108 protein-coding genes and 3 tRNA genes (2 of these 111 cut by a window edge) are annotated in these 114,872 nt (G+C 70.0%); 30 read left to right on the top strand and 81 right to left on the bottom strand.

Annotated elements, in window-relative coordinates; genetic code table 11:
* Positions 1–8 carry the end of a TetR family transcriptional regulator gene (locus ACIPJ2_RS09025; RefSeq protein ID WP_402728532.1) on the top strand. The gene continues 601 nt to the left of window position 1, outside the view, so only the last 8 of its 609 coding nucleotides appear in the window; the start codon falls outside the window, past its left edge; the stop codon is at positions 6–8.
* A gap of 127 nt (positions 9–135) precedes the next feature.
* The gene (locus tag ACIPJ2_RS09020; RefSeq protein ID WP_402728531.1) at positions 136–1,122 is read left to right on the top strand and encodes an aldo/keto reductase; all 987 of its coding nucleotides are present in this window, start codon (positions 136–138) and stop codon (positions 1,120–1,122) included.
* Positions 1,123–1,152: 30 nt separating this feature from the next.
* Here the strand turns inward: ACIPJ2_RS09020 and ACIPJ2_RS09015 are convergent, their stop codons facing one another.
* A complete protein-coding gene (locus ACIPJ2_RS09015; RefSeq protein WP_402728530.1) occupies positions 1,153–1,992 on the bottom strand; it encodes an NAD-dependent epimerase/dehydratase family protein in 840 nt (279 codons plus the stop codon).
* A gap of 38 nt (positions 1,993–2,030) precedes the next feature.
* Positions 2,031–2,897 (bottom strand): SDR family oxidoreductase, encoded by an 867-nt coding sequence (locus ACIPJ2_RS09010; protein ID WP_402728529.1) that lies wholly within the window; start codon positions 2,895–2,897, stop codon positions 2,031–2,033.
* A 167-nt stretch (positions 2,898–3,064) separates the two neighbouring features.
* On the opposite strand from ACIPJ2_RS09010, the gene ACIPJ2_RS09005 reads away from it, so the two are divergent.
* Entirely contained in the window at positions 3,065–4,708 is a 1,644-nt protein-coding gene (locus ACIPJ2_RS09005) for a long-chain fatty acid--CoA ligase (protein WP_402728528.1), read from the top strand.
* 171 nt (positions 4,709–4,879) lie between these two features.
* On the opposite strand, the gene ACIPJ2_RS09000 is transcribed toward ACIPJ2_RS09005, so the two are convergent.
* Positions 4,880–6,577 (bottom strand): PDR/VanB family oxidoreductase, encoded by a 1,698-nt coding sequence (locus ACIPJ2_RS09000; protein ID WP_402728527.1) that lies wholly within the window; start codon positions 6,575–6,577, stop codon positions 4,880–4,882.
* Between the two features lie 141 nt (positions 6,578–6,718).
* Here ACIPJ2_RS09000 and ACIPJ2_RS08995 point away from each other — a divergent pair, with 141 nt between their 5' ends.
* Positions 6,719–7,399, top strand: coding sequence for a TetR/AcrR family transcriptional regulator (locus tag ACIPJ2_RS08995; RefSeq protein WP_402728526.1), 681 nt, complete (start codon positions 6,719–6,721; stop codon positions 7,397–7,399).
* 3 nt (positions 7,400–7,402) lie between these two features.
* Here the strand turns inward: ACIPJ2_RS08995 and ACIPJ2_RS08990 are convergent, their stop codons facing one another.
* Positions 7,403–7,885, bottom strand: a complete 483-nt coding sequence (locus tag ACIPJ2_RS08990; protein ID WP_402728525.1) for a MarR family winged helix-turn-helix transcriptional regulator — start codon at positions 7,883–7,885, stop codon at positions 7,403–7,405.
* Between the two features lie 71 nt (positions 7,886–7,956).
* Between ACIPJ2_RS08990 and ACIPJ2_RS08985 the strand changes: the two genes are divergently transcribed.
* Positions 7,957–8,844: an alpha/beta fold hydrolase gene (locus ACIPJ2_RS08985; protein ID WP_402728524.1), complete on the top strand. Its 888-nt coding sequence runs from the start codon at positions 7,957–7,959 to the stop codon at positions 8,842–8,844.
* Positions 8,841–9,272 carry a VOC family protein gene (locus ACIPJ2_RS08980; protein WP_402728523.1) on the top strand — a complete coding sequence of 144 codons (432 nt, stop codon included), beginning with the start codon at positions 8,841–8,843 and terminating at the stop codon, positions 9,270–9,272. Before ACIPJ2_RS08985 ends, ACIPJ2_RS08980 begins: the two co-directional genes overlap by 4 nt.
* 93 nt (positions 9,273–9,365) lie before the next feature.
* On the opposite strand, the gene ACIPJ2_RS08975 is transcribed toward ACIPJ2_RS08980, so the two are convergent.
* Positions 9,366–9,773: a RidA family protein gene (locus ACIPJ2_RS08975; protein WP_402728522.1), complete on the bottom strand. Its 408-nt coding sequence runs from the start codon at positions 9,771–9,773 to the stop codon at positions 9,366–9,368.
* 506 nt (positions 9,774–10,279) lie between these two features.
* Here ACIPJ2_RS08975 and ACIPJ2_RS08970 point away from each other — a divergent pair.
* Positions 10,280–10,789, top strand: coding sequence for a class I SAM-dependent methyltransferase (locus ACIPJ2_RS08970; protein ID WP_402728521.1), 510 nt, complete (start codon positions 10,280–10,282; stop codon positions 10,787–10,789).
* Between the two features lie 130 nt (positions 10,790–10,919).
* Here the strand turns inward: ACIPJ2_RS08970 and ACIPJ2_RS08965 are convergent, their stop codons facing one another.
* The 4 genes from ACIPJ2_RS08965 to ACIPJ2_RS08950 all read right to left on the bottom strand — a co-directional run bounded on the left by ACIPJ2_RS08965 (position 10,920) and on the right by ACIPJ2_RS08950 (position 14,547).
* A complete protein-coding gene (locus ACIPJ2_RS08965; protein ID WP_402728520.1) occupies positions 10,920–11,774 on the bottom strand; it encodes a phosphotransferase in 855 nt (284 codons plus the stop codon).
* A complete protein-coding gene (locus tag ACIPJ2_RS08960; protein WP_402728519.1) occupies positions 11,767–12,240 on the bottom strand; it encodes a MaoC family dehydratase in 474 nt (157 codons plus the stop codon). The genes ACIPJ2_RS08965 and ACIPJ2_RS08960 overlap by 8 nt, the downstream gene beginning before the upstream one ends.
* Positions 12,241–12,337: 97 nt before the next feature.
* Complete coding sequence (locus ACIPJ2_RS08955) at positions 12,338–13,387, bottom strand: IS110 family transposase (protein ID WP_402728518.1); 1,050 nt, start codon at positions 13,385–13,387, stop codon at positions 12,338–12,340.
* Between the two features lie 293 nt (positions 13,388–13,680).
* Positions 13,681–14,547 (bottom strand): hypothetical protein, encoded by an 867-nt coding sequence (locus ACIPJ2_RS08950; RefSeq protein WP_402728517.1) that lies wholly within the window; start codon positions 14,545–14,547, stop codon positions 13,681–13,683.
* A gap of 246 nt (positions 14,548–14,793) precedes the next feature.
* Between ACIPJ2_RS08950 and ACIPJ2_RS08945 the strand changes: the two genes are divergently transcribed.
* Complete coding sequence (locus tag ACIPJ2_RS08945; protein WP_402728516.1) at positions 14,794–15,765, top strand: phosphotransferase; 972 nt, start codon at positions 14,794–14,796, stop codon at positions 15,763–15,765.
* 755 nt (positions 15,766–16,520) lie between these two features.
* On the opposite strand, the gene ACIPJ2_RS08940 is transcribed toward ACIPJ2_RS08945, so the two are convergent.
* The 6 genes from ACIPJ2_RS08940 to ACIPJ2_RS08915 all read right to left on the bottom strand — a co-directional run bounded on the left by ACIPJ2_RS08940 (position 16,521) and on the right by ACIPJ2_RS08915 (position 20,923).
* Positions 16,521–16,895, bottom strand: a complete 375-nt coding sequence (locus ACIPJ2_RS08940) for a hypothetical protein (RefSeq protein ID WP_402728515.1) — start codon at positions 16,893–16,895, stop codon at positions 16,521–16,523.
* Complete coding sequence (locus ACIPJ2_RS08935; RefSeq protein WP_402728514.1) at positions 16,895–17,572, bottom strand: RHS repeat-associated core domain-containing protein; 678 nt, start codon at positions 17,570–17,572, stop codon at positions 16,895–16,897. The genes ACIPJ2_RS08940 and ACIPJ2_RS08935 overlap by 1 nt, the downstream gene beginning before the upstream one ends.
* Before the next feature lie 167 nt (positions 17,573–17,739).
* A tRNA-Val gene (locus tag ACIPJ2_RS08930) sits at positions 17,740–17,812 on the bottom strand.
* A gap of 203 nt (positions 17,813–18,015) precedes the next feature.
* The gene (locus tag ACIPJ2_RS08925) at positions 18,016–19,263 is read right to left on the bottom strand and encodes a phosphatidylserine decarboxylase family protein (RefSeq protein WP_402728513.1); all 1,248 of its coding nucleotides are present in this window, start codon (positions 19,261–19,263) and stop codon (positions 18,016–18,018) included.
* An 80-nt stretch (positions 19,264–19,343) separates the two neighbouring features.
* Positions 19,344–20,297: a hypothetical protein gene (locus tag ACIPJ2_RS08920; RefSeq protein WP_402728512.1), complete on the bottom strand. Its 954-nt coding sequence runs from the start codon at positions 20,295–20,297 to the stop codon at positions 19,344–19,346.
* Positions 20,294–20,923, bottom strand: a complete 630-nt coding sequence (locus ACIPJ2_RS08915; protein WP_402728511.1) for an RNA polymerase sigma factor — start codon at positions 20,921–20,923, stop codon at positions 20,294–20,296. Before ACIPJ2_RS08915 ends, ACIPJ2_RS08920 begins: the two co-directional genes overlap by 4 nt.
* 96 nt (positions 20,924–21,019) lie before the next feature.
* Between ACIPJ2_RS08915 and ACIPJ2_RS08910 the strand changes: the two genes are divergently transcribed.
* The 6 genes from ACIPJ2_RS08910 (at position 21,020) to ACIPJ2_RS08885 (ending at position 26,068) form a co-directional block, all read left to right on the top strand.
* Positions 21,020–21,397: a holo-ACP synthase gene (locus ACIPJ2_RS08910; RefSeq protein ID WP_402728510.1), complete on the top strand. Its 378-nt coding sequence runs from the start codon at positions 21,020–21,022 to the stop codon at positions 21,395–21,397.
* A 114-nt stretch (positions 21,398–21,511) separates the two neighbouring features.
* Positions 21,512–21,781, top strand: a complete 270-nt coding sequence (locus tag ACIPJ2_RS08905; RefSeq protein WP_281264279.1) for an acyl carrier protein — start codon at positions 21,512–21,514, stop codon at positions 21,779–21,781.
* A complete protein-coding gene (locus tag ACIPJ2_RS08900; RefSeq protein ID WP_402728509.1) occupies positions 21,778–22,986 on the top strand; it encodes an acyl-CoA dehydrogenase family protein in 1,209 nt (402 codons plus the stop codon). Before ACIPJ2_RS08905 ends, ACIPJ2_RS08900 begins: the two co-directional genes overlap by 4 nt.
* Positions 22,983–23,927: an amino acid--[acyl-carrier-protein] ligase gene (locus tag ACIPJ2_RS08895; RefSeq protein ID WP_402728508.1), complete on the top strand. Its 945-nt coding sequence runs from the start codon at positions 22,983–22,985 to the stop codon at positions 23,925–23,927. Before ACIPJ2_RS08900 ends, ACIPJ2_RS08895 begins: the two co-directional genes overlap by 4 nt.
* On the top strand, positions 23,924–25,504 hold the full coding sequence (locus ACIPJ2_RS08890; protein ID WP_402728507.1) for an alpha/beta fold hydrolase: 1,581 nt from the start codon (positions 23,924–23,926) through the stop codon (positions 25,502–25,504). Before ACIPJ2_RS08895 ends, ACIPJ2_RS08890 begins: the two co-directional genes overlap by 4 nt.
* A gap of 18 nt (positions 25,505–25,522) precedes the next feature.
* Positions 25,523–26,068, top strand: coding sequence for a hypothetical protein (locus ACIPJ2_RS08885; RefSeq protein ID WP_402728506.1), 546 nt, complete (start codon positions 25,523–25,525; stop codon positions 26,066–26,068).
* On the opposite strand, the gene ACIPJ2_RS08880 is transcribed toward ACIPJ2_RS08885, so the two are convergent.
* Positions 26,004–26,981, bottom strand: a complete 978-nt coding sequence (locus ACIPJ2_RS08880; protein ID WP_402728505.1) for an alpha/beta fold hydrolase — start codon at positions 26,979–26,981, stop codon at positions 26,004–26,006. The two genes, ACIPJ2_RS08885 and ACIPJ2_RS08880, sit on opposite strands and share 65 nt — an antisense overlap.
* A 95-nt stretch (positions 26,982–27,076) precedes the next feature.
* Positions 27,077–27,565 carry a peroxiredoxin gene (locus tag ACIPJ2_RS08875; protein ID WP_402728504.1) on the bottom strand — a complete coding sequence of 163 codons (489 nt, stop codon included), beginning with the start codon at positions 27,563–27,565 and terminating at the stop codon, positions 27,077–27,079.
* A gap of 316 nt (positions 27,566–27,881) precedes the next feature.
* Here ACIPJ2_RS08875 and aceE point away from each other — a divergent pair, with 316 nt between their 5' ends.
* The 6 genes from aceE to ACIPJ2_RS08845 all read left to right on the top strand — a co-directional run bounded on the left by aceE (position 27,882) and on the right by ACIPJ2_RS08845 (position 35,615).
* Positions 27,882–30,626, top strand: a complete 2,745-nt coding sequence (gene aceE, locus ACIPJ2_RS08870) for a pyruvate dehydrogenase (acetyl-transferring), homodimeric type (protein ID WP_402728503.1) — start codon at positions 27,882–27,884, stop codon at positions 30,624–30,626.
* Positions 30,627–30,661: 35 nt separating this feature from the next.
* On the top strand, positions 30,662–31,861 hold the full coding sequence (locus ACIPJ2_RS08865) for a CdaR family transcriptional regulator (RefSeq protein WP_402728502.1): 1,200 nt from the start codon (positions 30,662–30,664) through the stop codon (positions 31,859–31,861).
* Between the two features lie 91 nt (positions 31,862–31,952).
* The gene (locus tag ACIPJ2_RS08860; RefSeq protein WP_402728501.1) at positions 31,953–32,882 is read left to right on the top strand and encodes an ACP S-malonyltransferase; all 930 of its coding nucleotides are present in this window, start codon (positions 31,953–31,955) and stop codon (positions 32,880–32,882) included.
* On the top strand, positions 32,879–33,910 hold the full coding sequence (locus ACIPJ2_RS08855; RefSeq protein WP_402728500.1) for a beta-ketoacyl-ACP synthase III: 1,032 nt from the start codon (positions 32,879–32,881) through the stop codon (positions 33,908–33,910). The genes ACIPJ2_RS08860 and ACIPJ2_RS08855 overlap by 4 nt, the downstream gene beginning before the upstream one ends.
* A gap of 103 nt (positions 33,911–34,013) precedes the next feature.
* Positions 34,014–34,262 carry an acyl carrier protein gene (locus tag ACIPJ2_RS08850; protein WP_281264269.1) on the top strand — a complete coding sequence of 83 codons (249 nt, stop codon included), beginning with the start codon at positions 34,014–34,016 and terminating at the stop codon, positions 34,260–34,262.
* A 108-nt stretch (positions 34,263–34,370) separates the two neighbouring features.
* Entirely contained in the window at positions 34,371–35,615 is a 1,245-nt protein-coding gene (locus tag ACIPJ2_RS08845; protein ID WP_281264268.1) for a beta-ketoacyl synthase, read from the top strand.
* 168 nt (positions 35,616–35,783) lie between these two features.
* Here the strand turns inward: ACIPJ2_RS08845 and ACIPJ2_RS08840 are convergent, their stop codons facing one another.
* From ACIPJ2_RS08840 to ACIPJ2_RS08815, 6 genes are all read right to left on the bottom strand, one after another.
* Positions 35,784–36,284: a DUF3145 domain-containing protein gene (locus ACIPJ2_RS08840; RefSeq protein ID WP_281264267.1), complete on the bottom strand. Its 501-nt coding sequence runs from the start codon at positions 36,282–36,284 to the stop codon at positions 35,784–35,786.
* 166 nt (positions 36,285–36,450) lie between these two features.
* Positions 36,451–37,248 (bottom strand): DUF1684 domain-containing protein, encoded by a 798-nt coding sequence (locus tag ACIPJ2_RS08835; RefSeq protein WP_402728499.1) that lies wholly within the window; start codon positions 37,246–37,248, stop codon positions 36,451–36,453.
* On the bottom strand, positions 37,245–38,381 hold the full coding sequence (locus ACIPJ2_RS08830) for an AI-2E family transporter (RefSeq protein ID WP_281264265.1): 1,137 nt from the start codon (positions 38,379–38,381) through the stop codon (positions 37,245–37,247). Before ACIPJ2_RS08830 ends, ACIPJ2_RS08835 begins: the two co-directional genes overlap by 4 nt.
* Positions 38,382–38,436: 55 nt before the next feature.
* A tRNA-Ile gene (locus tag ACIPJ2_RS08825) sits at positions 38,437–38,510 on the bottom strand.
* 11 nt (positions 38,511–38,521) lie between these two features.
* Positions 38,522–39,703, bottom strand: a complete 1,182-nt coding sequence (locus ACIPJ2_RS08820) for a glycosyltransferase (protein ID WP_402728498.1) — start codon at positions 39,701–39,703, stop codon at positions 38,522–38,524.
* 153 nt (positions 39,704–39,856) lie between these two features.
* Positions 39,857–40,771: a DMT family transporter gene (locus tag ACIPJ2_RS08815; protein WP_281264263.1), complete on the bottom strand. Its 915-nt coding sequence runs from the start codon at positions 40,769–40,771 to the stop codon at positions 39,857–39,859.
* A gap of 39 nt (positions 40,772–40,810) precedes the next feature.
* On the opposite strand from ACIPJ2_RS08815, the gene def reads away from it, so the two are divergent.
* Positions 40,811–41,386 (top strand): peptide deformylase, encoded by a 576-nt coding sequence (def, locus tag ACIPJ2_RS08810; RefSeq protein ID WP_281264262.1) that lies wholly within the window; start codon positions 40,811–40,813, stop codon positions 41,384–41,386.
* 31 nt (positions 41,387–41,417) lie between these two features.
* Here def and ACIPJ2_RS08805 read toward each other — a convergent pair whose 3' ends face one another.
* The 11 genes from ACIPJ2_RS08805 to dusB all read right to left on the bottom strand — a co-directional run bounded on the left by ACIPJ2_RS08805 (position 41,418) and on the right by dusB (position 54,859).
* On the bottom strand, positions 41,418–41,921 hold the full coding sequence (locus tag ACIPJ2_RS08805) for a hypothetical protein (RefSeq protein ID WP_402728497.1): 504 nt from the start codon (positions 41,919–41,921) through the stop codon (positions 41,418–41,420).
* A 102-nt stretch (positions 41,922–42,023) separates the two neighbouring features.
* Positions 42,024–42,096 (bottom strand) — tRNA-Asn (locus ACIPJ2_RS08800).
* 103 nt (positions 42,097–42,199) lie between these two features.
* Positions 42,200–43,195 (bottom strand): D-isomer specific 2-hydroxyacid dehydrogenase family protein, encoded by a 996-nt coding sequence (locus tag ACIPJ2_RS08795; protein ID WP_402728496.1) that lies wholly within the window; start codon positions 43,193–43,195, stop codon positions 42,200–42,202.
* Entirely contained in the window at positions 43,192–44,136 is a 945-nt protein-coding gene (locus ACIPJ2_RS08790) for an ATP-binding cassette domain-containing protein (RefSeq protein ID WP_402728495.1), read from the bottom strand. The genes ACIPJ2_RS08795 and ACIPJ2_RS08790 overlap by 4 nt, the downstream gene beginning before the upstream one ends.
* A gap of 148 nt (positions 44,137–44,284) precedes the next feature.
* Positions 44,285–45,979, bottom strand: coding sequence for an ABC transporter ATP-binding protein (locus tag ACIPJ2_RS08785; RefSeq protein ID WP_402728494.1), 1,695 nt, complete (start codon positions 45,977–45,979; stop codon positions 44,285–44,287).
* Entirely contained in the window at positions 45,976–46,974 is a 999-nt protein-coding gene (locus ACIPJ2_RS08780) for an ABC transporter permease (protein ID WP_281264257.1), read from the bottom strand. Before ACIPJ2_RS08780 ends, ACIPJ2_RS08785 begins: the two co-directional genes overlap by 4 nt.
* 2 nt (positions 46,975–46,976) lie before the next feature.
* Positions 46,977–48,071: an ABC transporter permease gene (locus ACIPJ2_RS08775; protein ID WP_402728493.1), complete on the bottom strand. Its 1,095-nt coding sequence runs from the start codon at positions 48,069–48,071 to the stop codon at positions 46,977–46,979.
* Between the two features lie 96 nt (positions 48,072–48,167).
* Positions 48,168–49,802 carry an ABC transporter substrate-binding protein gene (locus tag ACIPJ2_RS08770; RefSeq protein WP_402728492.1) on the bottom strand — a complete coding sequence of 545 codons (1,635 nt, stop codon included), beginning with the start codon at positions 49,800–49,802 and terminating at the stop codon, positions 48,168–48,170.
* A gap of 608 nt (positions 49,803–50,410) precedes the next feature.
* Positions 50,411–52,300 (bottom strand): DNA primase, encoded by a 1,890-nt coding sequence (dnaG, locus tag ACIPJ2_RS08765; protein WP_402728491.1) that lies wholly within the window; start codon positions 52,298–52,300, stop codon positions 50,411–50,413.
* A gap of 118 nt (positions 52,301–52,418) precedes the next feature.
* The gene (locus tag ACIPJ2_RS08760; RefSeq protein WP_402728490.1) at positions 52,419–53,708 is read right to left on the bottom strand and encodes a deoxyguanosinetriphosphate triphosphohydrolase; all 1,290 of its coding nucleotides are present in this window, start codon (positions 53,706–53,708) and stop codon (positions 52,419–52,421) included.
* Positions 53,705–54,859, bottom strand: a complete 1,155-nt coding sequence (dusB, locus tag ACIPJ2_RS08755) for a tRNA dihydrouridine synthase DusB (RefSeq protein ID WP_402728489.1) — start codon at positions 54,857–54,859, stop codon at positions 53,705–53,707. The genes ACIPJ2_RS08760 and dusB overlap by 4 nt, the downstream gene beginning before the upstream one ends.
* Positions 54,860–54,906: 47 nt before the next feature.
* Between dusB and ACIPJ2_RS08750 the strand changes: the two genes are divergently transcribed.
* Positions 54,907–55,389 (top strand): aminoacyl-tRNA deacylase, encoded by a 483-nt coding sequence (locus ACIPJ2_RS08750; protein WP_402728488.1) that lies wholly within the window; start codon positions 54,907–54,909, stop codon positions 55,387–55,389.
* Between the two features lie 10 nt (positions 55,390–55,399).
* Here ACIPJ2_RS08750 and ACIPJ2_RS08745 read toward each other — a convergent pair whose 3' ends face one another.
* The 4 genes from ACIPJ2_RS08745 to ACIPJ2_RS08730 form a co-directional block, all read right to left on the bottom strand.
* Positions 55,400–55,549 carry a hypothetical protein gene (locus tag ACIPJ2_RS08745; RefSeq protein WP_281264251.1) on the bottom strand — a complete coding sequence of 50 codons (150 nt, stop codon included), beginning with the start codon at positions 55,547–55,549 and terminating at the stop codon, positions 55,400–55,402.
* Positions 55,546–56,268: a DsbA family protein gene (locus tag ACIPJ2_RS08740; protein WP_402728487.1), complete on the bottom strand. Its 723-nt coding sequence runs from the start codon at positions 56,266–56,268 to the stop codon at positions 55,546–55,548. The genes ACIPJ2_RS08745 and ACIPJ2_RS08740 overlap by 4 nt, the downstream gene beginning before the upstream one ends.
* Positions 56,269–56,334: 66 nt before the next feature.
* Entirely contained in the window at positions 56,335–57,720 is a 1,386-nt protein-coding gene (locus ACIPJ2_RS08735; RefSeq protein ID WP_281264249.1) for a glycine--tRNA ligase, read from the bottom strand.
* A gap of 59 nt (positions 57,721–57,779) precedes the next feature.
* Positions 57,780–58,859 carry an aminotransferase class V-fold PLP-dependent enzyme gene (locus ACIPJ2_RS08730; protein ID WP_402728486.1) on the bottom strand — a complete coding sequence of 360 codons (1,080 nt, stop codon included), beginning with the start codon at positions 58,857–58,859 and terminating at the stop codon, positions 57,780–57,782.
* A 17-nt stretch (positions 58,860–58,876) separates the two neighbouring features.
* On the opposite strand from ACIPJ2_RS08730, the gene ACIPJ2_RS08725 reads away from it, so the two are divergent.
* Positions 58,877–59,812, top strand: coding sequence for a LysR family transcriptional regulator (locus ACIPJ2_RS08725; RefSeq protein ID WP_402728485.1), 936 nt, complete (start codon positions 58,877–58,879; stop codon positions 59,810–59,812).
* A gap of 37 nt (positions 59,813–59,849) precedes the next feature.
* Here ACIPJ2_RS08725 and ACIPJ2_RS08720 read toward each other — a convergent pair whose 3' ends face one another.
* The 15 genes from ACIPJ2_RS08720 to hrcA all read right to left on the bottom strand — a co-directional run bounded on the left by ACIPJ2_RS08720 (position 59,850) and on the right by hrcA (position 75,105).
* Positions 59,850–60,647, bottom strand: coding sequence for an isoprenyl transferase (locus tag ACIPJ2_RS08720; RefSeq protein ID WP_402728484.1), 798 nt, complete (start codon positions 60,645–60,647; stop codon positions 59,850–59,852).
* Positions 60,644–61,495 (bottom strand): DNA repair protein RecO, encoded by an 852-nt coding sequence (gene recO / locus ACIPJ2_RS08715; RefSeq protein ID WP_402728483.1) that lies wholly within the window; start codon positions 61,493–61,495, stop codon positions 60,644–60,646. The genes ACIPJ2_RS08720 and recO overlap by 4 nt, the downstream gene beginning before the upstream one ends.
* Before the next feature lie 189 nt (positions 61,496–61,684).
* Positions 61,685–63,457, bottom strand: a complete 1,773-nt coding sequence (leuA, locus tag ACIPJ2_RS08710; protein ID WP_402728482.1) for a 2-isopropylmalate synthase — start codon at positions 63,455–63,457, stop codon at positions 61,685–61,687.
* Positions 63,458–63,637: 180 nt separating this feature from the next.
* Complete coding sequence (locus ACIPJ2_RS08705) at positions 63,638–65,035, bottom strand: ABC transporter permease (RefSeq protein WP_402728481.1); 1,398 nt, start codon at positions 65,033–65,035, stop codon at positions 63,638–63,640.
* A complete protein-coding gene (locus ACIPJ2_RS08700; RefSeq protein ID WP_281264242.1) occupies positions 65,032–65,784 on the bottom strand; it encodes an ABC transporter ATP-binding protein in 753 nt (250 codons plus the stop codon). The genes ACIPJ2_RS08705 and ACIPJ2_RS08700 overlap by 4 nt, the downstream gene beginning before the upstream one ends.
* 144 nt (positions 65,785–65,928) lie before the next feature.
* Positions 65,929–66,600 carry a response regulator gene (locus ACIPJ2_RS08695; protein ID WP_402728480.1) on the bottom strand — a complete coding sequence of 224 codons (672 nt, stop codon included), beginning with the start codon at positions 66,598–66,600 and terminating at the stop codon, positions 65,929–65,931.
* Positions 66,597–67,856: a sensor histidine kinase gene (locus tag ACIPJ2_RS08690; protein WP_281264240.1), complete on the bottom strand. Its 1,260-nt coding sequence runs from the start codon at positions 67,854–67,856 to the stop codon at positions 66,597–66,599. The genes ACIPJ2_RS08695 and ACIPJ2_RS08690 overlap by 4 nt, the downstream gene beginning before the upstream one ends.
* 56 nt (positions 67,857–67,912) lie before the next feature.
* Positions 67,913–68,836 carry a GTPase Era gene (gene era / locus ACIPJ2_RS08685; protein WP_281264239.1) on the bottom strand — a complete coding sequence of 308 codons (924 nt, stop codon included), beginning with the start codon at positions 68,834–68,836 and terminating at the stop codon, positions 67,913–67,915.
* A complete protein-coding gene (locus ACIPJ2_RS08680; RefSeq protein ID WP_402728479.1) occupies positions 68,833–70,164 on the bottom strand; it encodes a hemolysin family protein in 1,332 nt (443 codons plus the stop codon). Before ACIPJ2_RS08680 ends, era begins: the two co-directional genes overlap by 4 nt.
* On the bottom strand, positions 70,161–70,622 hold the full coding sequence (gene ybeY, locus ACIPJ2_RS08675; protein WP_402728478.1) for an rRNA maturation RNase YbeY: 462 nt from the start codon (positions 70,620–70,622) through the stop codon (positions 70,161–70,163). Before ybeY ends, ACIPJ2_RS08680 begins: the two co-directional genes overlap by 4 nt.
* Positions 70,619–71,749 carry a PhoH family protein gene (locus ACIPJ2_RS08670; protein WP_402728477.1) on the bottom strand — a complete coding sequence of 377 codons (1,131 nt, stop codon included), beginning with the start codon at positions 71,747–71,749 and terminating at the stop codon, positions 70,619–70,621. The genes ybeY and ACIPJ2_RS08670 overlap by 4 nt, the downstream gene beginning before the upstream one ends.
* Entirely contained in the window at positions 71,739–72,080 is a 342-nt protein-coding gene (locus ACIPJ2_RS08665; RefSeq protein ID WP_281264236.1) for a histidine triad nucleotide-binding protein, read from the bottom strand. The genes ACIPJ2_RS08670 and ACIPJ2_RS08665 overlap by 11 nt, the downstream gene beginning before the upstream one ends.
* Before the next feature lie 23 nt (positions 72,081–72,103).
* Positions 72,104–72,844 carry a 16S rRNA (uracil(1498)-N(3))-methyltransferase gene (locus ACIPJ2_RS08660; RefSeq protein ID WP_402728476.1) on the bottom strand — a complete coding sequence of 247 codons (741 nt, stop codon included), beginning with the start codon at positions 72,842–72,844 and terminating at the stop codon, positions 72,104–72,106.
* Positions 72,844–73,956 (bottom strand): molecular chaperone DnaJ, encoded by a 1,113-nt coding sequence (gene dnaJ / locus ACIPJ2_RS08655; RefSeq protein WP_402728475.1) that lies wholly within the window; start codon positions 73,954–73,956, stop codon positions 72,844–72,846. The genes ACIPJ2_RS08660 and dnaJ overlap by 1 nt, the downstream gene beginning before the upstream one ends.
* A gap of 126 nt (positions 73,957–74,082) precedes the next feature.
* Positions 74,083–75,105, bottom strand: coding sequence for a heat-inducible transcriptional repressor HrcA (gene hrcA / locus ACIPJ2_RS08650; protein WP_402728474.1), 1,023 nt, complete (start codon positions 75,103–75,105; stop codon positions 74,083–74,085).
* A 108-nt stretch (positions 75,106–75,213) separates the two neighbouring features.
* Here hrcA and ACIPJ2_RS08645 point away from each other — a divergent pair, with 108 nt between their 5' ends.
* Positions 75,214–75,645, top strand: coding sequence for a DUF4870 domain-containing protein (locus ACIPJ2_RS08645; protein ID WP_402728473.1), 432 nt, complete (start codon positions 75,214–75,216; stop codon positions 75,643–75,645).
* Positions 75,646–75,655: 10 nt separating this feature from the next.
* Here ACIPJ2_RS08645 and hemW read toward each other — a convergent pair whose 3' ends face one another.
* Entirely contained in the window at positions 75,656–76,888 is a 1,233-nt protein-coding gene (hemW, locus tag ACIPJ2_RS08640) for a radical SAM family heme chaperone HemW (protein WP_402728472.1), read from the bottom strand.
* 28 nt (positions 76,889–76,916) lie between these two features.
* Here hemW and ACIPJ2_RS08635 point away from each other — a divergent pair, with 28 nt between their 5' ends.
* The gene (locus ACIPJ2_RS08635; RefSeq protein WP_402728471.1) at positions 76,917–77,624 is read left to right on the top strand and encodes an HAD family hydrolase; all 708 of its coding nucleotides are present in this window, start codon (positions 76,917–76,919) and stop codon (positions 77,622–77,624) included.
* Here the strand turns inward: ACIPJ2_RS08635 and ACIPJ2_RS08630 are convergent.
* On the bottom strand, positions 77,621–78,268 hold the full coding sequence (locus ACIPJ2_RS08630; RefSeq protein WP_402728470.1) for a DUF1990 family protein: 648 nt from the start codon (positions 78,266–78,268) through the stop codon (positions 77,621–77,623). The two genes, ACIPJ2_RS08635 and ACIPJ2_RS08630, sit on opposite strands and share 4 nt — an antisense overlap.
* 132 nt (positions 78,269–78,400) lie before the next feature.
* Here ACIPJ2_RS08630 and ACIPJ2_RS08625 point away from each other — a divergent pair, with 132 nt between their 5' ends.
* Positions 78,401–78,886: a hypothetical protein gene (locus ACIPJ2_RS08625; protein WP_402728469.1), complete on the top strand. Its 486-nt coding sequence runs from the start codon at positions 78,401–78,403 to the stop codon at positions 78,884–78,886.
* Between the two features lie 114 nt (positions 78,887–79,000).
* Here the strand turns inward: ACIPJ2_RS08625 and lepA are convergent, their stop codons facing one another.
* Together lepA and ACIPJ2_RS08615 are read right to left on the bottom strand one after the other, a co-directional pair.
* Entirely contained in the window at positions 79,001–80,848 is a 1,848-nt protein-coding gene (lepA, locus tag ACIPJ2_RS08620; RefSeq protein ID WP_281264226.1) for a translation elongation factor 4, read from the bottom strand.
* Positions 80,849–80,854: 6 nt separating this feature from the next.
* Positions 80,855–82,057, bottom strand: a complete 1,203-nt coding sequence (locus ACIPJ2_RS08615) for a pyridoxal phosphate-dependent aminotransferase (RefSeq protein WP_402728468.1) — start codon at positions 82,055–82,057, stop codon at positions 80,855–80,857.
* Between the two features lie 192 nt (positions 82,058–82,249).
* Between ACIPJ2_RS08615 and rpsT the strand changes: the two genes are divergently transcribed.
* Positions 82,250–82,510 carry a 30S ribosomal protein S20 gene (gene rpsT, locus ACIPJ2_RS08610; protein WP_071299347.1) on the top strand — a complete coding sequence of 87 codons (261 nt, stop codon included), beginning with the start codon at positions 82,250–82,252 and terminating at the stop codon, positions 82,508–82,510.
* A gap of 180 nt (positions 82,511–82,690) precedes the next feature.
* Here the strand turns inward: rpsT and holA are convergent, their stop codons facing one another.
* The 13 genes from holA to ACIPJ2_RS08545 form a co-directional block, all read right to left on the bottom strand.
* Positions 82,691–83,650: a DNA polymerase III subunit delta gene (gene holA / locus ACIPJ2_RS08605; protein ID WP_402728978.1), complete on the bottom strand. Its 960-nt coding sequence runs from the start codon at positions 83,648–83,650 to the stop codon at positions 82,691–82,693.
* Positions 83,535–86,129, bottom strand: coding sequence for a ComEC/Rec2 family competence protein (locus ACIPJ2_RS08600; protein WP_402728467.1), 2,595 nt, complete (start codon positions 86,127–86,129; stop codon positions 83,535–83,537). The genes holA and ACIPJ2_RS08600 overlap by 116 nt, the downstream gene beginning before the upstream one ends.
* Positions 86,126–86,824: a ComEA family DNA-binding protein gene (locus ACIPJ2_RS08595; RefSeq protein ID WP_402728466.1), complete on the bottom strand. Its 699-nt coding sequence runs from the start codon at positions 86,822–86,824 to the stop codon at positions 86,126–86,128. The genes ACIPJ2_RS08600 and ACIPJ2_RS08595 overlap by 4 nt, the downstream gene beginning before the upstream one ends.
* An 88-nt stretch (positions 86,825–86,912) precedes the next feature.
* Positions 86,913–89,474, bottom strand: coding sequence for a leucine--tRNA ligase (gene leuS, locus ACIPJ2_RS08590; protein ID WP_402728465.1), 2,562 nt, complete (start codon positions 89,472–89,474; stop codon positions 86,913–86,915).
* A gap of 186 nt (positions 89,475–89,660) precedes the next feature.
* The gene (gene cydC / locus ACIPJ2_RS08585) at positions 89,661–91,349 is read right to left on the bottom strand and encodes a thiol reductant ABC exporter subunit CydC (protein ID WP_402728464.1); all 1,689 of its coding nucleotides are present in this window, start codon (positions 91,347–91,349) and stop codon (positions 89,661–89,663) included.
* Positions 91,346–92,989 (bottom strand): thiol reductant ABC exporter subunit CydD, encoded by a 1,644-nt coding sequence (gene cydD, locus ACIPJ2_RS08580; RefSeq protein WP_402728463.1) that lies wholly within the window; start codon positions 92,987–92,989, stop codon positions 91,346–91,348. Before cydD ends, cydC begins: the two co-directional genes overlap by 4 nt.
* An 11-nt stretch (positions 92,990–93,000) precedes the next feature.
* Positions 93,001–94,005 (bottom strand): cytochrome d ubiquinol oxidase subunit II, encoded by a 1,005-nt coding sequence (gene cydB / locus ACIPJ2_RS08575; RefSeq protein ID WP_281264214.1) that lies wholly within the window; start codon positions 94,003–94,005, stop codon positions 93,001–93,003.
* A 2-nt stretch (positions 94,006–94,007) separates the two neighbouring features.
* A complete protein-coding gene (locus ACIPJ2_RS08570; RefSeq protein WP_281264213.1) occupies positions 94,008–95,420 on the bottom strand; it encodes a cytochrome ubiquinol oxidase subunit I in 1,413 nt (470 codons plus the stop codon).
* Between the two features lie 266 nt (positions 95,421–95,686).
* Entirely contained in the window at positions 95,687–96,622 is a 936-nt protein-coding gene (locus ACIPJ2_RS08565) for an ABC transporter substrate-binding protein (protein WP_402728462.1), read from the bottom strand.
* Positions 96,619–97,359 carry an ABC transporter permease gene (locus ACIPJ2_RS08560; protein ID WP_402728461.1) on the bottom strand — a complete coding sequence of 247 codons (741 nt, stop codon included), beginning with the start codon at positions 97,357–97,359 and terminating at the stop codon, positions 96,619–96,621. The genes ACIPJ2_RS08565 and ACIPJ2_RS08560 overlap by 4 nt, the downstream gene beginning before the upstream one ends.
* Positions 97,356–98,078, bottom strand: coding sequence for an ABC transporter permease (locus ACIPJ2_RS08555; RefSeq protein ID WP_402728460.1), 723 nt, complete (start codon positions 98,076–98,078; stop codon positions 97,356–97,358). The genes ACIPJ2_RS08560 and ACIPJ2_RS08555 overlap by 4 nt, the downstream gene beginning before the upstream one ends.
* On the bottom strand, positions 98,075–98,962 hold the full coding sequence (locus ACIPJ2_RS08550) for an ABC transporter ATP-binding protein (RefSeq protein ID WP_281264209.1): 888 nt from the start codon (positions 98,960–98,962) through the stop codon (positions 98,075–98,077). The genes ACIPJ2_RS08555 and ACIPJ2_RS08550 overlap by 4 nt, the downstream gene beginning before the upstream one ends.
* A 248-nt stretch (positions 98,963–99,210) precedes the next feature.
* The gene (locus ACIPJ2_RS08545; protein ID WP_402728459.1) at positions 99,211–99,858 is read right to left on the bottom strand and encodes a TetR/AcrR family transcriptional regulator; all 648 of its coding nucleotides are present in this window, start codon (positions 99,856–99,858) and stop codon (positions 99,211–99,213) included.
* Positions 99,859–99,998: 140 nt separating this feature from the next.
* On the opposite strand from ACIPJ2_RS08545, the gene ACIPJ2_RS08540 reads away from it, so the two are divergent.
* Together ACIPJ2_RS08540 and ACIPJ2_RS08535 are read left to right on the top strand one after the other, a co-directional pair.
* The gene (locus ACIPJ2_RS08540) at positions 99,999–101,048 is read left to right on the top strand and encodes an App1 family protein (protein WP_281264207.1); all 1,050 of its coding nucleotides are present in this window, start codon (positions 99,999–100,001) and stop codon (positions 101,046–101,048) included.
* Between the two features lie 73 nt (positions 101,049–101,121).
* Entirely contained in the window at positions 101,122–102,993 is a 1,872-nt protein-coding gene (locus tag ACIPJ2_RS08535; protein WP_402728458.1) for a glycoside hydrolase family 15 protein, read from the top strand.
* A 216-nt stretch (positions 102,994–103,209) separates the two neighbouring features.
* On the opposite strand, the gene ACIPJ2_RS08530 is transcribed toward ACIPJ2_RS08535, so the two are convergent.
* From ACIPJ2_RS08530 to ACIPJ2_RS08505, 6 genes are all read right to left on the bottom strand, one after another.
* A complete protein-coding gene (locus tag ACIPJ2_RS08530; protein WP_402728457.1) occupies positions 103,210–104,583 on the bottom strand; it encodes a glucose-6-phosphate dehydrogenase in 1,374 nt (457 codons plus the stop codon).
* A gap of 168 nt (positions 104,584–104,751) precedes the next feature.
* Entirely contained in the window at positions 104,752–105,171 is a 420-nt protein-coding gene (locus ACIPJ2_RS08525) for a cytochrome c oxidase subunit 4 (RefSeq protein ID WP_281264204.1), read from the bottom strand.
* Between the two features lie 4 nt (positions 105,172–105,175).
* Positions 105,176–106,912 carry a cytochrome c oxidase subunit I gene (ctaD, locus tag ACIPJ2_RS08520; RefSeq protein ID WP_402728456.1) on the bottom strand — a complete coding sequence of 579 codons (1,737 nt, stop codon included), beginning with the start codon at positions 106,910–106,912 and terminating at the stop codon, positions 105,176–105,178.
* Positions 106,913–106,923: 11 nt separating this feature from the next.
* Positions 106,924–107,823, bottom strand: a complete 900-nt coding sequence (gene coxB, locus ACIPJ2_RS08515) for a cytochrome c oxidase subunit II (RefSeq protein WP_281264202.1) — start codon at positions 107,821–107,823, stop codon at positions 106,924–106,926.
* Between the two features lie 281 nt (positions 107,824–108,104).
* Positions 108,105–108,479, bottom strand: a complete 375-nt coding sequence (locus tag ACIPJ2_RS08510; RefSeq protein WP_281264201.1) for an iron-sulfur cluster assembly accessory protein — start codon at positions 108,477–108,479, stop codon at positions 108,105–108,107.
* A gap of 110 nt (positions 108,480–108,589) precedes the next feature.
* Positions 108,590–110,047, bottom strand: coding sequence for a dipeptidase (locus tag ACIPJ2_RS08505; protein WP_402728455.1), 1,458 nt, complete (start codon positions 110,045–110,047; stop codon positions 108,590–108,592).
* A 73-nt stretch (positions 110,048–110,120) separates the two neighbouring features.
* Here ACIPJ2_RS08505 and ACIPJ2_RS08500 point away from each other — a divergent pair, with 73 nt between their 5' ends.
* Positions 110,121–110,696: a DUF3043 domain-containing protein gene (locus ACIPJ2_RS08500; RefSeq protein ID WP_402728454.1), complete on the top strand. Its 576-nt coding sequence runs from the start codon at positions 110,121–110,123 to the stop codon at positions 110,694–110,696.
* Between the two features lie 321 nt (positions 110,697–111,017).
* On the opposite strand, the gene ACIPJ2_RS08495 is transcribed toward ACIPJ2_RS08500, so the two are convergent.
* The 5 genes from ACIPJ2_RS08495 to ACIPJ2_RS08475 all read right to left on the bottom strand — a co-directional run.
* The gene (locus ACIPJ2_RS08495; RefSeq protein ID WP_402728453.1) at positions 111,018–112,103 is read right to left on the bottom strand and encodes a quinone-dependent dihydroorotate dehydrogenase; all 1,086 of its coding nucleotides are present in this window, start codon (positions 112,101–112,103) and stop codon (positions 111,018–111,020) included.
* Complete coding sequence (gene nrdR, locus ACIPJ2_RS08490; protein WP_402728452.1) at positions 112,100–112,582, bottom strand: transcriptional regulator NrdR; 483 nt, start codon at positions 112,580–112,582, stop codon at positions 112,100–112,102. Before nrdR ends, ACIPJ2_RS08495 begins: the two co-directional genes overlap by 4 nt.
* A 33-nt stretch (positions 112,583–112,615) precedes the next feature.
* Positions 112,616–113,935 carry a histidinol dehydrogenase gene (gene hisD, locus ACIPJ2_RS08485; RefSeq protein ID WP_402728451.1) on the bottom strand — a complete coding sequence of 440 codons (1,320 nt, stop codon included), beginning with the start codon at positions 113,933–113,935 and terminating at the stop codon, positions 112,616–112,618.
* Positions 113,932–114,387 carry a hypothetical protein gene (locus tag ACIPJ2_RS08480; RefSeq protein ID WP_402728450.1) on the bottom strand — a complete coding sequence of 152 codons (456 nt, stop codon included), beginning with the start codon at positions 114,385–114,387 and terminating at the stop codon, positions 113,932–113,934. The genes hisD and ACIPJ2_RS08480 overlap by 4 nt, the downstream gene beginning before the upstream one ends.
* A 367-nt stretch (positions 114,388–114,754) precedes the next feature.
* Positions 114,755–114,872, bottom strand: the final stretch of a protein-coding gene (locus tag ACIPJ2_RS08475) for a DUF2200 domain-containing protein (protein ID WP_402728449.1). The gene runs 233 nt beyond the window's last position; 118 of the gene's 351 nt are visible here — the last part of the coding sequence; the start codon falls outside the window, past its right edge; the stop codon is at positions 114,755–114,757.

Genomic DNA, 114,872 nt, shown 5'->3' with positions numbered 1-114,872 from the left:
CGGGGTGACCACAGGACGGACGGGAGGCACGGGGCGGGCCCGCCCCGAGCCTCCCGTCCGCCTTGGGGTGTTCTGTCCGTGACTCCTTCCGCGTGGGCCGCGTCCGTAGCGTGGATCCCGACGACAGGAGCACGCATGCACACCAGGACACTCGGCCAGGGCCTCGAGGTCTCCGCGATCGGACTCGGTGCGATGGGCATGTCCCAGAGCTACGGCCCCAACCCCGGCGACCGCGACGACATGATCGGCGTGCTGCGGTACGCCGTCGCGCACGGCGTCACGTTCATCGACACGGCAGAGGTGTACGGCCCGCACGACAACGAGGAACTCGTCGGCGACGCGATCCGGCCGATCCGCGACCAGGTGGTCCTCGCCACGAAGTTCGGCTTCGACATCGTCGACGGCAAGTCGATGGGCGTGAATTCGCGCCCACAGCACATCCGCGAGGCAGCCGAGGGCTCGCTCCGCCGGCTCGGCATCGACGCGATCGACCTGTACTACCAGCACCGCGTCGATCCGGACGTACCGATCGAGGACGTCGCCGGCACCGTCGGGGAACTCGTCGCCGAGGGCAAGGTCAAGCACTTCGGGCTCTCCGAGGCGGCGGCGGAGACCATCCGGCGCGCGCACGCCGTGCACCCGGTCACCGCCGTGCAGAGCGAGTACTCGCTGTGGACGCGCGACCCGGAACCAGCGGTGCTGCCGACCTGCGCGGAGCTCGGCATCGGGTTCGTGCCGTTCAGCCCGCTCGGCAAAGGATTCCTGACCGGCACCATCGCCGCGGGGACGTCGTTCGGCGAGGGTGAGATCCGCGGGAAGGTGCCGCGGTTCGAGGCCGAGAACCTCGCCGCGAACCAGGCCCTCATCGACGCGGTACGGACTCTCGCCGAGACCCGTGGTGCGACGCCCGGGCAGATCGCGCTCGCGTGGCTCCTCGCCAAGCACCCGTTCATCGCGCCGATCCCCGGGACGCGCCGCACGGAGCGCATCGACGAGAACGCCAGCGCGACGGCGATCGCGCTCTCCGCCGACGACGTCGCCGACCTGGACGGGCTGGCCGACCGGATCGGCGTCGCCGGCGACCGCTACGACGCCGCGGGGATGGCCGCCGTCAACCGCTGATCCGAGACCGGCTGATCCGCTACCCGCCGCTCAGGCGTACCGGATGCCGTCGCCGGCGATGACGGCGCGGTACCCCTCGCGGTAGGTCGGGTACCGGAACGAGAACCCGGAGGACTTCAGGAGCGCGTTCGACAGCCGCTTGTCGGTCACCGGGACGTCGGCGGACGCCTCGGGCAGGGGTCCGGCACCGAGCTCAGCGGCGAGGAACCGCAGCACCTCGTCGCGGCGGACGGGCTCGTCGTCCGTGCCGATGACCAGTGGCGGCGCGGCGTCGAGCGTCGCGAGGTGCACCAGCGCCGCTGCGGCGTCGTCGCGGTGGATCCGGTTCGTCATCGGCGAGCGCCCCGGGCCCGGGACGACGGTCGCCCTGCCCGATCGCACCTGGTCGATCAACCGCGTGCGCCCGGGTCCGTAGATCCCGGAGAGGCGGACGAGCGTCGCGTCGGGCGCCCGCTCGCGGAGCATGTCCTCTGCCTCGAGCAGGACGGCGGTGGTCTCGGTGCCTCCAGTGGCCGGGATGTCCTCGGTCACGATGCCGTCGCCGCCGTACACCGCTGTCGAGGACACCACGAGGAGGCGCGGAGAGGAGCCGGACGCGTCGACGCCGTCGAGCACGTGCCGGAGTCCGTCGACGTAGGTCGCGCGGTACGTGTCGGTGGCCCTGCTGCCAGCGGCGAGTGCGACGACCACGACTCCGGTGTCGGCGCTGATGACCGGCGCGTCGTGCCGCAGGTCGACGGCGCGTCCCTCGATCCACGCCGGGAGCAGTTCGGGGCTGCGGCGCAGACCGACCACGGTGTGACCGGCCTGGTGGAAGCGGAGTCCGGCGGCGGTTCCGAGGTCGCCGCAGCCGGCGATGACGACGTGCACGCGGTCGACTCTACGGCCGGCGACCTGGGGCTCTACGGTCAGAGCGAGAAGCCGCCGTCGCTCGTCAGCACCTGCCCGACGACCCAGCCTCCGGCCGACGTCGACAGCCACGCGATGAGCTCTGCCGGGTCCTCGGGACGTCCGACCCGGCCGAACGGCGTGCTCGCGAGGTACTCATCGAGGCCCTCGAGCGAGCGGTCCGTCGTCTCCGGGTCCATGTACCCGGTGTTCACCGGACCCGGGTTGACCGTGTTGAGGACGATCCCGAGTTCCAGCAGGTCGGCGGCGACGGTAGCGGTGACCCCGGCCAGTGCTGCCTTGCTCGCGGCGTAGGCGACCTCGCCGCGCATGGCGCCGTGGATCTGCCCGGACGTCATCCAGAACACGTGCCCCTGCGGCTCGGCGTACGGGCCGTTGCCGGTGATCCGGTCGCCAGGACGCCGCTGCTCCCCGGTCTGCGGCGCCCGACGGCGGGCGAACTCCGCGGTGAGCAGCATCGTCGCCCGGGTGTTCACCTCCCAGAAGGCACTGAGCCGCTCCGGAGTCATGTCGAGGATGCTGCCGTCATCCCCGCTCTTGGCGTGGTTGCACACCAGGACGTCGAGCCCGCCGGCGAGCCCCTCGGCCGTGTCGATCACACCGGCGATCGTCGACGGGTCCGACAGGTCCGCGGCGAGGTCGGCGAACCGTGCACCCTCGGTCAGGTGGGCGCGGATCCCGTCGCTGACGGCGTCGAGGTCGTCACCGCCCCACGGCAGGTCGAGGTCGTGCGGGCGGTGGTGGTGGATGGCGATGCTCGCTCCGAGCGAGGCGAGCTTCGTGGCGACGGCGAACCCGATGCCGCGGCGTCGGGAGACACCGGTGACGAGGGCGGTCTTGCCGTGCAGGGGCAGGTGTGCGGACATGGTGAACCTCTCGAACCGCGCCGGATCGGCGCACAGATGGGAATCGAAGACGGTTCAGCGGCACTGCATGCCCCTCACCGTACCCATCCCCGTCGCGCTCGACAACCGCTCCGAACAAGAACCGTAGGATCGGGGAACCTCACTCGTCGACGTCGCCGGAGGACCGCATGACCACCACCCACACCGCACCCGCCGTCCGACCGACCCGGGCGACCGCGTCGGTCGCCGCGATCCTCGCCGAGTCCGCCGCGCGGTACCCCGACGACGTCGCGGTCATCGTCGGCGACCGCAGCACGACGTACGCCGAGCTCTGGTCGCAGACGCTCGCCTACGCCGGGGCACTCCGCGACCGAGGCGTTGGCGAGGGATCGCGGGTCGCGATGCTCGTCCCGAACGTCGAGGACTTCCCGCGCGTCTACTACGCCACCCTCGCCCTCGGCGCGGTCGCCGTCCCCGTGCACGCGTTGCTCAAGCGGCACGAGATCGAGTACATCCTCCGGGACAGTGGCGCGACGCTGCTGGTGTGCGCGGCCCCGCTGCTCGGCGAGGGCGCACCCGGTGCGGAACTGGCCGGCGTCGACGTCCTGACGGTCCTCGCACCGCCGGCGTCCGACGACGGGGCCCCGGTCCACGACCGGCTGGAGGCCCTGGCGTCGTCGAGCGAGCCGCTCACCACCTACACGCCGCGAGACCCGTTCGACACGGCGACGATCCTGTACACGAGCGGGACCACCGGGAAGCCGAAGGGCGCGGAGGGATCGCACTTCTCCCTGCTCGAGCAGGTCAACACGAATCTCATGACGACGTTCGACATGCACCGCGGCGACGTCCTGCTGGGGGCACTGCCCCTGTTCCACACGTTCGGACAGACGTGCACGATGAACACCGGGTTCCGGGTGGGGGCGACGATCGTCATGCTGCCGAAGTTCGACGGCGACTCCGCCCTCGCCGCGATGGTCGAGCACGGCTGCGAGGTCTTCATGGGCGTGCCCACGATGTACATCGCCCTGCTCGACGCCGTCACCCGCTCCGAAGCGCGCCCACACCTGCGCTACGCGATCTCCGGCGGTGCCTCGCTGCCGTTGGCCGTCCTGGAGCGCTTCGAGAAGGTGTACGACGCCCCCATCCACGAGGGGTACGGCCTCACCGAGACCTCCCCGGTCGCCACGTTCAACCACGTCGGCGTCCCACCGCGGCCCGGCACCATCGGGACCCCGGTCTGGGGCATCGACGTCGAGATCGCCGACCCCGAGGTGCACGACGCGATCGTGCTGCTGCCGCACGGCTCGATCGGCGAACTCGTCATCCGCGGGCACAACCTGATGAACGGGTACCTCGATCGGCCGGAGGACACCGCCGCGGCGATCGTCGACGGGTGGTTCCGGACCGGAGACCTCGGGACGAAGGACGACGACGGCTACCTGACGATCGTCGACCGGACGAAGGACATGATCATCCGGAACGGCTACAACGTGTACCCGCGGCAGGTCGAAGAGGTCCTCGCCACCCACCCCGACGTCACGATGGCCGCCGTGTTCGGTGTTCCCCACGAGCTGCACGGGCAGGAGATCGAGGCCGCCGTCGTGCTGCGTCCCGGAGCCACCGCGACGCCGGAGGAACTCATCGGCTTCGTCGCCGGCGAGATCGCGGCGTACAAGTACCCACGTGCCGTGCACGTCCTCGAGGCGCTGCCCCTCGGTCCGAGCGGCAAGGTGTTGAAGCGGGAGCTCGTCGACCGGTTCGGGACGAGCACGGAGCAGACGAGCACGGTGGGCCCTGCCGGTATCGAACCGACGGCATCCACGGTGTGATGGTGGCCGGGAACCAGGCAGCCGCGGACGTGATCCCAGACTACTCCACGGAGCCGTGGACCCAAGCGACGACCGCGATCGCGACTGCGAAGAGCGTCGTGGGTGCGCCGATGCCACAAGCCGATCGGCATACGGCCGCCAGGCTTGGGGGTACTGCAACGCAGCGAGGTCTCATCCGTCGAGGACGAGGAGGGGGCCCTTCGAGCGTGAGACGCATGGGTAGATCCGATTGCCGTGTTCTCGGTCGGTGCCGGTGAGGATGTCGTCACGGTGATCGGGCCTGCCGGCGAGTATCCGCATCTCGCAGCTGCCGCAGATCCCGGTCTCGCAGGACCCCGGCAGTTCGGGCAGCACAGGGCGGAGTGATTCGAGGACGGTCTTGTCGGCGGGGATGTCGATGAGCTCGCCCGCTCGTGGGAGGAAGACCTGGAACGCGCGGTTGTGGCTGTCGTCCCGGGCAGTTGCTGCGAAGCGTTCGAGGTGGAAGGTGATGTTCGGGTGTGAGGACCCGATCCTCTGGTCGAGGGCGTCCATCATCGACGACGGTCCGCAGCAGTACACGGCTGATCCGTCTTCCAGGTCGGAGAGCGCGGCGTCGAGGTCTGGACGGGCATCGGTGTCAGCGGCGGAGACGACGACGTGGTCAGGGTGATGGTGGGAGAGCTCGTCCGCGAACAGCATGTCGGCGCGGGAGCGGCCTCGGTAGATCAGCTCCCAGGGCTTTTCCGCACGATCGACGGCTTCGAGCATGGGCTTGAGCGCGGTGATGCCGATCCCGCCGGCGACGAACAGGTAGCGCGGCGCGTCCACGAGGGGGAAGTTGTTCCGTGGGCCTCCGATCCCGATCTTCGAGCCGACTGGGAGGTCGAAGATCTCGATGGACCCTCCCCGGCCTTCGGCTTCCCGCACTACCGAGATGTTCCAGCCGGCGCGATCGCGGGGGTTCCCGTGCAGTGAGTACTGACGGACCTTCCCAGATGGCAGGACGAAGTCGATGTGCGCCCCCGGTTTCCAATCCGGCACCGGGGAGCCGTCCACGGCTGCGACTCGCAGCTGGACCACCGAGTCGGTGACTTGTGTGCGTTCTGCGATCACTCCGTCGAGAACGCGTGGCGAGGCGTCGCTGCGCCGACCACCATCCTCGGCTGCGACGGCAGGGGTGCTGCCTTCCGAGGCGAGTTGCATCCGCGCACGTCGGCGCACGACGAGCGCGATGACGAGCATGACGGTGGACGCACTCGGCAGTGGGATGCCTGTGACGAGGCCGACGGTGAGGTCGACGAGAGCGGCGAGGAAGAGACCCGCGACCACAGGGGTCGGGGCGGGCGCGAGTCGGCCGAGCGCTCCTTGCACCTGCGCCCGTCTCCCCCATCGCGTTCGGCCCCACGGCTTCGCGATCGACAACCACACCTGGAATGCTGCGCCGGCGGCGACGAGGCCGACGGCGATCGTGGCCAGGACGATGGGGCCGTTCTCCCCATCGAGCGCGGCGGCTTCGAGCTGCGGGTACGCAGCACCGGCGATCGATGTCCCGGTGAGGATCTGCGCAATGGTCATCACGAACTTCGTCGTCACCCACCGGCTGCGGAAGTACCCCCACGTCGTCGTGGCGGACAGACCGAAACCCGTCCACGCGGCAGTGATCGCCGAGTAGCCCAGGATCTTCTGATCGAGCAGGTCCGACGCCAGCACCGTGCCGATCTTGAGATCGCCGGAGCCGGACGTGGCACTGATGATCAGCAGGACCGTCACGGCCAGCGCCTGACCCATCCAGCACACCGCGGCGACGACATGCAGCCACAGCAGCAGAGCCCGCCAGGTCTTCGACGGGTTCCGTGTCTCCGCTCGTTTCGATGGGGTCGTGGTCACGGTTCTCACTCCTCGGCTTTCCTGGCGGTGCTCAGACCACGCGAACTGACGTCGGCATGTGCTCGCCCGGGACGCTACACCAGAAAGTTCACACTGTTACCTTTTCTTGGTCGACAGGGCCGCGCGCGCTACCGTGGGCCGGTGGAGTCCGTGACGCCAGGTCTGCGAGAGCGCAAGAGGCTCGCGCTCCGTGCCCGCCTCTCGGACACCGCGACCGCCATGTTCGCCGAGCACGGGTACGACAGCGTCCGGGTCAGCGACATCGCCGAGGCGTGTGGAGTCACCCCGAAGACGCTCTACAGCTACTTCCCCACGAAGGAATCGCTGCTGTTCGAGCGCGGCGATGCGCTCTCTGCCGTCCTGAGCGAAGACCACAACGAGGACGGTCTCCTCGCGGCTGTGCTCGACGCGATCGGGCGAGAGATCGACCAGCTCGCGACGACGTCACCGTTGGCGACCTCGGGCGATGACCTGGTCCGTGGTATTCGCGGGTTCGTTGCACTCGTGGACGCGACACCAGCGCTCCGAGCGGTCGTCGCCCAACGAGCCGACGCGCTCACCGCCGACGCGGCTGCAGCACTGTCTCGGCGCAACGGGCTTCCCGTGACCCACCCGGACAACCAGGTTGCAGCAGCCGCCCTCATCAGCCTGTGGCGGATCCACCTGACCGCGCTCTTACAACACAGCAGCACCAGCGACGACCTCGCCGAGCTGCGTCGACGCACGATGTCCGACGTCGACCGAGGCGTCGAGCTGGTCGCCCCGATCGTGGCACGGGTCAGCGAGCCCCGACCGCCGTCGCGCAGTGCGGATGACTCCTGACCGTCACCGACTGACCCGCGAGGCGGTGGTGTCGATCGCGGCTTCGAGCGCCGCAATGACCTCAGCCGCAGTATCCAGGTCAGCAGCGGAAAAGCGCTTCAGCGCAGCATCCATCGCTGATGCGAGCGGCGCGTAGAACGCCGTCGCCGTTTCGTGCACGGTGTCGGTGGAGCGGAGGCTCACGCGTCGGCGATCGTCGTGGTCGTGACTCCGGACGATGTGGCCGGCTGATTCGAGTCGACGTAACAGGGTCGAGGTGGCACCGGTCGTCAATCCGATCTTCGCCGCCAACCGCGCCGGTGTCAGCGTGTCGCCACGCTGCTCCGCAGTGAGGATCTCCACGACCGCGGCGGCGTCCGTCGGATGCATGTCGTGCGATCGCGCGAACTGGCGTCCAAGCTCCGAGTCGCGAGCCCCGAACGTACGAAGGGCGGCGATCACCTGAGCGCGCTGCTCCTCATCCGCGGGCGGTGCTGCGTCGACCATGGCCTGAACCTAGCATCCTGGAGTAGCTTTACGGCGTAACTACTTTGCCGTGTGAGCATTGGAAGGATGCAGTGCAGACGAAGACCAAGGAAGAAAGCGTCGTGTCGCGCGACGGCACCCGGATCGGGATCGTCCGTCAAGGGACGGGACCAGCGATCGTGCTGGTACAGGGTGCGATGGCGGACGTCCACGCATACCGGGACCTCGCCGACGATCTGTCCGAGACGTTCACCGTCGTCCGCGCCGAGCGGCGCGGACGCGGTCTCAGCCCCCACCCGTACGACCCGGCACATGACATCGCGCGCGAGGTCGACGACCTCGACGCCGTGATGGCAGCCACCGGCGCACGGGCGCTCTTCGGACTGAGCTCCGGGGCCGTGATCGTCCTCGAAGCCGCGCGCACACTCCAGCATGTGGAACACGCGATCGTGTTCGAGCCACCGTTCTACGCCGACGGGATCGACCGGAACCGGCTGCGACGGCTCTTCGACGACATCGACCGCCGCCGCTTCGGAGCGGCACTCATCGGAGCGCTCACCACCGCCGGCACGGCGCCTGCGGCCATCAACCATCTCCCGAGGTGGCTCGGTCGGCTCCTGGGCCGGATCGTCCTCACCGTGCAGGGATTGGCTCCTGGCCCGGCGACGTCGCTCCGCAGACTCCTCCCGGGCGTCCGCTACGACTTCCACGACGTGGCCCAGGTCGATGGTCACCTCGACGCCTTCGCAAGCATCACCCAGCCCGTCCTGCTCCTGAGCGGCACCGCCAGTCCCCGTTTCCTCCAGGACGCCGTCCGCGCCGTGCAGCGCGTCCTCCCACACGCGTCGCACACGGAACTCCCCGGGCTCGGGCACGACGGCCCCTGGAACGGCGGCAATCCGCGGGCGGTGGCCGCCGAGATCACGACGTTCCTCCGACGCCAGCGGGCAGACCACCACCGACCAGGAGAAGCTCCGTGAACCTCAACCACGTCAACCTCTGCAGCAGCGACGTCCCGGCACTCACGGCGACGCTCGAGCAGCATTTCGAGTACCGCATCATCCAAGCCGGGACCGTCCCCGACGAAGCGTGGGCCGCCAACCCCGGGAGCCACTTCGCGATGCTGACCGGCGGAGACGGATCGAACATCGTCATCACCGAGATCCGCCCCACCCCGGACGGCCGGTCCGCGTACCCCAGCGGATTCCACATCGGCATCATGCAACCCACCGCCCAAGCCGTCATCGAAAAGCACGAGGAACTCACCAAAGCCGGCTATCAACCCGGGCCGCTCAGCGACGGGTTCGAAGCAGTCGGAGCCACTTGGACCGCGTTTTATTGCCCCGTCGGCGACGGCCTCGAGATCGAGGTCAACCATCGCACCCGTTCCCCCGTCCTCGACAACTGAAGAGCTCCACTTTGGCCAGAACACGTCCCGATGGCCGATGGGCTGACGGACGACCTACAGTCACCACTTGAGCGCTACCCCCGTCATGGTTCGTCAGTCGACGACCGCCGTGGCTTCGATCTCCACGAGAATCTCCGGTCGGAACAAGGCCTGCACGCCAATGATGGTGATGGGCGGCATCGGGTCAGCGAGCTCGTCGGTGTTCTGGACTCGCGAAACGCCTTCGAGAACGGCTTCCCACTTGGACAGCTCCCAATCGACGACATAGCAGGTGAGCCGTGCAACATCCCGGAGAGTCGCACCGCCCCCGCCGAGTCCGATGGCGACGTTTCGCAACGAACCCTCGACCTGACCGGCGAGATCTGAGGCGGTGAGCGTTCCGTCCAAGGCGGAGGCTGTCTGACCGGCAAGGAGCAGCAGTCGTGATCCCGTCGTGACCGCAAGGGGTGCGTAATCATCCTGCCGCAGCAGCTGGTCCGGGTGGCTGAGTTCGACGGTCATCTGGATCTCCTATCGCAGGCAACGCGCCGGAATGCGGCGCATGCTCCTACTCAACGCCCAACGGCTCCCGCCTGGATCGTTCACCCGACGGCCCGGTACGCCCCCGATCGCGCAACGCCTGTGGCTCTGCACGGTCAGTTGTGGCGAGGGCCCAGGCTGCGTTTCGAGCGCCGCCGATCCCGCCGCCCCTGACCTTCCGCGTCACCCAACGCTCCTGACCCGCACCAGCTCGCTCAGAGGCGCGTCCGCTTCGTGCGGCGGCGTCCGACCCTTTTATAGGTGATGTCGAGCGGTCATGGTGGTGGTGAGATGGCGGTAGACCTGTCGGGCGATATAGCGCTTGAGCATGCGCTTGACATCACCTACAGAAGGGTCGGGACTGATCTAGCCTCGTTGGATGGTGGACCTCGACCCTCGTCTTGTCGCGTTGTACGACGAGGACAACCCCCGACGGAGCCGACAGCGATTTCTATCGAGCGCTCTGCGCGTCGACGGGCGCACGTTCCGTGATCGACCTCGGATACGGGACCGGGTCACTCGCCGTGAGCTTCGCCGCAGCCGGGCTGACCGCTGTTGGGATCGATCCATCAGAGACGATGATTGACTACGCCAGGCAGCGGCCTAGCGCTGACGGTGTGACGTGGGTCGTAGGGGACAGTCGCACCCTGCCGGTCATCGATGCCGAATTCGCCGTGATGACCGGCAACGTTGCGCAGCACATACCCGATGGAGACTGGCAGCGGACGCTCGCCGATCTTCACCACGCACTTCGCGCCGGCGGGATCCTCGCATTCCGGAGTCGTAACCCCGCCGCGGGAGCGTGGCACACGTGGTCCACGTCAGAGCGCTCCGTGCGTGAGACCGCGAGCGGTCCCTTGGAAGAGTGGTCTGAGGCGGAGGAGATCACGCCGGGAGTTGTCCGCCTGGTCGCCCACAACGCCTTCGTCGGTACGGGTGAACTCCTCACGTACACAAACTCCTCACGTACACAGAGGACCTGTTCTTCCGGGAGCTGAGCGAGCTCGAGCATGAACTCGACATCGCGGGCTTTGACACCGCTGCGGTGTACGGCGACTGGCAGCGTGGTCCGGTTACCGAGTCGTCCGAGGTCCTAGTGCTGGTGGCCACTGCCCGGTAGCCGATCCTTCACCGGGAACGCTCGTCGAGCAGGTGGATGCGGCCGCTGGCGAGGCTGTCGAGGAGTCTCGCGGCAATTTCTGGTGGTCGGTCGCCGCGTCGAGGTTTGGTGGTTCTGCTGTGGAGGAGTTGCAGGCCGGCGACGAGTGCGGCGGGTTGCACCAGCTCGCGCAGCAGTGCGTCGGTAGTCCTCGCCAGGTACCCGGCGACGCCGGCACGACTGAGCGCAACCGGCGATCCCGTGTGAGCGATGTCGAGGAGGGCTATGAAGGCTAACCGCCCGACGTCGACACCGACCGGGGAGAGCGAAGCGCTTTCCCAATCGAGCAAGACGCCTTCGACCTCGTCGCAGAGGAAGTTCCCCGGCCCGGGATCACCGTGCGTGACCACGAGGCGGCCGTCACCGAGCTGATGCGCTGCTCCACGCACCCGCTTCACCGTGTTGCTGTCCAACGCGTGCTCAACAGTCGTAAGCATCGTTGCGTGTCGAGCCATGAAGCGCTTCCCGTCGATGACGGGCAAACCGATCACGTCGGTGGGTACGTCGAGGAGGGCGGCGAGTTGCCTGCCGAGCTGGTTCCAGGCGGCCGGGTCCGTTGGAGGGTGACCGGCGACCCTGTGCATGACCAACGCGTCACGGCCGTCGGCGGTGGGACCGCTCTCGACGACTGTCGGCACGGGGACGCCATGTTCACGGAGCGCCGCCAGGGCGTTCCGTTCTCGATCGAGCTGACCCGGGCCGGCGATCTTGATCACCACCGGCGTCCCCGACGTCGCTACCGCATGCCACGTCTCGTGATTCGATCCTGCCGTTGCTCGGTCGCGCAGCGTGTAAAGGTTCAGGCCGACCTTCAGCTCAGGCATTGGGACGGACGCGAAGCATGTTCATCGCGATCAACGTCATCACGGGCTCGTGCCGATCGTTCATCGTCGTGATCCGAGTGCGCACGATGCCGCGATCCGGCTTGGACCGCGATAGCCGAGACTCGAGCACCTCGAACCTGACCGACAACACGTCCCCCGGCCGGACGGGCCGAATCCATCGCAACTCATCGACACCCGGCGACGCCAAGCTCGCCGCGTCATTCAAGAAGTAGCTCGCGAAGACACGCATCATCAGTGCGGCCGTGTGCCAGCCAGACGCGATCAAACCACCGAACGGGCCGACAGCAGCCGCCTCCGGATCAAGATGGATGGCCTGCGGATCGAACTCTCCCGCGAATCGGAGCACGTCCGCCTCGCTCACCACCTCGGATCCGTACGTCACGTCGACCCCGACCTCGTAGTCGTCGAAATAGCGATCGCTGAGGGATCGTGAGAAGTTCGCCATACGACCACTCTTCCGGATGCCCTGCCCAGCTGCCATGCACGACGTCGACAACACCTGCCCCGCGTATCCGACCCGTACGACCCCTCTATAGGTGATGTCAAGCGGTCATGGTGGCGGTGAGATGGCGGTAGACCTGCCGGGCGATATAGCGCTTGAGCATGCGCTTGACCTCTTTCGCGGTCTTCCCTTCGGCGAGGCGACGTTGCTTGTAAGCGCGGGTGTCGGGGTCGTAAGAGAGCCGGACACGTGCGACGGTTTCGAGCGCCGAGTTCAGCCGCCGATCGCCGTGCCGATTCAGGCGATGTCTGGTGGTGTTGCCGCTGGAGGCGGGGATCGGCGCCGCGCCAGCGAGGGACGCGAACGCGGCTTCGCTGCGGACTCTGCCCGCGTGCGAGTACGCGGTGAGGAACACTGCCGCTGAGACGGGCCCGACGCCGGCGATGTCCAGCATCGTCGGAGCGAGAGCGGACACGTGCAGTCGGAGCGCGTCGTGGTTGGCTTCGAGCTTGACGGTCAGGTCAATGACGTCGCGGGCGAGGCGGACCGCTTCGGCGCGCGCAATGACCTTGTCGATGTCGTCGCTGGGGTGGTGCCGCCATGCTGCGATCGAGGTGATCTGCGTATCCGTCAGCGGGCGCCGAGCATCGATGCCGAGGTCGATGGTGCGCAGCAGCGCGGTGAGCGCGTTGCGGCTCGCGGTGCGTTGACCGTCCATCAATCTCCGGGCCGCCACCAGGATGCGGAGCGCCGACCGGATCTTGCCGGTCCTGGGCCAGGAGAGCATCGCTGTGTCTGTGCGTAGCACGGCACGAGCCGCTGCCTCAGCATCGATGGGGTCGGACTTCCCGCGAGCTCCACGGTCGGCTCGTCGTGGTGGTCGCGCTTCGACCACGGGGATATCGGCCTGCTGCAGCGCTTCGGTCAAGGATGCCCCGTAGGAGCTGGTTCCCTCGACGGCTGCGAGCCGTCCAGCGGATGTCCGACGGTCGATCCATGCCAGCGCGCGGGCGAGACCTGCCGGACTCGTCGGGAACGTCGCAGTATCGACGATGCCGCCGGTGCGGGTATCGAGGACGACGTAGGTGTGTGTTCTGGTGTGCGTGTCGACGCCGATGACATGCGTGTACTCGTCTGCGACGATGGGCATTGCGGGACTCCTTCCAAGACGGGAACCGTGTTGGTGCCCGGCCCGGGGAGAGTCGGTGCGGGGCGGATCTCTAACGAGTCACAACCAGGTGGCTGGTTGGACGACCTTCTATCAAGCCATCGCAGCGGACGGGCCGGCACCAGCCCCGCTGCCCGCGGTGGACGAGTCGGACGAACGATCACGTCATAGGGACGGACAGATAGCCGATCGTCTACTGAGACACCGCCGTTGCGATTGCCGCTCACGCTGCTCGACCGAGTGCGCGCCCGAGAGACCTGCGGCCGCGTGGCCGTTCAGCGACGGACTGCTGGTCTCGCGACTGGGGTGGCGAGGGTGTCATGAAGCCGCTGCGCGGTGACGTCCAGGTCGGCGAGCCACGGGATGCTGCCGACGAGTTCCTCAGCGAGTTCTACGACGCTCCGGGCGCGGAGAACGCGACGTCCGAGTGCGGGCGTCATGAACACCGTTTCCGCGTGCCGGTTGTGCCAGTTGTCGAACGCGCGGTAGCCGGACTCCCCTTCGTCTTCCGCCTGCTGCTGCAGAGCGAGGATGTGAGCGTTGCGCTGCTGTTCCAGAGCGGCCGTGACTTGCACGATGCGGACACGGCTCGCCCATCGGAGCGGCAGTTCCGGGGCGAGGGCGAACGCGGCGACGTTGATGCCGTACTCGCGGCGGATGTTCCCGACCGACTCGGAGACCCACTTCGGGTACTGCCCGGGCAGCAGGTACAGGCCTCCGAAGATGAGGTCGTCGAGCACCGGTGGCGCCGGCGACCACACGACGGTTCCGACTGATGACCGGCCCGGGGTCCGGTCGACGTACTCGTCGAGGCCGAGACCAACACGACGCCACCACGGCATGGGTTTCTGGACCTCGACGCCGAGCTGCAGCACGAGTGCACGGGACGCGTGCCGGTACGAGTCGAGCTTCTCGTTCAGCGACCGTTCCACGTCGCCCCACGTCAGCGGCTTTTCCCTCGTCGAACCGGAGAGGTATCCGCCCGCGGCACGCCTGGCGCTGAAGTCTGCCAGCGCCTGATCCCGCAGATGCTGAAGCGCGACGTCGAAGGGCAGCACCGGCGGCGCGTCGATGGGTCGGGTTGGTACGAGGTTCGGCAGTCGCCGGAAGGTCGCGTCGAGCGCTTCTGTCCATCGAGTCATGCGGGGTTCAGTCCCTCCTGACCGCCGACTCTATGGACGGTCAGGAGCAGAGCGGCAGCCCCACGTTCGGGGAAATGGAGTGCCCACCGGACGGATCGACGGGCACACAGCGAACCGCTCTCTGCACCTCGCCGCGAAGGCCGATCCGCTCCGAAGACTCTGACAAGAAGTGGGAAGCGGGCCGAGGCACGGCAAGATCGAGCGGGGCGTCGGGCTCGACGTCTGTCTCGTGATGCAGGGGGATCGATGACGATCGAGATGTTGTGGGCGCAGGACGACCCGGCTGAAGTGCTCCGAAACCGTTTCGGCTTTGCGAACGCGGAGGCAGTGAGCGCTTGGGTCAGGTCAACGGTCGAGCGTCATTGGGGTACGCGTGTCGGATCGCCGGAGCGGGTCGTGATCAGCGACAGCAACGCGCTTGCATGGGTGCGCAGCGGCGACCAGCGCCTCCTGTTGAAGTGGTCGGTAGCGCCTGACCGATTCGAACGCCTCGCGCTTGCCGCCAAGCTCACTGCTTGGCTCGGTGCGCTTCAACTCCCCGTCTCGGCACCGATGCCGACACTTTCGGGTGAGGTCCAGGTGACGAGCGACGGCGTCTCGATGGGACTGCAACGCGTCATCGACGGCGCCCACCTCGACGTCGAGGACGCCGATCAGGTTCGTGGAGCGGGAGCGACACTCGCTCGGCTGCACAACGCACTGCGTGCGTACCCCCTGAGCAACTCGCGACCCGAGGTCCTTCCCGTGCCGGCACCGCTCGCCGAGCAAATCGGAGGCTGGGTTGCTTCTCATCCGTCGACGCTGGCAGTGGAAGCCCGAGACGTTCTCGGGCGGCTGCTCGAACGAACGCCGTCGGATCTCCCGCCCGTCCAGATCGTGCAGGGCGACTACCGCGCCGCGAACATCTTGTGCGCCGAAGGCGCTGTCGTCGGCGTTCTCGACTTCGAGGAGCTTCGAATCGACCATCGGATCGTCGAGCTCGCTCGTTCAGCGGTCATGCTCGGCACACTGTTCCGAGACTGGGGACCCGTTGCACCGTCAGTTCGGCGGGAGTTCCTGGACGGATACCAAACGGTCCATGCACTCACCGATGCGGAACTCCAATGGTGGCCCATCCTCGTGCTCTGGTACTCGCTCGCACTCGTGCCTCCCGGGGACGACCCCACGGGGTGGGGTCGAGCAGCAATCGAGGTACTCGACGAGCACGGAGCGAGGTAGGAGAACGCAGTCTTGAGAGCCGATCCTTCAGCGGACGGCGGGCAAGCGGGCCAGCGTGGTGAGGGTCTGCACGGTGAGCGTTGCTGGTGGTGGGTTCCGGTCGAGCGCGATGTGCAGGGCTGCGCCTTCGATGTAGGCGTCGAGCATCCGCGCCACCTCGGGCGGAAAGTGCTGGTCCAGCGCGGTCCGGCTCGCCCGCATCCACTCCTCGGCACCTGGCGTTCTACGCCGGCTGGCCGAAAGCCATGTCCGCCATTCAGATCGCCAAACAGGTCTTCGCCGAGTAACCGCACCGGTCGATATCAGCCCGGGCCGTCGCCGACCTCGAGGGCGACCCCTGACCCACCATGTCCCCCGGGCAAGCGTTACACGCCTTCAGCTCTGGGATTCGCGCGGAGCAGCATCCCCCGACGAACATCCAGTCCGAAGAAGTGTCCTCGATCCGAACTTGCGAATCGCGCGACTCAGCGATCATCCGCCGGCTGTAAGACAGTCCGGGTAGCGAGCTGACGACGCGGCGTTGACCGGACAAGTGAGCCCAGCGCGTCCAGACGAGGAGCGTCCAGTACCGTCGACCGGCACCGGGCGATGCGGTCATGTTGCGCGCCGCTGTTAGGGCATGCGACAGATGATCGGTGACGAGCTACGTGCTCGGTGTGCGGCGACTCGGCCCGTATGTGAGCTGCAGAGCGTGCGCGTGCACCCCAACGGGCGGAAGTCGCGGGACACGAAGACGCATAGGCGTTCGGATTCGCTTACCGAAGGTCACCAGTTCCCCTGCCCCCCTCAATCCGCTCACGGATACGCGCCGTGGTGATCTTGAGGATGATCACCGCTATGCCTGTTGCTGCGATTGCGCCACCGATCCATGCCAATGGCGGCAATGTCACGATGACCAGCGCACCGATCACGAAGCAAACAGTTGCCGCGACGAACCACCATGAAGATGGGAACAGTGGTCGGTACGTACGCGCTCTCATCGCGATGAACCCAGCGGCAGCTACTGCTGCTCCCAGCATCCACAAAAGGCCGAAACCATCTTTCCCGCGCAGTTGGAGGCCGCCGAGCGCTCCGACGAAGGCGAACCCTGCTATGACTGCGATGGCGGACAAGAAGACTCTGGCGTTCATCAGTAGCCTCCCGCGGTTGCCACGAACTCTTCCTGGTGCGTTGCGTAGAGGTCGGGCATCTCGCGCGGCACGTAGCCTATGACGCATGCAGCGGCATAGGCCACGCCGGCCAGACCGGCAGTGTCGGCCGTTGCCTCACTTCCGATGGTGGCGGCGACATATGTACCTCCCGTTACTCCGAAGCCCACGAGGGGTCCGCACACCTGATCGAATGTGTCGTCGTACGTCGAGGCGCCCGTCGGATCGCTCTGGATGACAGGCGCGTCTCCTGCGTAGGCGTATCGGTCTGCGTTGGCGGGGTCGAGAGGCGAGTCGAGGCTGTCTTGCTGCGTCCAGGCCCCAACGGCCGTGAGGTACCAGCGGAGTCCGAACTTGACGAGCTGGTTCTGCGCGTCCGAGGTGCGGATACCCGCCTTGAACCCGTACGGGTTCTGTGTCCAGAACGACCCGGTCGAGCCGCTGCTCACGGTTGCCGTCCCATAAGGGTCGTAGCTGACCTGGAACGCATTCGTCCCGGTGTCGGTGAGGGCGCCGACCTGGTTGGCGATCCCGTCGACCAGGAACGCAGCGGTGGACCCGGCCGCGTTGGTCAAGTCAAGCGCCTGCCCGGTGACGGCGTCAGAGAGCACCCGAGACGTCGAGGTCCCGTTGGTGGTTTCCGTGTCGATCTCAGGCACACCCGTTCCGTCCGTCCTGCCGTACGTGTAGGTGTACGCCGGACCTCCGGCTGTGGTTTCCGACAGCAACTCCGCCCAGGTCTACTACGGTGACCGTCTCGATAGCTGATCGGTGAGCGGGAGACTCAGTCCTCTGGGGGCTTGTCTGCCAGCGCGGCTTTCCTCGGTGGGCCCTGCCGGGATCGAACCGACGACATCCACGGTGTAAACGTGGCGCTCTACCAGCTGAGCTAAAGGCCCTCGAGATCCATCGTAGCGGCCGGTCCGTCGGGAACAGCGCGCGATGCGTCGCATCGGTTGACCACCGCAGGCCGGCACCCGGGGCGAACCCGACAGACGGCTCCAGGCGGCGGTCGCCGGGCGCGCCCTGTGGCGGACGGGAGGCTCGGTGTCGGCTGGCACCGAGCCTCCAGTCCGCAGGATCCGCGGACCGAGCCGACGGATCAGACCGACGCGGCGGTCGCGATCTGCGTGTGGAGGCGGACCAACGCGGGGTGCCGCGGGTCCGGGAACGCCTGCACGGCGAACGACTCGATCGCACCCGGTTCGAAGACGAGGCACTCGGTGGACCCGCCGAACTGGAAGTACCCGAGCTCGTCGCCCTTGTCGACGTGACGGCCGGGCTCGATGCCGTCGCCGATGACGCAGGAGGAGACCTCGATCATCCCGACGGGGACGACCGCGACGTGTCCGAGCGACGGGTTGTCGGCTTCGATGATGATGACGGCCCGCGCGGCGACGTGTGCGAGGTACCCCTGCGAGTCCTTCGGCTCCACGGCGTCCGAGCCCTCGGCGTCGGCTTCGGAGAAGTACGTGCCGGGCTGGACGAAGGCGCGGACGATGGTGCCGGCGACGGGTGCGTGCCAGCGGTGGTAGTTCGTGGCGCTGAGGAACGCCTGGTACACGGACCCGCCGACGAACCGGTCCACGGACTCGTCGTTCGCGAGGAAGTCCTCGAGGGAGTACAGCTGCTGCTTCACCCAGAACTCGTCACGACGTTGCACGTTCGTCGCGATCGCGTACGGCGTGGACTCGCTCGAGCTGACCACGACGGTGTCGTCGTCGGGGGCCGCGACGGGGCGCTGGCCGTCCTTGAACCGGCGGATGAAGAAGTCGTTCCAGGACGTGAAGCCCCAGTGCTCGGCGTCGGGGTCGTGCTGGAACTGGTCCATGCCGACGACCTGCTGTGCCTGCTCCGACTTCCACCCGTCGGGTGCGTCGACGATCACGGACAGCGAGGCGGGGCTGTCGAGGTACTCGGCCCACGCGTCCAGGACGTCCTTCAGTGCGGCGTTGACCTTCGGGTCCCGGTAGACGGCGAACCCGGCCGGGGTGGCCATCGTCCAGTCGAGGATCGCGGCGAACGGGGTGGTGACCATGCCGCCGTCGCTGAACGCCGGAGCAGTCGTCATGACCTCGTTGACGAGGGAGAAGAACTCGTCGATGTCCTCGATGTGCCGCTTCCGGTACTGCTTGCCGTGCGGGACCTGCTCGATCATGCGGGTCATCCCCATCCGGATCACCGGGTCGGTGTCGAACAGGTGCCGGAACGCGGCGACGGCGGGGTGCAGCGGGCGGTCGCGGTGGGCGCGAGCGCGTTCGCGGTGCCCTTCGATCCAGGCTTCGAGGTCGTCCTGACCGGGGAGCCACCCGCCCCGGCGTTTGTGGTCGGTCTCTGCGGGTGTCGTCATGTCCCGAACGCTACCCACCGGGCCGGGGCGTACGACGGACGCCCCCGGCGAATCCTCACAGGGCACACGTCTGGCTGGCGTCACCCGGCCGCCGGCGGGTCCTCCGGCATCGGGTGCTCCCCCTGCCAGATCGCGTCCACGGCGCCGAACTCCCTCGGGTAGCACTGCGTGTCGAAGACCTCGCTCCCGTCGGACGGCGTGGTGTACAGGAACCAGGGACCGATCCCCCGCCCCTCGCCGTTCCACCCGCCGTCCGAGTACCAGGAGAGCGGGACGTCGGCCATCGGCTGCCCGGCCTGTGCCTGACACGCGAGCAGCCGGTTGAACGCCGTCCGGTACTCGTCCAGCGTGACGACGCCGTCGGACGTCTCGGCTTCCTGCAGCGCCGACGGACGAGCGATCTGCGGCGACCGAGCCCAGGACACCCACACGCCGTACCGGTCGGCATCGTCGGCGGAGACGGTCACCGTGGCGTCGCCGGACGCCGGTGCCGCGGCGAGCGCCCATCCGATCTGCTCGGACTCCGGGTCAGCGCGACGACCACACGCGGTGCCCTCGACCGGGCGACCTCCCACCTCGACGGTCGGGGCACTGCCGTCGAGACATGCCCACGCCACGGCGACGCGGTCCGCGCCGGATGGTCGGGAGGACAGGGTCAGCGCGGTGTCGCCGTGTGTGACGCGGAACGTCGGGGTGCCGAGGAGCCGGCCGTGGTTGACGTCCTCGACCATGGAACGCGTCGTGGCACCGAGCGAGGCCTGGACGGCGGTGTCCGGGTCGTTGCCGGGGAGCGCTGCGGCGGTGAGCCCGCCGGTCAGGCCCCCACCGACCAGGAACGCTGCGACGACGGCTGCGACCGTGGCCCGGGTCGGTCGACGCCGACGGCGCGCTCGGGCCGCAGGAGTGGACACGACCTCGGCGACGAGGGCATCGCGCATCGCGGTCAGTCGTGGGGAGCGTTCGTCGTCCCAAGAAGGGCGTTCGTCGTCCCGAGAAGGGCGTTCGTCGTCCAGTGGGGAGCGTTCGTCGTTCACAGTGCGCCTCCGAGGGGTTCCGCTGTGGCTGTGTACTGCTGGTGGAGCCGGGCCTTCGCCCGGTGGAGTCGGGACTTGACGGTCCCGGCGGGGACGCCGAGTGCCGTCGCCGCCTCGCGTTCGCTGAGCCCCTCGAGGACGCAGAGCGTGAGGACCCGTTGGTCGGCGAGCCCGAGGCCGCGGAGCGCGGCGACCGCGTCCCCGTCGGTGAACCGCTCGGCGGGGTCGGGAGCGGGGTCGTCGACGGGGAACCGGCCGAGGAAGCTGCGGTGTCTGCGGGTCGAGCGCGTGAGGTTGTGCGCCGCGTTCGTCGTCGTCACGAGCAGCCAGGGCAGCAGGGAGTCGTCGACGAACCGGACGTGGTCACGTCGCCGCCAGGCTTCGAGGAAGGCGATGGCGACCACGTCGTCGGCATCGGCAGGGGTGGGGACGAGTCCGACCGCGTGTCGACGGAGCCGTGGAGCGTGCCGGTCGAACACCCGCCCGAACGCCTGGCCGTCGCCCGCGGTGCTCAGGGCCCAGTCGGCGCGGTCCCCCGTGATCTGGTTCATGTCCTGTGGTGTCCGCAGCCCCGCGATCGGTTCCCTCGTCGGCGTGTCGCGGGCCGCACAGCCGTGGTCGCGCACGATCCGGAGCCTAGGCCACCGGGTCCGGCGGCACCGGCCGACCGTCCGGCAGCGCGACGCGGCCCGACGACCGGCCGGGGCACGTACGATCTCGGCATGACCGCCGTCCGCACCGGGTGCGACCTCGCCGCGGTCGATGACGTCCTCGCCGGGATCAGCGCGCACGGCGAGCGGTACCTCGCCCGGGTCTTCACGGTCCGGGAGCGCACCGACGCTCACGACGACCCAGAGCGCCTCGCCGCGCGGTTCGCCGGCAAGGAGGCCGTGATCAAGCTCCTCCGCCCCACCGACGGGCAGGCGGTCCCGCTGCACGACGTCGCGATCGTGCTCGACGGCCACGGCGCCCCGGTGGTGGAGCTCACCGGCGCGGCCCTGACGCTCGCCGAGGCGCAGGGGATCACCGTCGTCGACGTGTCCCTGTCCCACGAGCGAGGGCTGGCGCTCGCGACGGCGGTGGCACTGGCAGACCGGTGAACGGGCCCCGCATCGGGACACCCTGAACCGCTGTTCAGCCCCGGGCGGGTCGTTGCGGTTTCGCGCATCCGGACGGCGGCTTTCCGGCGCATCCCCGTCCCTAGGGTTGCTCGCATGCAGCCGGACCAGAACACCCTCGCTGACACGACCGAACAGGCCGTCCGACGCGCACTCGCCGACCACGGGCGGCTCACCGTCGACGCGTGGGACGTGGCACCGATCGCGGATCTCTACCTCCTCGGGCTGACGTCCCACGCGACCGTCAACGTGATGCTCGCGATCGAGAACGACCTCGACGCGGAATTCCCCGACCACCTCCTGCATCGAGCGACGTTCTCCTCCGTGGAGTCGTTGACCACCGCGGCCGCGCAGGTGACGGCGTGACCACGCTGCAGCCGGAGTCCCCGACGCGGTCCGCGGTCGCGGCCGGATCCACCGCGGACCGCTTCGCCGAACGCACCGCCGCCGTCGCAGCCGTCGCCGCGCAGTTCGCGGACGAGGTCGACCGGGACGCCCGGCCCCCGCGCGAGGCGATCGCCGCGATGCGCGAGTACGGCCTGCTCGCCGCCGCGGTCCCGGTCGAACACGGTGGCGAAGGTGCCTCGGTGTCCGAACTATCCGCGATCGCGACCGAGCTCGGCGGTGCGTGCGCGGCGACGGGGATGGTGTTCGCGATGCACCAGGGCCAGGTGATGGCGCTCTGGCGGCACGGCGGCGACGCTGCCGGCGTGCGCGCGATGATCGACCAGGTCCTGGGTGGCGCGCTCGTCGCGTCGTCGACCACCGAGAAGGGCGTCGGTGGCGACGCTCGACGGTCCACCTGCGCGATCGAGGCGTCCACCGAGGCACCCGGTCGCATCCGTCTCCGCAAGGACGCCCCCGTCATCTCGTACGCCACGGAATCCACCGCGGTGTTCGTCACCGCTCGCCGCGACCCCGACGCACCGGCGTCCGACCAGCGCCTCGTGATCTGCGACACCGCACGCACCGTGCTCTCGCAGACCTCGATGTGGGACACGCTCGGACTCAGGGGCACGTGCAGCAACGGGTGGATCCTCGACGCCGAAACCACCCTCGACCACGTGTTCCGCGACGACTACGCCACCATCTCGGCACAGACGATCCTGCCCGTCTCGCACGTCCTGTGGGCGTCGGTGTGGCTCGGCATCGCGGCCTCGGCAGCGGAACGCGCACGCTCGGCCGTCCGCAAGCAGGCACGGGCCAGCGTCGGGATGACACCACCCGGTGCGCTGCGGCTCGCGGAGCTCCTCGTCGACCTCCAGGGGCTCGCCGACGGCGTCCGGCACGCCGCCGAGCGGTTCGACGCCGTCGCCGACGACCCCGACACCCTCGAGTCGAGCGCCTCCGCCCTCGCCGCGAACGCGCTGAAGATCGGCGCCTCCCAGAAGGTGACGGACATCGTCACCGCAGCGCTCCGCATCGTCGGGATCGCCGGGTACGCCGCGTCGGGACCGATGAGCATCGCCCGGCACCTCCGAGACGCACACGGCGCCGCCGTCATGGTGAGCAACGACCGTCTCCTCCAGAACGACGCCGGCCTGGCACTCATGAGCGGAGCGATCCTGTGACCATCACCGAAGCACCCGTGACCGCGACGCCGCTCGACCACGCTCGCGCAGCACTCCGGGCACGACTGCTCGCCGATCGCGTCCTCATCGACCTCGGCTCCCCCGGGCTCTACGGCCGCACCGGTGTCTTCGAGCGCGTGTACACCGCCGTCGACACCGCTGCCGTCCGCTCGATGGCGGACCTCGACTCCGAGGTCCTCCGCTTCCCACCCGTCGAACCGCTCGCCGCGTTCGAGCGCACCGACTACATCGCCTCGTTCCCGGACCTCGCGGCGTCGATCTCCGGCTTCACCGGCGGCGACCGCAAGCACCGCGAGCTCCTCGCGGCGCGGGAACGCGGCGAGCGCTGGGAGTCCTTCCTGGAGCCGGCGGACCTGATGCTCGCCCCAGCGGTCTGCCACCCGGTCTACGGCCTGGTCGGTGACACGGTGCAGCAGGCCGGCCGGTCCTTCGACATCGTCGGCGACTCGTTCCGGCGTGAGCCATCGCTCGACCCGATGCGGCTGCAGGCGTTCCACATGCACGAGTTCGTCCACATCGGCACACCCACATCGGCGAAGGCGCACCGCGACGGACACATCGCCGTGATGCGGTCGCTCCTGGAGGGCTTCGGGCTGGACATCGACGTGGTCCCCGCGAACGACCCGTTCTTCGGCCGCGTGGGCAAGATCCTCGCGCGCAACCAGGTCGAACAGGCGCTGAAGTACGAGTTCGTCACGCCGGTCTACGGTGACGCGGGCGAGGCGACCGCGATCAGTTCCGCCAACCTCCACGAGGACCACTTCGGCCTGTCCTTCGGGATCCGCACCGAGGACGGCGAGGTCGCCCACAGCGCATGCCTCGCCTTCGGCCTGGAGCGCATCACGATCGCCCTGTTCGCCGCGCACGGCACCGACCCCGCCGCGTGGCCATCGGCTGTCCGTCGCGCGCTGACGCTGTGACCACCACGCACGGGTGGTCGGGTTCCCCGGCTTCCCGGGTCGCGGTGCAGACGCCGCCGTCGGTGCGCGCCGGGGTCGTGATCTGCACACCGCTCGGACAGGAGGGCGTGCTCGCGTACCGCACGTTCCGCCTGCTGGCGGACCGCCTGGAGGCTCGTGGCGTGGCTTCGGTGCGCTACGACCCGTCCGGCCGTGGCGATTCCGAGGACGACGCCGACCCCGACGCGCCGGTCCGGTCCGCTCGCAACGCGGCGGCCGTGCTCCGCACGGCCGGGGTCGAGCGGATCGTCTTCGTCGGACTCGCCTCAGGCGCGCTCATCGCCTCCGCAGCCGCGACCGAGGGCGACGGCCTGGTGCTCTGGGACGCGCCCGAGTCCGGCCGCGCCTGGCTGCGTCGACAGCGTGCGCTCGCGACGCTGACGATCGAGGCCACCCGTGTCGTCGACGGCGTCGAGACCCTCGTGGGGATCGACCTGGACCCGGCGCAGGCCGCAGCCGTCGCCGCGCTCGTGCACGTCGAACGGGACCCCCGCTCCACGCTCGTGCTGGTGCGGCCAGGGGCGCGAGGCCCTCGAGCGGTCGGTGGTCTCCCGGTCGTCGAGGTACCTGGGAGCGCAGAGCTGCTCGACGAGATGAGCATCCACGCGCGCATGCCGGTGCAGGCGGTCGACACGGTGGTCGCATGGGTGGACGAACACGTTCCCGCGGCGACGGTCGCGTCGAGACCGCCACGTGTCGACGCGGTCCTCGACCTCGACTCCGGGATCTCGGAGCACGTCGTGCACCTCGGACCGGAGTCGCTCTTCGCCGTGGAGACGGTCCCCGCCGGCGCGACGGACGACGCTCCCGTCGTCGTCCTGCACACCGGCGGCGCCGAGCACCGCGTCGGCGGGAACGACTACCAGGTCGCGCTCGCCCGGGCGCTCGCCGAGGACGGTGCCAGGGTCGTCCGGGTCGACCGCCGGGGCACCGGGGAGAGCACGGCGGTGTCCGCCGGTGAGCACAACCACCTGTTCGCGCAGACGTGGGTCGACGACCAGGACGCGGTCGTGTCCGCCCTCGGGGTCGACGGCGACCGGCTCGCACTGGTCGGCATGTGTGCCGGTGCGTGGCTCGCCGGCCGCTCGGCGGCGCTGTCCCCGCGGCTGGTCGTGGAGATCAGCCCGAACGACTTCCGCCGGCGACCCGCCGCACCGGGGGGCCACAGCGCGGCGGCCGCGTGGTCGCCGTCGCCCGCCCGGCTGTGGATCCGGTCCTGGTACGACCGTGTCGTGCCGCAGGTCGTCCGTGCGCACGTCGAGCGGAGCCGCACCGGGGGTGTCCTGCAGCACGTGCGACCACTCGTGGCGGCCGGCACCGAGGTGGTGGTGATCGCGGCGCCCGTCGACATCGCGACGTTCGAGCGTCTCGGTGGCCGCGCGGCGCTCGAGCGGTACGCACCAGGGCCCCACCCCGGCTCGCTCAGCCTGGTGCCGGTGCCCGACGGAGACCACGCGCTGTTCTCCCAGGGCATGCGGCGGACGGTGGTGTCCGAGGTCCGATCCCGGGTCGCGGCACTCGTGCCGGAGCGCGTCTGACCGAGTACACACGGAACAGTGCGAGGAGCAACGGCGACTGCGACCCTGACGGCCGCCACGCTCGTGGTGCTCCTCGCGGGGTGCTCGGCGGTGCAGGACGGTCCGCCGTGGCCGCGCCCGACCGACCTCGCGGCACGGGCCGAGGCCGCAGGGCTCCACGACGTGTGGGGACAGCGACTGGCCGAGCACGTCCACACCCACGTGACGATCACCGACGGTGACGAACCGGTCGTGATCCCCGCGGACATCGGCCATTCGGACCGTCGGCACTTCGCCGCGGAGATCCACACGCACGACACGTCGGGCATCGTCCACGTCGAGTCACCGGTCCGTCAGGACTTCACCCTCGGGCAGTTCTTCGACGAGTGGGGCGTCCCGTTGAGCGCCTGGGGTGTTGGCGGTCTGCACGGGGACCTGACCGTGTGGGTCGACGGCCGCCGGTACCTGGGGAACCCGCGGTCGATCGAGCTGGAGGACCTCGGCGAGGTCGACCTCGTCGTCACGACCGTCGGCGAGGTCCCACGTCGTCCGCCCGCGTTCGACTGGCCGCCGCAGTACCACTGAGCGCGGCGACCACCGCTGCCGGGTGCTCGACGTGGGCGAAGTGCCCGCAGTCGTCCAGGAGCACCGTCCGCGTCTGCGGCACCACGCGTGCCAGGTCCTCGAGGTCCCGGACGCGGGCGAAGACGTCGTCGCGCCCGGAGACCGCGGTCACGGGGCACCGGATCCCCCGCCAGCGGTCCGTGTCGTAGGCGGCGCCCGATCGTGCGGCGGCGAGGAAGCCCGCAGGCCGGAGCTCCTCGACGAAGGCGTCGAGCACGCTCCGGTCCAGGCGCCGCACGTGGGTGAAGACGGGTGCGGCGAGCAACCGCAGGAGACCGATGCCGGCGAGCACCCGGAGCATCGGGACGGCCGCGCCGCGCGTGACGGCGAGGCCGGCCCGCAGCAGTGTGAACGCGGGGACGGTCAGCACGCCGCGCAACGGGTGCCGAGCGGCGTCGATCGCGGCGAACGTCGTCCCGGAGACGAGCGTCACCGAACGGGTCCGGTCCGGGGCGGCGACCGCGAGGTGCATGCCGACGAAGGCGCCCATCGAGTGCCCGACGACGTCGACGACCGGGACGCCGAGCGCATCGAGCACGGCGGTCAGCACCACGACGGCGTCGTCGACCGACAGCGGCGTCCGAGGTGCGGGCGACGACCCCCAGCCGGGCAGGTCGACGAGGACCAGCCCGCGGCTCGGGAAGCCGTCGGCGGCCTCGAGCAACGGGGTCCACGTGGTCCAGGAACCGGCGACCCCGTGGAGGAACAGCAGGGGCCGGTCTCCGCTGCGGGCGTGCACCACGACGGGACCGTGCACGGTCGGGACGACCGTCCTGCGGAGCGACCACCTGGCGGCGTCAGCCGTCACCGGGAACGGCGCGTACGCGTCGGTCGTGCCCGCCCGCGGTGTTGCGGCGGTGTCGATGGCGTGCACCGAGCCTCCTGTCCGGTGCCTGCGCACCCAGGAGGTGTTCGGAACCGGACCGGTCGACGGTTGGTGCGACGGACCGCCCGTCAGGCGACCGACTGTCAGGCGACCGGGACGGGCGCCGTGCAGGCGGCCAGCCGGTCGAGCGCCGCGCGGTACTCGGTGACGTCTCGGGCGACGCCGGGCTCGGAGATGATCGAGGCGCGGATCCGGCCCTGGACGTCGATGACGAAGGTGGCGCGGTTCGCGAAGCCCTTGTGCTCGAGGAAGACCCCGTACTCCTTCGAGACGGCGCCGTGCGGCCAGAAGTCCGCGAGGAGCTCGAAGTCGTAGCCGTTGAGGTCGGCGAACGAGCGGAGCGTCGCCTTCGAGTCGACCGAGATGCCGATGAGCTCGACGCGGTTGTCCTGGAACATCGCGATGTTGTCCCGGAGGGCGCAGAGCTCGCTCGTGCAGGTCGACGAGAACGCGAGCGGGAAGAAGACGAGTGCGACCGGGCGGGAACCGCGGAAGTCGCTGAGGCGGACGTGCTCTCCGAACTGGTTCGGGAGTTCGAAGTCCGGCGCGAGTGAGCCGATCTCCAGTGCCATCGTTGCGTGTACTTCTTCCTCGGGCTGCGGGTGTGCCCGTCGATCCATGCACGCGCAGGGTCGCACGGGCACGATCGGCAATCGTACGCCGACGACACGCGAATGCAAGCACGTGTTCACGAGCGTGCGGACACACGTCACCATCAGGGTGCTCGTCGGTCGTGGGGCCCAGACGTGTTCCGTGTGGACGGCGGCTCCCACAGGCGACTGGTCGGCAGTGGGGCCTAGAGTGGACGGCGGCTCCCACCGCTGGTCGTGACCCGACCGACCGGTGCGCCACCATGTCCACCACCACGAGAACGAACCGAGGTCAAGGGTGACGGTGAACGACCAGGACCCGTACAGCAACGGCAGCACGGACCAGGACCCGGAGGAGACCGCCGAATGGCGTGAGTCCCTCGACGGACTGGTCGCCGCACACGGTCACGAGCGTGCGCGCGAGATCATGCTGAGCCTGCTCAAGCGGTCCAAGGAACTGCACCTCGGCGTGCCGATGGTCCCGACGACGGACTACGTCAACACGATCGCGCCGGAGAACGAGCCGGAGTTCCCCGGCGACGAAGAGCTCGAGCGTCGCTACCGCCGCTGGATCCGCTGGAACGCGGCCATCACGGTGCACCGCGCGCAGCGCCCCGGCATCTCGGTCGGCGGCCACATCTCGACCTACGCGTCGAGCGCCGCCCTGTACGAGGTCGGCTACAACCACTTCTTCCGCGCGCAGGATCACGCGTCCGGCGGCGACCAGGTCTTCTTCCAGGGCCACGCCTCCCCCGGCATGTACGCCCGTGCCTACATGGAAGGCCGCCTCGACGAGAACCAGCTCGACGGATTCCGCCAGGAGAAGTCGCACGAGGGCGGCGGACTGTCGTCGTACCCGCACCCGCGCCTCATGCCGCACTTCTGGCAGTTCCCGACCGTGTCGATGGGCATCGGCCCGATCAACGCGATCTACCAGGCGCAGCAGGCCAAGTACCTGTCGAACCGCGGCATCAAGGACGCGTCCGACCAGCAGGTCTGGGCGTTCCTCGGCGACGGCGAGATGGACGAGGTCGAGTCCCGTGGGCAGCTGCAGGTCGCGGCGAACGACGGGCTCGACAATCTCAACTTCGTGATCAACTGCAACCTGCAGCGTCTCGACGGCCCGGTCCGCGGCAACGGCAAGATCATCCAGGAGCTCGAGAGCTACTTCCGCGGTGCCGGCTGGAACGTGATCAAGGTGATCTGGGGCCGCGAGTGGGACGACCTGCTCGCCCGCGACACCGACGGCGCGCTGCTCAACCTGATGAACGTCACCCCCGACGGTGACTACCAGACGTACAAGGCCGAGAACGGCGCGTACGTCCGCGAGAACTTCTTCGGGCGCGACCCCAAGGCGCTGCAGCTCATCGACGGCTACAGCGACGACCAGGTCTGGAACCTCAAGCGCGGTGGCCACGACTACCGCAAGGTCTACGCGGCGTTCAAGGCCGCGACCGAGCACAAGGGCCAGCCGACCGTCATCCTCGCGAAGACGGTCAAGGGCTACGGCCTCGGCCCGAGCTTCGAGGGCCGCAACGCGACCCACCAGATGAAGAAGCTCACGCTCGACAACCTCAAGCAGTTCCGCGACGAGATGCGCATCCCGATCTCCGACGCGCAGCTCGAGGAGAACCCCTACACGCCGCCGTACTACCACCCGGGGAACGACGACGAGGCCATCCAGTACATGCACGAGCGACGTCAGGCACTCGGCGGGTACGTCCCGGAGCGTCGCACCAAGTACACGTCGATCACGCTGCCGGACGACTCGAAGTACCAGGTCGTCAAGAAGGGTTCCGGCAAGCAGGAGATCGCCACCACCATGGCGTTCGCCCGTCTGCTGAAGGACCTGCTGCGCTCTCCGGACTTCGGCGACCGCGTGGTCCCGATCATCCCGGACGAGGCACGTACGTTCGGCATGGACGCGTACTTCCCGACGGCGAAGATCTACAACCCGAACGGGCAGCACTACACGTCCGTCGACCGCGAACTCCTCCTGGCGTACAAGGAGAGCCCGCAGGGCCAGATCATCCACGTCGGCATCAACGAAGCCGGTGCCCTCGCGGCCTTCACCGCCGTCGGCACGTCGTACTCGACGCAGGGCGAACCGCTCATCCCGGTCTACGTCTTCTACTCGATGTTCGGCTTCCAGCGCACCGGCGACGCCATCTGGGCCGCCGGCGACCAGATGACCCGCGGGTTCATGATCGGCGCGACCGCCGGCCGCACGACGCTCACGGGCGAGGGCCTGCAGCACGCCGACGGACACTCGCTGCTGCTCGCGGCGACGAACCCGGCCGTCGTGTCCTACGACCCGGCGTACGGCTACGAGATCGGGCACATCGTGCAGTCCGGCCTGGACCGCATGTACGGCACGAACGAGGACGGCTCGCCCAAGCACGCCGACCCGAACGTCATGTACTACCTGACGGTCTACAACGAGCCCATCGTCCAGCCCGCCGAACCCGAGGGCGTCGACGTGGACGGGATCGTCAAGGGCATGTACCTGCTCAAGCCGAGCGAGCACGACGGCCCGAAGGCGCAGCTCCTGGCGTCCGGTGTCGCGGTGCCGTGGATCCTCGAGGCACAGCAGCTCCTGGCCGAGGACTGGGGCGTCTCCGCAGACGTCTGGAGCGTCACGAGCTGGGGTGAGCTCTACCGCGACGGCCTCGACGCGGAGCAGCACGCCTTCCTCAACCCGAACGAGCAGCCGCGCACGCCGTACGTCACCGAGCGCCTGCTCGCGACCGAGGGTCCCGTCGTCGCCGTCAGCGACTTCATGCACCAGGTCCAGGAGCAGATCCGCCCGTTCGTGCCGACCGACTACGCCACCCTCGGCGCCGACGGCTTCGGCTTCTCGGACACCCGTCCGGCCGCCCGTCGCTTCTTCCACATCGACGGCCCCTCGGTCGTCGTGCGGACGCTGCAGCAGCTCGCCCGCCAGGGCAAGATCGACGCGGCGCTCGTCCAGCAGGCGATCGACAAGTACCGGCTGCACGACGTGACCGCCGGCACGACCGGTTCCGCCGGCGGCGAGAGCTGACACCGGCGGTGACGACACCCCGCACCGACCCTGCCGTGGGCCGGGAGAACGACCGCGAACGCGCGCTCTCCTGGCTCCGGCAGGTGTCGGGCGAACTCTCGACCGCCACGATCAAGCGGCTCGAGGACACGCTCCCCTGGTACAGCGAGATGCCCCCTGGTCGACGCTCCGCGGTCGGCATGGTGGCGCAGGCCGGCATCACGTCGTTCATCTCGTGGCTCGAGGGCAGCGCGTCGACACCGTGGATCGCCGCGGCCGACGTGTTCGGTTCCGCGCCGCGGGAACTCCTCCGCTCGGTGAGCCTGCAGCAGACGCTGCAGCTCATCCGCGTCGTCGTGACCGTGGTCGAGGAGCGCGCCAAGGACGACGAGATGCTGCAGGAGGCGATCCTGAAGTACTCGCGGGACATCGCGTTCGCAGCCGCCGACGTCTACGCGCGTGCTGCGGAGGCCCGCGGGCTCTGGGACGCGCGGCTCGAGGCGCTCGTGGTCGACTCGATCCTGTCGGGCGAGTACGACGACGAGCTGCCGTCACGGATCGCGGCGCTCGGCTGGCACGGTCACGGCGAGGTCGCGGTGCTGGTCGGCACGGCGCCAAAGCAGCTCGAGGTCGACCAGGTCCGCCGTGCTGCCCGCCACATGGACGCCGACGTGCTCATCGGTGTGCAGGGGTCGCGGCTCGTGGTCGTCATCGGTCGCTCGACCCCGCGGGACGACGTCCCCGAAGGCGAAGAGCCCGTCTCGTTCATGGCCATCGCGCAGGCACTGGAGCCGATGTTCGGCGAGGGGCACCTGGTCCTCGGCAACGAGGTCCCCGGGGTGGTCGACGCCTCGACCTCGGCGAAGGCGGCCCTCGCCGGGTTCGCCGTCGCGCGTGCCTGGCGCGGCGCTCCCCGTCCAGCGCTCGCGGACGACCTGCTCCCCGAGCGAGCACTGGCCGGCGATCCCCTCGCCCGCTCCGCCCTCGTCCAGCGCATCTACGTCCCGCTGAAGGACCAGTCCACCGAACTGCTCCAGACCCTCTGGTGCTACCTGGACACCGGTCGGTCCCTCGAAGCCACGGCCCGCGAGCTCTTCGTGCACCCGAACACCGTCCGATACCGGCTCCGTCGTGTCGCCGACATCATCGGGTGGGACGCCACACACGCCCGCGACGCCCTCATCGTGCAGTCGGCGCTCATCCTCGGCGCGATGTCCGAGTCGGCCTCTGGTCGACGCCGGATCGGACGCCGGTGACCTCCGACCGTAGGGGTCCCACAATGTCTCGAGCGGATTCGTGTCGGGAGTCCACACGGGGCGCACGCGTCGCGGCAGACAGGATTGTCCGGTGATCGTCGTCGTCGCGCCCGGACAGGGCTCCCAGACTCCCGGCTTCCTCGCCCCGTGGCTCGAGGACGCCGCCGTTCGTGAACGTGTGGGGCAGTGGTCCGAAGCGATCGGCGTGGACCTCGCCGTGCACGGCACCGAGTCCGACGCGGACACCATCAAGGACACCGCGCTGGCCCAGCCGCTCATCGTGGCCGCCGGCATCATCACCGCCAACGCACTCCTCGCCGACGGCCGCCGTGCCCTGGTCGGAGGCGTCGCCGGACACTCGGTCGGCGAGTTCACCGCCGCTGCCGTCGCCGGCATCCTGCAGCCGACCGACGCCGTCTCCCTCGTCGCTGCCCGCGGCCGGGCGATGGCCGACGCCGCAGCGCTCGAGCCGACCTCCATGGCGGCCGTCCTCGGTGGTGACGCCGACGAGGTCGCCCAGGCCCTCGAGGCACACGGCCTCGTGCCCGCGAACCACAACGGCGGCGGGCAGACCGTCGTCGCCGGCGCTGCCGCAGCGATCGCGGCACTCGCCGAGAACCCGCCGGCGAAGGCCCGCGTGATCCCCCTCGCCGTGGCCGGCGCGTTCCACACCCGGTACATGGCCCCCGCGGTCGAGCGTGTGGCCCCAGTCGCCGCCGGCACCACCGCAGTGGACCCGACACTCCCGATCTGGACGAACGCCGACGGTTCGCGCGTGGACGACGGCCGGCAGTTCGTCGACCTGATGGTCCAGCAGATCGCGAACCCCGTGCACTGGGACTCCGTGATGGAGTCCTTCCAGCAGGCCGGTGTCACCGGCATCATCGAGCTCGCACCGGCCGGTGCGCTCGTCGGACTCGCCAAGCGCGGCCTGCGCGGCACCCCGACGGTCGCGATCAAGTCCCCCGAGGACCTGCCGGCCGCGATCGAGCTCCTCAGCACCGCGGAGGTGTCCGCATGACCGACGTGTCAGAAGCCGTCGAGCCGACCGGCCGGCCCGTCCTCGCGCAGCGCAGGGGCCACGAGTTCAGCCGCATCATGGCGTTCGGCGCCGCGCGCGGTGAGCTCACCGTCCCGAACGACGACCTCGTCGGACCGATCGACTCCTCCGACGAGTGGATCCGGCAGCGCACCGGGATCATCACCCGGATGCGCGCCGGAGAGGGCGTCGAGGCGGTCGACCTCGCCGAGACCGCGGCGCGCGAAGCGATCGCGAAGGCCGGGCTCACCCCCGACCAGATCGGTGTCGTCCTGGTCAGCACCGTGACGCACACGGTCGCGACGCCGTCGATGGCGTCGCTCCTCGCCGAGCGCATCGGCGCCACCCCGGCTGCGGCCTACGACATCAGCGCCGCGTGCGCCGGGTACGCCTACGGCATCGCCCAGGCCGACTCGTTCGTGAAGTCCGGCATCGCCGACCACGTGCTGGTCATCGGCGCCGAGAAGCTCAGCGACATCGTCGACCCGACCGACCGGTCCATCTCGTTCCTGCTCGGTGACGGCGCCGGCGCGGCGGTCGTCGGCCCGAGCGACTTCCCCGGCATCGCCCCGACCATCTGGGGATCGGACGGGTCCAAGTGGGACGCGATCGGCATGACCTCGACCTTCAACGAGTGGGAAGCGGGGGCCGCGCGGCCGACGATACGGCAGGCCGGTCAGACCGTGTTCCGCTGGGCCGTCTGGGAGATGGTCAAGGTCGCCCGCGAAGCGCTGGAGACCGCAGGCGTCCGCCCCGACCAGCTCGCCGCGTTCGTCCCCCACCAGGCGAACATCCGCATCATCGACGAGTTCGCCAAGCAGCTCGGCCTCCCCGAGTCCGTGGTGATCGCCCGCGACATCACGACCACCGGCAACACCTCGGCCGCGAGCATCCCGCTCGCCACCCACCGCCTGCTCGACGAGCACCCGGAGCTGTCGGGCGGACTCGCCCTGCAGATCGGGTTCGGCGCCGGACTCGTGTTCGGCGCGCAGGTGGTCGTGCTCCCCTAGTCCACCGACTCACCCACAGGCCTGCCAGGCTGCGGGCACGGGACCACCCCGTGCCCTAGGCTGGTCCACGGTCAAACGACACCCCCCTCAAGGAGACACCATCATGGCCCTGTCCAACGAAGACGTCCTCGCCGGCCTGGCCGAGCTGATCAACGACGAGACCGGCATCGCGACCGACACCGTGCAGGCGGACAAGTCGTTCACGGACGACCTCGACATCGACTCGATCTCGATGATGACCATCGTCGTGAACGCCGAAGAGAAGTTCGACGTCAAGATCCCCGACGAAGAGGTCAAGAACCTCAAGACCGTCGGTGACGCCGTCGACTTCATCGTCAAGGCCCAGGCCTGATACCCACAGCCCTGGCGCGAACTTCCTGAACGCCGCGGTCCGGCTCGACCCTTCCGGTCACGGGCCGCGGCGCTCTTCATGTCCACCTCAGAAGAAACAAGTCGTTCCATGACCAACAAGACCGTCGTCGTCACCGGGATCGGTGCGATCACCCCTCTCGCCGCGACTGCCTCGGAGACCTGGGACGCCCTGCTCGAGGGCAAGTCCGGCATCACCAGGCTCGAAGACCCTCGCTACGCCGAGCTCGACATCCCCGTCGAGTTCGCGGGCCAGGCCCGGAAGTTCATCACCGACCAGCTCACCCGCCCGGAGACGAAGCGGTTCGACCCGTCGTCGCAGCTCTCGCTCATCGCCGCGCGCGAAGCCTGGGCCGACGCCGGCATCGACAACGAGACCGTCGTCCCCGAGCGTCTCATCGTCGACTGGGCGACCGGCATCGGCGGCGTGAACACCCTGCTCGACGCATGGGACACCCTGCGCGAGAAGGGCCCGCGCCGCGTCCTCCCGATGACCGTGCCGATGCTCATGGCGAACGGTCCGGCAGCGGCCATCGAGATGGAGTTCGGTGCCCGTGGCGGCGCTCGGACGTACCTCTCCGCATGTGCGTCGTCCACGGAGTCCCTCGCCGAGGCGTACCGGCATGTGGCCACGGGTGAAGCCGACATCGTCATCGCCGGTGGTGCCGAAGCAGCGCTCCACCCGATGCCGCTCGCGTCCTTCGCCGCGATGCAGGCGCTCTCGCGTCGGAACGACTCCCCCGAGACCGCCTCGCGTCCGTACGACGTCACGCGCGACGGCTTCGTGCTCGCAGACGGCGCGGCTGCCCTCATCCTCGAGACGAAGGAGCACGCCGAGGCCCGCGGCGCGAAGATCTACGCCGAGGTCGCCGGCGCCGGCATCACGTCAGACGCCTTCCACATCACCGCTCCGGACCCCGAGGGCAGCGCGGCCGCCCGTGCGGTCCTGACGGCACTCGAGCACGCCGGTGCCTCGCGCGACGACGTCGCGCACGTCAACGCGCACGCCACATCGACCCCGGTCGGCGACATCGCCGAGTACCACGCCATGCGTCGCGTCTTCGGTGACCACCTCGACTCCGTCGTCGTCTCGGCGACCAAGGCGTCCACCGGGCACCTGCTCGGTGGTGCCGGTGCGATCGAGGCGATGTTCACCGTCCTCGCGCTGCACAACCGGGTCGCGCCGCCGACGATCAACCTCACCGAGCAGGACCCGGAGATCGTGATGGACGTCGCGACGGCTCCGCGCGAGCTGCCGGCGGGCGACCTGCTCGCGGTCAGCAACTCGTTCGGCTTCGGCGGCCACAACGCCGTCGTCGCGTTCCGCACGGCCTGACACCGATCAGCCAGGAGGCCCGTCTCGCGTCTGCGGGGCGGGCCTCCGTCGTCCTGTGGACGCGTCCACATCGCGAAAGCGACAGTTCCCCGCCGGTGATCGGCGGGGAACTGTCGCTTTCGCAGAGGTGTCGGAGTCCTGGAGCGCCGGACTGACGCTGTGGCGGGGTCAGCCCACGCGGTGGAGCCAGACGACCGGGTTGCCCTCGGCAGCGTGGCGGAACGGCTCGAGTTCGTCGTCCCAGGCCTGGCCGAGCGCCAGTCGGAGTTCACGGTGCAGTTCGAGGGCGTTGCTGCCGGCGACCTCCATCGCGTAGCGCACGCGGTCCTCGGGGATCACCATGTTGCCCGTGACGTCGGTCTGCGCGTAGAAGACGCCGAGGTCGGGTGTGTGCATCCACCGGCCGCCGTCGGACGCCTCGGTGGGCTCTTCGGTGACCTCGTAGCGGAGGTGCTCCCAGCCCCGCAGCGCAGAGGCGATCGCGGCACCGGTGCCGACCTGCCCGGTCCACGTGTACTCGGTGCGTCGGGAGCCGTCCTGCGCGGGCTGGTCCAGCCAGGAGAAGTTCACGGCGCGACTCATCGCGCGACCTGCTGCCCATTCGACATGGGGGCAGAGCGCGCGCGGGGAGGAGTGCACGTAGAGCACTCCTGACGCAGTCCCGGTCATGATTCCTCCGATCATCAGGTGCGACTTCCCCATCGACCTGCGGAGGATCCGGTGACCAGAGCCATCGATATCCGATTGTGATGTCCTTGCGGACACGCCCATTATGCAGCGTCTCCGCTGGGAACGGCAAGGACACGGGCCGGATCCGCCCGTGTCCGGCCCCGGATCAGTGGAAGACGGCCCCGTCCCGATCGATCGGGTGCCGCTCCCCCGCCGTCACCAGGACCGACAGGCGGTTCTCTGGCGGCGGGATCGGGCAGGCGTACTGGTACGAGAACGCGCACGGTGGCAGCACCAGTTCGTTCCAGTCGAGCTCGACGTCTGCGGCGGCGCCCGGGTCGGTGACGAACAGGAACCGCCCCATCGAGTAGCTGCTGTGGACGTCGCCCTCGGGGAGCGCACTCGTCGCGTCCTGGACGATGAGCTGCAGCCGCGCCGCTCCCCGGAACGGTGCCGACCGGACCGCGACGAGCGTGACGGCCGCGCCACCAACGGTCGTCGACACGGTGCCGGCGACCACCAGCGGATCGCCGGCGGCGTCGAGGACGTCACCACGAGCCTCCAGGCCGGCCACGTCCCGTGCCGGCGTGAAGCGGCCGGAACCGACCCAGTCGTCGGACCGTGGGAACCGGTCGATCGCGGCGAAGCGGGCGATCGCCTCCGATTCCGGGTCCCACACGCGGAGGGTGCGTCCGGCGACCGTCCCGGCGAACCCGTCCGGGAAGGCGACCGTCGACGGGACGACCGCCTCGTCACCTGCGACGAGGACCGTTCCGTCGACCGGGACTCCGTCGACGACCACACCGTCACCCGCGGCAGCGGTCACGATGAGTCCGCCGACTGACGGTGCCCACGTGCCGGGCACGGGCCAGACGGCCTGCGGGTGATCGACCCGCTGCGCGTTCACCAGGGCAAGCGGGCCTCGCGGACCGACCGCCCAGCGCTCACGCGCGGAGGACGTCATGCCTGCTCCTGCCTCGGGTAGATGACCTTCTGCACGATGATGATCACGGACGCGGCGATCGGCACGGCGACGAGGGCGCCGAGGACTCCGCCGATCGTCGCTCCGGCGACCGCGGCGATGACGACGAGGGCGCCGGGGACCTGCACGGCACGGGACATGATGCGCGGGGAGATCACGTACGACTCCACCTGCATGTACACGAGGTAGTAGATCGCGGCGGCCAGCGCGGTCGCCGGCGAGGCGAAGAAGCAGAGCAGGGAGATCACGATCGCCGCACCGAGCGTCCCGACGAGCGGGATCAGCGACCCCATGAACGCGAACGTGGCCAGCAGCACCGGCAGCGGCGCGCCGATGATGAGCAGGAACACCAGGCTGAGGATCCCGTTGATCGCAGCCTGCGAGATCTGGCCGACGACGTAGCGACCGACCGAGGACGTCACCTCTTCGCTGACGTCGACGAAGTTCTGGCGACGCGAGGCCGGAACGAAGCGGTACAGCATGCTCTTCATGCTCCGCATCGACGCCAGGAAGTAGAGCATCAGGATGAGCACGATGAGCACGCCGGTCAGCCCGGACAGGATGCCGGTGCCGACCGCGAGGATCCCGCCCCCGAGACTCAGCAGGTTGCCCGGATCCTCGGCGAAGGACTGGACCGACTGCAGCGCGTGCGTCAGGTCGAACGAGCCGGCGAGCTGCTTCGACAGGTTCTGCACCCAGTCCTGCTTGGAGATGTCCTCGACGATCTCCGGGAAGTTGTGCACCAGGTTCGTCGCCTGGTTGACGACGATCGGCACGACGGCGAACACGATGCCCACGAACGCCCCGAGCACCACGACGACGACCGCCAGGATCGCGGCCCACCGCGGGATGTAGCGCTCGAGGAACGTGACGAGCGGGTCGAGGCCGAGGGCGATGAACAGCGCGACGCCGATGTAGACGAGGACGGTCGACAGCTGGCCGATGAGGGCGCCGGCGAGCAGCGCGACGAGGACGCCGATGCCGCCCATGAACCCGATGCGGAACGCGTTGACGCGCACGCCGGTGCCCGACCGGGACGCCTCGAACGTCACGTTCGGGGTCGGGCGGGGCGTCTGGTCGTCGTCGTTGTTCCGCTTGCGTGTGGGGAGGTGCACGTGGGGCGGGCCCGCCTTTCGAATCGTCTTGAACCCGCGGTGGGTTGCGACTACGTGGGGCGGGCGGGACTCGAACCCGCGATCGTTCCGTTATGAGCAGACTGCCTTGACCAGCTTGGCTACCGCCCCTCGTCGGGAGCCTAGGCCACCGGCTCCCCACGATACAGCGACTCGAACGTCGCGAGCGTGCGGTTGATGTCGTGCGCCTCGATCATGGCCAGACTGCGCTCTCGGAGACCGATGTAGTCCTCGTCCGAGGCCGTCAGGACCTTCGCGAGCTTGTCGGCGAGATCGCGCTCGTCACCGGGCTCGAACAGGTACCCGTTGCCGTCGACCAGGTGCGGCAGCGCCATCGAGTTCGCGACGACGACCGGCAGACCGGACGCCATCGCCTCGAGCGAGGCGATGCTCTGCAGCTCGGCCGTGGACGGCATCGCGAAGACCGTGGCGTTCGTCAGGGTGCGGAACTTCACCTCGTCGGAGACGAACCCGAGGAACGTCACCCGGTCCTCGATGCCGAGCTCCTTCGACAGCGCGGTCAGCTTCGGGATCATCTCGCCGTCACCGACGATCGTGATGCGCGCGCCGAGCTCGGCTGGGAGCAGCGGCAGCGCCCGGAACAGGACGTCGAGGTTCTTCTCCGGGGCGACGCGGCCGACGAAGACGATCTCGTTGTTCGCCGGACGACCTTCCCGCGCGACGTACCGCGAGGCGTCGATGCCGCACGAGATCGCGAGCACGCGCTGTCCGGCGATGGCTTCGCGGAGGTAGTCGGCGGCGAGGTTCGTCGGCGTCGTGATGGCGTCGGCGAGCCGGTAGGTGCGGGCGGCGTCGTTCCACGCGATCTTCAGCGCGATCGGCAGCGTGAAGCGACCGAAGGGCGTGTACTCGAGGAGGTTCTCGGGCATGAAGTGGTTCGTCGCGATGATCCGGATGCCCCGGTCGTGTGCTTCCCGGGCGACGCCGCGGCCGACGATGATGTGCGACTGGATGTGCAGCACGTCGGGCTTGATCGCATCGATGATGGGCGCGGTGTGCTTCCGGACGCTCCAGGGCCACGCGAAGCGCAGCCAGGCGTGCAGCGGCCACTTGTACGACTTGAGCCGGTGCACGACGAGGGTGACCCCGCGGTGTTCCTCGTCGAAGGTGCCGTGGTGCCGGCCCGCGGCCGGGGCGATGATGTGGACCTCGTGGCCGCGCTCGGCGAGGCCGACGGCGAGCTGCTCCGTGAAGGTGGCAGCGCCGTTGACGTCCGGTGAGAAGGTGTCTGCGGCGATGAGGATGCGCAGCGGGCGTCCGGTGGGGGTGGCGTCTCCTGACACGGTGGGCGTCGTCCTCTCCTGGGCCTGCATCCGGCGGGTCGCTGGTCCGACGTGCCGGGGTTGGTCTGGGCCTGAAACGCTACCGTACGCCGATGCGCGGCCGCGTCAGCCGCGCGGTGGACGGGGTGCCCGCCTCCAGGGGGACGGCGACGGTCAGCGTCTGGCTTCCGGGTGGTACTTCGCGAGCATGAAGACACCGGTCACCGCGATCGCTGCGGCGACGACGAACCCGACGACGGCGAACGCGGGTGCGCCGGCGGCCTCGTCGAGGACGATCACGCCGATGCCGACCGCGACGATCGGGTCCACCACGGTCAGGCCGGCGATGACCAGGTCCGCCGATCCCGCCGAGTAGGCGTTCTGCACGAAGTACCCGCCGAGGGATGCCGCGACGATGACGCCGATGATCGCCAGGACGGTGAGCCAGTCGAACGTGTGGTTGACGAACCGGTTCAGCGTGACCTTCGCCAGGGTCGCCACGAACCCGTAGAGCACCCCGGCGCCGATGATGTAGTAGAGCGCGCTCTTGTGCTTCGCGACCACGCGGAACGACACGAGGACGAGCACGAGGACCACCGCGAGGATGATCAGCACGGTCACGAGCTGGGCACGGGTGATCGGGCTCTCGTGCCCGACGAACGCCGCGATCGCGACGAACAGGCCGACGCCGATGATGCACGTCCAGACCGCGCGCCGCGCCGGTCGCCCGAGGGGGACCCCGGAGGACCGCGACGAGAACCAGGTCGTGATGACGAGCGCCACGGCGCCGAGCGGCTGGACGACGATGAGCGGCGCGTAGGTGATGCTGATCAGCTGCAGGACCACCGCGACACCGAGCATGATCGTGCCGAGCACCCAGTACCCGCTCGAGATCAGCCCGAGGATGTGCCGGACACTCAGGCCCTTCGACTGCTTGCCGAGGCGCGCTTCGACCCGCTTGACCCCGCGGGCCTGGAACTGGGCACCGAGCGACAGGAAGACCGCTCCGATGAGCGCGACCGGGATCATGAGCGCCTGGAACGGGGTGAGGTTGTTCACCGCGTCCGGGAGCTGGAGGTCCGTCGTCACGCGTCGAGGCTATCCGACCGCTCCCGATAACCTGGGTGAATGGCCGTTCTCCCCATCCGGATCACCGGTGAACCCGTCCTGCACGCCCGCGCCGAGGAGGTCACCGTCTTCGACGACGACCTTCGCTCCCTGGTGGCGGACATGTTCGAGACGATGGACCTGGCACCCGGTGTGGGGCTCGCCGGCCCGCAGGTCGGTGTCGGCAAGCGGCTCTTCGTGTACGCATGGACCGATGATGACGGCGTGCTCTGGCGCGGCGCAGCGGTGAACCCCGTTCTGTGGATCACGCCGGCGGTGCCCGAGTCGGTGGAGGAGCTGGACGAGGACGATGAGTCCGAGGGCTGCCTCTCCATCCCCGGTGATCGGTTCCCGCTGCGCCGGAGCGAAGGTGCCCTGCTGCGCGCGGTCGACGAGCACGGCGAACCGTTCGAGATCGAGGCGCACGGCTGGCTCGCGCGCATCTTCCAGCACGAGTACGACCACCTCGACGGCGTGCTCTACGCGGACCGCCTCGTCCACCCGTACGCCAAGCAGTCCCTGAAGTCCGTCAAGAAGCAGAGCTGGGGCGGACCGGGCAAGTCCTGGCTGCCCGGCCGCGACCACCCGGAGGGCTGACGGCGCGTCGGGTCCGGCCTGGAGGCTCGGCTCAGCCCCGGTACGCCGCGATCGCGTCGCGCAGGTGGTCCATCTCCGGATGCCCCGGGCAGTAGATCGCGAGCCCTGCGGCCGTCCGCGCATCGGCAGCCGACTCGATCGGGGTCGTCCACGGGGCCGTCCCGGACACCGCGCACGTCGCCGCGAGTTGCTCGATCGTCGACTCCCCCGCCGCGGCGTCCACCGCGTCCTGCTGCTGCGCCGACGCCTCGGTCCCCGTGATGCGCTGCGCCCGGCAGTCGGTCCGCCCGGCTTCCCAGACCGCCGAGTAGGTCGTGAACGTCTCCGTGCGGCCCGACACCCCGTCGTCCCGGCAGACGAACGCGAACACCATCGGTGCCGTGCCCGATGCCGCGACCGAAGACGACGGCGTGCTGTCGACGGAGTCGTCCGGCTCGGACTCGGCTCCCGCAGTACACGCAGCGACTCCGCCCATGACCACGCCCGCCACCACGAGGCAGCATGCCGCGCGGACGGTTCGATGGAGGAGATGCACCTGTGAACGCTAACAGCATCCACTCCGGCGTCCGCCGTGAAGGATCGGCACGATGCACGGGAAAACGAGAAGGCCCCCACCGCGGACGGTGAGGGCCTGACGCTCCCCGAGTTGGACTCGAACCAACAACCTGCCGGTTAACAGCCGGCTGCTCTGCCAATTGAGCTATCGAGGATCAGTCGTCATTCCGGGAGACCCGGTCTGAACAACGGGTAACAGCATAGCAGGACAACGGACGCTCCCCGCGCATCCGGCACGCACCCCGGGCGCGCCGCGCGTCAGTACCCGGCGACCGGGTCCACGACGCCGACGAAGCCGGATCCCGACTCCGCGAGGAACGCCTCCACGTTCGCCCGCACCCGCTCGGCGAGCAACGGCGCCACCATCTCCGGCGTGTCCGCCTGGTGCGGCGTGATGATCGCGCCCGGCGTCTCCCACAGCGGGTGACCGTCTGGAAGGGGCTCCGGGTCGGTCACGTCGACACCGGCGCCGGCGATCTCCCCGGCACGGAGGGCGTCGACGAGCGCGTCCGTGTCGACGAGTCCGCCGCGGGCGATGTTCACGAGCCGCGCGGTCGGCTTCATGCGCGCGAACTGCGCCGCGCCGAAGAGCTTCGCGGTCCCGGAGGTCATCGCCGCGGCGATCATCACGACGTCGGCGGACGGCAGGACGTCGTCGAGGTCGTCGGTCGTCACCGTGCGGGACGCACCCGGCACCGGGGAGGTCGACCGGCGGACGACCGTCACGTCCACGTCGAAGGGTGCGAGCAGCCGCATGTACTCCAACGCGATGCCACCAGCGCCGATGACGAGCACGTTCCGGCCGTACAGGGACACGCCCTCTGGCTCGGTCGCCCACGACGTCGCCCGGGCCCGCGCGGGCAGGACTCGCAGCGTCGCGAGGGTCAGCGCGAGGGCGTGCTCGGCGACGGGCTCCGCGTACGCCCCCTTGGCCGAGGTGAAGAGCACGCGGTCCCCGTGCGCGGAGATCAGGTGCGCGAATGCGTCGACCCCGGCGAACGGCAGCTGCACCCAGGTGACGCCGGGCGCGGAGTCCAGCGCGGACTCGAGGCCGGAAGGGTCACGCGGGTCGAGCCACACGATCCCTCGCGTGTCGCCGTCGAGCGGGGCGACGGTGCCACCGGCGTCGGACACGGCCGACACGTGGAGCTCGGCCGGCGAGGGCAGGATCGCGATCGGACCGGACGTCGGCGGTGGCACCGGCAGCGGCGCTCCCGAGTCGGTCAGCACTGCGCGGTGGCCACGTGACGTCACGCGTTCTCCTGTCGGTCGGTACGGGGGCCGGTGCCGGCGGTCGCCGGACGGCGTGGAGCGGACGAGCGGCGCGGCGCACCAGCGGCACCGCCGGCACCAGCGGCGGGTCGGCGCTTCACCGGCCGGGCAGCGGTCGCGGCGAGGGTCTTCACGTAGGGATCCACGGGGCTGTCGAGGACCTCGTCGAACGTCCCGAGCCCGACCAGGCGTCCCTCGTTCATGACGGCGACGCGATCGGCCAGGGCGCGGGCCTCACGGAGGTCGCTCGACACGACCACGGCGGAGAACTGCCGGCCCTGCTGCAGGTTCGCCAGGGCCTCGAGCACGGACTGGCGGACGAGGACGTCGACGCCGCGGGCGGGCTCGTCGGCGACGAGGAGCTGCGGTTCGAGGACGAGCGCCTGCGCGAGTGCGACCCGTTGGCGCTGCCCGCTGGAGAGCTCCCACGTGTTGAGCCGCATCACGCCGAGCGGCAGGTGCACGGCGTCGACGAGCCGCGCGACGATGAGCCCGGCTTCCTTGCGGTCGAAGCGACGGTCACGGGCGTAGATCGGTTCGGCGATGGCCTCGCCGACGGTGAGGTCGGGGCTCAGGCGGTCCGCGGCGTCCTGCGAGAGGTACCCGATCCGCCCGGTCAGCCGGGCGAGCCGGCGCGACGAGGCCCGGAGCCCGCGGGTCTTCTGCCCGAGGACGGTGAGCTCGCCGCCGACGATGTGCCGACGCTGCGCACCCTCGCCCTCGCCACGGGCGCCGAACTGGCCGGCGACCGCCGCCGCGAACGTCGACTTGCCCGAGCCCGACTCCCCTAGGAGCGCCAGGATCTCGCCGCTGCGGACCGTCAGGCTGACGCCGTCGACCGCCCGGATCGGTCGGGCGCCTGACACCCGGTACTCGATGGACACGTCGTCCGCGACGACCGCCGGGCCGTTGACCCCGATCATGGAACCCCTTCCGCGCCGCCCCCTGGCGGCGCAGCGCGGACGGAACGCGTCCGCGCGTCGTACGTGGTGCAGTGGAGCCGACCGCCCTGGAGGCTCGACCAGCGTCGACGACGCAGGCCGGGCCTCCAGGGATGGCCGGTCCGTCGGATCAGGACCCGACGTGCTCCAGTTGCTCCAGCGTACGCCGTCGCTCGGCCTGCTCGGCCGGGTCCGGTACCGGCAGCGACGCCAGCAGGCGCTGTGTGTAGGGGTGCTGCGGTGCGCCGAGGACCTCTGCCGTCGTGCCGGTCTCGACCAGGTCGCCGCGGTACAGCACCGCGATCCGGTCGGACAGCGCGCCGACGACCGCGAGGTCGTGGCTGATGAACAGCGAGGCGAAGCCGAAGTCCTGCTGCAGCTCGAGGAAGAGCTCCAGCACACGGGCCTGCACCGACACGTCGAGTGCACTCGTGGGCTCGTCGGCGATGAGCAGCTTCGGCCGGAGCGCGAGCGACCGGGCGAGCGATGCACGCTGGCGCTGCCCGCCGGAGAGCTCGTGCGGGTACCGGTCGCCGTACGCCGCGGGGAGCTGCACGGCCTCCATCAGCTCGTCGACCTGCTTGCGCGCCGCCCGCGGTGACGACGCGACGCCGTGCACGATGAGCGGTTCGGCGACGCACTCGGCGATCGTCAGCAGCGGGTTGAACGACGTCGCCGGGTCCTGGAACACGAACCCGATGTCCTTCCGGACCGGCTTGAAGTCGCGCTCCTTGAACCCGAGCATCTCGTGTCCGAGCACCTCGAGCGACCCGCCCGTCACCCGCGTGAGACCGGCGATCGCCCGTCCGATGGTGGTCTTGCCGGAGCCGGACTCCCCCACCAGGCCGAGGACCTCGCCCGGACGGATCGCCAGGTCGACGCCCTTGACCGCCTTGAACGCGTGCGAGCCGAGTCGTCCGGGGTACTCGATCTCGAGCCCCTTCGCCTCGACGACCGGTGCGACGTCCTCGGTGATGATCGCCCGACGCGCAGCGCCGGTCGACGCCTCGAGCCGGGGCACCGCGGCGAGCAGCCGCTTCGTGTAGTCGGCCTGCGGGTTGCCGAACAGCTCCGCGACCGGGGCCTCCTCGACGATCTCGCCCTGGTACATCACGGCGACGCGATCGGCCAGGTCGGCGACGACACCCATGTTGTGGGTGATGATGACGATCGCCGCGCCGAACTCGTCGCGGCAGCGGCGGAGCAGGTCGAGGATCTCGGCCTGCACCGTGACGTCGAGCGCCGTCGTCGGCTCGTCGGCGATGATCACGCTCGGCTCGAGCGCCAGCGCACTCGCGATGACGACCCGCTGCTTCTGGCCGCCGGAGAACTGGTGCGGGTAGTGGTCGACGCGGACCTCCGGGTCCGGGATGCCGACCCGACGGAGGTAGTCGATCGCCTTCGCGCGGGCCTCCTTCTTCGAGACACCACCGTGGGCGCGGAGGCCCTCGGCGATCTGCCACCCGACGGTGAAGACCGGGTTCAGTGCGGTCGACGGTTCCTGGAAGACCATCGCACCGGCGGTCCCGCGGAGCTCACGGAGCTTCTGCGCGCCGACGGACACGACGTCGGTGCCGTCGAGCAGCACCGCCCCGCCGAGCGTCGCCGTCTCCGGCATCAGCCGCAGCATGCTGCGGGCGGTCACCGACTTGCCGGAGCCGGACTCGCCGACCAGGGCGAGGACCTCGCCGGGTCGGACGTCGATGCTGACGCCCTTGACTGCGTCGACGGCGCCGCCGTCCGTTGCGAAGGTGACGGTGAGGTCGTCGACGACGACGACCGGTTCATTCCGTTCGGATTGGAGGCTGTTGGTCGCGTCGGTCATGCTGCTGCCCCTTCCGCTGCTGTCGCCTTGTCACGCGTGGAGACCAGCTGCTTCAGCCGCCGGCGCGCACGCAGGCGGGGATCGGAGATGTCGTTGAGGCTCTCGCCGACGAACGTGACGCCGAGCACCAGCACCACGATCGCGACACCCGGGTAGACGCCGGTCCACCAGACGCCGGACGCCACGTCGGAGAGCGCGCGGCTGAGGTCGTAGCCCCACTCGGCGCCGGCGGTCGGACCGATGCCGAACCCGAGGAACCCGAGGCCGGCGAGCGTCAGGATCGCGTCGGACGCGTTGAGGGTCAGGATCAGCGGCAGTGACCTGGTCGAGTTGCGGAGCACGTGGCGCGTCATGATGCGCCACGGGTTCGTGCCCATCACCCGGGCGGACTCGACGAACGCGTCGTTCTTCAGCCGGACGGCCTCTGCTCGGACGACGCGGAAGTACTGCGGGACGTAGACGACGGTGATCGAGATCGCCGCGGCCGTGATGCCGCCGTAGTAGCTCGAGTTGCCGCCGGAGACCACGATCGAGACGACGATCGCGAGCAGCAGGGACGGGAACGCGTAGATCGCGTCGGCGACGACGACCAGGATGCGGTCGAGCCATCCGCCGATGTAGCCGGAGACCATGCCGAGCAGGACGCCGACGATGATCGAGACGACCACCGCGACGATGACGACCAGCACCGCGGTGCGGGCGCCGAACACGACGCGGCTGAACACGTCGAAGCCGCCGACCGTGGTGCCCCAGATGTGCTCGGCGCTCGGGGCACCGGTGCGGGGGAAGTTCGCCCCGTCGGCACCCTGCAGCTGGCCGAAGCCGTACGGGGCGATGAGCGGTGCGAACACCGCGACGAGGAGGTACAGGGCGCAGATGACGACGCCCGTGATGAGCATGGCGCGCTGCCAGCCGGTGCTCCTGCGGAGCTGGACGACGACGGGGAGACGCTTCCAGAGCGGCTCGTGGCGGTCGACGAGGGACGCATCGGTCATCGTCAGAACCTCACTCTCGGGTCGATCAGGGCCGCGACGACGTCCACGATGAAGTTCGTCACCGCGACGATCACCGCGAGCATCGCGACGATGCCCTGGACCGCGACGAAGTCACGGGCCGACAGGTACTGGTTGAGCTCGAAGCCGAGGCCGCGCCAGCCGAACGTCGTCTCGGTGAGCACCGAGCCGCCGAGGAGCATCGCGATCTGCAGGCCCATCACCGTGATGATCGGCACCAGGGCCGGGCGGAACGCGTGCGTCCGGACGAGTCGGGACTCGCGGACACCGCGGGAGCGGGCCGCGTCGACGTACTCGGAGCCGAGCGAGCCGATCATGTTCGCGCGCACCAGGCGCAGGAAGATGCCTGCGGTGAGGAGGCCGAGCGTCAGCGCGGGCAGCACGGCGTGCAGCAGCACGTCGCCGATGATCTGGCCGTTGCCGGTGCGGAGCGCGTCGATGATGTAGATGCCGGTCGCACCGGGAACCTGGTCGAGCGCGAGCTCCACCCGGGTCGACGCTCGGTCGCCGAGAGGCAGCCAGCCGAGCCACACCGAGAAGACGAGCTTCATGAGGAGACCGCCGAAGAACACCGGGGTCGCGTAGGTGAGGATCGCGAGCGCGCGGAGCAGCACGTCCGGCCACTTGTCACGGAGGTACGCCGCGAGCATGCCGAGCGGGATGCCGAGGACGAGCGCGACGATGAGCGCGTAGAACACGAGCTCCGCGGTCGCACCGCCGTACGTGACGATGATCTCGGTGATCGGACGGTGGTCGGTCGCGGTCGTGCCGAAGTCGCCACGGGCGATGTTGCCGAGGTACTCGAGGTACTGGACGATCACCGGGCGGTCGTACCCGGCGGCGTGCAGGCGTTCCTGCAGCTGCGCCTGGGTCAGCCGGCCACCGACGGACGCGACGATCGGGTTCCCGATGATGCGCATCAGGAAGAACACGAGCGTCACCAGGATGAAGACGGTCGGGAAGATCAGGAGGAATCTGACGAGGACGTACCGCCCGATGCCACCGCCGGACTTGGCACTGCGTTGTGCCGCCGGCTTCGTGGGCTCGGTGTCGATCGCCTCTGGGGTCGTGAGGGTCACTGGGTGGGTGCCTTTCGGGTCCTGTGTGTGGACCGGTGGTCCTGCGCGGCCGAAGGGGGCGTTCCGGCCTGCGGAACGCCCCCTCCGGGGTGGTGCTTACTTGCTCAGCGTTGCGTAGCGGAACTTGAACGACGCGTCGAGCTTCAGGCCCTTGACGTCCTTCGACGCGACCGCGACGGACTTGCCCTGCAGGAGCGGCAGCGTCGAGATCTGCGTCGCCTCGCGCTCCTGCGCCTGCTCGATCAGGTCAGCGCGCTTGGCCGGGTCGGACTCGGCCTGCTCCTTCGCGATGAGGTCCTGGATCGTCGGGTCGTCGTAGTGGTTCTGCACGAAGTTGTCCTTCGTGAAGAACGGCGACAGGTAGTTGTCGGCGTCCGAGAAGTCCGGGAACCAGCCGAGCTGGTACTCCGGGTAGGAGTCCTTCGTGCGCTCCTGGGCGTACGTCGTGTAGACCGTCGACTGGATGTTCACGGTGAACAGGCCCGACTTCTCGAGCTGCGTCTTCAGCAGGGCGTACTCGTCGTCCGACGCCGAACCGTAGTGGTCGGGCGCGTACTGGATGTCGAGCTGGATCTTGCCGTCGACACCGGCGTCGGCAAGGGTCTTCTTCGCCTTGTCCACATCCGGTGCGCCGTTGCCGTCGCCGTACATCGACTTGAACGGCGTCGCAGCACCGGTGAGGCCGTCGGGCACCATCGAGTACAGCGGCGTGTACGTGTTGTTGTAGACCTCCTTGGCGAGCGCGTCGCGGTCGACGACGTCCGCCACGGCCTGCCGCACGGCGAGGGCCTTCGCCTCGTCGGAGTCGGACTGGCCGGTCCCGAAGGGCTGCGACTTGAAGTTGAAGACCAGGTAGCGGATCTCACCGCCGGGGCCGTCGGTGACCGTGAGCTTGTCGTCTTTGCGGAGCGACGCGATGTCGGTCGGCGTCAGCGAGCGGTACGCCACGTCGACGTCGCCCTTCTGCACGGCGAGCTTGAGGTCGGTCTCCTTCGTGTAGTAGTTGGCCGTCACCTCGTCCGTCTTCGCCTTGCCGAGCAGCCCGTCGTACTTGGGGTTGGCCTTGTACTGGATGAGCTGGTTCTCCTTGTACGAGGTGATCTCGTACTGCCCGGCGAACGCCTTGCCCTTGACGATGTCCGCGGCGGGGGTGAGCTTGTCCGCCGAGAAGACGTCCTCGTCGACGATCGGACCGGCGGGGCTCGAGAGCACCTGCGGCCAGGTCTGGTCGGCGTGGTCCAGGTGGAACACCACGGTCGTGGCGTTCGGCGTGTCGATGCTCTTGAGGTTCGCGAGCAGCGACTGCGGGCCGTTCTCGTTGTTGATCTTCAGTTCACGGTTGAACGAGAACTTCACGTCGCTCGACGTGAGCTTGTTGCCGTTCGCGAATTCGAGCCCCTTCTTGAGCGTGACCGTGTAGGTCGTCGGGTCGGTGAACTCGCCCTTGGTCGCGATGTCCGGCTTGACGTCCGGGCTGCCGACCGGGGTGTTCATCAGGAACGGGAACACCTGGTTCTGCACGGCGAACGAGCCGTTGTCGTAGGAGCCCGCCGGGTCGAGCGACGTGATCGAGTCGGTCGTGCCGATGATCAGGCCGTTCAGGTCGGTGGACGAGCCGCTGCCGCCGCCCGCGCAGCCGGTCAGCACCAGCGCCGTCGCTGCTGCTCCCGCGCCGAGCGCGATCGTGCGCTTGCCCCACGTGGCTGTGCGCTTCTTGAACACGGATGCCATGTCCGATGCCTCTCTGCTGTTGGTTGCAGGAGCCCCTGGGTCGGTGGTGGAACCGCTGTGTACCGGCCCGGGACACTCATTGAGAGACACCCTGCCATGGAACTTCTTCCGGCGGGGCCGCTTTTTTTACACCGCTGTAACGCAGGAGTGCTGCGCATGCCGCATCATCCGGCCGTCGCACGCGGCGCGCCACGCACGAAAGTTGCGCACGACAACACGACCGTGCGCGGCCGAGTGACGTGTACGGGACGAGTGACGTGCACAGGACGAGTGACGTGCACAGGACGAGTGACGTGCACGGGGACGAGTGACGTGCACGGGGACGAGTGACGTGCACGGGGACGAGTGACGTGCACGGGCCGACGGGTCAGGACACCCGCACGCACCTCGCCGACCGGTCAGGACACCCCGCACGCACCTCGCCGACCGGTCACAGATCGTCGCTGCACGTGCGCACGACCGACGAATCGAGACCGGTCGGCGAACTTGAGCGGGGTGTCGTGACCGCTCGTCGAGCGTGGGACAAGGAGCACGCGGCACAGGACGACGAGGCACAGGAGCACGCGGCACAGGACACGGCAGCAGGGCGTGGAGCCCAGGACGGCGGGTCAGGCGGGGTCGGCGTCGGCGCGGAGCCGCATGCGCTGCGCGTCGATGTCGACGAGCTGGCGCTGGATCTCGCCGCGACGATCGGCGTTCTCGTTCGGGTCGGCGCGCTGGAGCTGCCCGAGCAGGGACGCCTTGCGCGCGAGCAGGTCCCGCTCGACCAGGGCCACGACGATCCCCCGGCAGTAGATCGCCAGGTCCTCGTCGTTGCGGGCGGGGATCGGCGCGAGCGCGAGCTCCGACACGAGTCCCCTGACCGGGGCGGGCACGTCGGCGGTCAGGCGGTCCAGCCAGTCCGACCGTCCGAGCGAGTCGACGTTGGCGACGACGGCGTCACGGACGACGGCGAGCATCGGCGCGGAGAACGTCGCGGCGGCCGCCAGGCCGAGCAGGGGTGCGCCGACCGACGTCGGCTGCTGCACCATCGCCATCACGGCGTCGCGCTCCATGCGGGTGATCGGGTCGTTCGGGAGCGACCGGATCCCGGCGACGGGTTCGTCGAGCGGGGCGACCATCTGTCCACCGGGTCCGGCCTGGCCGACGGGCACGGACGACGAGCGGGAACGAGCGCCCTCGACCGCCCGGCGGACGTCGCCCATCTCCATCCCGAGCCACCCGGCGAGCTCGCGGACGTAGCCCTGCGTCAACGAACGGTCCCGGATGCCGGCGAGGACCGGTGCTGCGGAACGGAGCGCAGCGACCCGCCCCTCCACCGTCTCGAGGTCGTGCCCGTCGAGCGTTCGCCGGATCATGAACTCGAACATCGGCCGCTTGTTCGTGACGAGCCGCCGGATCGCGTCGTCGCCCCTGGCCAGTCGGAGGTCGCACGGGTCGAGCCCACCTGGCGCCACCGCGACGTAGGTCTGCGCGGCGAACCGCTGTTCCTCGGCGAAGGCGCGGGATGCCGCGCGCTGCCCGGCTTCGTCCGGGTCGAACGTGAAGACGACCTCCCCGTTGGCGTTCGGGTCGGCGCCGCTGACGTCGCCGAGCATCGGGCGCAGGACCTTGATGTGGTCGACGCCGAACGAGGTGCCGCACGTGGCGACGGCGGTCGTCACCCCGGCGAGGTGGCAGGCCATGACGTCGGTGTAGCCCTCGACGATGACGACCTGCTTCTGTTTCGAGATGTCGCGCCGGGCGAGGTCGAGCCCGTAGAGCACCTGGCTCTTGTGGTAGATCGGCGTCTCGGGGGTGTTGAGGTACTTCGGGCCCTTGTCGTCGTCGAGGAGCCGACGGGCGCCGAACCCGATCGTGGCACCCGTGACGTCGCGGATCGGCCACATCAGGCGCCCGCGGAACCGGTCGTACGGTGAACGGTCCCCCTGACCGACGAGCCCGGCGGAGATGAGCTCTTCCATCGTGAAGCCGCGGCCCTTGAGGTGGTCCTTGAGCGCGTCGTAGGACTTCGGCGCGAACCCGACGCCGAAGTGCTGTGCGGCGGACGGGTCGAAGCCGCGCTCCCCCAGGAACCGGCGTGCTGGATCCGCCTGCGGGGACGTGAGCTGGGCGACGTAGAACTGCTGCGCTGCTTCATTCGCCGCGATCAACCGTGCGCGCGTGTTGTAGTCGGTCCGCGGCCCGTCGCCCTCTTCGTAGTGGAGGGTGAAGCCGATCTTGGCCGCCATCCGCTCGACCGCTTCGGAGAACGTGGTGTGGTCCTGCTTCATGATGAAGCTGAAGACATCGCCGTCCTCCCCACACCCGAAGCAGTGGTACCGACCGACCTGCGGGCGGACGTGGAACGAGGGAGAGCGCTCGTCGTGGAACGGGCAGAGCCCCTTCAACGACCCGACTCCGGCGGACTTGAGCGTGACGTAGTCACCGACGACGTCGGCGATGTTCACGCGTGCGCGGACCTCGTCGATGTCGTTCCGCGCGATGAGTCCAGCCACCCCTCGATCCTAGTTCGCCGGACCGACCACGCCGACCGCTCAGCACGAGCTGTGCACGGCCGCGCAGCACGAGCAGTGCAGCCGCGCAGCACGAGCCGTGCACAGCCGCGCAGACGGCTCAGACGGGGATGTGGACGGCTTCCCGGTCGCCGACGACGAGCCGCCGGTGCCATGCCAGGGCGCCCTGGTCGGTCAGGCTCGCGACCTGGTCGACGACCGCGCGCAGCCGTGCAGCGTCGTCACGTGCATCGCGCCAGTCGGCGGCGAAGCCCGGCTCGAGCGCGGACACGCCGCGGTCGGCGATCGCGTCGAGGAGCTCGGTGAGGATCCGCCGCTGGTCCTCGTACACGGGCTGTCGGTCTCCGTGGGTCATCACGAACGCTGCGACGATCCCCTTGAGCACCGCGATCTCGCCGATGATCTCCGGCGGGGTCACCACCGACGCGGCGAACCGGACGAGCGACCCCGACGCGTACGCCTGCCGGGTCGCCGTGGTCGCCGTCCTGGCGAACCGACCGATGAGCTGCGACGTCAGGTTCTTCAGGCGGGCGGCGTCCTGCCGGGAGCCGTCGTAGGACGTCATCCACAGCGGCAGCGATCGCAGCCGGTCGAACGCCTCGAGGAGTTCGTCACGGCTGAGGTCGTCTCCGACCCAGGCGTGCATGGCGGACACGATGTCGTTCTCGCCAACGCGGTCCCCCAGCGCGGCGACGTCGATGAACCCGGCGACGACGGCGTCCTCGAAGTCGTGCACGGAGTACGCGATGTCGTCGGAGAGGTCCATCACCTGGGCCTCGATGCAGCGCTGTCGGCGGGGAGCACCTGCTCGGAGCCACTCGAAGGCGTCGTGGTCGTCGTCGTAGAAGCCGAACTTGGTGCGTCCGGACGAGGACTCGGCGACACCCTGCGACGCGGGCCACGGGTACTTGCACGAGGCGTCGAGCGAGGCCCGCGTCAGGTTCAGCCCGTAGGCGCGGTCCGTGTCGGGCCCGGAGCCGTAGACCTTCGGCTCGAGCCGGGTCAGGAGCCGCAGGGTCTGCGCGTTGCCCTCGAACCCACCGATACCGGCGGCCCAGGCGTTCACGGCGGTCTCGCCGTTGTGGCCGAACGGCGGGTGGCCGATGTCGTGCGCCAGGCAGGCGGTGTCCACGACGTCCGGGTCGAGGCCGAGCGAGTCGGCGAGTTCCCGCCCGACCTGCGCGACCTCGAGCGAGTGCGTCAGGCGGTTCCGGGCGAAGTCGAGACCGGTCGTCGGGCTCAGCACCTGGGTCTTGGCCGCGAGCCGGCGGAGCGCACTGGAGTGCAGCAGCCGGGCGCGGTCACGGGCGAAGTCGCTGCGGCGGTTGCCGTGTTCCTCGGGCAGCCAGCGTTCCGCGTCGGCCGGCCCGTACGAGCTCGTGGCGCTCATCCGCCGCTGTGGTGCAGCTCGGCGGCGGCGAGGACCTTGCGGAACTCTGCGTCGACGTCGCGGCTCTCGAGCCAGCGGTCGGGCAGGGCCGTGCGCTTGGGGTGCCCGGCACGACCACGGGGGCCTTCGGCATCGGCACCCGGGTACGGCGCGTCGTGGTCGAGCTGTGCGAGCAGGTCGTCGATCTCCTGCAGGCTGGACGCCATGGCGAGCCCGGACCGGACGTCACCGCCGATCGGGTACCCCTTGAAGTACCAGGCGACGTGCTTCCGGATGTCCCGGCAGCCGTGCTCTTCGGACCCGAAGAACTCGACGAGGAGCTCGGCGTGCCGACGGAACCCGACCGCGACCTCTCCGAGGGACGGCATGTACCGCAGGCCCTCGCCGCGGAACGCCGCCGCGAGGTCGCCGAAGAGCCACGGCCGGCCGAGGCACCCACGCCCGACCACGACACCGTCGCAACCGGTCTCGTCGACCATGCGGAGCGCGTCGGCAGCCGACCAGATGTCGCCGTTGCCGAGGACCGGGATGTCGGTGACGGCTTCCTTCAGGGTCGCGATCGCCGACCAGTCGGCTTCGCCGGAGTAGTGCTCGTTCGCGGTGCGCGCGTGCAGCGAGACCGCGGCGACACCGGCGTCGCGCGCGATGCGGGCGGCGTCGATGTACGTGAGGTGGTCGGCGTCGATGCCCTTGCGCATCTTCACGGTGACCGGGACGTCACCGGCGGCACGGACGGTCTTCGTGACGAGCTCCTTGAAGAGCTCGGTCTTCCACGGCAACGCCGCGCCCCCGCCCTTGCGCGTGACCTTCGGAACCGGGCACCCGAAGTTCAGGTCGATGTGGTCGGCACGGTCTTCGCCGACCAGGATCGTCGCGGCTTCCGCCACGGTGTTCGGCTCGACGCCGTACAGCTGGATGGAGCGAGGGGTCTCGGACTCGTGGTGCTGGATGAGCTGCATCGACACCGGCGTGCGCTCGACCAGAGCACGGGAGGTGATCATCTCGCAGACGTACAGCCCGGCACCGTACTCACGACAGAGCCGGCGGTATGCCATGTTCGTGATGCCCGCCATCGGCGCGAGCACGACGGGCACGTCGACCTCGATCGGGCCGATGCGCAGGGGCTTCCGGGGGGCTTGTGTGATCGTCATACGGGTTCCATTCTCCCACGTCGGCACGCGCCGGTAGCGTTCTCCACATGACGACCGATGCCATCGCCCGATTCGACGCCGACGCCGCAGCCCGCGGACTCCGGGTCGAGGTGGTCGAACGCCCGGCCGCGAACTCCCTCGCCGAGGCAGCAGACCTGCTCGGCATCACCCCGGGCGACATCGTCAAGACCCTGGTCGTCAAGCGCCACGACGGCGACTTCGTCTTGGCGCTCGTCCCGGGCGGCCGGAGCATCGCGTGGAAGAAGCTCCGGGCGCTCGTCGGCGTGAACAAGCTGTCGATGCCCGACGCCGCGACCGCGCTGCAGGCCTCCGGCTACGAACGCGGCACGATCACCCCGATCGGCGCGACGGGCGACCTGCCGGTCTTCGCCGACGAACGCATCGTCGGTCGCCGGGTCGCCCTCGGCGCCGGCCGCCACGGTGCGAGCGCGTTCGTGGACGCCGACGACCTGATCGCGGCCTACGGCGCGACGGTCGCGGACATCACCGACGAGGAACCCCAGCGCTGAGGCGGCGCCCCTAGTCGGGGACCTCTGACCAGTCGCCCTCCGCCCCGGGGACGAAGCACGAGTCGCCGTCGCAGACGACGGCGTCCGCCAGCAGGGGCTGCAGTCCCGGCACGGCCTGGAGGCTCGGCGCGGCCTGCGCGCGCACGTCGAGGTCCGTCACCGGGTCGCCTCCACGTCCGCGCTCGCGTCGTCCGCAGCGCGCTCGGTCGCCGCGGCCACTTCCTCCGGCGTCGACTCGCGCAGCGCGACGACCTGGCGGAGCACCTGCTCGAACGCCGCGGGGTCCTGCGCACCGGACACGCCGTACTTGCCGTCGATCACGAAGAACGGCACGCCGTTGATGCCGTACGCCTGGGCCTGCGCCTGGTCGGCACGGACGTCGGCGAGCTTGGCGTCGTCGCGCAGGGTCGCGAGCACCTCGTCACGATCGAGCCCGACCTCGGCGGCCAGGTCGGCCAACGAGGACTCCTGTCCGACGTGCTCACCTCGTTCGAAGTACGCCGCGAAGAGCCGCTCCACCATGTCGAGCTGCTTGCCGTGCTGCTTCGCCAGGTGGACGACCTGGTGCGCCTTCACGGTGTTGGTGTGGTGCATCGACTCGAAGTCGTAGTCGAGTCCGACGGACGCGGCGATCCCGGTGACCTGGTCGAGCATCTGCTGCGCCTGGTCGACGGGCATGCCCTTGTGCCCGGAGAGGAACTCGGCCTCGGTGCCCTCGAAGTCCACCGGGGTGTCCGGGCTCAGTTCGAAGGAGTGGTACTCGACCTCGACGTCGCCTCCGAACGCGCTGACGCCCGCCTCGAACTTCCGCTTGCCGATGTAGCACCAGGGGCACGCGATGTCGGACCAGACATCGACCTTCACGCTGTCGTTGCTCATGTTCAACGACAACGCGGCCGACCCCGGAGCATTCCCGGAGTCGACCGCGTCGGTCGTGCTCGGTCGTTAGGCGCCGACGAGGCGCTGCGCGAGGTAGCCCTGCAGCTGGTCGAGGGCGACGCGTTCCTGCGCCATGGTGTCGCGTTCGCGGACGGTGACGGCCTTGTCCTCGAGCGTGTCGAAGTCGACCGTGATGCAGAACGGCGTGCCGATCTCGTCGTGGCGACGGTAGCGGCGGCCGATCGCCCCGGCGTCGTCGAAGTCGACGTTCCAGTTCTTGCGCAGGTCGTCGGCGAGCCCACGGGCGACCGGCGAGAGCTGCTCGTTTCGGGACAGCGGCAGCACCGCGGCCTTGACCGGGGCGAGGCGCGGGTCGAGACGCAGGACCGTGCGCTTGTCGACGCCGCCCTTCGCGTTCGGGGCCTCGTCCTCGTGGTACGCGTCGAGCAGGAACGCCATGAGCGCCCGCGTCAGGCCGAACGACGGCTCGATGACGTACGGGACGTACTTCTCGTTGGCGGCCTGGTCGAAGTACCGGAGGTCCTTGCCGGAGGACTCGATGTGGTTGTTGAGGTCGAAGTCGGTGCGGTTCGCGACGCCCATCAGCTCGCCCCACTCCGATCCCTGGAAGCCGAAGCGGTACTCGATGTCCGCGGTGGCGTCGGAGTAGTGCGCTCGCTCGCCGTCCGGCACGTCGAAGCGACGGAGGTTCTCGGGGTCGATGCCGAGGTCCGTGTACCAGGCGATCGAGTCCGCGATCCACTGCTCGTAGTGGGTCTCGGCATCGGCCGGCGGGACGAAGTACTCGATCTCCATCTGCTCGAACTCCCGCGTCCGGAAGATGAAGTTGCCGGGCGTGATCTCGTTGCGGAACGCCTTGCCGACCTGGCCGATGCCGAACGGGGGCTTCATGCGGCTGGTCGTGACGACCTGCGCGAAGTCGGTGAAGATGCCCTGCGCCGTCTCGGGACGGAGGAAGTTCAGGCCTTCCTCGGACTCGACCGGGCCGAGGTAGGTCTTCAGCATCCCGGAGAACTCGCGGGGCTCCGTCCACTGGCCGCGGGTCCCGCAGTTCGGGCAGGCGATCTCCGCCATGCCGCCCTCCGGTGCGCGGTTCTTCTTGGCCTCGAAGGCCTCGATCAGGTGGTCCTCGCGGAAGCGGTGGTGGCAGTGCAGGCACTCGACGAGCGGGTCGGTGAAGGTCGCGACGTGGCCGGAGGCCTCCCACACCTTGCGGGGCAGGATCACGGCGGAGTCGAGACCCACCATGTCGCCACGGCCGCGGACGAACCGCTGCCACCACTGGCGCTTGATGTTCTCCTTCAGCTCCACGCCGAGGGGCCCGTAGTCCCATGCGGAGCGGGATCCGCCGTAGATCTCCCCCGACTGGAAGACGAACCCACGGCCTTTGGCGAGGGCGATGACCGAGTCGAGACGGGAGGGCTGAGCCAAGGAGAACTCCGTAAGGTCGCCGAGCTGGATGCCCGGTTCGGGAAACGTACCCGGCAAGACTAACGGCCCAGCACCGCCGCCACTGCGTCCACGTCCGACTCGTCGTTCCAGTGGTGGAACGCGAGCCGGAGTCGCCCCGCCCTGCCGGACGCCGTGATCCCCGCCGCGGCGAGCGCGGCCAACCCGGCGCCGGACGGATCCGGCACCGTCATCACGGCCTGCGACTGCCCGGCGACCCCGAGGCGGGCCGCCAGTCGGTCCGCCAGACCGGTGCCGTGCCTCCAGACCGTGTCCATGTCGAGCGACGCGACGTGCCGCAGGGCGGCGACCGCCCCGGGCCAGGCCTGCCATGCCGGCGACACGTCGAACCGGCGGGCGTCGTCGGCGAGCCGCATCTCAGGGCCGTAGCAGGAGGACCAGACGTCCTCGCCGGCGTACCAGCCGGCCTGGACGGGGCGAAGCCACTCCTGGGCGGCGGGGGACACCGTCAGGAACGCGACACCCCGGGGCGCGCAGAGCCACTTGTAGGCGTGGGTGACGGTGACGTCGAACGGTGCGGCCGAGATCGGCAGGATCCCCGCTGCCTGGGTGAGGTCGCAGAGGGTCCGCACGCCGACGGCACGGGCGGCGGCCACGACGGCGTCGTTCTCGGCGACCGCGCCGGTCGCCGACTGGACCGCCGACCACGCCACGAGTGCGGTGTCCGGGGTGACGGCCATCGCGAGCGATGCGAGCGGGACGCTCCGGACGCGGACCCCGCGGTGCGCCTGTGCGAGGAACGGGAAGACGATCGAGCTGAAGTCCCCCTCCGGGACGAGGACCTCGGCGCCGTCCGGCAGCGACGACGCGACGACCGCGGTCATCGCGGAGGTCTGCGAGCCGGTCGAGACCCGGCTGGCATCGATGCCGACGATCTGCGCGAACAGGGCTCGCCCCTCCTCGACGAGGTCGCCGTACCGGATCGGACTCGATCCGCCGGTGCCCCACTCGTCGAGGTCGGCACGCATCGCCGCGAGGGTCCCTCGTGTCGGGAGCCCGGCGGTGCAGGCGGCGAGGTAGCCGTGGCCGTCGACGAAGGAGTCCATGCCGATCATGCTCGTGTGCGACGACCCATCACACCAGAGCAGTTCTGTTTGCATCGCCATAGCATTGCGTTATGGACGATCTCGACCCGCAGCTGCTCCGCGCGCTCCGGGCGATTGCCGACGCCGGGTCGATCACCGGCGCCGCAGCCGCCCTCGGGTACAGCCAGCCAGCCGTCAGCCAGCTCCTGCATCGGGCCGAGCAGCGACTCGGGCACGCGCTGCTGCTCCGGGGCGCACGCGGCGTCACCCTGACCGAGGCGGGACAGGTGCTCGCCGACCACGCGTTGCACGTGCAGGCAGCCCTGACCGCTGCACAGGAGGACCTCGACGCCGTCGGAGGGCTCGCTCGCGGACGCGTCCGGATCGCCGGCTTCCCGAGCGCCTCGTCGACACTGGTGCCCGCGGTGCTCGCGTCGATGGCGGCCGCGGTCCCCGGGGTCACGACGTCCTACGTCGAGGTCGAGCCGCCGGAGGCGCTCGAACTGGTCCGGCGCGGCGAGGTCGACGTCGCGCTGACGTTCACGTACGTGGGTGACGACGTCGCGACCGACGCCGGGCTCGTCACACGGGCGCTGGGTCGCGATCCGCTCGCGCTGGTCCGGTCGGGAGGCTCGGGGCGCGCCCGCCCCGCCGGCTCGGCTGGTCCGATGGCCGGCTCGGTCGTCGACCTCGCCTCCCTGCACGGTGCGCGGTGGATCGGCGGCTGCCCGCGCTGCCGTGGGCACCTGCTCGCCTCGTGCGCGAGCGCCGGGTTCACGCCGGACATCGTGCTCGAGACCGACAACGCCGCAGCGGTGGTGGGCCTCGTCGCCGCCGGACTCGGGGTGGCGCTCCTTCCCCGACTGGCGCTCGCGACGACGGTGATCCCGTCCGGGGTGTCGATCGACCCCGTCGACGACGAGCTCGCTCGGCGGGTCGAGGTCGTCGTCGCACGCGGTGCCGAACGCGTGCCGAGTGTCCGGGCGGCGCTCGAGGCGGTGCGCGCGGCAGAACCGTTGCTGGCCTGACCCGGTGCGCGCCTGACCCGTTGTGTGTGTGCTGCGACTACGTGGTGGGGGCGTCCACGGCGCCGCCGTAGCGGCGATCGCGGCTCGCGTACTCCTCGATCGCGCCCCACAGGTCGGAGCGTCGGAAGTCCGGCCAGAGCCGGTCGAGGAACACCATCTCGGCGTAGGCGGACTGCCACAGCAGGAAGTTGCTGGTGCGCTGTTCGCCCGAACTCCGGAGGAACAGGTCGACGTCGGGCATCTCCGGCACGTACAGGCGCTTCGCGAGGGCCTTCTCGGTCACCTGGCTCGGCTTGAGACGGCCGGCTGCGACGTCTTCGGCGAGCGATCGGACCGCGTCGGCGATCTCGTTGCGACCGCCGTAGTTGACGCACATCGTCAGGGTGAGCACGTCGTTGCCCGCCGTCATGCGCTCGGCGGTCTCGAGTTCCTCGATGACGCTGCGCCAGAGCCGTGGGCGCCGTCCGGCCCAGCGGACGCGGACGCCCCACTCGTTCAGCTGGTCCCGACGGCGGCGGATGACGTCACGGTTGAAGCCCATAAGGAACCGGACCTCTTCCGGGGAGCGCTTCCAGTTCTCCGTCGAGAACGCGTACGCCGAGATGTGCTTGACGCCGATCTGGATCCCGCCGGCGACGACGTCGAGCAGGGAGGCCTCTCCCGCCTTGTGTCCCTCGATGCGCGTGAGCCCGCGACCGTTCGCCCACCGGCCGTTGCCGTCCATCACGATCGCCACGTGGTCCGGGACGAACCGCGCGGGGATCGCCGGGGGCGTCTCGCCGGTCCAGTCGATCGGCTTGAAGGACTCCGGTTCGACGGAACGACGGGGGCTCATGCGGTGCGGGTCCCTTCGGGGGCGCTGAGGTCGGGGGTCGGTGGCGGGGGTGCCGGGGTGGTCGCGACCGCCCTGGCCGTCGCTTCCGGTCCGCCGTGCGTGGTCGGAACCGGCACGGGGTGCTCGGTGCGGTCGACGTGCGGCAGGGACTTCAGCGATCGTTCCAGGTGCCACTGGGCGTACGCCGCGACCACGCCGGAGGCCCGGGACCTGCTCCGTTCGTCGGCGGCGTCGACCGTGCGCCAGTCCCCCGCGAGCAGCGAGCCGAGGAGCGACAGCGTCGTCAGGTCGAGCCGGGGCGATCCGGGAGGCGCGGCCCCGTCGGCGACGACCCCGCCGAGCTGGACGACGAACGCCGAGTGCGGGCCGGGCTCCCCCGTGACCGCGCAGTCCGAGAACGAGGGCGCCCATCCAGCGATGCTCATCGCGCGGAGCAGGTACGAGTCGAGCGTCGCGCTCGGCACGTGCTCGCTGCGGGCGAGGGAACGGAGGGCACCGACGAGCAGCAGGTACTGCTGGAGTCCGGCGTCGGCTTCGCTCAGGCGATCGGCGGTCTCGACCATGGCGCTGGCGGCCGTGTACGCGCTGTAGTCGGCAACGATCTGCGCGCCGTACGACCCGAGGGACTCCGCCTGGGTCACGATGTCGAGCGAGCGGCCCTCGTAGAACTGGGCGTCGACGACCATGAACGGCTCGAGCCTCGACCCGAACTTCGATGCCGTTCGCCGGACGCCCTTCGCGACGGCGCGGATCTTGCCGTGCTGTCGGCTGAGCATCGTGACGATGCGGTCCGCCTCACCGAGCTTGTGGGTGCGGAGCACGACACACTCGTCCCGGTACAGCGGCATGTCCCCAGTATCCCCCGTGCCCCCGACACGGCGCGCCGCGGGCGGGGTCCGCCCGCGCGTGCCGCGGGGCCTCCCGCGTGGGAACGCGCCGGGGTTGCACCCCCGCACGCACATCGCGCCCCGTCGTGACGGGGCGCGATGTGTGCAGCTGGGCGCGATCCGGCACTCGGTGCGCCGGTGGCGGACCGGCTAGGCGGAGACGAGCTCCGGGGAGGCGCCGGCGGCAGCGCCCGCACGGACCGCACGGTTCACGGCGGACACGATCGCCTTCAGCGACGCGGTCGCGATGTCGGCGTCGATCCCGACGCCCCAGAGCCGCACGCCGTCGACGTCGAGTTCCACGTACGAGGCCGCCTTCGCGTCACCGGAGGCGCTCATCGTGTGCTCCGAGTAGTCGTACAGCGTGACGTCGACGCCCTGCTCGCGCATCACGGAGAGGAACGCGTCGATCGGGCCGGTCCCGACGGCATCGGCGTCCACCGATCCGTCGTCCACGCGCATCGTGACGGCGAGCTTCGTGGTGCCGTCGAAGTCGCTCGAGGTCGCGGTCTTCGTGATCTCGTACCGACCCCACTTGTCCGACTCGTCATCGGCCGGCAGGTACTCGTCGCGGAAGAGGTCCCAGATCTTCTCCGAGGTGAACTCGCCGCCCTCGGTGTCGGTGCGCTGCTGCACCACACCGGAGAACTCGATCTGCAGCTTGCGGGGCAGGTCGATCGCGTGGTCCGTCTTGAGCAGGTACGCGACCCCGCCCTTGCCGGACTGCGAGTTGACGCGGATGACGGCCTCGTACGAACGGCCGATGTCCTTCGGGTCGACGGGCAGGTACGGCACCGCCCACTCGACGTCGTCGATGCTCGTCCCTGCTGCGGCCGCCTTGGCCTTCATGGCGTCGAAGCCCTTGTTGATCGCGTCCTGGTGCGACCCGCTGAACGCCGTGTAGACGAGGTCGCCGGCCCACGGCTGGCGCTCCGGCACGGGCAGCTGGTTGCAGTACTCGACCGTGCGCTTGATCTGGTCGATGTCCGCGAAGCTGATCTCCGGGTCGATGCCCTGCGTGAACAGGTTCATGCCGAGGGCGACCAGGTCGACGTTCCCGGTGCGCTCCCCGTTGCCGAACAGGCACCCCTCGATGCGGTCGGCGCCGGCCATGTATCCGAGCTCGGCGGCGGCGACGGCGGTGCCGCGGTCGTTGTGCGGGTGCAGCGACAGGATCACGTCCTGCCGGTGGGCGAGGTGGCGTGACATCCACTCGATGGAGTCGGCGTACACGTTCGGCGTCGCCATCTCGACCGTGGCCGGCAGGTTGATGATCACCTTCCGGTCGGGCGTCGGCTCGAAGACCTCGAGCACGGCGTTGCAGATCTCGAGCGCGACCTCGAGCTCGGTGCCCGTGTAGGACTCCGGCGAGTACTCGTAGTAGACCGTCGTGTCGTGCTGCAGCGTCGCCTCGGCGGCCTTGCAGAGCTTCGCGCCGGCCACCGCGATGTCGACGACGCCCTGCACGTCCGTGCGGAAGACGACCTCCCGCTGGACGATCGACGTCGAGTTGTAGAGGTGGACGATGGCCTGCTTGGCGCCGTCGATCGCCTCGTACGTGCGCTGGATCAGGTGCTCGCGCGCCTGCGTCAGGACCTGGATCGTGACGTCGTCGGGGATCGCGCCCTCGTCGATCAGGCTACGGACGAAGTCGAAGTCCGTCTGCGAGGCGCTGGGGAACCCGACCTCGATCTCCTTGTAGCCCATGCGCACGAGCAGGTCGAACATCGCGCGCTTGCGCTCGGCGTCCATCGGGTCGATGAGGGCCTGGTTGCCGTCACGCAGGTCGACGGCGCACCAGCGGGGAGCGCGATCGATGCGCTTCGTCGGCCAGGTGCGGTCGGGCAGTTCGACGGTGATCTGCTCGTGGAACGGGACGTACTTGTGGATCGGCATCCCGGAGGGGCGCTGGGTGTTCTGCATCGGTCGTTCGCTTTCGGTTCGTCAGGTGGTGTCGGCCGACGACGAGACTCCGCGACGAGGTGGGCCGGTGTGTCAGGCCTCGTCGCGGCAGCGAAGGAGGAGGAGCGCCGAGTACATAGCTCCCTCACCGTAGCACCGGTCCGCCTCGTGTGACGCGTCGGTTCCGCACCACCGCCACCGTCAGTCGACCGCGAGCGCCTCGGTCGGCGGGACGCGCATCGCGCGCCGGACCGGAGCGACGGTGGCGACCACCGCGAGGACGAGCGCACCAGCCACCACGATGACGATCGTGGTCGGCGGGAGCACCGGGCCGACAGGGTCACCGAGCGACCCGAGCAGCGTCTGCCCGCCGACCCATCCGTAGAACGTCCCGAGCACGAGCCCGGTGAGGACGGCCGCGACGACCATCTGTACGGCTTCGGTCACGATCATCCGACGCACCTGCGCACCGGTCAGCCCGAGCACGCGCAGCAGCCCGAGTTCTCGCCGCCGCTGCAGCACGCCGAGCGCGAGCGCGTTGACGACACCCACCGCGGCGATCACCGCGGAGAAGCCGACGATGACGCTGACGACGCCGTTCACCTGGACGAAGAAGTCGCGCATGCCCTGCAGCTGCTCAGGGCTCCCGCCCTGGAGCTGCCCGCGGAGCTGTGCTTCGAGCACCTGCTGCATCATCCCGAGCGCGACGGCGAAGGTGACGAGCAGGGTGACACCGATCACGAGCCCGATGGTCGCCCGGGACGACCGCCCCGGCGCACGCATCGCGTTCCGGCCGGCGAGCAGCACCACCGGGTCCTTGGCACCGATGCGCCCGATCAGCGACAGGACGGGCGGCATCACGATGGTGGCGCCGACGGCGATCCCGGCGAACGACACGAACCCGCCGAGTGCAGCCGGGAGGACCGCGAGGGGCGATGCGCTGCTCACGGCGAGCCCGACGAGCATCAGCGCTCCACCGCCGGCGATCAGCAGGATCGACCAGACCTTGCGTGCCGTGCCGGACCGGACGTCGTCGTGGCTCGGCTCGACGCTCGAGGACAGCGCCTGGAGTGGCGTGACCGTCACGACTCGACGGGACCCCACCGCGAACGCGCCCCATGTCGCCAGCACGACCGCGACGATCGGCAGCACGAGCTGCCACGGGATGAGCGTGTACGACGTGTCGGGCAGGAACCCGTTACCCCGGAGGACGGCGACGAAGAGCGCGGAGAGCCCGGTGCCGACGACCGCACCGACGAGTCCGCCCACGACACCGACGACGAGTCCCGCCCGGGTGATGCGGGACCGGAGCGTCGCGCCGGTGGCACCGACCAGGCGCTGGAGCGCGAGGACCCGCGTCTGCCCGGCGATGAGCGTTGCGCAGGTGTTCGCCGTGACGATCGCCCCGACGTACAGTGCGATGCCGAGGAACAGCCAGCCGATCACGTCCAGGATCGCCTTGATCGGGCCGAGGTCGGAGAGGCCGGCGGCCGTCAGCGCCTGGGTGACGATGCCGGGTGCGATGACCAGGGCGGAGCCGAACGTGGTGCCGAGCGCGGCGACCAGGACGGTGGGCGAGAAGTCGCGGAGGGCGTTCACGCTGCTGCCTCCATCCCCAGCATGGTGGTCGAGATGTCCGCGGCGCTCATCGCCGGGCGGTCCCCGACGATGCGCCCGTCCGCGAGGAAGAGGATGCGGTCGGCGTTGGCGGCGGCGACCGGGTCGTGGGTCACCATGACGACGCTCTGCCCCCACTCGGCGACGGCACCGCGGAGGATGCCGAGCACGTCACGCCCGGTTCGGGAGTCGAGTGCGCCGGTCGGTTCGTCGGCGACGACCACCGCCGGACGCGATGCCAGCGCGCGTGCGATCGCGACCCGCTGCTGCTGACCACCGGACAGCTGGTGCGGCCGGTGTGTCAGACGGTTGCCGAGTCCGAGCATCTCGACGAGCCGGTCGATCCACGCGGATTCTTCCGCTGATGGCTTGTGCCCGCCGAGCAGGAACGGCAGCCGGATGTTCTCGGCGACGTCGAGCGTCGGGACGAGGTTGAACGACTGGAACACGAACCCGAGTCGACGTCGACGGAGTTCGGTGAGCTCCTTGTCGCCGAGCTGCGTGATGTCGGTGCCGTCGATCTGGATGTGCCCGCCGGACACCGTGTCGAGGCCGGCTGCGACGTGCATGAGCGTGGACTTGCCGGAGCCCGACGGGCCCATCACCGCGGTGAACTCGCCGGCGCCGATGTCGACGCTGACGTCGTCGAGCGCCGTGACGCGGCGCGCGGCGTCGCCGTAGTGCTTGGACACGTGGTCGAGGCGGATGATCGGTGCGTGGCTGGTGGTCATGCATCCACCTTGACGATCAGGAGGCCCGGTCGGCGTCGGTCCGTCGGCTCCCGTGGATCGTCCGCTCGACTCGGTTCGCTGTGGACGGGTCATCCCACCGGATGACACCGTGCGGCGCCGGGCGCTGCGCGCGGTACCCGATCGTCAGTCCTTCGTGACGAGCCCGTGCTGGTGCGCGAAGACCACGAGCCGCACACGGTCCCGCAGTTCGAGCTTCGTGAGCACCCGTGAGATGTGGGTCTTCACCGTCGCCTCGCTGACGAACTCGTGCTGGGCGATCTCGCTGTTGCTGAATCCCCTGGCCGCGAGGTCGAAGATCTCCCGTTCCCGGGGCGTCAGTTCGGCGAACGCAGCCGGGACGTTCGCCGCCTGCTCCTGCGCGTCGTCGTACCGTCGGAGGAGTTCACGGGTCGCCGAGGCCGCGAACACGGCCGTCCCCGCGTGCACCGTCCGGATCGCCGCGAGCAGGAACTCCGGGTCGGCGTCCTTCAGCACGAACCCGCTCGCGCCGGCACGGATCGCCTTCGCCGCGGCCTCGTCGAAGTCGAAGGTCGTGAGCACCAGGACCTTCGCGCCGTCCGTCCCGCCGTCCTCGACGATCTTCGCGGTCGCCGTGATCCCGTCCATGACCGGCATCCTGACGTCCATGAGCACCACGTCCGGGCGCCCCGTGCGGACGAGTTCGACACCGGCGGCACCGTCGCCGGCCTCTCCCACGAACCGGAGGTCCGGCTGCGAGTCGATGAGCATCCGGATCCCGGTGCGGAACAGGGCCTGGTCGTCGACGAGCGCGACGCGGATCGGGGTGTCGGTCATCGTCCTGTGTGCTCCTGGTCGGTGGTGTGGTCCGTCGGCTGCCTCGTCGTGACGAGCCCCCGCGGCATCTGCCCGCTCGCGGGGTGCGCCGGCATCCGGACCGCGACGGCGAAGTCGTCGCCGCGGGGTCCAGCGGTCATGCTGCCCCCGGACATCGTGGCACGCTCCCGCATGCCGACGAGCCCGTGTCCGGTCCCCGGTCCCGCGTGCCCGTGGTCAGCGCGGCGGTTGATCACGTCGATCTCGACGGTGTCCGGGCGGTACGTCAGGGTGGCGTGCACCGGGGTGCCGTGCTCGCCGTGCTTGTACGCGTTCGTCAGGCTCTCCTGGACGATGCGGTAGACGGCGAGCTGGGTGGTGGTCGGCAGCGTGGTGGCGTCACCGTTGCGTTCGACCCGGACGTCGAGGCCGACGGCACGCATCTCCGTCACGAGGAGCTCGATGTCGTCGATGTCCGGGGTCGGCGCGGTGCCCTGCTCGTGCCGGAGGGCGCCGAGCAGCTCCCGCACGTCGCCGAGTGCCCGCCTGGCGGTCCCGGAGATCGTGCTGAGTGCCTGGTCGGCAACGGCTGGATCGGCCTTCAGTGCGTACCGGGCACCGTCCGCCTGCGCGATCACGACTGCGAGGGAGTGCGCCACGATGTCGTGCATGTCGCGTGCGATCCGCACCCGCTCCTGCTCGACGGCGACCGCACGGTCCGCGCGGGCCGCGTCGCGTTCGGCGAGGAGCAGGGCCTCACGACTCATCCGTGCGGCTCGACGGGTCCGCACGACGACGCCGGCGAGCCACGGCAGCAGGAGCAGCGCGAGGATGACCACGAAGTACGCGATCGTGACCTGCATCGACTCGCGCGCCGGTGTCGTCGCGGTGTCGATGGTCAACCGTTGGGCGTAGTCCTTCGCGCCGACGTACACGGCGGCCGTGACCGCGCCGCCGATCGCCGAGACGAGTCCCGCCAAGCGGACGCGTCGGCTGCCGTACGCGCTCGTCGTGTAGACGATCGCGGCGATGAACGCGTCGGCACCGTCCGGGTTCTGCCCCGTCACCATCTGGAAGACCGCTGTGACCCACGCGACGGTCAGCGCGAGGCCCGGCGAGAGCCGCCTGAGCGCGAGCGCCACCGTCAGGCCGAGAACGGTCAGGTAGGCGAGCGGTCCGTCGATCCCCCGAGTCGACGTGACCGCGACGAGCACGCCGAGGACGCCGGCGACCACGAGGTCGACGACGATCTGGGCGCGCAGCATGGGACGGAACACCCGTCCACGCTACGGCTGCGCGCCCTCGTGCGCGTCAATCCACGGAATGACCCGCGTCAGAACCCGAGTCGGCCGAGCTGCTTCGGGTCGCGCTGCCACTCCTTCGCGACCTTCACGCGGATGTTCAGGTAGACGTGCCGTCCGCCGAGCAGCGACTCGATCTCGGCACGTGCCCGGGAACCGACGTCCTTCAGCCGTTCGCCCTTGTGCCCGATCACGATCGACTTCTGGCTGTCGCGCTCGACGAACAGGTTCGCGAAGATGCGCAGCGGTCCGTTCGGGTCGTCGTCGGGGTCCGGCTCGACCATGTCCTCGATCAGCACCGCGAGCGAGTGCGGGAGCTCGTCACGGACGCCCTCGAGCGCGGCCTCGCGGATGAGCTCGGCGATGCGGTCCTCGCTCGTCTCCTCGGTGACGGCCTCGGCGTCGTAGAGCGCCGGCGACTCCGGCAGCAGCTTGGTGATCTCGCCGAGCAGAGCCTCCAGCTGGGTCCCCTCGGTCCCCGACGTCGGGACGATCGCGTCCCACTCGCGGAGCTGCGAGACCGCGATGAGCTGCTCGGCGATCTTCTCCTTGCCCGCGCGGTCGACCTTCGTCACGATCGCGATCTTCTTCGCACGGGGGAAGTGGTCGAGCGTCTCGTTGATGAACTTGTCGCCGGGCCCGATCGGCTCGTTCGCCGGCACGCAGAACCCGATGACGTCGACGTCGGCGAGCGTGGACTGCACCAGGTCGTTCAACCGTTCGCCGAGCAGGGTCCTCGGCCGGTGCACACCCGGCGTGTCGACGATGATGACCTGCCCGTCGGGTCGGTGCACGATGCCGCGGATCGCCCGGCGCGTCGTCTGGGGCTTGGACGACGTGATCGCGACCTTCTGCCCGACGAGCGCGTTGGTCAGCGTCGACTTGCCGACGTTCGGTCGTCCGACGAACGAGACGAAGCCGGCTCGGAAGGTGGGGGTGCTGTCGGTGTCGCTCATGCTGAGGTGGATCCCGTCGTGGTGGGTGCGGTGCCGTCGAACGCCTGCTCCGCGCCGGCGAGGGCGTCGGTGCGTTCGGCGAGCACGGAGATGAGGTGTCGGCGCTTGCCCTCGACGCGGTCCGCCGTCAGCACGACGCCGGACACGGTGACGGACTCGCCGGCGGTCGCCAGGTGACCGAGTTCCTTGGTGAGCAGGCCGCCGGCGGTGTCGACGTCGTCGTCGTCGAGGTCGACGCCGAAGAGGTCGCCGAGGTCGTCGATCGGCATCCGCGCGGAGATCCGCCAGACGCCGTCGGAGACCTCGACGCGGTCGATCACGGTGCGGTCGTACTCGTCGGAGATGTCACCGACGAGCTCCTCGATGAGGTCCTCCATCGTGACGAGCCCCGCGACGCCGCCGTACTCGTCGACCACGAGGACCAGGTGGTTCTTCGCGGCCTGCATGTGCCGCAGTGTCTCGTCGGCGTGCTTCGACTCCGGGACGAACTCGGCCGCCCGGAGCAACGAGGTCACGACCCGGCCGCCGGCGCTCTCGTTCTCGTACAGGGCGCGCGCCAGGTCGCGGAGGTAGACGACGCCGAGGACGTCGTCGCTGTCCCGGCCGGTCACGGGCATGCGGGACACCCCGGCGGCGAGGAACTCCTCCATCACCGTCGACACGGTGTCCGCTGCGTCCGCCGTGACCATGTCGGTCCTCGGCACCATGACCTCGCGCACGAGCGTGTCGCTGAACTCGAACACCGAGTGGATCAGCTCGCGGTCGTCCGCTTCGAGCACGTTGCTCTCGGTGGCCTCGTCCACGAGCGACAGGAGCTGCTCCTCACTCGACACGCTCGACGTGCTGCCGTTCCGCCCGGGCGTGACACGGTCGCCGATGAGCACGAGCAGCCCGGCGAGCGGCCCGAGGACGATGCGTACCGCGTGCACGAGCCCACCGGTGACCCCGATGAGCCGGTCCGCGTGGGCTCGGCCGACGCTGCGGGGGCTCGACCCGACGAGCACGAAGGACACCGCGGTCATGATCGCCGCGGAGACGAACAGCGCGAGCCACCACGTGTCGAGGACCGAGAACAGCGCGATGGTGACGAGCACGGCCGCTGCCGTCTCGGCGAGCACCCGGAAGAAGTTCAGCGCGTTGACGTGGGCGCCGACGTCGTCCCCGATCGCCTCGATGGCACGGCGACGCTTGCTGCCCCTGGCGATGTCGTCGAGATCAGCGCGGGAGAGCACCCCGAGCGCGGCGTCGGACGCGGCGAGCAGCCCGCCGAGGACGACGAGCACGAACGCCACCGCGAGCAGGACGGCGACGAGCAGCACTGCGGTCACCGCCCCCGGCGCTGCGCGGCGAAGGCGGTCAGGATCTCCCCCTGCAGCCCGAACATCTCGGCCTTCTCCTCCGGCTCCGCGTGGTCGAAGCCGAGCAGGTGGAGGATCCCGTGGCACGTCAGGAGCAGGAGCTCGTCGGTCGTGGAGTGCCCGGCGGTCTTCGCCTGCGACTCGGCAACCTGCGGGCAGAGCACGATGTCGCCGAGCAGTCCGGCGGGTGTCGGGTCGTCCTCGGTACCGGGGCGGAGCTCGTCCATCGGGAAGCTCAGCACGTCGGTCGGGCCCGGTTCGTCCATCCACCGGACGTGCAGCTGCTCCATCGCCCCCTCGTCGACGAGCACGATGGCGAGCTCCGCGTCGGCGTGGACGTGCAGCGCGTCGAGCGCGAAGGCCGCGAGACGCTGGACCGCGTCGTCGTCGATCTGCACACCGGACTCGTTGTTGAGCTCGATGCTCACCGGGTTCCTCCTCGAGGATCGTTCTGGGGGTAGGGGCTGGTCTGGCGGTCCTGCGGGACCCGGCCACGGCGCTCGGCGCGGTTCGCACCGGCTGGGTTCCCTGCCGGGGCCGTGCCACGGCCTCCAGGTCGGTGCCCGGCCTGTTCGGCGAGCCGCTGCTCGTCGTAGACCGTGTAGGCGTCCACGATGCGGCCGACGAGCGTGTGCCGGACCACGTCCTCACTGCCGAGCCGGGCGAAGTGGATGTCCTGCACCTCGGAGAGGATCTGCGTGACGAGCCGGAGCCCCGACACGTTCCCCGGCAGGTCCACCTGCGTGATGTCGCCGGTGACGACCATCTTCGAGCCGAAGCCCAGACGCGTCAGGAACATCTTCATCTGCTCCGGCGTGGTGTTCTGTGCCTCGTCGAGCACGACGAACGAGTCGTTGAGCGTCCGCCCGCGCATGTACGCCAGCGGAGCAACCTCGACCGTGCCGGCCGCGAGCAGCTTCGGGACGAGCTCGGGGTCCATCATCTCGTTGAGCGCGTCGTAGAGCGGCCGCAGGTACGGGTCGATCTTGTCCGTCAGCGTGCCGGGGAGGAACCCGAGCCGCTCGCCGGCTTCGACCGCGGGTCGGGTGAGGATGATCCGCGTGACCTCGCGACGCTGCAGGGCCTGCACGGCCTTCGCCATCGCGAGGTACGTCTTGCCGGTGCCGGCCGGGCCGATGCCGAACGTGATCGTGTTCTCGTCGATGGCGTCGACGTAGGCACGCTGGCCGTCCGTCTTCGGCCGCACGGACTTGCCGCGACTCGACACGATCGGCGTGCCGAACACGTCGGACGGGCTGCGCTGCTCGTCGATGATGCGGGCCGAGGTCGGGATGTCGGCCTGCCCGACGTCCTGACCGCGCTTGACCATGCCCACGAGCTCGTCGACGAGCGCGCGGGCGCGGGCGACGTCGCGATCCGGCCCGGTCAGGGTCACCTCGTTGCCGCGGACCAGGACCCGGACACCCGGGTACTGGCGTTCCACGGTCTTGAGGAGCCGGTCCTGCGGGCCGAGCAGCTGCACCATGGCGATGCCGTCGACACTGAGTTCCGAGACGGCTTCGGTCTCGGCGGATGCGGTTTCGTCAGCTGGCAATGTTGCCTTCCTGCAGGTCGCCTGCGAGTACGTGCGCGTGCACGTGGAACACGGTCTGTCCGGCGGCTTCGCCGGTGTTGAAGACGAGTCGGAACTGGCCGCCGGCGCGCTCGTCGGCGATGCGCTGGGCGGTGGCGACCACGTGCGCGAGGAGATCCGGATCTCCTGCGGCGAGTTCGGCCACGTTCGCGTACTCCTCGGTCTTGGGGATCACGAGCACGTGGACGGGCGCCTTCGGGGCGATGTCCTCGATCGCGATGACTCGGTCGTCCTCGGCGACGACGGTCGCGGGGATCTCACGGTCGATGATCTTGGTGAACACGCTGCTCATCGGTCCATCGTAGAACGCACCGGTCACCAGCGGCCGAGCCGCGACTGCAGCACCGCCAACGCGGCGGGTCCCGCGGTGGACGTCCGGAGCACGGTGTCACCGAGCCGGACCCGGACGGCACCGGCAGCCGACAAGCGGTCGAGTTCCGACCCGTCGATACCGCCTTCGGGGCCGACGACCAGTGAGATCGACGTCGCGTCAGCAGGCGGCTCCCACGTGGCGAGCCGTTCGGTGGCGGTCGGGTCGAGTACGAGGAGCACGACACCGGCCGACGACGCGGACGCCGCGAGCGCTGCGGTCGTCACCGGGTCGGACACCGACGGCACCCACGACCGGATCGCCTGCTTCGCCGCTTCGTGCGCGATCGCCTGCCAGCGTGCACGGCCCTTCGCGACCTTCGCGCCCTCCCACCGGGAGACACTGCGTGCCGCGGACCACGGCACGACGTGGTCGACGCCGACCTCGGTCGCCGCCTGCACCGCCATCTCGTCCCGGCCGCCCTTCGCGAGGGCCTGCACGAGCGTGAGCGACGGCACGGGGCGCGACGACACCAGGACGTCCGACACCGTCAGCGACAGCGAGTCGCGGCCGAGCGACGAGACCGCGCCGACGACGACCGTGCCCTGCCCGTCCGAGAGTCGCAGCGTCTCCCCGACCCGCACCCGCGACACCGTGACGGCGTGCCGGCCCTCGGCCCCGTCGAGCGTCACCGAGCCGCCGACGGCCACACCGTCGAGCGACTCGACCAGGTAGAGCGACGCCATCAGAAGTTGAAGAAGCGATCGCGGAGCTTGCCGAACATCCCCTGCTGGAACCGGGCGAGCTGCGGCGGCGACGCCTTGTGCGACTTCGCGAGCTGCTCGACGAGCTGACGCTCCTTGTGCGACAGCTTCGTCGGGGTGACGACCTGCACACCGACCCGGAGGTCGCCACGGCCGTTCCCTCGGAGCTTCGTGACGCCGCGGTCCTTCAGCACGAGTACGTCGGCGCTCTGCAGACCAGGACGGATCTCGAGCTCGACCGGGCCGTCGAGCCCGTCGATCGTCGTCGTGGTGCCGAGCACCGCGTCGGTCATCGAGACCTCGAGCGTGGCGAGGAGGTCGTCCCCGTCACGGCTGAAGACGTCGTGGTGGCGCACGCGGATCTCGAGGTACAGGTCGCCGGACGGGCCGCCGGCCGGGCCGACCTCGCCCTGACCGGGCATCTGCAGGCGCAGACCGGAGTCGACACCGGCGGGGACGTCCACCGGGATGGTGCGACGGGCGCGGACGCGGCCCTGGCCCTGACAGGTCGGGCACGGGTTCGGGATGACGGTGCCGTGGCCGCGGCAGGTGCCGCACGGGGCGCTCGTCACGACGTTGCCGAGGAGCGACCGCACCTGGCGCTGGATGTGGCCGGAGCCACCGCAGATGTCGCAGGTGCGCGGGCTCGTGCCGGGAGCGCAGCACGAACCGCCGCACGTCTCGCAGAGGACCGCCGTGTCGACCTCGACGTCCTTGTGCGTGCCGAAGACGACCTCGTCCAGGTCGACGTCGATGCGGAGCAGGGCGTCCTGTCCCCGTTCGGCACGGCTGCGCGGACCGGTGCCCCGGCCGCCGCCCCCGCCGCCGCCGAAGAAGGCGTCGAAGATGTCGCTGAAGCCGCCGGCCCCACCGCCGAACGGGCTGTCGGCCTGCGGGCCGGCGTCGTACCGTCTCCGCTGCTCGGGGTCGCTCAGCACGTCGTACGCGTGCGTCACGTCCTTGAAGCGCTCGGCTGCGTCCGGGCTCGGGTTCACGTCCGGGTGGAGCTCGCGCGCGAGGCGTCGGTACGCCTTCTTGATGTCGGCGTCGGCCGCGTCACGCGGGACACCGAGGACGTCGTAGTGGTCTGCCACGTATCCCTCAGTTGGTTTCGTCGGTCGTCTGGTCGGTTCGGCCTGGAGGCCGTGGTCACGTCGCGCGGTCGGCCCGCGTCGCCGCTGTGGTCGGGCTGGCACGGTCGGCGTGCACTGCGGCGGTCGTCAATTCTCTCCGAGCAGTCTGGACAGGTACCGCGCGACCGCGCGGACCGCGGCCATGTTGGAGCCGTAGTCCATGCGGGTCGGTCCGAGGACGCCCAGTCGGGCGACCTCACCACCTGCGGCGACGTACCCGCCGGCGACGATGCTCGTCGCGTCGAGGCCGTACTCCGCGTTCTCGACGCCGATCCGTGCGGTGACGGACACGTCGTCGAGCTGCATCTCCCCGAACAACCGGAGGAGGGTCACTTGTTCCTCGATCGCTTCGAGCACCGGGAAGAGTCCGCCGGAGAAGTCCTGTTCGCTCTTCGCCAGGTTCGCCGCGCCCGCCATCACCAGGCGGTCCTGCCGGTTCGCCGCGACCTGTTCGATCACGGTCGCGACGACGACGCCGGCGAGGGTCTGCGACTCCGGCCGGATCTGCGCGGGGATCTCCCGCAGCGCCGTCGGGACGTCGTGGAGCAGGAGTCCGACGGTCGCCGCGTTGAGCACCGTGCGGAGTTCGACGAGCGCGGATTCGTCGAGCGCGACGTCGGTCTCGACGACGCGCTGCTCGACCCTGGCGGTGTCGGTGATGAGCACGACCATCAGCCGGGAGTCCCCCAACCGGACGAGCTCGACGTGCTGCACCCGCGCCCGCACCATCGAGGGGTACTGGACGAGGGCGACCTGGTTCGTCAGCTGACTGAGCAGCCGGACGGTCCGGCCGAGGACGTCGTCGAGGTCGTTGGACGCGCCGAGGAAGGTCTCGATGGCGTGCCGCTGGGCGCTGGAGAGCGGACGGGCGGCGGCGAGGTGGTCCACGAACACGCGGTACCCCTTGTCGGTGGGCACCCGCCCGGACGAGGTGTGCGGCGCGATGATCAACTGCTCGTCCTCGAGCAGGGCCATGTCGTTGCGGATCGTCGCGGCGCTGACCCCGAAGGCGTGGCGCTCGACGATCGTCTTCGACCCGACGGGCTCGCGCGAGGCGACGTAGTCGCGCACGATGGCCTTGAGGACCTCGAGGGAGCGTTCGCTGACCAACCCGGACCCCTTCCATTCGTGCTGGCACTCGGACGTGTCGAGTGCTGATCCTACGCCCGTGCACCGACGTCCCGACACTTCTCCACATCGGATCGCTACGCTTCCGGCATGACCTACGGACAGCAGCCGGGCAACGGACAGCCGGGCGGACCCTGGGGCCAGCAGCCCGGCGGACCGCAGGGCCCCGGCCCCTACTACCAGCCGCCGCAGCCGATGACGCCGGAGGACCAGCGCCTCTGGGCCACGCTCACGCACGTCGGCCAGATCTTCTTCAGCTTCATCGCCCCGCTCGTGGCGTACTTCGTCCTGCGCGACCGTGGCCAGTTCGTCCGCGAGCACACCCGCGTCGCGCTGAACTTCTCGATCACCATGGCGATCGCGGACGTGGTCGGCGTGATCACCAGCTGGCTCGGCATCGGCATCCTGATCATCCTCGCGGTCCGCGTCCTGACGATCGTGTTCGGCATCATGGCCGCCGTCGCCGCGAACCAGGGCCGTTTCTACCGCTACCCGCTGTCGATCGAGTTCCTCAAGAACTGACGGACCAGGGCTAGTCGAGCAGCTCCCGGACCACGGCGTCCGCGAGCAGGCGGCCCCGCAGCGTCAGGTCCAGGCGACCCGGCGTGCCGGGCGCCCCCAGGGCACTACGCCCGTCCACGAGACCGCGGGCGATGAGCCCCGCGACCCGGCCACGAGCCTCCTGGCGGAGTTCGGACGTCCGGAGCTCGCCGCGGACGCGCGTGGCGAGCAGCACGCGCTCGACGTACCGCGTCTCGTCGTCCAGGGTCTCGCGCCCGGCGGCCGGCGACTCGTCGGCGAGCACCCGGTTCGCGTACGCGGCCGGGTGCTTGACGTTCCACCAGCGCGTGCCGGCCACGCTCGAGTGCGCGCCGGGGCCGACACCCCACCAGTCGTGGCCCTTCCAGTACGACAGGTTGTGGCGGCTGGCGTGCTCGTCGCCCTTCGCCCAGTTCGAGACCTCGTACCAGCCGTACCCGGCATCGCCGAGGACCCGGTCCGCGAGCTCGTACATGTCCGCGGCGACGTCGTCGTCGGGCGCCGGCAGCTCACCGCGCTTGACCGCGCGGCCCATGGCGGTGCCGTCCTCGACGATGAGCGAGTACGCCGACACGTGGTCGGGCTCGCACGCGATCGCCGCGTCGAGCGAGGTGCGCCAGTCGTCGAGGGACTCCCCCGGCGTCGAGTAGATGAGGTCGAGCGAGACGTCGAGTCCCAGCTGCTTCGCGAGGTCGACGACGAGCGGCACGCGTTCCGGGTCGTGGGTGCGGTCGAGGGTGGCGAGCACGTGCGGCACCGCAGACTGCATGCCGAAGCTCATCCGGTTGAACCCGCCGGCGCGGAGCGTCTCGAGCGAAGCCGCATCGACCGAGTCCGGGTTCGCCTCGGTGGTGACCTCGGCCCCCGGCAGGATTCCCCACGTGTCGTCGATGGCGCGGAGGACCATCGCGAGGTCGCTCGCCGGCAGCATCGTCGGCGTCCCTCCGCCGAAGAAGACCGTCGAGACCGGACGACGCGGCACGCCCGAACGGTCGAGCACCTGCGCGGCCCACTGGATCTCGCGGACGGCGTGTCCTGCGTAGTCGTCACGACGGACGCCGCTGAGCTCGGAGGCCGTGTACGTGTTGAAGTCGCAGTAACCGCAGCGGACGCGGCAGAACGGCACGTGCACGTAGACGCCGAACGGCACGTCACCTGCGCCGGGCCCGGGGATGATCAGGCCGTCCACGGGGGCCGGGTCGGCGATCGGCAGAGCACTCGGCATGGAGTCCATTGTCCGTCATGATGGAGTCATGGAGCACCACCCCGTCCCCACCACGGTGCTGTGGGACATCGACGGCACCCTCGTCCGCAACGCGACGTCGCCGGGCAACCTCTACCACCTGGCCCTCGAGCGGGCGATCGGGCGCGACCTCCCCCAGCTCGTCGGGCACCAGCACGGCCGCACCGACGCGGGCATCATCGCGGAGCACGTCCGCGCGCACGACCTCGACGACGGGGTCATCCCGACCGTCAGCAGCCACCTCCGCGATCTGTCCGAGGAACGACACCGCGCCGGCGACCACCGGACGCCGGCACCAGGTGCCACGGCGTTGGTCGCGCGCTTCGCCGAGATCGGCTGGCGCAACGGCCTGCTGACCGGCAACTCCGCGTACCGGGCCCGCGTGAAGCTGCTCGGCGCCGGGTTCGACGTCGACGCGTTCGACTGGGAGCACTCGTACTTCGGCGACGAGGAGATCGAGCGGGCGGGCGTCACCGCCCTCGCGGCCACCGCACTCGCCGGCACCCGCGCCGTCATCGTCGGCGACACCCCCAGGGACGGCGAAGCGGCCGACGCGGTGGGGATCCCGTTCCTGGCCGTCGCGACCGGGGTCTACGACGTGGACGCGCTGCGGCACACGAACGCCGTCGCGATCGCGCGCGACTGCGTCACGGACGCTGCGCTGATCGAGGACGCGATCGCAGCGTTGCCGCCGCTCCGGCCGGTCGACGAGGACTAGTCGCCGCGGAGTGCCTCGAGGTACTTCTCGGCCATCACGCGCTGCTGCCGACGCAGGAGCGGTGCGACGAACTGCCACTTGCGGCTCGCCGGCTGGGAGAACTGTCGGACCTGCAGCCACACCGAGCCGTCGGCGGTGCGCTCCACCACGAACGACTCCTCGCCGGAGAGCGGGTGCCCCTCGAGCGTGCCGTACGCGAACCCCTTGCGGTCGGGCTCGTCGATCACGGACACGACCCGCACCGGCGCCTGCACCGTCCGCCCGAACGCGTGCATCGTCAGCACGGCGGAGGTCCCCGCGGTGACGAGCGGCGTGCCGTCCGGCGCGAACTTCTCGACCCGGGGAGTGCCGATCGAGGCCGGCGCGATCGGGACGCCCTGCTCGTCGAACGTCACCGGGTTGTAGCGGACCTCGTCGTCGTCCGGCGCTTCCTCCACGTGGACGCGGATGCCGCTGCGCTCCTGGATCTGCCACGTCAGCGCCTGCGTCACCGCGGTCTCGAACCGCTGGTCGCCGTGGCCGATCCGCGAGCGCGACTCCGCCGGGACGAAGCCCTCCGGCGGGTAGGTCATGAGGTCCGGCGCCTGCGTCGCACCGACCGCTCCGTAGGTCAGGGCGGTCAGGTACCCTCCGCGGCTGCTCATGCGGCCATCGTACTGGGGCGCGGAGCACGGATCGAACCGACCGGCCCGGACCTCGCTCGGGTCGCCGTCCGCTTTCCGCGCACCCCGAACTGGAGGCCGTGGTCGCCCCCGCCCCGCCCCTATCGTTGGCGCGTGCCCACGCCCGAGCCCACCCGCCGCCGGTCCGTCGACCGCCGGGTCGTCGTCCTCGCCATCGCCACGCTCGTGGCGTTCGCGGTCGCCGCCGCGGCACGGGTCACGGTCGACCAGGCCGTCGCCGAGTACGGCGCGTCGTCGCGCTACTCGACCGGGGCGGCGAGCGGCTGGACCCCGTTCGACACCGTCAACGTCGTCGCCGGCATCGGGGCGTCGGCGGCCGGTGCCGGCGTGCTGCTGTTCGGGGCGACGCTCGTCACCGCGGTGCGACGCCACCACCACCCTCGGCTCCCGGTCCTGCTCGGCGGGACGACCGTCCTGTTGGCGCTCGGTGCCGTCGTGGCCGCGGTGGTCGCGACGTCCGCGACCGACTTCGCCACGGTGTCGGAGGCGACCATCGTGCGGACCGCACTGGCAGGACTGGCGGCTGCGAGCCTCCCGTCGGTTGCCTTGGCCGCCTTGCGGGCCCGCGCCCGCCGCTGAGTCGGTCCCGGTCCCGGTCACGCGAAAGCGACAGCCTTCCGCCCGAATACGGGCGAACACTGTCGCTTTCAAGGAACCAGCTTCACGGTGCCGGCGCAGACTGTCGCTCTCGCGCTACTTCTTCTTCTCTTCGACGTCTCCGGAGAGCGCGGCGATGAAGGCCTCCTGCGGGACCTCGACCCGGCCGATGGTCTTCATGCGCTTCTTGCCCTCCTTCTGCTTCTCGAGGAGCTTGCGCTTCCGGCTGATGTCACCGCCGTAGCACTTCGCGAGGACGTCCTTGCGCATCGCGCGGATGCTCTCGCGCGCGATGATGCGGGCGCCGATCGCCGCCTGGATCGGGACCTCGAACTGCTGGCGCGGGATGAGCTTGCGGAGCCGCTCGGTCATGAGCGTGCCGTACGCGTAGGCCTTGTCGCGGTGCACGATCGCGCTGAACGCGTCCACCTGGTCGCCCTGCAGCAGGATGTCGACCTTCACGAGGTCGGCCGCCTGGTCGCCGGTGGGCTCGTAGTCGAGGCTGGCGTAGCCCTGCGTCTTGCTCTTCAGCTGGTCGAAGAAGTCGAACACGATCTCGCCGAGCGGGATCTGGTAGCGGATCTCGACGCGGTCCTCGCCGAGGTACTCCATGCCGAGCAGGGAGCCACGGCGCTGCTGGCAGAGCTCCATGATCGCGCCGACGTAGTCCTTCGGCGCGAGGATCGCGGCGCGGACCATCGGCTCGCGGACCTCGACGATGCGGCCGGTCGGGAACTCCGACGGGTTCGTCACCTGGACTGTGGTGTTGTCCTCGGTCGTGACGTCGTAGATCACGCTGGGCGCGGTCGTGATGAGGTCGAGGCCGAACTCGCGGCTGAGTCGCTCCGTGATGATCTCGAGGTGCAGCAGGCCGAGGAAGCCGCAGCGGAAGCCGAAGCCGAGCGCCACGGACGTCTCGGGTTCGTAGACCAGCGCCGCGTCGGACAGCTTGAGCTTGTCGAGCGCGTCGCGGAGATCCGGGTAATCCGAGCCGTCGATCGGGTAGAGGCCGGAGAACACCATCGGCTTCGGGTCCGTGTAGCCGGGCAGGGCGTCGGTGGCGGGCCGCTGCGCGCTCGTGACGGTGTCGCCGACCTTGGACTGCCGGACGTCCTTGACGCCCGTGATCAGGTAGCCGACCTCACCGACGCCCAGGCCCTTGGTCGGCTTGGGCTCGGGGCTCGACACCCCGATCTCGAGGATCTCGTGCGTCGACTTGGTCGACATCATCTGGACCTTCTCGCGCGGGGCGATCGATCCGTCGATCATCCGGACGTAGGTCACGACGCCGCGGTAGCTGTCGTAGACCGAGTCGAAGATCATCGCGCGAGCGGGGGCCTCGGCGTCGCCGACGGGGTTCGGCACGGTGCGCACGACACGGTCGAGGAGCTCGGGGACCCCGACGCCCGTCTTGCCGGAAACGCGGAGGACGTCCTCCGGCTTGCCACCGATGAGCTGCGCGAGCTCGGCGGCGTACTTGTCGGGATCGGCCGCGGGGAGGTCGATCTTGTTGAGGACCGGGATGATCTCGAGGTCGTTCTCGAGCGCCAGGTACAGGTTCGCGAGCGTCTGGGCCTCGATGCCCTGCGCCGCGTCGACCAGCAGGATCGCTCCCTCGCACGCGGCGAGGGAACGGGAGACCTCGTACGAGAAGTCCACGTGGCCGGGCGTGTCGATCATGTTCAGCGCGAACGTCGTGCCGTCGAGCTCCCACGGCATGCGGACCGCCTGCGACTTGATCGTGATGCCGCGCTCGCGCTCGATGTCCATGCGGTCGAGGTACTGCGCACGCATCGCACGGTCCTCGACGATGCCGGTGATCTGCAGCATGCGGTCGGCCAGCGTCGACTTGCCGTGGTCGATGTGCGCGATGATGCAGAAGTTGCGGATCGCCTCGGCCGGAGTCGCGGCGGGCTCGAGCGGAGCGGATGCTTGTGGGCTCACGGTTCCTCAGGTGGGTCGGACGGTCGAACGATTGTCCCACGGTTGTGCGTGCTCGGCGTGCGGGGCGGGTAGTGCTCCGAGGCCGTGGCGCAGGTCGTCCGGCGTCGCGGCGAGGCACACGCGGATCCAGCCCTCGCCCGTGCGCCCGAACGCACTCCCGGGTGCGACGGCGATCTTCTCGCGCTGCAGGAACCCGAGCGCCCACTCCGCGACGTCCCCGTCGGCGGCGTGCGACATGTCGATCCACAGGTAGAACGCACCCTTCGGGTCGTTGTACCGGATCCCGGCGGCGTCGAGCACCTCGGTCGCGACCTGGAGGTTGGCGCGGTAGTGCTCGCGGGCGTCCCGGACCGCGGAGTGATCGCCGACGATCGCCGCGAGGGCCGCGTACTGGTCGGGCTCCGCGACGCAGCTGATCATCGCTTCCTGGGTCGTCCGCATGGTCGCGCCGAGCCCCTTCGGCGTCACGAGGTACCCGACGCGGACGCCGGTCATCGCGTACGTCTTGCTCAGCGAGAACGCGGTGAACACCCGGTCGTCCTCGTCGAGGGCCGCGAGGCTGACGTGCCGCGTGTCGTAGGTGAAGTACTCGTAGACCTCGTCGCTGATCACCCACAGGTCGTGCCGCTTCGCCAAGGCCAGGATGCTGCGGAGCGTCGCCTCGCCGAACACCGACCCGAGCGGGTTCGACGGCGAGTTCACCACGATCGCCCTGGTGCGCTCGGTGATGCTCGCCTCGAGCGCGTCGAGGTCGGGTTCGAACCCGTGCTGCGGCTCGAGCCGGTACGGCACCGGGGTCGCGCCGAGGATGTGCGCGTTCATCGTGAACGTCGTGTAGCCGGGGTCCGGCACCAGGAGTTCGTCGCCGGGGCTCAGCACCAGGGTCATCGCCTGGAACAGCGCCTGCGTCGCGCCGATCGTCATCCAGATCTGCTCGAGGTCCACCTCGATGCGGTTCTCGCGCAGCAGCTTCTGCTGGATCGCCTGGCGCAGCGGCAGGATCCCGCCGTTCGGGGTGTAGTCCGTCCGGTCCTCGGTCCACGCCCGCTTCGCCGCGTCCCCGATGTGTGCGGCGACCGGGACGTCGGGCTCCCCCACGACGAGCATGGTCACGTCTGCACCGCTCTGCTGCAGCAGGGCGGCCTGTTCGAAGACCCGGCGGATGCCGGAGGGCGGGACGGTGTCGATCCGGGGTGCGAGGGACGGCATGTCCGTCACGGTAACGGAGCCGTGTTTCCGCGCGGTGACACGGGTCGTGCGCGTTGAACCGGATGCCCCGTCCTGGTAGTGTTGCTTGCTGGCTTGCGCGTTCCCCGCCCACGGGTGGAACGCGAGACGACCAAGGGCCCCTCTACCCAGCGGTCGCATTCACCCGTACGAGACGAAGCAGGAGCACCACGCATGGCGAACATCAAGTCGCAGATGAAGCGCATCAAGACCAACCTCAAGGCCACCGAGCGCAACAAGGCCTACAAGTCCGAGCTGAAGACGTTCATCCGTCACACCAACGAGGCGATCGTCGCCGGCGACAAGGAGAAGGCCACCGCCGCTCTCGCCGTCGCGTCGAAGAAGCTCGACAAGGCCGTGAGCAAGGGCGTCATCCACAAGAACCAGGCCGCGAACCGCAAGTCGGCCATCGCGAAGAAGGTCGCTGCGCTCTGACGCACCGACCCCCTCGAAGGCCCCGCACCGTCCCGGTGCGGGGCCTTCGTCGTTGCGGGGGTCCGATTGCGCCAGACACGCCCAAGTCCGCGAGACGCCGTCAGAATCGGCGGCGTCTCGGTGAGAGAGCGGTGTCCCGGTGGGAAGGCCGCGCCGGGCGGACGGGAGGCTCTGGTCGGGTCAGCGGGGTTCGCCGCGACGGGCGATGGTGCGGACCATGACCTCGAGCGCGTAGTGCGCGTCGCGCGACCCACCCTTCACCGCGGTGTCCGCCTCGGCGATGCTGATGATCGCGTTCGCGAGCCCGGCTTCGCTCCACCCGGCGACGTCACGTTGCGCACGCTGGACCTGCCACGGCGCCATGCCGAGCGCGGACGCGGCCTGGCCGCTCGAGCCACGGTAGGCGCTCACCTTCGCCATCGTGCGGATCTTGCTCGCGAACGCGGCGACGATCGGCACGGGTGCTTCGCCGGTCGACAGGGCGTGCCGCAGCTCGACGATGGCCGGTGCCGATCGACCCGCGAGTGCGATGTCGGCGACCTTGAACGCGTTGGTCTCGACGCGGCCGCCGTAGTACTTGTCGACGACCTTGTCCGTGATCTCCTGCGCTTCGTCGGCGAGGAGCTGCCGGCACGCGGCCGCGAGCTCGGCCAGGTCGTCCGCGAACGCCGCCACGAGGGTACGGACCGCGGACGGTGCGATCTTCCGACGTGCGGCGCGGAACTCGGCGTTCACGAAGTCGATGCGGTCGGTCTCACGCTTGAGTTCGTCGCACTGGACCTCGATCCCGCCGCCCGACCCGCCGCGGATCGCGTCGAGGAGCTTCTTGCCGCGGACTCCCCCGCCGTGCCGCAGCACGAGGGTGACGTCGTCCGCCGGCGCGCCGAGGTACGAGATGGTCTCGGTGATGAAGGCGTCCGTGCACTTCTCGACGTTGGTGACCCGGACCAGGCGCGGCTCACCGAAGAGGGACGGGCTGGCGAGCGTCGCCAAGAGCCCGGGTGCGTACTGGTCGGCTTCGAGGTCATGGACCTCGAGCGCGGGGTCTTCGCCGACCAGCAGATCCCGCAGCATGCCCGTCGCCCGCTCGGCGAGGAACGTCTCCGGCCCGGTCACGAGGACGACGGGCGCTGGACGGATGCCGGACCACGGGACCTGGTCGATCTTCGCGGCGGCGCGCGCGGGCTTCTTGGCGGGCATGCGTTCCTTCCGATGGTGCGGGTCCGAGTCTACGGGCCACCGCCGACCCTCCCGGTGCCCGTCCCGAGGGCGCTTGCCCCGAGAGTGCTTGGTCCGAGGGCGCTTGGCCCGGGGGCGCTTGCTCCGGGGACGCCCGCTCGGTCCACACCTCCGGTCCTGCCGTTCCCCGGCGCACGACGACGGTCCCCTGCAGGTCGGTGCGGAACGGTGTCGTCCCCGCTGCCGCCAGCATCGCGAGTGCTCGGTCGGTCGGGTGCCCGTAGGTGTTGTCGGCGCCGACACCGATCAGCCCGACGCGTGCGGCGAGCTGTCGGTAGAGCTCCGGGTCCTGGTCGGCGGACCCGTGGTGGGAGACCTTGACGACGTCGACGGGTCCGGGAGCCACTCCGCGGAGGCGTCGTTGCGCGGACCGGTCGAGGTCGCCGAGCAGGACCGCCGAGAGACACGACCCGCAGGTGTCCGGCGCCTCGACCGCCACGACGATGCTCGCGTCGTTGCCGCTCGCCCGCTCGCCGGCCCGCGGCCAGAGCACACGCCACGGGACGTGCCCGAGGGTCCCAGCGGTCCCGTCGTCCGCGCGGCGGACGTCGGCACCGGCACCCGTCAGGCCGCGGACGACGGATTCGTCCGCTGGACGCCCGACCGGTCCGGTGAGCGCGACGTCGACGTCACCGGCGACCTCGTCGACCGCACCGACGTGGTCCCGGTCGAAATGGGTGAGCACCAGGAGGTCGAGCTGGCCGACCCCGAGCAGGTCGAGACACGCGCGGAGGCGTTCCCGGTCGTCGCCGGTGTCGACGAGCGCCGTGCTCGCCGCGCTGCGGAGGAGCACGGCGTCCCCCTGCCCCACGTCGCACATCGCGATCGCCCAGTCGGCGGGTATCCCGACGCGGACGACGACGAGCGGGACGACCACGGTACCCGCGCCGATCACCGCGACCGTCGCCGCCGCCACGACGAAGCGCACCCGTGCCGCCGCGGGCCCGAGCACCGCGCCGACGAGTGCTCCGGACACCAGCACGGCTGCACCCACGCCGACGAGTCCGGCCGGCCACGGCACCGACGCCGCGGGGAGCGCTGCGGCGCCGTGCGCGATCGCGCCGATCGCCGATGCGGGCAGCCAGGCGACCGCGGCGACGACCGACGCACCTGCGGGCCAGATGGGAGCGAGCAGGCAGGCGAGGAGCCCGACGACGGTGACGACCGGCGCGAACGGCTCGGCGAGGAGATTCGCCGGTACCGCGTACGTCGGGAGTGCCGCAGCGAGCGGGATCGTCAACGGCCAGCACGCCATCTGCGCCGAGACGGGGACCGCGATCGCCGCAGCGAACGGCGTCCAACACCACCGCGTGAGGAGCGCGGTCAACGGTGGTCCGAGCACCACGATCCCGCTCGTCGCGAGCACCGACAGCCCGAACGCGAAGGAGCGGGCGAACCACGGATCGACGACCAGCATGCCGCTGACCGCGAACGCGATGAGCGGGACGCCCCGGACCGGACGCCCGGACAGATGCACGACGAGCACGACGACGGCCATCACGGTGGCCCGGAGGATGGACGGATCCGGGCGGACCAGCACCACGAACCCGACCAAGAGCGTGATCGCCACGGCGGCGCGGACGGCACGCCCGAGTCCGAGCGCACGACTGACCAGGACGACCACCGCGACGATGACGGCGCAGTTCGACCCCGACACGGCCGTCAGGTGGGTCAGCGCACTCGTCTCCATCGCCGTCTCGGTGTCGGGATCGAGCCCGCTGCGGTCCCCGATCGCGAGTCCGCGGAGCAGCGCGCCGCCGGGTTCGGGCAGTGCAGCGGTCACGTCTGCGAAGGCGCTGCGGGCCCGGTCGGTCCCGGCGAGGAAGCCCGACGGCGCCTCGGTGTCGACGGCACCGCGGAGGAAGAGCACGGACGCCGTCGCTGCACCGGGTTCGTCCGGTTCGACCACCGCACGCGCTGACATCCGAGTGCCCGCCGCCAGTGCGCGCACGACGCCCGCGAACCGGTCGGGAACCACGCGGACCGGCACGTCAACCGTCGTTCCGTCGACGTGCGACAGCGTGCCGATGACCGAACGGTCACCGGCGGCGAGGTCACGGTCCAGGACCACGTCGACCTGCACGGGCGTGTGGCCCACTCCGTCGAGCACCGGCGGCGTCCGCCGGACGTCTCCCACGGCCACCGCCACCGCCACGAGTCCGACCACGGCTGCCGACGTGATCACCGCCGTGACGACGACCCGGACGACGACGGCCGGCGAGCAGCACACGAGGACCACCCCGGTTGCGAGGACCGCGCTCGAGCCCGCCACGACGAACCACGCCACCTCCGGCTTCCCGACGAGCACCGCCGCGACCACCCAGCCGATCGCCACCGGGACCGCGACCCGGAGGTCCGTCCGGTCGACCGCGAGGTTCACACCCGCACCCGATCGCGCAGGTCGGCCAACCGCGCGTCACCGATCCCGCTGACGTCGAGCAGGTCGTCGACGCTCGCGAACCGACCGTGCTCGTCGCGCCAGGCCAGGATGCGCCCCGCGAGTGCCGGTCCGATGCCAGGAAGGGTCTCGAGCGCCGCCTGGTCCGCGGTGTTCAGGTCGACCAGGTCGCCGACGTCAGCCGCACCGCCGCTGCCACCGCCGCCGCCATCGCCACCGCCACCCGCACCGGCGCCGCTCGCGGTCCCCTCACCGCCACCCGCACCGCCGTCGAGCTCCTGCGGCACCTCGACCTCGCCGACCCGCGGCACGTACAGCCGCTCGCCGTCCTGGACCGGCCGCGCGAGGTTCAACCGCGCGAGGTCGGCATCGTCGGCCGCACCACCTGCCGCCGCCAGCGCGTCCGTCACCCGGCTCGTCCCCGGCACCGTCACGACCCCCGCCCGGTGGACCGCACCGAGCACGTGCACCACGACCGAGGGAGCCGGCGACGACGTCGCATCCGGGGTCCGTGAGCCGTCCGACGGCCGATCGGACACCACCGGCGCACCCGTCACCGTGGCGACACCCCCGGCGCCGCTCCCCCGCGCCCCGAGCAGGACGACGACCAGCGCGACCACCACGACGACGCCAGCCAGCACGAGTGCGGCGCGCGGCGAGAGCGAGAAACGGGACATGCCGAAACGCTAGAGAGCCCGGCCGACCGGCCGGGCTCTCGCGGTGTGAACGGTGCACCGGCAAGGCCGGCGCACCGCTGTGGAGGAACTACGCCTTGATCGCGATGTTCACGAGCTTCGGCGCCCGCACGATGACCTTCACGATCTCGCGGTCCCCGATGTACCGCTGCACGTTCGCGGACGCGCGCGCGAGGGCCTCGAGCTCCGCCGGGTCGATCGACTTCGACACCTCGAACGAGTCGCGCACCTTGCCGTTGACCTGCACGACGGCCGTCAACGACTCCTGCACGAGCAGCGTCGGGTCCGCCTTCCGCCACCCGTAGGTCGCGACGGAGCCCTCGTAGCCGAGCTTCTCCCACATCTCCTCACCGGCGTACGGCGCGAAGACGCTCAGGCCGAGCGCGATCGTCTCGACGGCCTCGCGCACGGCGGGGTCACCGGCGCCCGGTCCGTTGTCGATCGCCTTGCGGGTGACGTTCACCAGGTCCATGAGCCGCGCGATCACGACGTTGAACTTGAACGACTCCATCAGCCCCGGTGAGTCCGCGAGGAACCGGTGGGTGACCTGCCGCAGGGCACGGTCGCCCTCCGCCCACACCGCGTCCGGCGTCGAGGTGACGTCGGTGGCGAGGCGGTAGGCGCGGGCCAGGAAGCGGGCGGAGGCCGCCGGCGAGACGTCCTCCCAGTTGATGTCGTCCTCCGGCGGACCGGCGAAGCCCATCACCATGCGGATGGCGTCGACACCGTGCGCGTCGAGCTCGTCGCCCAGCGAGACGCCGCCCTTCGACTTCGACATCTTCGAGCCGCCGGACAGGACCATGCCCTGGTTGAGCAGCGCCGAGAAGGGCTCGGTGAAGTCGAGGTAGCCGAGGTCGAACAGGACCTTCGTGACGAAGCGCGCGTAGAGCAGATGGAGGATCGCGTGCTCGACACCGCCGATGTACTGGTCGACCGGCGCCCACTTGTTGACGAGCGAGGGGTCGAACGCCTGCGTGTCGTCGTTCGCCGACAGGAACCGCAGGAAGTACCACGACGAGTCCACGAAGGTGTCCATCGTGTCGGCGTCACGCTTCGCCGGGGATCCGTCCACGGGGTTCGGGACGTTCACCCAGTCGGTCGCGCCACCCAGCGGCGACGTGCCCTTCGGCTTGAGGTCGAGTCCCTCGGTCGACGGCAGCACGACGGGCAACTGGTCCTCGGGGACCGGGTACTCGGTGCCGTCCTCGCCGTGGATGATCGGGATGGGGGTGCCCCAGAAGCGCTGGCGCGAGATGAGCCAGTCGCGCAGGCGGTACGTCTTCGCGGCACGGCCGGTGCCGCGCTCGTCGAGGAGTTTGATCGCCGCGGTGATCGCGTGCTGCTTCGACATGCCGTCGAGCGGCCCGGAGTTGATCATCCGGCCCTGCCCGGTCAGTGCCTCGCCCGTGGCGGCCGGGTCGAGGACGGGCAGGTCGAAGTCGTCGAGGGTCGCGCCCTCCGGGATCACCGGGATCGCTCCGGTCACCGGCTGGTTCGTGTCGACGACGACCTTCACGGGCAGGTCGAACGCCCGTGCGAAGTCGAGGTCGCGCTGGTCGTGCGCGGGCACGGCCATGACGGCGCCGTGGCCGTAGTCGGCGAGCACGTAGTCCGCCGCCCAGATCGGCAGGCGCTCACCGGTCAGCGGGTGGATCGCGAACCGGTCGAGCGGGACGCCGGTCTTCGGCCGGTCGGCGTTCTGCCGGTCGATCTCGGAGGTCTTCTGCGTCGCCACCAGGTACGACTCGAACGCGGCGCGGACCTCGTCGGAGACCGACGGAGCTGCCACCAGCGATGCGGCGAGGTCGGAGTCCGGCGCCACGACGAGGAACGTCACACCGTTGATCGTGTCCGGACGCGTGGTGAACACGGTCACCGGCTCGTCGCGCCCCTCGATCACGAAGTCGACGTCGGCGCCGACCGAGCGACCGATCCAGTTGCGCTGCATCGCCAGGACCTTCGCGGGCCAGCGACCCTCGAGCTGGTTGAGGTCGTCGAGCAGCCGGTCCGCGTAGTCGGTGATCTTGAAGTACCACTGCGTGAGCTTCTTCTTGACCACGACGGCGCCGGAGCGGTCCGAGGTGCCGTCCGGCAGGACCTGCTCGTTCGCGAGCACGGTCTGGTCCACCGGGTCCCAGTTCACCCAGCTGTCCTTGCGGTAGGCCAGGCCCTTCTCGTACATCTTCAGGAACAGCCACTGGTTCCACTTGTAGTACTCGGGGTCCGAGGTGTGGATCTCGGTCGTCCAGTCGAAGGACGGCGCGTACCGCTTGAACGACGCCTTCTGCTGCTCGATGTTGGCGTAGGTCCAGTCCTTCGGGTCCACCCCGCGCTTGATCGCCGCGTTCTCGGCCGGCAGCCCGAAGGAGTCCCAGCCGATCGGGTGGAGCACGTTGAAGCCCTGCTGCCGCCAGTAGCGCGCGACGAAGTCACCGAGCGCCCAGTTCTCGGCGTGCCCCATGTGCAGGTCGCCGGACGGGTACGGGAACATCTCGAGGATGTACTTCCGGGGACGACGGTCGTCGGGGTCGACGGTGAAGAGGCCGAGCTCTTCCCACCGCCCCTGCCACTTGTCCTGGATGCGCCGGAAGTCGTAGGTGTGCGGGTCCTCGACGTGCTGCTCGATGGTCACGGAACTCTCAATCGGTCTTGGCCCCCACTCGCCGGTTCCGGGTCATCGTGGAGCTTGCGGAGCGATGATCCGGCCGAGCGAGCGGGGAGAGGCACGACACACGTCCGTCAGACACGTGTCGGTCCTCAAGATTACAAGGCACGGGCCCCACTCGCGGACGGCCAGGAGCGAACGGTCACGGGATGGTCAGGCCGCGATGCGGCCGTCGCGCATCCGGATGGTCCGGTCGACGAGGTCCGGCGCCACCGGCACGTGTGACACGACCACGACGGTCCGCCCTGCTGCCCGGGCGGTGGTCACGAGATCGCGCAGCACGGCGTCGCCGAGATCCGGGTCGATGTCGGCCGTCGGCTCGTCGAGCACGAGCACGGGGAACGCGTGCAGGAGCGCCCGGGCGAGCGCGAGCCGGTGTGCCTGCCCGCCGGAGACCAGGGCACCGCGCTCCCCCACGGCCGCACCGAGACCACCACGGCGCTCCACCCATGCCCCGAGGCCGACCCGGTCGAGCACACCGAGCAGGTCGTCGTCCGTCGCGGTCTCCCGCGCGAAGAGCAGGTTCTGCCGGATCGACTGGTCGAACACGAACGGGTCCTGCTCGATGAGTCCGACCCGGGCGCGCACGGCGTCCGGGTGCATCGTCCGTGCCTCGACCCCGTCGATCGTGTAGCTGCCCCGGTACTCGACGAACCGCACGAGCGCGTCGACCAGCGTCGACTTGCCCGCGCCGCTCGGCCCCTGGACCACGACGACCTCGCCGGGGAGCAGGTCGAACGAGACGTCGTCCACGGCGGCGTCGACCGCCCCCGGCCACCGGACGGTCAGCCCGGACACGGACACCGCGACGGGACCGTCGACCACGAGGGACGCCGGCTCCGCATCGGCAGCGGGCTCCTGGACGATCCCGTCCGGCGTGACGGCGGGGACCACCCGCTCGACCCGGTCGGCGGCCGCCCGCACCCGCCGGTACGTCAGCACCGCGAGCGGGACCGCCCCGACGACCTCGAACAGCGCGAGCGGGACGAAGACCGCGAGCGCCCAGAGCGGTCCGTCGAGCGCGCCGGCGACGACCGCGGGTGCACCGGCCGCGAGGATCCCGATCACCGCGGCACCGCCGATGAGTCCGACCGATGCCCCGACGAGCGACTCGACCGTGGCCCGACGGCGGACCGCACGGGTGACCCGGGCGTCGAGCGCGGCGATGTGCGCGAGCCGTTCGTCGAGGGTGCCGTAGGCGGCGAACACGTCGAGCGTCCGCACCGTGTCGAGGACCAGGTCGGCGACGCGCCCGCGGTCCGCCGCGGTCTCCTCGTCGCTGCGGCGCGCGATCGACGCGGTGACGACGGAACCGAGGACGGCGGCGAGCACGAGGGCCACGAGCAGCACGAGGGCGGCGGGGACGGACACCAGTGCGACGGCGACGACCGAGAGCAACGCGGTCACACCGGCGGACACGAGCGGACCGACGACGCGGATCGGCAGGTCCTGCAGCCGATCGGTGTCGGTGACCAGGCGGGTCATCAGGTCACCGCGTCCGGTGGTCCCGAGGCCAGCCGGCGCGACCGAGGCGAGCCGGCGGTACATCTCGGTCCGGACCACGGCGAGTTGCCGGAAGGACGCGTCGTGCCCGGCGAGCCGGTCCACGTACCGCAGCGCCGCCCGACCGAGCGCGAACGCCCGGACCCCGACCATGACGAGCGTCAGGTAGAGGATCGGCGGGTGTTCCGCCGCCCGGGTGATCAGGTACCCGCTCGCCGCGAGCAGGGCCACAGCGCACAGCGCGCTGAGCGAGCCGGCGGCGACCGCCTTGCCCCACCCGGCACCGCGCGGCATCGCGAGCCGCAGGACGGAGCCGCCACGGGCCTCCTGGCCGGTCACGCGTGCGCCCCGAGGACCGCGACGGCACCGCTCGCGGCGACGTCGACGCGGACGTCGGCCGCGGCGACGACCGCCGGCCGGTGGCTCGCGACGACGACCACCGCGCCGTCGGCGGCGAGCCGCCGCATCGACGTGATCAGGTGCGCCTCCGCGTCGGCGTCCAGTGCGGACGTCGGTTCGTCGAGGAGCACCAGGCGGGTACCGGACCGACGGTGCCGGTAGAGCGCCCGGGCGACGGCGACGCGCTGCGCCTGTCCGCCGGACAGCCCGGCTCCGCCTGCATCGATCTGGAGGCCCGGGTCGAGTCCCAGCCCCGCGTCACCGAGCGCGGTCAGCACGTCGTCGTCGTCGGGCTGCTGGCTGAGGGCCACGTTCTCGGCGATGGTGCCGCGGACGAGTCGCGCGCGTTGGTCGGCCCACGCGATCCGGTCGTCCACGGTGGAACCGGCCGGGCCGGGCACGACGACCGTGCCGTCGTGCGGCACGGCACCGCGGATCGCCGCGATGAGGCTCGACTTGCCGGCACCGCTCGGACCGACGAGCGCGAGGACCGTGCCGGGGCGGGCGTCGAGGTCGACGGGCCCGATCACCACGTCCTGGCGCCTGACGGCCACGCCGCGGAGCACGAGGTCGGTGGCGGCGGGCGGTGTCGGCGGAGCAGCAGCCGGCGTGCGGTCGTCGTCGAGCACGTCGAGCACGGTTGCGGACGCCTCGACGCCGTCCTGCGCGGCGTGGAAGTCGGCACCGACCTGTCGGATCGGCGCGAAGGCCTCCGGTGCCAGCACCAGGACGAACATCGCGGCGCCGAGCCCGAGCGAGCCGTCCACGAGCCGGATGCCGATCGACACCGCGACGAGGGCGACCGAGAGGCTGGCGGCCAGCTCGAGCGCGAAGCCGCTCACGAACGACAACCGCAGCACGCCGAGGGTCCCGCGTCGGTACTCGTCCGTGACGGTGCCGATGCGGCCGACCTGCCGACGCGCACGACCGAACACCTTCAGCGTGGCGAGGCCCTCGACGGCCTCGAGGAACGCACCGCCGAGTCGCGCCAGCGCGTCGGACTGCTTCCGCTGCAACGACTGCGTGGCGAGACCGATGAGGATCATGAAGACCGGGATGACCGGCAGCGCGCAGAGGACGACGAGCCCGCTCGTCAGGTCGCCGAGACCGATCGCGACGAGCAGCACCGGGGTCGCGATCGCCGTGAGCGCGAGCTGGGGCAGATAGCGCCCGAAGTAGGCGTCGAGGGCGTCGAGCCCCGGACCGAGCGTCGTCGCGAAGCCGGCGCTCGACCGTTCCGCGAGCCACCCGGGTCCGCGTTCGGCCGCCCGCGCCAGCACCGTGCGGCGCAGCTCGCTCTTCACGGTCGCTGCGGCCCGTGCGGCGAGGTCGTCCGTCGCCCACGCCGCCACGGCACGCACGACGAACCCACCGCCGAGCAGCGCCAGCGTCGGCACGAACACCGCGGGGACGACGCCGCCGTGGTGCACGGCGTCGACCACCTCGGTGACGGCTGCGGCGATCCCCCACGCGATCGCGATGGTCGCGAGCGTGCGGAGGACCCCCGTCCCGGCCGCGGCGACGATGAAGCCGCGCGCCGAGCGGGAGAGGCGGAGCAGACGCGGGTCGAGCGGCTTCATCGGCGGGGCACCTAGTGGGCGGCCGCGGTGACCTGCGCCCGCGAGACGCGCTTGCGGAACACCCAGTACGTCCACGCCTGGTAGGCGAACACGAGCGGGACGAAGATCAGTGCGACCCAGCTCATGACCGTCAGCGTGTACGTGCCACTCGATGCGTTGTAGACCGTGAGGCTCCGTGCCACGTCGTTCGAGGCGGGCATCACGTTCGGGAAGATCGCCGTGAACATCGCGAGCACCACCGCGGCGATCGTGACCGCCATCAGCGTGAACGCCCGGCCCTCCTTGCCCCATGCGTTGCAGAGCACCGCGAGGACGAGCGCGAGCGCGGCGACGACGGAGAGCACCAGCGACGCCGGGGTGGCCCGGACGAACGCCATCGACACGAGGAACGCCGCCGCGACGACGATCGTCACGATGCCGGCCCTGGTGGCGAGCCGCTTCGCACGGTCGCGGATGTCACCCTCGGTCTTCAGCGCGATGAAGACGACGCCGTGCGTGAAGAACACCAGCAGCGTCGCGAGCCCGGTCAGCAGCGCGAACGGGTTGAGCAGGTCGAACAGCGTGCCCGTGTAGTTGTGCCCGGAGTCCATCGGGATCCCGCGGACCACGTTGCCGAACGCGACGCCCCAGAGGAACGACGGCACGGCGCTGCCGACGATGATCATCAGGTCGAACGAACGCTTCCACTGCAGCTGCTTGTTCTGGTGGCGGTACTCGAACGAGACACCACGGGCGATGAGCGCCGCGAGGATCAGCAGCAGCGCCAGGTAGAACCCGGAGAACATCGTGGCGTACCACTCCGGGAACGCCGCGAACAGGCAGGCGCCGGCCACGATGACCCAGGTCTCGTTGAGGTCCCAGACGGGGCCGATCGTGTTGATCATGACGCGACGGTCGGTGTCGTCCTTGCCGAGGAACGGCAGGGCCATGCCGACGCCGAAGTCGAACCCGTCGAGCACGAAGTAGCCGACGAAGAAGACGCCGACGATGGCGAACCAGAGAACGGGGAGGTCCATGATCAGTACACCGTCACTTCGTGCTTGACCTCGCCGGTCTCCTCGTCCACCGGTGCCGGAGCAGCGGGGCCTTCTTGCGCCACCTTCTTGATGAGCCGGAACTCCACCACCGCCAGCGCGCCGTAGATCAGCGTGAAGACGACGAGCGAGATGAGGACCTCGACCCCGGTCACGTTCGGGGACACCCCGTCAGCCGTCTTCAACAGCCCGAACACGAGCCACGGTTGCCGGCCCATCTCGGTGAAGATCCAGCCGACGATCATCGCGGCCATCGGCAGCGGCACCGCCCAGGTGGCGATCCGCCACACCCAGCGCTGCGTCGGGAAACGGCCCTTGCGGGTCAGCCACAGTCCGGCGAGGGCGACGAGGACCGCGCCGACACCGAGGGCGATCATCCAGCGGAACGACCAGTACGTCACCCAGATGATCGGCTTGTAGTCACCGGGGCCGTACACCTGCGTGTACTGCGCCTGCAGGTCGTTGATGCCCTCGACCGTGCCGTTGAAGGTGTGCGTCGAGAGGAACGACAGCAGGTACGGCACACGGATCGAGAACAGCTCGTGCACGCCGTCCGGTGTGCCGAGCGTGAAGATCGAGAACGAGGCGTCCTTGCCGGTCGCCGTGTTGTACAGCGCCTCGGCCGCGGCCATCTTCATCGGCTGCGTGTCGACCATCGTCAGCCCGAGCTGGTCGCCGGTGAGGACGGTCAGCGCACCGGCGGCGACCATCGTCCAGAGGCCGAACTTCAGCGCCGGCATCATCGTCTCGAGGTTCTGGTTGCGCGCCAGGTGGTACGACGCGACCGAGATGATCACGCCGGCGGCCACCATGAAGCACGCGAAGAGCGTGTGCGGGAACGCGGCCAGTGCGACCTTGTTCGTCAGCACCGCCCAGATGTCGGTGAGTTCCGCGCGGCCCTTGGCTTCGTTGATGACGTAGCCGACGGGGTGCTGCATGAACGCGTTCGCGGCGATGATGAAGTACGCCGACATGATCGTCCCGGCGCTGACGCACCACATGCTCGCGAGGTGCAGGCCCTTGGGCAAGCGGTCCCACCCGAAGATCCAGACGCCGATGAACGCCGCCTCGAAGAAGAACGCGAGGATCCCCTCGAGTGCGAGCGGGGCGCCGAACACGTCCCCGACGAACCGGGAGTAGTTCGACCAGTTCATGCCGAACTGGAACTCCTGCACGATGCCCGTCACGACACCCATCGCGAAGTTGATGAGGAAGATCCGGCCGAAGAACCGGGTGAGCTGCAGGTAGTGCGCCCGACCGGTGCGGTACCACGCCGTCTGGAACGTCGCGACGACCACGGCCATGCCGATCGTCAACGGGACGAAGAGGAAGTGGTAGATGGTGGTCAGCCCGAACTGCCACCTGGACAGGATGAGCGGATCGAGGATGTCGTTCATGCGGCTGTACCGATCGGGAACGCCGCGCGCTGTTCGTGCACGTCAGTTGCTTCCTGTGGAAGGGGTACTTCTGGGTGTCACAACCGTTGGGACACCTCCACGGTACCGGCAGGCGACCTGATTCGACAACTTGTAGAAACCCGAACTGCACGAACGTGCAGGGCCTTTGAACGGCACAACCGTGCCGAACGAATGTGCCCGGGAACGACGACAGGTGCCGGGCACATAGCCCGACACCTGTCGTTTATCTCACACGTGCTGGAGGACTAGAGCAGACCCTTGTCCTGCAGGAAGGCCTTGGCCACCGAGGCCGCGGACTTCTGCTCCACGGAGTTCTGACGGTCGAGCTCGATGAGCGCGTCCGTGGTGAGCACCTTGTTGACCTTCTCGATCGCCGCGGTCGCCTTCGAGTCCAGCTTCGACGACACGATGGGCGTGACGTTGTTCACCGGGACGAGGTGCTTCGGGTCGTCGAGGGTGACGAGCTTCTCGGTGGCGATCGACGCGCTGGCCGAGTAGATGTCGGCGACCTGCGAGTCGCCGTCCTTGATCGCCTTGACCGTGAGCGGGCCACCGGAGTCGTTCTGCTGGTTGACCTCACCGGTGACGCCGTACTTCGCCTTGAGGCCGGTCGGACCGTACGCGGCCGTGGCGAACTCGGGGTTCGCCGCGATCGAGATGGTCCCGCCGATCTTCGACAGGTCGCCGATCGACTTGAGGTCGTACTTGTCGGCGAGCTCCTGCGTGACCGTGTACGTGTCCGAGTCGGACGCGTCCGCGGACGGCAGGGCCTTGACGCCGGAGGGCAGTTCGTCCTTCAGGGCGGCGTTGATGCCGTCCGTCGTGGTCTCCGTCGTCGTGTCCTTCTTGTCGGACTGCAGGAGGTAGTTCAGCAGGTTGCCGTTGTACTCCGGGAACACGTCGATGTTGCCCTTGGCGACCTCGGGCCAGTAGGCCTTGCGCTGTCCGATGTTGAGCTTCTTGGTGACGGTGAAGCCGGCCTTCTCGAGTTCCTGCGCGTAGAGCTCCGCGATGATCTCGTTCGACGGGTAGGCCTGCGAGCCGACGGTGATGGTGTCCGACGAGCCGGAGCCGCCGCCGGAGGAGAGCGGGTCGCCTGACGAGCAGCCCGCGAGGGCGATCGCGGCGGCGGTCGCGACCGCGATGGTCGCGCCGAGGCGCTTGGTGCGTGCAGTGGTCACTGGAGGGTTCCTTCCAAGGGGGTTGATGCCCGACTTTCCGAGCGGTCAGCGTCGCGCCGTCCATCACCCGCGGAGGCGGCGGTGGTACCCGCCGGCACCGCGAGCCGCTGCAGGACGGCGAACACGATCTCGAAGACGATGGCGAGTGCGATCACCAGGAGCGAACCGCCGAGGACCTCTTCGTAGTCCTGGTTGGCGAGCCCGGAGAACGCGTACCCGCCGAGACCGCCCGCGTTGATGTAGGCGGCGAGCGTGGCGGTCGCGATGACCTGGAGCACCGCGGCACGGATGCCGCCGACGATCAGCGGGAGCCCGAGCGGGATCTCCACCTTCGTCAGCAACTGCCACGTGGTCATGCCCTGGGCCTTGGCTGCGTCGATGGTCACGCGGTCGATCGCCTCGAGGCCGGAGTACGTGCCGGCCAGGATCGACGGGATCGCCAGGATGACGAGCGAGATGAGCGGCGCTTCGATGCCGAGCCCGATCCACAGGGCGAGGATCGTCAGCAGGCCGAGCGTGGGGAGCGCCCTGACCCCGCCGGAGAACCCCACGGCGAGGCTCTTGCCGCGGCCGGTGTGCCCGATCACGAGGCCGAGGGGCACCGCGATGGCGCAGGCGATGACGATGGTGAGCAGCGTGATCCACACGTGCTCCCAGAGGCGGACGGGGATGCCGTTCGCCCCGACGGAGTTGGCGGGGTCGAAGATCCAGGCGATGGCGCCGGCGAAGAGGTTCACGCGGACACCTCCCCGGTCCGGACGTCCGCCGCTGCGCGACGCCGGATGCGCTTGGCATCACGGCTGCCACCGCGGGTCCACGGCATCACGATGCGTCCGATGAGCACCAGGAGGCCGTCGATGACGAGCGCCAGGACGATCGTCAGCACGATGCCGGTCAGGATCTCGACGCTGATGCCGCGCTTGAGACCGTCGGTGAGCAGGAACCCGAGGTTCGGGATCCCGAGGAGCGCGCCGACCGTGACGAGGCTCACCGTGCTGACCGCGACGACCCGGATGCCGGCGAGGAGCACGGGGCCGGCGAGGGGCAGTTCGACGCGGAAGAACCGCTGCACGGGCGAGTACCCCATGGCCGCCGCAGCGTTCAGCACCGCGGGGTCGACGGCGTCGAGCGCGTCGGCCGCCGAGCGGGCCATCAGGGCGACTCCGTAGATCGTCAGCGCGATGACGACGTTCGCCGGGTCGAGGATGTTCGTCCCGAGCAGCGGCGGCAAGGCGAGGAAGAGCGGGAAGGACGGGATGGCGTAGAGCAGGCTCGCCACGACGATGATCGTCGAACCGGTCGCCCGTGCACCGCGGCGACCGTTGCGCAGGCGGTTCACGAGCAGGCCGATCGGCACCGAGAGCACGAAGCTGATGACGATCGGCGGGATCGACAGCCAGACGTGCGCGATCAGGTTCGACGTGATCGTGTCGAGGTTGCCGGTGACCCAGTTCACACGCTGTCCCGGTGTGCGGCGTCCGGCCCGGCCGGCTGCGGCACCGCGGACGCCGCGTCGACGACCGGGACCGGACCGGTGAGCACACCGGCGGCCCGTCCGTCCCCGTCGACCACGATGGGTCCGGTGGGCGTCTGCTCCACACGGAGCGCTCGACGACCACGTCCGGCGCCGATGAAGTTCGCCACGAAGTCGTCCGCCGGTTCCGAGAGGATCTCGGCCGGTGTCCCGAGCTGCGCGATCTCGCCGCCCTTCTTCAGGATGACGACCTGGTCACCGAGCTTGAACGCCTCGTCGATGTCGTGGGTCACGAACACGACCGTCTTGCCGAGCTCGCGCTGGAGCCGGATGAGCTCGTCCTGCAGGTCGTTGCGGACCAGCGGGTCCACCGCGCCGAACGGCTCGTCCATCAGCAGGATGTTCGGGTCGACGGCGAGCCCGCGGGCGACACCGACGCGCTGCTGCTGGCCACCCGACAGCTGCGACGGGTAGCGGTCGGCGAAGGCGCGGTCGAGTCCGACGGTGTCCATCAGCTCGAGCGCCCGCGCGCGGGCTTCCTGCTTCGACACACCGGTGAGCAGCGGCACGGTCGCGATGTTGTCCGCGACCTTGCGGTGCGGCAGCAGGCCCGCGTTCTGCATCACGTAGCCGATGCTGCGGCGGAGCTTCACCGGGTCGACGCCTGCGACGTCCTCACCGTCGATGGAGACGGACCCGGCAGTGGGGTCGACCATCCGGTTGATCATGCGGAGCAGCGTCGTCTTCCCGCAACCACTCGACCCGACGAAGACCGTCGTGGTGCGTGATGGGATGACGAGGTCGAACCGCTCGACTGCGGCCGTGCCGTCCGGGTACGTCTTGCGCACCTGGCGGAACTCGATCATGGGTGCCCTTCTGGTAGGAGGTAGCCCGACTCCGAGTGAGAGTACCCGTCAGCACCGACAGCGGTACGTCCAGGTGACGATCCGTGACGTGACCGGGCGTGTCCCGGACAGCGCCACCCGGCCGGCGGCCGGTCTGCGGAAGCCGCCACGGCTCTGGAGCCGACCCCGCGCACGGCGGAGGCCGCGGACACGACAGCGCCCGCGCCTCCAGTTCGGAGGGCGGGCGCCGTTCGGATTGGTGACCTTGGTCAGGAGGCGGCGATCACCGACTCCAGGTACGTCTTGTTCATGACGCGGTAGGCCTCGATGAGCCCGGTGTCCGGGTGCTCGCGGTCCTGGTGGGCCCTGGCCAGCACGGCGTGTCCGGATTCGGCGAGGACGACCCACGCTCGCGCGACGGCGTCGTTGTCCGGCAGACCGAAGCGCTCGCGCATGATCGCGCCGACCGCCCCGCCGAGGGCGCCCATGCGGTCTTCCTCGTCACCGACCCCGGAGTCCGCGGCGTCGCCGAAGCGGATCGCGCGGAACCCCGGCTCGGTCCGGTACATCTCGCTCGTCATGTCGATGAGCGCGTCGCAGGCGTCCTGCCAGGTCGTCGCGCCGCTGGCGTCGAGCGCGTCGACGAACCGGGACGCGAGCCGCTGCGTGCAGCGGATGGCGAGCGCCTCGACCACGGCGATGCGGTCCGGGAAGTACCGGTAGACCGTGCCGATGGACGCCCCCGCCCGTTCGGCGACCATGGCCGTGGTGAGCCGCTCGAAGCCGATCTCGTCGATCACCGCGGCTGCGGCGTCGAGGAGCCCGGCGAGGCGCGCCGAACTGCGGGCTTGGACCGGCTCGTTCCTGAGCAGTGATGATCCCCCCGGCAGTGCGTTCGAAACCTCGGTGACGAGCACGTGTTCTCCTTCTCGCGGCGACCGCGGGCTGATTGTGTGACGGGGCAACTCTCGCAGAGCCCGGCTGGAATCCCGCTGCGATTCTCCGGGTGTCGAGTGCGTCGTGCCCATCCTCCACCCCTCCGTGGGATGATGGGCCGATGCCCGACCCGACGTCCCACGAACCGTCGCTGGCCGAGCCGATCCTGCATCGTGCCGCCCGGATCGAGGACGCCGTGCAGGAGTTCCGCGAACAGCGCGCCCGCCGACGCGGCCTCGTGCCGACCGTCATCCCGTACACCGGGTACGGCGCGCCCGGGTGGATCCGGGTGCTCTGCCGGGTGCTGCTGACCCGGCGTGGACTCGCCTCGGACGCGGCGTACACCGGTGTCCGCGGCTGGCGGACCTTCACGAGCGTGGCGGTCGACCACGCCGAGGTGACCATCACTGCCGGCGGGGTCACCCACACCGTGCAGTCCGACCGTGGCGGCGTGGTCGACACCATCGTCCCGATCGACCTCGAACCGGGCTGGCAGACCATCAGGCTGTCCGCCGGCGGCCAGCGCGACGCCGAGGCCGACGTCTTCGTCGTGCACCCGGACACGCGGTTCGGGCTGCTGTCCGACATCGACGACACCGTGATGGTGACCTCGCTCCCCCGTCCGATGCTGGCCGCGTGGAACTCCTTCGTCCTCACCGAGCACGCGCGCCGCCCGGTCCCCGGAATGTCCGTCCTCTACGAGCGTGTGCTCGCGCAGCACCCCGGGTCGCCGACGGTGTACCTCTCCACCGGTGCGTGGAACGTCGGGCCGACGCTCCAGCGCTTCCTCACCAGGAACATGTACCCGTCCGGCACCCTGCTGCTCACCGACTGGGGCCCGACGCACGACCGCTTCTTCCGGAGCGGGCAGCTGCACAAGCACGAGAACCTCCGGCGGCTCGCCCGCGACTTCCCGGACATCAAGTGGCTGCTCGTCGGTGACGACGGGCAGCACGACGAGACCCTGTACGGCGACTTCGCGCGCGAGCACCCGGACAACGTCGCGGGTGTCGCGATCCGGCAGCTGTCCACGAGCGAGGCCGTCCTCGCCGGTGGGCGGTCCAGGGCCCAGGAACGCTCCAGGGAATCCGCCGCGCCGTGGGTCTACGCCCCGGACGGCGCCGGTCTCTGGACCGAGCTCGCCCGCGTCGGGATCACCGAGCTCGACTAGACCCTGCGCGCACTCTCAGTCGGTGACGCATGACGCCGGTGGAACATCGGCGGTCAGTGGTTCGATCGGGGGCATGGCGCAACGCATCGAGGACCACGCGATCATCGGGGACTGCTACACGGCCGCACTGGTGGACCGTGCCGGCACGATCGACTGGGCGTGTCTCCCCCGCTTCGACAGCCCCTCGACCTTCGCGTCCCTGCTGGGAGACGAGCACGACGGGCACTGGACGCTCCGACCCACCGACCCCGACGCCACCGCCGAGCGTCGGTACGACGAGGACACCCTCGTCCTGACGACGATCTGGACCACGTCCACCGGGGTCGTCGAGGTCACCGACTTCATGCCGATCGGCGCGCACCGGGCATCGGTCGTCCGGCGCACCAGGGGGCTCACGGGCGAGGTCGAGGTCCGACAGGCCCTGCGCATCCGGTTCGACTACGCCCGCGCACTCCCCTGGGTCCGCCAGGTCGGCGACGACGACGACCCCGCACTCGTCGCGACGGCGGGGCCCGGGTCGGTCATCGTCCGCGGCGTCCGGTTCCACGCCGACGACCACCGCCACGTCGCGACCCGCACCGTGCACGACGGGGACGTGCTCGACACCGTGCTGACCTGGTACCCGTCGCACCGCGAGCCCCCGGAGGAACTCGACGTCGACGACGCACTCCACCGCACCGGGCAGTGGTGGCGCGACTGGACCGGCACCGCCCGCGTCGGCGGCCGCTACGCCGACGCCACCCGCCGGTCGCTGCTCTTCCTCCGTGCGATGACCCACGCGGAGACCGGCGGGGTCGTCGCCGCGGCCACCACGAGCCTGCCGGAGGACCCGGGTGGCGAACGCAACTGGGACTACCGGTACGTCTGGCTCCGCGACGCCTCGCTGGCACTCGCGTCGATGATCGCCCACGGCTACCAGGACGAGGCGAAGCACTGGCGTGGCTGGCTGCTCCGGGCGATCGCCGGCGACCCGGCCGACGTGCAGATCATGTACGGCATCGCCGGCGAGCGGGAGCTGCCCGAGTGGGAGCTCGACCACCTTGCCGGGTACGCGGGATCGAAGCCCGTGCGGGTCGGGAACGGGGCGTACACGCAGTACCAGGGCGACGTGTTCGGCGAGGTGCTCGCGGCGCTCCACGACGCCCGCGAGCTCGGCGTGGAGGAGAACGCCGACTCGTGGGCACTCCAGCGTGCCCTGCTCGGCTACGTCGAGGAGCACTGGCAGGAACCGGACAACGGCATCTGGGAGATGCGCGGCCCCCGACGGAGCTTCACGCACTCGCGGGCGATGATCTGGGCTGCGTTCGACCGAGGGGTCGCCGCGGTCGAGGAGTTCGGACTCGAGGGCCCCGTGGACCGCTGGCGCCGGCTCCGCGACGCCGTCCGTGCGGAGATCGACGAGCACGGGTGGAACGCCGAACGCGGGTCCTTTCGCCAGCACTACGACACCGACGAGGTGGATGCGAGCCTGCTCGTCCTGCCGCAGATCGGCTACTGCAAGGCGACCGACCCGCGGATGCTCGGGACCGTCGCCGCGATCGAGGAGGACCTCCGCGTCGGCTCGGACGGGCTCGTCCTGCGGTACCGCACCACGGCCGGGTTCGACGGGCTGAGCGGCAGCGAGCACCCGTTCCTCGCCTGCTCGTTCTGGCTGGTCGAGCAGTACGCGGCATCGGGGCGCATCGAGGACGCCGAGCGGCTCATGGACGTGCTCATTGGGTACGCCAACGACGTCGGCATGCTCTCGGAGGAGATCGACGTCGCGACGGGGCACCACATCGGCAACACCCCGCAGGCGCTCTCGCACCTGACGCTGGTGGCCGCGGCGGACGCGATCGAACGTGCCCGCGGCAAGGCGACGGGGCACCGCACCCGGATCCCCCAACACGACGGCGGCACGAGGTCGTGGACGGGCGAGGGCGAGCGCGCGGGCACCCCGGCCTGACGCTGCCCCGGCACACCGTGACCCGCCGTGCGGTGGGTCGTTTCGCGCGTAGGGAGCGGATTCGCGCGTAGGAGGTCGGAATTTCCGACCTCCTACGCGCGAAACGACCTCCTACGCGCGATTCGGCCACCTCCGTCCCGCACGCAGACGACGGACGGGAGGCGCGGTGCCAGCTGGCACCGCGCCTCCCGTCCGTGTGTGGTCCGGATCAGTGCGTCAGGACGACGACTCCCAGTCCGCGGGACCGCGCGAACCCGCGCGGTACTCCTCGAGCGGGACCTCGTTCGCCTTCCAGGCGGCGACGACGGGCTCCACGATCTCCCAGCACCGCTCCGCGACGTCGCCGCGGATCGAGAGCAGCGGGTCGTCGTGGAAGATCCCGTTGAGCACCTCGCCGTAGGGGGTCAGCTCGCCGTCGCTGAACGACGACGACAGCGTGACCTGGCCCATCTCGAAGGGGTTGCCCCCACCGTTCGCCGACACGGTCAGCTCGATCTCGTCCGGGTTCAGGACGATGCGCAGCGTGTCGGTCTTCGGGCGACCGGTCAGGCCGGAGGGCAGGCGCGGAACCGGCTTGAAGGTGATCAGCACCTCCTTGCGGCTCGCGCCGAGCGCCTTGCCGGAACGCAGTGTGAAGGGGACGCCCTTCCAGCGTGCGGTGTCGACCTCGACCGAGATCTCGGCGAGCGTCTCGGTCTGACGGCCAGGCTCGACGCCCTGCTCGTCCTGGTAGGACGGGAGCTCCTTGCCGTCGATCGTGCCGGCCGTGTAGACCGCGCGGCGGGAGGCGATCTTCGCGTCGTCGCCCTTCAGTCGGGTCGAGCGGAGCGCACGGGCGAGCGACGAGCGGAACTCGACGGCGTCGATGGCAGCCGGGGCGTCCATCGTCACGAGTCCGAGGATCTGCAGCAGGTGCGACTGGATCATGTCCACCATCGCGCCGGCCTCGTCGTAGTACTGGGCGCGGTTCTCCAGGCCGAGGGTCTCGTCGTAGAAGATGTCGACCTTCTCGATGTTCTCCGCGTTCCAGATCGGCTCGAACAGGCGGTTCGCGAAACGCAGACCGATGATGTTCAGGACCGTGGTGCGACCGAGGAAGTGGTCGGTGCGGTGCACGCGTTCTTCGGGGACGATCTTGAGGACCGTCTCGTTGAGGGCCTTGGCGCTGGCGACGTCGGTGCCGAAGGGCTTCTCGAACGCCAGGGTCGTGCCCTCGGGGAGGTCGACGGACTGCAGAGCCTCGCAGATGTCCGACGCGATCTGCGGCGGGAGCGCGAAGTACAGGATCGGCTCGTTCTCGGCGGCGTCGAGCAGCGCCTTGAGGTGCTTCGGGTCGGTCGGGTCGCCCTGGATGAAGATCGTCGACTCGATGGTCGCGTCGACCTCGGGTCCCTTGACGTCCTGCGAGGCGAAGGACTTCGTGACGATGTCCTTCCACTTCTCCGGGGTGCGCTCACTGCGGCCCGTGCCGATCAGCTGGACGGGGACGGCACGGCCGCTCTGCAGGAACGTGCCGAGGCCCGGCAGGAGCAGGCGGGAGGCGAGGTCGCCCGTCGCACCGAAGATGATGAGTGTGCGCTTGTCGGTCACCGGTGGTGACTCCTTTCGCGTGGTGGATGGGTCCGCATGGCTGCAAGCCGTACACGGGCCGGTTGATTCCCTGATGAGCGGCGGGCTGCGCGCGCTCTCATGGAGGTCGTCAGGACGCAGTTCGGGCGGCACCGAAGTTGGTGCCGCCCGAAGCGCGTCTGTCGTGGGTCAGTGCCCGAAGTTGCCGCGGTAGTACTCGAAGACCCAGCCGACCAGCGTCACGGCGACGAGCGCCAGGCCGATCGGGACGATCCACAGGCCGGCTGCGACACCGAGGAAGCAGATCGACGTCGACGCGGCGAGGAGGATGGGCCACCACGACCACGGGCTGAAGTGCCCGAGCTCGGCGTCGCCGTCCTCGATGTTGGCGTCCTGGCGGTCTTCCGGCAGGTCCCCGCCCTGGGCGGAGAGCACCCGGCCGAGGTAGAACGCGATGAACGCGGACATGAGCCCGACCAGGCCGATGCCGACCGTGCCGACCGGCTCCCAGCCGCCGTTGTGCGCGAGGGCGAACCAGATCGTGTACGCGGCGTCCGCGAGGATGAAGAACCCGAAGAGGATCCAGAACAGGTTGACGTTGGCGCGCATCGCCTTACTTCACCTCGCCCTTCGCGGCGTCGTAGGTCGGGGCATCGGGAGCGTCCTTCGCGGGACCCACACCGATCGGCACACCCGCTTCGGGGTGGTTCAGGTCGAACGCCGGGGACTCCGAACGGATCCGCGGGATCGACGTGAAGTTGTGCCGCGGCGGCGGGCAGCTGGTCGCCCACTCGAGCGAGCGGCCGTAGCCCCACGGGTCGTTCACGGCCACCTTCGGGGCGTTCCGCGCGGTGACGTAGACGTTGAAGATGAACGGCAAGAACGAGATGCCGAGGATCATCGCGCCGATGGTCGACAGCTGGTTCATCCAGGTGAAGCCGTCGTTCGGCAGGTACGTCGCGTACCGACGCGGCATGCCGATGACGCCCAGCCAGTGCTGGATGAGGAACGTCGTGTGGAAGCCGATGAACAGCAGCCAGAAGTGGATCTTGCCGAGGCGCTCGTTGAGCATGCGACCCGTCCACTTCGGCCACCAGAAGTAGAAGCCGGAGAACATCGCGAACACGACGGTGCCGAAGACCACGTAGTGGAAGTGCGCGACGACGAAGTACGAGTCCGACACGTGGAAGTCGAGCGGCGGGGAGGCCAGGATGACACCGGTCAGACCACCGAACGTGAAGGTGATCAGGAAGCCGATCGCCCAGAGGATCGGGGTCTCGAAGGTCACCGAGCCGCGCCACATCGTGCCGACCCAGTTGAAGATCTTCACGCCGGTCGGGACCGCGATGAGCATCGTCATGAGCGAGAACCACGGCAGCAGCACCGAGCCGGTGACGTACATGTGGTGCGCCCACACCGTGACCGAGAGGGCCGCGATGGCGATGGTCGCGTAGACGAGGGTCTTGTACCCGAAGATCGGCTTGCGGCTGAAGACCGGGAAGACCTCGGAGACGATGCCGAAGAACGGCAGCGCGATGATGTACACCTCTGGGTGGCCGAAGAACCAGAAGAGGTGCTGCCAGAGCAGGGCACCACCGTTCGCGGGGTTGAACACCTGGGCGTCGAACACCCGGTCGAGACCGAGTCCGAACAGTGCGGCGGCGAGGACCGGGAAGGCCATGAGCACGAGGAGCGACGTCACGAGGGTGTTCCACGTGAAGATCGACATGCGGAACATGGTCATGCCGGGGGCGCGCATCGTGATGATCGTCGTGATGAAGTTCACCGCACCGAGGATCGTCGAGAAGCCCGTCAGGCCGAGCCCGAAGACCCACAACGTGCCACCGAGCCCTGGTGTGAACGTGGTGTCGCTCAATGGCGCGTAGGCGAACCAGCCGAACGACGCCGCACCCTGCGGGGTGAGGAAGCCGCCGACGGCGATGAGCCCACCGAAGAAGTAGAGCCAGAACGCGAAGCCGTTCAGACGCGGGAACGCGACGTCCGGCGCACCGATCTGCAGCGGCATGATGGCGTTCGCGAAGCCCGAGAACAGCGGCGTCGCGAACAGCAGCAGCATGATCGTGCCGTGCATCGTGAAGAGCTGGTTGTACTGCTCCTTCGTCGCCACGAGCTGCAGCCCCGGCTCGAAGAGCTGCGCGCGGATGACGAGCGCCATCACGCCGGCGAGCAGGAAGTACAGGAACGACGTGATCAGGTACATGTACCCGATCGTCTTGTGGTCCGTGGAGGTGATCCACCGGACGATGATGTTGCCCTTCCGACCGACCTTCGACGCCTGGAAGTCCGGCGTCGAGGTGCTGGTCGGTTGGCCGACGAATGACGTGGTCATCTGGCGAGCCCCTACTTGTCGTCCGACGCCGTGACGGGCGCCTTGTTGTCAGGCTGGTTCGTGTTGGTGTTGTACTCGTCGCCGAGCAGGCCCACCTTGCCCTGGTCCTTGAGGGTGTCGAGGTACGCCTCGTACTTGGCGGGCGACACGACCTTCACCTGGAAGAGCATGAGGGAGTGGTACTCGCCGCAGAGTTCGGCGCACTTGCCCTGGTACGTGCCTTCCTTCTGCGGGATGAAGTACTCGTAGTTCGTCTTCCCGGGGAGCATGTCCTTCTTGTACAGGAAGTCGATGATCCAGAAGGAGTGGTCGACGTCGCGGGAGTCGAGCTCGATCTTGACCTTCTTGCCGACCGGCAGGTAGAGGGTCGGGAGCTGCGACTCGTCGATCGCGCCGCTCTTGTTCTCTTCTTCCTGGGCCTGGATGCCCTGGTAGTAGACGCTCTTCGACGGGTCGTTCTGGTCGATGTAGTTGAAGTCCCACGCCCAGCGCTTGCCGTAGACGTGCACCGTGGTGTCCGGCTGCGCGAACGGCTTCTCGATCGCGGCCTGGTCCTTGGCGGTGAAGGCGAAGAAGCCCAGCACGAGGATGAGCGGCACGATCGTGTAGAAGATCTCGAGCGGCATGTTGTAGCGCATCTGTACCGGGAGGCCGGTCTGGCCCTTCCGACGGCGGTAGACGATCGCTGCCCAGATGATCAGGCCCCACACGATGAGCCCGACGGCGAGGAGCACGATCCAGCTGGTGGTCCACAGGCCGACGATGCGGCTGGTGTGGTTCGTGACGTCCTTCGTCTCATCGGTGCCCGGCAGCCACCCGTTGAGCTGCTGCTGCGAGCAACCCGCCAGTGCGATGACCAGACCGACGGCCACCGGGACGGCCGCCCAACGTATACGGCGATTCGAACGCACTGTTACCTCTCGGAATGACGTGAACCCGGAGCGCAGTTGCGTCGAAGACCGACGCGAGGCACACGAAGGCGTCTCATGGCTGGCTCCCAGCTTGGTTGGAACACTCCTAGCTTACTCGCAGCTGGTGACGCCTCGTGCACGCCCGACACACCCTCGGGCCCGATCCGACCGTGTCCGACTCGGTTTTTCCCTGGTCATCGCGGGCCTGCGAGCACGGAAAACGCGAGCGGGGAGCAACCGTGTCGGTCGCTCCCCGCTCGCGTCGTCGGGACTGCTCCAGGTCAGTGGAAGCTGTCTCCGCACGCGCAGCTGCCCTGCGCGTTGGGGTTGTCGATGGTGAAGCCCTGCTTCTGGATGGTGTCCTCGAAGTCGATCGTCGCGCCGTCGAGGTACGGGACGCTCATCTTGTCGACGACGACCTCGACCCCGTCGAACTCGGCGGTGGCGTCACCGTCGAGCAGACGCTCGTCGAAGTAGAGCTGGTAGATCAGCCCGGAGCAGCCACCCGGCTGGACGGCGAGGCGCAGACGGAGGTCGTCACGGCCTTCCTGCTCGAGCAGGCTCGCCACCTTCCCCGCCGCGGCGTCGCTGAGCAGGACCCCGTGCGACGACGGTGCCGTCGCGGCCGTGGTCTCGGTGGTGATGGTGTCGCTCATGCGCGCCTCCCTCTGCTGCGGTGCCGGTCACCGCTGCCTGGTCGATTGTAAGCACGCCCACCGACGGACCGCAGCCGATGTGGAGAACGTGCACCGAGCCTCCAGGCAGGTCAGCGCGTCGCGAGGCGGGCCAGCAGGATCGTCTCGGCCGCGATCGCACGGTGCAGCACGCCGAGGTGCTGGGACTCGTTCGGGCTGTGCGCCCGCGTGTCGGGGTCCTCGACCCCGGTCACCAGGATCTGCGCCTCGGGGAACTCGGCGGCCAGGTCGGACACGAACGGGATCGATCCGCCGATGCCCTGCTCGACGGGCTCTGCGCCCCATCCCTCGTCCATCGCGGTGCGTGCCTCACGGACGGCCCATCCGCTGGTGTCCACGAGGAAGCCATCCCCGGCGTCGGGCTCGCTGATCTCCACGCGGGCGCCGAACGGCGTGTGCGCGGAGATGTGGCGCTCGACGGCGGCGTACGCGTCGCGTGCGGACTGTCCGGGGGCGACCCGGACCGAGACGCGCGCCGAGACCGTCGGCAGCAGCGTGTTCGACGCGTTCGCGACGCTCGGGACGTCCATGCCCGTGACGGTGATCGAGGGCTGGAACCACATGCGCGACAGGACGTCGCCGGTGCCGACCGGCTTCGCACCCGGGACCAGCGCCGCATCGGCGGCGAGTTCGTCCTCGCTGCGGGCCGGCACCGGCGCGTCGTACGAGGTCAGCCCCTCGACGGCCACCGAACCGGCGTCGTCGTGCAGCGAGGCGAGCAGCCGGACCATCGGCATCATCGCGTCGGGTGCCGCTCCCCCGAACATGCCGCTGTGGCTCGCGTGCTCGAGCGTCGTCAGGGTCAGCTTGAACGTCACGTTGCCGCGGAGGGAGACCGTGATCGCGGGGACCTCGGTGGACCAGTTGTCGCTGTCGGCCACCACGATGACGTCGGCGGCCAGGTGCTCCTTCTGCTCGCGGAGGAACGTGCGGAACGAGCGGGAGCCGAACTCCTCCTCGCCCTCCACGAAGAGGACGATGCCGAGGTCGAGGTCGTCGCCGAACCGCGCGTGCAGCGCACGGAGCGAGGCGACGTGGGTCATCACGCCGGCCTTGTCGTCCGAGGCGCCGCGGCCGTACAGGCGGTCCCCGCGGAGCGTCGGCTCGAACGGCGGGGTCTCCCACAGCGCGTCGTCGCCCTGCGGCTGGACGTCGTGGTGGGCGTAGAGCATCACGGTCGGCTTGCCGTTGCGGGCCGGGCGGACGGCGAGGACCGCTGGCTGCCCGAGCTCGACGCCGTCGAGGTCCGTCCCGGTCGCGTCCGAGGCACCAGCGGGCGTGTCGCCCTCGACGGCGCTCCTGATGATCTTGACGTCGTCGAACACACCGGTGCTGCGCGCCAGGTCGGCCACGGCCTCCGCGTTCCGCCGCACGTGCGCGGGGTCGAACGCCGACCAGGACACCGACGGGATCCGCACCAGGTCCGAGAGGTCGGCGATCGTCGTCGGCAGGTCGCCCTGCACCTGTTCGCGGAGGGCGTCGAGCAGGGCGGGGTCGGTCGCGGGTGCGGACTGTGCGTGGTCGGTCATGCCCGGTAATCTAGAGGACAACCGGTGCCGGGGTGTTCCCCGGCGCACCGCTCACCGACCAGCAGGAATCACCGTGGCGAAGGCAGCACCCAAGACCAACACGACAGCCAACCCCTCGGAAGAGGAACTGCTCGAGCAGGGCAAGGGCCGTCCGACGCCGTCCCGCCGCGAGCGCGAGGCAGCGAACCGCCGACCGCTCGTCGGCAACACGCCCGTCGACAAGAAGGCAGCGCGCGCCCGCCTCAACAACGAGCGCGAGAAGGCCCGCGTCGGGATGGCCAACGGCGAGGAACGGTACCTCCCCGCGAAGGACAAGGGCGAGCAGCGCAAGTTCGTGCGCGACTACATCGATGCGCGCTGGAACGTCGGCGAGGTGATGATGCCGGTCCTCGTGGTCTTCCTGATCGTCGGGTTCGTCGCGTCCCAGACCGCTGCCGCCTCGTACGCGCTGCTGCTCGTGTGGGCGTTCGTGGCGCTGTTCATCCTCGACTGCGTCGTGCTCTGGGTCGTGCTGCGCAAGAAGCTCACCGCGAAGTTCGGCGTGTTCCAGAAGGGCACGTTCCTCTACATCCTGACGCGGGCGTGGCAGCTGCGCTTCCTGCGTCTGCCGAAGCCCCAGGTCAAGCGCGGCCAGTACCCCTCCGCCTGACCCGTTCGTCCCGAAGCGCCGCCGGCCCCTGGCCGGCGGCGCTTCGTCGTCCCGGCGCGCGGCGGGGTGCAGCCGCGTGCACGCGCCGGGGGCCGTGTCCGGTGACGCGCCGGACGGGAGGCTCGGTGCCGGTCCGCGACGAGCCTCCCGTCCGTCGACTGGTCGCGACACGTCGCGCGTCTTCCGCCGACCGGTCGAAGAGTGTCGTCGCGGCCTTCCGGGACCGACAGAGCGCGACCGCTCGAAGAACGTGAGCGGGGTGTCGCGACCGGTCGCGGCGAAGTCGAGCGGGGGGGGACGCGACAGCGCGCCCGGCGGCGCTCAGCGCGCGGCGCGCGCCTCGCGCTTCAGCCGACGCCGCCGCAGCCGGTTGATCCGCGTCGCCCAGGTCGGCCCCTCGTAGAGGAACGCCGTGTAGCCCTGCACGAGCGTCGCGCCGGCATCGACACGGGCCTGCACGTCCGCCTCGGAGGTGACTCCCCCGACCGCGATCACGCAGAAGTCGGTCGGCACGGCGGCGCGCACGCGGCGCAGGACGTCGAGCGACCGGGCGGACAGCGGCGCCCCGGAGAGCCCACCAGCCCCCATCGCCTCCACGTCGGCGACGGGCGTCGCGAGCCCGGAGCGCGAGATCGTCGTGTTGTTCGCGATGACCCCGGCGAGCCCGAGGTCGACCGCGAGCCCGGCGATCGCGTCGATCTGCTCGTCGGTGAGGTCCGGCGCGATCTTCACCAGCACGGGGACCCGTCCGGCGGCGTCGTTCACCGCGGAGAGCAGGGGACGGAGCTGGTCGAGCTCCTGCAGCCCACGGAGGCCCGGCGTGTTCGGCGAGCTCACGTTGACCGCGAGGTAGTCCGCGAACGGCGCGAGGAGCCGCGTCGACTCGAGGTAGTCGTCGACCGCGTCCGCGACGTCGACCACGCGGCTCTTCCCGATGTTCACGCCGATGACGGGCCGACCGGGGTTCCGGCGAGCACGCTCGAGCCGGCGTGCCGCGGCCGCTGCACCCTGGTTGTTGAACCCCATGCGGTTGATCAGGGCACGGTCGGCGATGAGCCGGAACAACCGTGGCTTCTCGTTGCCCGGTTGGGGCTTCGCCGTGATCGTGCCGACCTCGACGTGCCCGAAGCCGAGCAGACCGAGGCCGCCGATCCCCCTGGCGTCCTTGTCGAACCCGGCGGCGAGGCCGAACCGGGACGGGAAGTGGATGCCCATCGTCGTGACGCCGTCGTCGGCCGACGGACGGGAGTACCGCTCCACGAGCCCCCGCACGATCGGGACCCTCGGGAGCACCTTGATGACGCCGAACGCCAGGTGGTGGGCACGCTCGGGGTCCATGTTCGCGAAGACGCCACGGAAGACGGCCCCGTACCCGGCGCGGACGATGCGTTCCGCGATGCCGCTCACGCGTCGGCCCCGGTCGTCGACTGCGGCTCACCGTGGTGGTCGATGCGGAGCTGCCCGATCGCGGACTCGAAGTCCTCGAGCGAGTCGAACGCCTGGTACACGCTGGCGTACCGGAGGTAGGCGACCTCGTCGAGTTCACGCAGCGGGTCGAGGATCGCGAGGCCGATGTCGTTCGCCTCGATCTGGCTGGCGCCCGAGGACCGCACGATCTCCTCCACCCGCTGCGCGAGCACCGCGAGGTCGGAGTCCGTCACGGGGCGGCCCTGGCAGGCCTTCCGCACGCCGGAGATGATCTTCTCCCTGCTGAACGGTTCGAGCACCCCGTTCCGCTTCACGACGTTGAGCGATGCGGTCTCCGTCGTGGAGAAGCGACGCCCGCAGTTCGGGCACTGGCGGCGGCGACGGATCGAGGTGCCGTCGTCGCTCGTGCGGGAGTCGACGACGCGGGAGTCCGGGTGGCGGCAGAAGGGGCAGAACATGTCGTGCCCCAGGCTATCGGTTCGGCACGCCCGCTACGGGCCGACGGGCGAACCTGTGCGGGCGGTCACCGCTGCACCGTGGGCGGGGAGCTGCTCCTCGGTCGAGAGCGCGACGATGTGCGGCGCGACCTCGGCCAGGGCGTCGGCCGTGTAGCGGATCACCTGCTGCGGCCGCAGGAACGTCGACGCCGACAGTCCGGAGCCGAACCGGGCCTGGCCGCCGGTCGGCAGCACGTGGTTCGAGCCGGCCAGGTAGTCCCCGAGACTCACGGGCGTGCTCGGGCCGACGAAGACCGCACCAGCCGCGTCGATGTCCGCCAGGACCGCGTCGTCGTCGACGGTCTGGATCTCGAGGTGCTCCGGCCCGTACGCGTTGCTCACGGTCGCCGCGTCCAGGAGCGAGTCCACCAGGACGACGGCGGACTGCGGGCCGTCGAGCGCAGCCTGGAGGCGCGTGGCCGTCCCGAGCACCGCCGTCTGTCCCGGGATGGCGGCTTCCACCGCATCGGCGAACGTCGCCGACGTCGTCACCAGCACGCTGCCGGCCTGTTCGTCGTGCTCCGCCTGGCTGATGAGGTCGGCCGCGACGTACGCGGGGTCGGCCGACTCGTCGGCGATGACGAGGATCTCGGTGGCGCCGGCCTCGGCGTCGATCCCGACGACGCCACGGACCAGGCGCTTGGCTGCGGCGACGTAGTTGTTGCCGGGCCCGGTGACGAGGTCGACCGGCTCGAGGCCGATCGACGGCACGCCGTACGCCAGCGCGCCGATCGCTCCGGCTCCGCCCATCGCGTAGACCTCGTCGATGCCGAGGAGCCCGGCCGCGGCGAGGATCGTCGGGTGCACGGCGCCGCCGTGGTCGCGCTGCGGCGGGGACACGAGCGCGATCGAACCGACGCCGGCGACCTGCGCCGGGACGACGTTCATGACGACGCTCGACGGGTACACGGCCTTGCCGCCGGGGACGTAGAGCCCGACGCGCCGCATCGGCTGCCAGCGCTGGTGGACCTCGGCGCCGTCGGCCAGCGTCGTGACGGATGCGGCGGGGACCTGGGCGGCACTCGCTGCCCGGACGCGGCGGATCGCCTCGTCGAGCGCCGTGCGGAGCTCCGGCGTGAGCCCGGCGACCGCGGCGGCGATGTCGGCGGCCGGCACCCGGACGGCCGCCGGTGCTCCCCCGTCGAACCGCTCGGCCTGCTCCTGCAGCGCCTCGGCTCCACGCTCGCGGACGTCGTCCACGAGCGCCCGGGCCGCGTCCACCGCGTGCCCGACGTCACCGACGGCGCGCGGCATGAGACGGAGGAGTTCGGCGCGGACGGGCAGTCCGCCACGGAGGTCGATTCGCTGCATCATGAGGCGTCCAGCGTACCGACGCGGGGTGCACGTCCGAGCACCGCGTCGATGACGGGCGCGTGCCGCTCGACGTCGTCGCTGCCCCACGAACCGGCGAAGCGCAGCGTGGCGATCCGGAACGCGAGCGCGCGGACGAGCAGCTGCGACCACTCCGGGATCCCGTCGCCGAGTCGCTCGAGCCCGTCGAGCGGGTACCCGTGCCAGCAGCCCGCGTCCACCGCGGCGATCGCGGCACCGAGCCCCGCCGGTCGCCAGTACGGCGGCCAGTCGATGACCGCCGGCGGCTGTCCCTCGGCGAACAGCACGTTGCCGAGGAGGTCGCCGTGGACCAGCTGGGACGGTGCCTCGACGGGACGGAACGCCGCGACCAGCCGGTCGAGCGACGGGTCCCGCGGCAGCTCGTCGTCGTCCCACACGGCCCGGTCCGCACGCGACCACGCGTTGTCCTTCATCGTGAGGAACGCCGGACGCTCGAGCCCGGCGATCGCCCGGTGGAAGGCGGTGCCCGCGCGGATGACGTCAGCGACCCGGGTCTCGTCGGCCTGTCCGGGGAACCACTCCCACGCTTCCCAGGCGCCGTGCCGCCACTCGCCCGTGATCGTCGGGACGGGTCGAGGGTCCGGAACCCGTCGCCGTCCGGCAACGACGCGAGGACGCCGGCGCGCCAGTCCGTCTCGGCGGGGCCATCGTGCGGTCGGAGCACCACGGCACCGGCACGCCAGCTCAGCCCCCGACCGCCGACGAGTCGCTCGATCACCGCCCCCTGCACCCCGAAGGCGCGGAGGACGTCCTCCCCCGGAGCCGCAGCATCGCCCGCGATCACGGAGTCCGGAGGACCTTCGTCATCGGTCGGCCCTTGGCGAGCTCGTCGACGAGCTTGTCGAGGACGCGGATCCGCCACATCAGCGGGTCGTCGATCTCCTCGACCCTGATGCCG

Source organism: Curtobacterium sp. NPDC090217, assembly GCF_044746705.1.
Taxonomy (GTDB): Bacteria; Actinomycetota; Actinomycetes; order Actinomycetales; family Microbacteriaceae; genus Curtobacterium.
The sequence above is the reverse complement of the archived record's forward strand: the minus strand, read 5'-3'. Positions and strand labels throughout refer to the sequence as shown.

Excerpts from the sequence above, each read along its gene's own strand:
- ACIPJ2_RS09020 (WP_402728531.1), top strand. The coding sequence starts at position 136 with ATGCACACCAGGACACTCGGCCAGGGCCTCGAGGTCTCCGCGATCGGA.
- ACIPJ2_RS09010 (WP_402728529.1), bottom strand. The coding sequence starts at position 2,897 with ATGTCCGCACACCTGCCCCTGCACGGCAAGACCGCCCTCGTCACCGGT.
- ACIPJ2_RS09005 (WP_402728528.1), top strand. The coding sequence starts at position 3,065 with ATGACCACCACCCACACCGCACCCGCCGTCCGACCGACCCGGGCGACC.
- ACIPJ2_RS08990 (WP_402728525.1), bottom strand. The coding sequence starts at position 7,885 with ATGGTCGACGCAGCACCGCCCGCGGATGAGGAGCAGCGCGCTCAGGTG.
- ACIPJ2_RS08975 (WP_402728522.1), bottom strand. The coding sequence starts at position 9,773 with ATGACCGTCGAACTCAGCCACCCGGACCAGCTGCTGCGGCAGGATGAT.
- ACIPJ2_RS08965 (WP_402728520.1), bottom strand. The coding sequence starts at position 11,774 with ATGCCTGAGCTGAAGGTCGGCCTGAACCTTTACACGCTGCGCGACCGA.
- ACIPJ2_RS08960 (WP_402728519.1), bottom strand. The coding sequence starts at position 12,240 with ATGGCGAACTTCTCACGATCCCTCAGCGATCGCTATTTCGACGACTAC.
- ACIPJ2_RS08955 (WP_402728518.1), bottom strand. The coding sequence starts at position 13,387 with ATGCCCATCGTCGCAGACGAGTACACGCATGTCATCGGCGTCGACACG.
- ACIPJ2_RS08950 (WP_402728517.1), bottom strand. The coding sequence starts at position 14,547 with ATGACTCGATGGACAGAAGCGCTCGACGCGACCTTCCGGCGACTGCCG.
- ACIPJ2_RS08945 (WP_402728516.1), top strand. The coding sequence starts at position 14,794 with ATGACGATCGAGATGTTGTGGGCGCAGGACGACCCGGCTGAAGTGCTC.
- ACIPJ2_RS08940 (WP_402728515.1), bottom strand. The coding sequence starts at position 16,895 with ATGAACGCCAGAGTCTTCTTGTCCGCCATCGCAGTCATAGCAGGGTTC.
- ACIPJ2_RS08925 (WP_402728513.1), bottom strand. The coding sequence starts at position 19,263 with ATGACGACACCCGCAGAGACCGACCACAAACGCCGGGGCGGGTGGCTC.
- ACIPJ2_RS08910 (WP_402728510.1), top strand. The coding sequence starts at position 21,020 with ATGACCGCCGTCCGCACCGGGTGCGACCTCGCCGCGGTCGATGACGTC.
- ACIPJ2_RS08905 (WP_281264279.1), top strand. The coding sequence starts at position 21,512 with ATGCAGCCGGACCAGAACACCCTCGCTGACACGACCGAACAGGCCGTC.
- ACIPJ2_RS08875 (WP_402728504.1), bottom strand. The coding sequence starts at position 27,565 with ATGGCACTGGAGATCGGCTCACTCGCGCCGGACTTCGAACTCCCGAAC.
- ACIPJ2_RS08855 (WP_402728500.1), top strand. The coding sequence starts at position 32,879 with ATGACCGACGTGTCAGAAGCCGTCGAGCCGACCGGCCGGCCCGTCCTC.
- ACIPJ2_RS08850 (WP_281264269.1), top strand. The coding sequence starts at position 34,014 with ATGGCCCTGTCCAACGAAGACGTCCTCGCCGGCCTGGCCGAGCTGATC.
- ACIPJ2_RS08845 (WP_281264268.1), top strand. The coding sequence starts at position 34,371 with ATGACCAACAAGACCGTCGTCGTCACCGGGATCGGTGCGATCACCCCT.
- ACIPJ2_RS08840 (WP_281264267.1), bottom strand. The coding sequence starts at position 36,284 with ATGACCGGGACTGCGTCAGGAGTGCTCTACGTGCACTCCTCCCCGCGC.
- ACIPJ2_RS08835 (WP_402728499.1), bottom strand. The coding sequence starts at position 37,248 with ATGACGTCCTCCGCGCGTGAGCGCTGGGCGGTCGGTCCGCGAGGCCCG.
- def (WP_281264262.1), top strand. The coding sequence starts at position 40,811 with ATGGCCGTTCTCCCCATCCGGATCACCGGTGAACCCGTCCTGCACGCC.
- ACIPJ2_RS08790 (WP_402728495.1), bottom strand. The coding sequence starts at position 44,136 with ATGATCGGGGTCAACGGCCCGGCGGTCGTCGCGGACGACGTGTCCATC.
- ACIPJ2_RS08785 (WP_402728494.1), bottom strand. The coding sequence starts at position 45,979 with ATGACCGACGCGACCAACAGCCTCCAATCCGAACGGAATGAACCGGTC.
- ACIPJ2_RS08780 (WP_281264257.1), bottom strand. The coding sequence starts at position 46,974 with ATGACCGATGCGTCCCTCGTCGACCGCCACGAGCCGCTCTGGAAGCGT.
- ACIPJ2_RS08770 (WP_402728492.1), bottom strand. The coding sequence starts at position 49,802 with ATGGCATCCGTGTTCAAGAAGCGCACAGCCACGTGGGGCAAGCGCACG.
- ACIPJ2_RS08760 (WP_402728490.1), bottom strand. The coding sequence starts at position 53,708 with ATGAGCGCCACGAGCTCGTACGGGCCGGCCGACGCGGAACGCTGGCTG.
- dusB (WP_402728489.1), bottom strand. The coding sequence starts at position 54,859 with ATGACGATCACACAAGCCCCCCGGAAGCCCCTGCGCATCGGCCCGATC.
- ACIPJ2_RS08750 (WP_402728488.1), top strand. The coding sequence starts at position 54,907 with ATGACGACCGATGCCATCGCCCGATTCGACGCCGACGCCGCAGCCCGC.
- ACIPJ2_RS08740 (WP_402728487.1), bottom strand. The coding sequence starts at position 56,268 with ATGAGCAACGACAGCGTGAAGGTCGATGTCTGGTCCGACATCGCGTGC.
- ACIPJ2_RS08730 (WP_402728486.1), bottom strand. The coding sequence starts at position 58,859 with ATGCAAACAGAACTGCTCTGGTGTGATGGGTCGTCGCACACGAGCATG.
- ACIPJ2_RS08725 (WP_402728485.1), top strand. The coding sequence starts at position 58,877 with ATGGACGATCTCGACCCGCAGCTGCTCCGCGCGCTCCGGGCGATTGCC.
- ACIPJ2_RS08720 (WP_402728484.1), bottom strand. The coding sequence starts at position 60,647 with ATGAGCCCCCGTCGTTCCGTCGAACCGGAGTCCTTCAAGCCGATCGAC.
- recO (WP_402728483.1), bottom strand. The coding sequence starts at position 61,495 with ATGCCGCTGTACCGGGACGAGTGTGTCGTGCTCCGCACCCACAAGCTC.
- leuA (WP_402728482.1), bottom strand. The coding sequence starts at position 63,457 with ATGCAGAACACCCAGCGCCCCTCCGGGATGCCGATCCACAAGTACGTC.
- ACIPJ2_RS08700 (WP_281264242.1), bottom strand. The coding sequence starts at position 65,784 with ATGACCACCAGCCACGCACCGATCATCCGCCTCGACCACGTGTCCAAG.
- ACIPJ2_RS08695 (WP_402728480.1), bottom strand. The coding sequence starts at position 66,600 with ATGACCGACACCCCGATCCGCGTCGCGCTCGTCGACGACCAGGCCCTG.
- era (WP_281264239.1), bottom strand. The coding sequence starts at position 68,836 with ATGAGCGACACCGACAGCACCCCCACCTTCCGAGCCGGCTTCGTCTCG.
- ACIPJ2_RS08665 (WP_281264236.1), bottom strand. The coding sequence starts at position 72,080 with ATGAGCAGCGTGTTCACCAAGATCATCGACCGTGAGATCCCCGCGACC.
- ACIPJ2_RS08660 (WP_402728476.1), bottom strand. The coding sequence starts at position 72,844 with ATGGCGTCGCTCTACCTGGTCGAGTCGCTCGACGGTGTGGCCGTCGGC.
- ACIPJ2_RS08645 (WP_402728473.1), top strand. The coding sequence starts at position 75,214 with ATGACCTACGGACAGCAGCCGGGCAACGGACAGCCGGGCGGACCCTGG.
- hemW (WP_402728472.1), bottom strand. The coding sequence starts at position 76,888 with ATGCCGAGTGCTCTGCCGATCGCCGACCCGGCCCCCGTGGACGGCCTG.
- ACIPJ2_RS08635 (WP_402728471.1), top strand. The coding sequence starts at position 76,917 with ATGGAGCACCACCCCGTCCCCACCACGGTGCTGTGGGACATCGACGGC.
- ACIPJ2_RS08630 (WP_402728470.1), bottom strand. The coding sequence starts at position 78,268 with ATGAGCAGCCGCGGAGGGTACCTGACCGCCCTGACCTACGGAGCGGTC.
- ACIPJ2_RS08615 (WP_402728468.1), bottom strand. The coding sequence starts at position 82,057 with ATGCCGTCCCTCGCACCCCGGATCGACACCGTCCCGCCCTCCGGCATC.
- rpsT (WP_071299347.1), top strand. The coding sequence starts at position 82,250 with ATGGCGAACATCAAGTCGCAGATGAAGCGCATCAAGACCAACCTCAAG.
- ACIPJ2_RS08595 (WP_402728466.1), bottom strand. The coding sequence starts at position 86,824 with ATGTCCCGTTTCTCGCTCTCGCCGCGCGCCGCACTCGTGCTGGCTGGC.
- cydD (WP_402728463.1), bottom strand. The coding sequence starts at position 92,989 with ATGAAGCCGCTCGACCCGCGTCTGCTCCGCCTCTCCCGCTCGGCGCGC.
- cydB (WP_281264214.1), bottom strand. The coding sequence starts at position 94,005 with ATGGACCTCCCCGTTCTCTGGTTCGCCATCGTCGGCGTCTTCTTCGTC.
- ACIPJ2_RS08570 (WP_281264213.1), bottom strand. The coding sequence starts at position 95,420 with ATGAACGACATCCTCGATCCGCTCATCCTGTCCAGGTGGCAGTTCGGG.
- ACIPJ2_RS08550 (WP_281264209.1), bottom strand. The coding sequence starts at position 98,962 with ATGATCGAGTTCCGCCAGGTGCGCAAGACGTACCCGGACGGCACGGCC.
- ACIPJ2_RS08540 (WP_281264207.1), top strand. The coding sequence starts at position 99,999 with ATGCCCGACCCGACGTCCCACGAACCGTCGCTGGCCGAGCCGATCCTG.
- ACIPJ2_RS08535 (WP_402728458.1), top strand. The coding sequence starts at position 101,122 with ATGGCGCAACGCATCGAGGACCACGCGATCATCGGGGACTGCTACACG.
- ACIPJ2_RS08525 (WP_281264204.1), bottom strand. The coding sequence starts at position 105,171 with ATGCGCGCCAACGTCAACCTGTTCTGGATCCTCTTCGGGTTCTTCATC.
- ctaD (WP_402728456.1), bottom strand. The coding sequence starts at position 106,912 with ATGACCACGTCATTCGTCGGCCAACCGACCAGCACCTCGACGCCGGAC.
- ACIPJ2_RS08510 (WP_281264201.1), bottom strand. The coding sequence starts at position 108,479 with ATGAGCGACACCATCACCACCGAGACCACGGCCGCGACGGCACCGTCG.
- ACIPJ2_RS08505 (WP_402728455.1), bottom strand. The coding sequence starts at position 110,047 with ATGACCGACCACGCACAGTCCGCACCCGCGACCGACCCCGCCCTGCTC.
- nrdR (WP_402728452.1), bottom strand. The coding sequence starts at position 112,582 with ATGTTCTGCCCCTTCTGCCGCCACCCGGACTCCCGCGTCGTCGACTCC.
- hisD (WP_402728451.1), bottom strand. The coding sequence starts at position 113,935 with ATGATGCAGCGAATCGACCTCCGTGGCGGACTGCCCGTCCGCGCCGAA.
- ACIPJ2_RS08480 (WP_402728450.1), bottom strand. The coding sequence starts at position 114,387 with ATGAAGGACAACGCGTGGTCGCGTGCGGACCGGGCCGTGTGGGACGAC.